Consider the following 86,941-nt stretch of genomic DNA (forward strand, 5'->3'; position numbering starts at 1 on the left):
GGCTTTCCCATTGTTTTCAGGATTCAAGAGCTGCGATTGCATAGAGTCTGACATGCGGGATAACCGTTCCTTCTACTCTAATTGGGACTGGCTAAGCTGTCTCATCTATTGTTGTCACAGTGGGCTTCTAGCAAGGCACCACGCCATAGCATACTTGCATCTTGCCCTCTCGCCTGCCACTGCTCTGCCGCCTCAGTCAGCCGCAGTCGCTGCCGCAAGATAAGCCGATCTTCCTCTAGCCAATCAACCAATCGGGGCCAGTTTCGAATCAAAGCTTCGTGGGCCACTTCAACCTGGGCGTCATCCTGGCTATCGCCTGCTGTCAGCCGTACCAAACGGGCCTGAATTAGTTTCTCCAAAACCCGATCGATCCGATCCGGCGCTTCTCCAGAGCGATACAGGTCTTGACGCGGAATCCGGTTGCTGGTTACCTCCAGTCCCTCCCCTGGACGCACCATTCGCAGCAAAATTCGCCTCACCGTCATCTGCTCTTCGAGGATCAAACTGTTGTACAGTTCATCTGCACTTTTTGCCAGAGCCAGCCGCCCTCCTCCCAGACGGCGATAGGCTTCCCACGTCACCCGATTGCGTTCTCGGTGATCCCAAAGTTTAAGCAGGGTAAACTGTAACAGCGGTAGTGCTGCCGGTTCTCCCAGCACATCGCTGAGTAAGGCATCCACTAAACCTTCTTCAAACTTAAGCCCTACTAACGTAGCAGGCCGATCAATTGCCTCCCGCAATTCGTTAGCATCCAGAGCCATGACCCGAACATAAGACTGCTCGAACAGAGTCAACAGCTCCGGAGTGCGAACGAACTGACTCTCAAAGTCAGTTCGCATAGTCAAAATCAGTCGGTTTTCAGTCTCGCCAGCTTGAATGAAATTGAGCAAGTTCTGAACCAGAGCTTTTCGGATTGCAGTATCCCGACAGAGCGTATACACCTCTTCAAACTGGTCCATAACCAACACAACAGGTTGCTTCTCCCGTTGCTCAGTCAATTTCAATAGATGCTTCGGATCTTGCTTAAAGAGCACAACCTGCTGGAAAACCCATTCCGTTGCAGATACGTTAGCCGGTTTCAATCGCTGCGCCAGCGCAGCCAGGGGATTAGAACCGGGCACTAATGGGGCATAGTAAACCCAATTTTGACTGCCGGGCAATGCCCCAGCAATCAATTGAGGTAATAAGCCGCCCAAAACGATGGAAGATTTGCCACTGCCAGAAGACCCGACCACAATTAACAAACGGTTCGTTGCCAACTGCTTGAGCAGTTTATCTAGTAGCCGCTGCCGCCCAAAAAATAGATGCTGATTCTTTTCCCGAAAGGCCTCCAGCCCCAGATAGGGGCAGAGGTCATCGCTGAGACTGGGAGCCACGGCTGGATCAAAATCGACCAGGGTGGTATCAGGTGGTTCTAGCCCGGCTCGGTATAACAATGAATTCCAGTAATCCAGCAGGCTCTGAGCCGCCCAGCGATCGTCCTCACTATCTAATAGGGCACCTGTGGCTCGCCCTTGGTGAATTAGCTGTACAACTTCGGCAAAAACTTCCGGATCATTTTCTCGTTCTCGATATCGTTTGAGCAATTCACTGTGGGCGGCCCGCAACGACGCTACGGAGGGGAAACGGCTGTCATCTGTCTCGGTATCGGAAGCTAGGATGGGGTCACTCATTCAATAATCCTCAATACTGACGCTAATGGCTCACCGACTTCGCGCAGTTCTTCACACAACCGTTTCAAGGTCACATCTACCTGGTAGAAACGCTCTCTGGCTCGCCTACGATAGAGTCGAAAGTATCGCTTAATCTTGATCGGATTTTGAGCTTTGAGAGCCATATCTAGATTCTGGCTATCTTGCTGAAAGGCAAGCGTCCACTGGTCAGCACCTGCATCAAACAGTCGATCGCTTCGAGCCTTTAAATCAGGCCAAGACATCTCCAGCTCAACTAGGTTTTGGTCTAAATTCGATTCAATCCGTCTCAATTCTAGGTCAATCTCCTGCCAGTAGTCATGGGGTGCATCCCAGTCTTGCAAGACTCATTTTGAGAAGTAGCCATTAAGATAAGCACATCGCTGTCTGAGCACTTGTTGCACATTCTCTTCGTCCCAGTGAGCCCCTGAAATTTTGATGCGACGCCCAATTTGCTTGACCGTTGACTCAATTGCGCCCGAGCCAATAGACATACCCTCGGCTTGGTAGTAGGCGTAGTTCACAATACGGTGTCGATGTTTGGCTAGGTAAGCGATAAACCGGTCAACTCGTTCATGGGGCCAGTCATTGAACAGCTTGATAGCTCCTTCAATATCGCCCTGCCACAGATAGGTCTCCACGGCATCCAGTCGGTGTTGTGACCCGCCGACCTGACCCAAATTTTCCATCAAGTGGTACCAGTCTAGAATTTCAAGCCGTTGCACTGGCGGCGCGATCTGGGCAAAGAGATTCCAAATCCCGTCGTGCCCATCGCCTAAGCACACCACCGGAGACGCCAAGGGCTGCTGATTGACCCACTCAACCAGGGCATCATTCGCTCTAAAAAAGGCCGCAACACAGCCTTGATGAAGGTTAACGGCCTTATAGTCGCGCCACTCACTCCGTTGGCCTTTGGGCGTCCGTAAGCGCACTTTGCCCCCGTCAAGGCTCATCTCTTTAACGCCGAAATCGACCAACTCAGACGGAAAATCGTGACGATGCACGAGTCGCTGCTGAGTGCTCTTGGAGACCGATATCCCGGTTAGCACCGCAATATCATGAGCCGTATCGTCGTAAGACTCATTGGCACTTACCAGCAAACAACACTGCTCTAACTGCGGACTCCACTGAGTTCGGGCTTTCAGGCCTAGCCGCTGTCCTTGCTGTTCGCTGATGCTCAATTGGCCAATGATGCTGGTCACGCCTCGCTGCCGGCCTCGCGTTGTGCCGCTGCTTGTGCGGATAAAAAATGACCGAGTTCTGGGCCGACATGCTCGAGCAGATGCCCCCGCACGGCGGTCTCGATGCCTTCGAGGGTCTTGACGTCCTCTGGGTCAGTCTCCTCGTAGAGCAGTTCGGCTAGCTCTTGCGTCAGGGCTTTGAGACGGGCTTCTTTGGAGGCATCCATGGGAGCGAAGTTCCTCTGTTGAACTGCTCAAAGCTTAACGTTCATGAGCCTGGTTAGAGATAAGTATTATTGCTCATTGCATAACTGGGATGCACCCGTAGTCATGTCCCATAACCAGGGCAGCCAACCGCTGATCCAATGCTGTCAGCATTTCAACTCCTTCCTGGAATTGCTCTAATTTTTTTTGGTCTAGATTGACGCTCGTCAGTTTTTCTGCAATCAGCGCCATCGCGTTTGTCAGTCCAGTCAACCTCAGTGCTCGAGCGGCTCCTGTGAGATTGGTATTAATGCGAGAGGGTTGAATCGCTAGCACCCGGTTCAACAGCCAAATGGTTCGCTGCAAACACCGAACATTCAATGTGTCGACCGCAGTATGCAATTCTGTTTGGGCTGTCCGCAAGTCGTTTAACCATTGAACCTCATGGGTAGCGATTGTCTCCCGTACTGCAACTTGCTGCATCTCTCCCAATAAACCTTGCAGAATCAACTCGTGCTCCATCAAAATATCAAGAGCTGTTTCATCCTCTGGAAATCGCTTTGCCTCCTGAACAATGCCGCTATAGCATTGAAACTCTAAGGTATGGAGTAAGTCGTGTAACACTTTGTAGTTAGCCACTACATCAATCTGATCGCAGGCTGCTTCAAATACAACCCGAAACGTAATCACAGCAGCTCGTACTTCCGGTACTTGCATCAAGTCGGTCAGCGCGTTCAAACCCTCGCCAACTGGATCGCCATATTCTGTATGGGCAATTCGCAACTCTTCTCGGACAATTTGTTTCATCATCTCTGGGTCAACTTCATCAAGCCCACGGTGTTGAAAAGTGATGTTCTCACTTGTGATATAGACAGGATTGGACTGATCGATCCTGACATCACCGGCTGCGTTAACAAAGTTGGTAGAATTTTCTTCTCCCTGTACCTGCACATCTCCTGATGATTGCTGTTGGCTAGCTGGCTGTTCTTCAAATGCCCCCTGACGCTGATTAGAGTTCATAGCATGAACCTCAAAGCTTTTGCCACCAAACCTGCCACCTGCGTTACAGGCTCTGCTAGGGTTAACACCCCAGCCAATCCCTGCTTCAACGCCTCCACGACCTCCTTCACAAAGCCCTTATCAGGTTCTGGCTTTAGCAGCTCTTCCTGAAGCATCGCGATTTTTGACTCTGTGTCCTTCTTGGCGAAAGAAGTAAGCGCGTCTGCTGCCACAACCTGTTGCTGGAGCTTAGCCAAGAGAGTCAGGGCCGCCTCTAAATCAGGATTATTACTACTGCTTTGGGTGCCCGATTGGTTTAATTTGACATTCCCCCCTGCTTGAATGGCATTAAAGGGGTTGTTGCTGCCGCTAATGGTGACATTGCCAATCGACTGAGACGGTGCCGGTCGCACTGTACCCCCATCCGTGGCAGTTGGCTCAGGTGCTGGCAAACCTTGGCCCACGGGCGATATCGCCCTACCCCCTTTGCCGCCGATCAGCTGGGGCGTCAAATACTCAACACCCCCTTCCAGGTCAATGGCGCTGCACCCCATCTTAAACGCCTCTGCATAGGTGCTACCCGCCCCCAACGCATCGTAAAACCCCTGGGAAAACTGAATTGCTGCCTGATCGCCAATGGGCCGATTCATGCCAATCACGCAGTCAACATACTGGTGAATGGCATTGGCCTGCACCTCTGAGTAGCAGGCATTGAGCAAGACGCACTCAATCGGGCTGGCATCAAAGGCCCCAAACAGACGTCCCAGCGCTTCGGTGCTGACCAGCTGCACCTTGCCCTGATCGTTTTCCATCACCAGACCCTGGGTTTCGGTACCGTGCCCAGAGAAGTGGACGATCTGCGGGCGGTACTCAACCAATGCCTGCCGCAGGTCGGCGGGTCTGGTGGCGAGCTTGGTGACGATCTGGAAGCGATCGCGGTGGTGCGATCGCAAAAAAGCCTCCTCAATCCGCCGGACTTCTACATCCAAGCCCAACGGATCAACACCCGTATTACTAGGATTCGCAGTCAGAATCAGAATCTTGATCAAACTCATGAGGCACCCGACCCTATTAAATGACCTAAATTATTAAAAGGGGCAATTCCCTTTGCCTGGCTTGGTTGTACCTAAGAATTTCAGAAAGTAGGTGAACACCGCTAAAAAATAACTATCGATGTAAAACCAACATTTTGCAATGCCGGTTATAATTCTTGATGTTCCTTGGATGTGAATTTAGGCCCTTAGCTATCGCCAAGAAGTTTATTCCTCCTTGGCGATAGTGTTTCCAGCTATTTTGTCTGATCTCTTTCATTCACATTTCAATAATTTCCTTTTGATTGGTTAATCAATTGATTTAGTAAACCGTGACTGACAGTTATCTACAGGGGACTAGACTAGGAACTTCTTTGCAAAAATCACAGGCACTTGCCTAGAAGTGCGCCATGCGATCGCAGTAAACCGCATCGCCCATACTGACTCCCAACATCTGCGTAAACCGCTCGTAGAAACCCACCCGATCCTGCACGCTGCCATTGGTGGGAATACTGCATTCCAAGCCGCCATTAATGATATTGATTGTCATGCCAAATCCGGGAGTGCGCCCTCCGTTAACATCCTCAATAGAGGGCACCCAGCTGCCCGTCATAACCGCATGGCAAGAAGGTTTGGGCGCTTGGGGTGTCATCCAAAACCAGAGAGCCGTTTGAAATGCGATCGCCCCGTCGGTCTTAACCAGGTCAGGGTTTGAGAGCAAATCAACGCCTAGGGCTTGACCGGCGGCCCCATAGTTGTAGTTCCAGGACAGCTGTATCGGCCCTCGCCCGTGATAGGTACGCCCTGGAAAGCAGGGAAAGCTGCTGTTGGTGGGGTCACAGTACTCTGTACAACCGCCTTCCTGGCAACGCACTTCTTCAATAAAATGGAGACCCCACGCATAGCGACCATCGGGGGCCGCATCCCAGCCACCAGTGGTTTCGTGGGCAATGTTGGCGAGAAAAGCCGCCGCTTCCCGCTGACGCTGTTCGAATGTTCCTTCGCTACAAAACAAGGGGAACTTCTCAGTAGCTGCAATTAGACTGTCGTAGCTGTACAGAGCGTTGCGGTGGGGAAACATGGCCTCGTAGGTTTGACGAGACACAATATTGGCAAACCCTGTAGCTATGGACGGTGCAGACGGAACAGAATTTGGAATGCACAATTCTTGGCCTGGCTGTAGGTTGATCGCATCCTGTTCTGTGAGTTGAGAGCCATTGGGCTGCATAAGTTCTGGCCAGCGGTTGCCATCACCTAGTTCTCGCTGGGCAATATCAAAGGGAATATCTCCAGGCTTAACGGTGTAAGAGTTACCAATTTCACAAGACATGATTTACCTCAAAATTTGGGTTAGATTGAAAAGCAAAACGCTCTGTACCTGCAAAAGGAGTGGGCTAAATTTTGGAAATACAGAGCGTTCAGGATACTGGGCCAAAGTTGTTTAGACGACGATCTAAAGCTCCTTAAGCAGGGGTGCCAAAGGTTTGAGTCCAGTAATGCTTGAGGGTCACACGCCCTGGGTCGGTGCCCAAGAACTCGTAGCCAATGCCCGTATCTACATATCGAGGGTCGAGGATATGTATGCGATGCCCAGGACTATTCATCCATCCCTGGACCGCAGCAGATGCGGTTGTTTGGCCCCCAGCAATATTTTCTGCAATGGCGGAATAGCGGTAGCCTGCTTGCTGAATGCGAGTTACAAAGGTGCTGCCATCTCGACCCACGTGATCAAAAAAGTCTTGGTAGGCCATGCTGGTGCTGTGTCTCTGAGCTGCCTGGGTTAAGGCGGCATTTAGCCGCAGGGGCTGAAGACCCGCTTGTCTGCGCTCGTTATTGATCAGTTCAAGCACCTGACTGACCACGCTGGGGGCTACAGGGGAGCTTGAATCAGGGGGATGTTTAACAGCACTAGGAATGCAAATTTCTTGCCCAATTTGCAAGTTTCTTGCATCTGCTTCGGTCAATTGAGCGCCGTTGGTATTTGAGATCTCTTGCCAGCGGTTGCCATCTCCTAGCTCTCGTTGAGCAACATCAAAGAGAATGTCACCAGATTGGACGATGTAAGAGTTACCAATTGCACAAGACATAAATTACCTCAAAATGTAGTTTGACTGGATGAAAGTATCGCTTTTAGAATCAGTTCCCTTGAGCGATATATCCCTATCAAACACGTAGAGTAACTGAGTTAGAGCCTGAGAATAACTGAGTTGATCTAACTTCTGAATAGATTTTCTCCGAGCTCAATTAACTCATTTATGTGCAGAATATATCTTCCTAAAACAAAAAGCCTTTGCCAAGGGAGCAAAGTATCTGCCTTTATGCCAAAAGCGATCGTCTCTATACACTGTGGTTATCTTGAAACGCCGCCTGGCTTAGGGCGTTTGCCCAAAGTTTGGCTAAGAGCGGTTGTAAGCCAGATAGCTGTCCCAGATTCAGCGAATCCGATTATCGGCGTCTTAAACTAGCTAGCCATAGCAATAATTAGCCAAAAAATGAGGGTAGCGCAATCGCCAGCCCTCATTAGAATGGTTATTGATGACGTTTGACCAAAACAAATGAGGAAAGAACAGTAAATTTGGCGACTTATTGCCTAACGCACCTCTTCCACTGGGACGAGATATGTTGTCTCAATCCATCCTCCAATTATTCCATCGTCCTTGATTTCAACCCAAGTGCTACCATCATGCTCACGATAAGCACCTGTCAATACCATTGTAGTACCATCCGGTATCTCGACTTCGTCTTCAAACTTTTCTAAATTACGATAAGCTGAAACCGTCCAAGCATTGCTGCTACTTGTTGCGCTATTGTTACCAACTACTAGCTTGTATTGGCTTCCCTCTTTAGGATTAAAGGAACAGTCATCATTTCTCTCTGTACCGTTTGGCATAATGGTATGGCAATACCTAACATTCTTCAGAGCATTTTCCTGAAGATGAGCACCTTTGAGATTCGCCCAGGTTAAGTTTGCTCCAGTCAGATTTGCTCCGGTCAGATTTGCTTTCTCCAAATCAGCCTCAATGAGAATTGCATTTTCCAGATTGGCATTACTAAGGTTAGCCTTGGAAAGATTCAAAACATTTAAATCGGCATTGTGAAAATCAATGCCTGAAAAATCTGCTCCTTCTAAACTAATCGGAATGTTACCAGATTCAGCAAAATCTTCAGAGCAGTTTAGCTTAGAATCGTTTGGTTTGTCTTTTATACATGCCGTATAATTCTCTCTTGGAAATGATGTCTGAATTAGATCTGATTCTTTTAAAAAGCCGAGTATTACCGTATTCAATCCTCCATCTAATTCTTTAAGTGTCAGAATAGTTCTAGATGCGGCAATTTTTGCTAGCCTAGAATCCCTGCCTGAGTTTTCAGACAAGCCATCGTTCATCAATCCTGTCATAGTATCAATATAGGCGCTGAGGGTATCGTGCTTTGCATTGATTGCATCCGTATTTTTCTGCTGCCTATCTATTTGAACAGTTACGCTCAGCAAAAGCAAAGGAACGATCAGCAGTTGCAAATAATCCCAAAAAGTTTTTCCTTCGAGCCCTGTCTTTTTTTGCAACCTTTGAAAGATAGATGGAGGAATGTCGCTATTTTGCTTTCCGGCCCCCTTTAGCGAACTTTCACTAAAGGGTATCTTGCTGTCATACGAATCGATCGCCTGCCTATCGTCAGTATGTACAATGTTGGGCTTATAGGAGTTGTCGTTTGAGTGCTGGGTAGTGTTCATGATTAGTCTCCTGGATTAGGTGTGAATGAAGCAATTAGCAGACTGAGAGATTCTGATTTTAGATAAACCATGCTAGAAGTCACCGTTTATCTTTGTTCTATGTTGCTATTAAATGCTTTACATGCCTGAGTCCACGCCTGAGAATGTCTGAGTTGTTCTAACTTTTGAATCAACAGAGGAATATCACGTTATCTTTTTTTCGAAGCCAAATCTCTAAGAAGCGATCGCTCTTCCGCTAAAATTCTATATAGGGAAGATGCGATCGCTAAGATCAGAAGTGTCTTTTTAGCGCAACCCAGAATGGCCTGTCAAAACAGAATTACCGTTACCAGTAGAGGCAGGATTGGTTAGTCTGCTATCCTCACTTGTTTGATTAATGGATTCATGGACCTCACCAAATTTTTGGAAAACCTTACCAGTCATCAGAATTCCAATTAGTGCTGTTACCGACTCAGGAATCTTCTGCATTTCCTTTGCTTGGATGCTGCCTGTTCCCCAAACAATGAGAGCACCAAAAATCCAGGCTAGAAAGGCTAGTCGAGTAGCCGAGAACTGTTCATTACTATCTTGGAAAAATTGACCTAAGTTTTTCATGTTTGCCTCCGATGAAGTATAGGGTTTATCAGGGTTAAGCAAGACAGGCTTTGAAACGCTGGGCGTAGTCAGCGATCGCACTTGCCTTATCCATGCCGTTGACAATTTTGCGGGCTTGCATCCAATCGGTCTTGGTGGCATTGAAATAGTCTTCAAGGCTTTGGCCAGTAAACAAACCGTCAATCATGCCCTTGAACAGGACCTTGACAGAAATGCCTAAGTCCAGCAGCAGTGCCGGGTTGTCGTACAGTTGGCTGCCCATGCCCAAGGTCTGCCCCATTTTTTTGTAGTTGTCGGCCCAGGTGAGCTGCACCAGCCCTCGGCCAAAGTAGCTGTTGCCGTTAGCCTCAGGCTTGGCGTAGTTGTGCTTGATGATGCCCTTGGTATAGAGCTTGGTGACGGCCTGGATCGAGCCCTCGTCGGTTTTGCAAAAGCCTTCCCGAACGGGGGCGATTAACTGCCCGGTCTCGTGATAGGCGGTAGCTAAAACGTAAGCCAACCAGCGCAAATCGCTGATCTCAGAGGCTTCCCAGTAGTCGAGAATAGCGCTGTAGCCATCGACTTGTTGTTGAGTTAACGTGGGGTGAAACTGAGTTCTAAAGGTGTCGTAGAACGTTTTGCGATCGATGGTCATAAGGTTTGCCTTTAGTAGAGAACTGTTTTCGAACTCGGCTCTTTGCCGGTATGTCTCTATCAAAGGTGACTGATGCCTGAGATTAAACCTGAGAATGCATGACTTATGTTCTGTTTTTTCAGGTAAAGATATGCGAGAACCCGATTGCACTTTTTATACTTCAAGACTAAGCCAATAAAAAAGCGATCGCACCTCTGCAAGTGCGATCGCTACTGTCCCCAGTGTTTTATTGCAATCTAGAACGGTCCGGTGCGAGAGAATCCGACCAGTTCGGTCAGCAGGCTGAACAGCTCGGCAAAGGGGCCTTCGTCGGCACCGCGCTGTACTTTTACTAGGCGGCGGGTGCAGGGTAGGGTGATTTGCACAAACTGAGTCACGCTATTGCCGGGTACAGGGGGGGCTGAAAACTCGGGAAATGTCCAGAAGCCAAGGGCGTTGGCCAGTTGCACGAGGGCCTGGACGGTTAGGGGGGAGAGGGTTTGTGTTTTGAGGGTTGCGCCTTCAGCAACGATGCGACCATCGGCAAAGATTTGGAAGGATGCTGGGGGGATTGGCCCACCGCTGCCAAATTCGATCACGGGGTCTTGGGTTTGGCTGATGTCGGTGCAGGGGATGCAGATGACGTCTACGAAGGTTGGCATGGGGCCGGTCGGTGGAAGCGTGGGCGGTGGGGGCTGATCGTTAATGGTGATAATGGGGCCAGGGTTGGGTTGGGGCTCTGGGGTTTCTGGAGTGGGAGTGGGATTGACAGTGGGCTCGGGGGGAGGGCCAAAGCTAGGGCCAGAGTGCATGGTGATAGGCACTGGAGTTGAACTGGTTTGGGTTGTCATGGGGTTGTTTTAGAAAGGGTGTAGGGGTTAACTTCTCTAGCAAAGCGGTTGGCTACCCAGGTTAAAGCCTGAGAATGCCTGAGTTGTGATAACTCTTGCGTTAGAAAGAGCGACTTTTTTAGCACCGGGCGAGTGAGTGGGGTGAAAGGGAGCAGGACCCAAGAGCATGAAGGTTTTGTTGAGTTTCGCTGCTAGACCATTCAGCCTACTTACTAGGCAAGCGGAGGAAGTGCTGGAGCGGCTTAGCCTTTGCAGGTGATAGGCTAGATCCAGCTACACGCCTCTATAGTGTGGTGTTGGATCAGATATGGCAAATATAGACATTCCTCCAGAGCGGGTGGCCGCGTTTTGCCAGCAGTGGAAGATTACTGAGTTTGCACTGTTTGGCTCGGTGCTGCGAGACGATTTTCGCCCAGATAGTGATATTGACGTATTGGTTACCTTTGCTCCCGATGCCGAGTGGAGCTTGTTTGACCATGTCGATATGCAGGATGAACTCAGCCTGTTATTCGAACGAAAGGTGGATTTGATCAGTCGTCGCGGTATTGAGCTAAGTCGCAACTATCACCGTCGGCAAGCTATTTTAGAGTCTGCGAAACCGATTTATGTCACTTCGTGATCTCGACTATGTGGTGGATATTTTGGCCGCTGCCCATCTGATCCAGTCGTTTTTAGTGGGCCGTGATCGAGGTGCATTTGAGACAGATTTGATGTGTCAGTCGGCGGTTATTCGGCAATTGGAAATTATTGGAGAGGCGACAAAGCGTCTTTCGGCCACGTTTAGGGACAACCACCCTGAAATTCCCTGGCGGCAAATGGCCGGAATGCGGGATATTTTGATTCATGCCTATGATGCGGTTGATGTCGATGAAGTCTGGAATGTGGCGACTCAGGCTATTCCGCGGCTGGTTGTGCAGTTGGGACCGCTGGTATCAGAATGACGGGGAAATTGGGCTTGGGTCATGCCTTTGTATGAGGCGATCGCACCTTTGTCAGTGCGATCGCTTCTTTCCCCAGTGTGCTATGGCAATCTAGAACGCTCCAGTGCGTGAGAATCCGACCAGTTCGGTCAGCAGGCTAAACAGCTCGGCAAAGGGGCCTTCGTCGGCACCGCGCTGTACCCTTACCAGGCGGTGGGCACAGGGTAGGGTGATTTGCACAAACTGAGTCACGCTGTTGCCGGGTACAGGAGGGGATGAAAACTCGGGAAATATCCAGAAGCCAAGGGCGTTGGCCAGTTGCACGAGGGCCTGGACGGTTAGGGGGGAGAGGGTTTGTTTTTGGAGGGTTGCGCCTTCGGCAAGGATACGGCCATCGGCAAAGATTTGGAAGGATGCTGGGGGGATTGGTCCACCGCTGCCAAATTCGATCACGGGGTCTTGGGTTTGGCTAACGTCGCTGCAGGGGATGCAGATGACGTCTATGAAGGTGGGAATGGGGCTGGTGGATGGGGGCGTGGGCGGTGGGGGCTGATCGTTAATGGTGATAATGGGGCCTGGGTTGGGTTGGGGGCCTGGGGTCATTGGAATGGGAGTGGGGTTGGCAGTGGGCTCGGGGGGAGGGCCAGAGCTAGGGCCAGAGGAAAGGAGGATAGGTTCTAAAGCTGGATTGGTTTGATTTTCCATGGGGTTGCTTAAGAAGGGGGGTGTAGGGGTTGACGTCTCTAGCAAAGCGGTTGGCTACCTGAGTTGACGCCTGAGAATGTCTGGGTTGTAATGACTTTTGAGTTGAGAGAATGTTTTGAAGGGGTCAGATTGAGGAACAAAAGTTACCTGGAAGTTACCTGTACGAATAACCTCAGTCCCTAAAACCCTTATTCCTTGGTAGCATCTTCTCAGTGGCCATGGTAGTTTAAGCTACCTTATAAGACTTTTCAAACACCCTCTAATATTGGTCTGGTTGACGATTCCTACTATTAATACCCATAAATTTGATGCTTAATACTTCACGATTTAGAGGCTAAGCTGCGAACTTTCTCTTAATTTCTGAAGATATGAGCTTTATCTCATAAATAGCTGTATACTCAGCATGAGCAAAGATTTTTTGACATCTAACATACTCATATAACTGCTCTTTTGGGTTTGTTCGAACCATCCAAGCATCATTGCAGGGCCTCTCAAATAAGATTGGCTAAAAAACTGTGTAAATAGATACTAAATTACGAGCATTCCTGCCATGACTGAAAACTCGAAATCCCCTGAGACCGCGGATCCAAAACCTGCATCAGAACCCCCCGACGATATAACTTCAGATGATGGCAATTCCGGTTATGTAGGGGGAATATTAGTCGACGATAAGGCAGGCAAAATTGAGGCGGCGATGTTAGCGACGCGCGCATTAAAGTTAGTCGCGCGGTGCATCGTAGACGAAATCAAGGGTATTTACCAAAATAAGGGCATTTACATAAATAAAGTTGTTCTATATGGGGGCTCAGATTTGCCCGATTTCCAAGCACTGACTACCTATCAGATTCAGACAAGGATAATCGATAAGGCGTTTGACGAGGCTTGCAGTAAACTTCACAAAGCTTTGATTAAGATTGACGAGGTTTTAAAAAAGCCTGACAGCTATCGTTATTTTAGAGCCCCTGAGAAAGAAAAGTTACCCTCAATTGGAGAACTGATTGAAGCACTCAGTTCTCCAATTGAGATGGTCAGTTCTGCGGTTGACGTGGCCACAAAGGTGCTGGATTATTTGCGCACTGACTACTCCGTCAAAGGAATTGAAGTAACGGCGGACGACTTGTTGCTTTTGAACATCCTTGCCGGAGAACTCACGACAAGACGCGTGAAAGTGATGCTGCCTACTCTTTACAACTCAGGGCTTCACTCAGAAAAATCGCTAATTACAAATGAGCTTCAAAGGCAAGCAGAGAAGAAAGCGGAGCTAAAGCAAAAGATAGACGCTGCAGCTCGGAAGTTGGTAAATCTCACTACAGATGAGAGTAATGAAATAGAGACTGCATCTACTGAGATGGAGACCGCATCTGTTGAACTGCAGACTGCATTTGATAATGGAAACGCTATGATAGAGCATTACAACAGTTTTATTGAAAAACTCACCACTCCAGACGACAAAGCAAGGTTTCCATTGGCAACAATTGTTCAGCAGGAAGCTGTTCAGCACGCACTGAAAAATGGCGCGAGCCTCATGAGCGCCAAGATATCTTTCATAGGCGGCACTAATTATACGGTACGTAACCTTTGGAACAGCTTATTTGGGAAAATGCCTCCCTTTTTTATCAGGAGCGGCGTGGTAGTGAACTACAATCTTTTCGATGGCAAGACAGGTCAGGTGCAGTATGCGGGAGCTATTCCATGCAGTGGAGGTTTTTACAGAGTTAACGAACTACCCCAGAAACTGGAAGCAAAATAGCTGCGTCTGTAAAATAAGCTAAAAACTCCAAAATAGCACCTTAAAGACAATAACTGCCCTATACTTTGATAAGTATCAGCTCCTGCAAAGCTCGTCTCAGTATTTACAAGACCAAAATTCTCTTGCGTTTTTAACGGTGAATTACGATGATTGAAGTGAAATTTGAAGTGTCTGGTATAGATAATTATGCTATCTCTTCAGAAGAAATAAGTGATATTGTGTCAAAAATCGAAAGGGCTATTATTCTTACTTTGGAAGAAACAAATCTAGATGATAACCATTTTAGCTTGAACGAAGATTACCAGAATGATCATCAGCACATTGACAAGTACAGGCAGTGCAGGCCTAAAGGCGTACCAGGATGTCCTCGATACATACACTTTGATATAGAGCCTACACTTTAGACATGCGTATACTTCAAAGGTGACTTTGGCTGTCTCTGCAATATTTAACTTTTAAAGACTGCACTACCGTTATTATCTCTGAGTATTACAGACGTAAGCTGACTGTATCTTAATAAATACAGTCAGCTTTTTGGAAGGAAAATAATAACTTGTCAACAATTATGTGCACAAAAAAGTCGGTCAAAATGAATCAAACGTATCAGAAATTTTTGTTATTGTTTTGAGGTAGCTAAATGATTGAATTTACACAGGTTCTTATCTTCTTTTGTAAGTTCTGTTAGTGGGTTGTTAAAGTAATCTTGTAGCCAGTCACAACTCCTCGCTACTAGTTCCTCAAGCTCATCGATATTATTGGTTTGCAAGAGGCTAATAGTGCCACTTGCTTGACTGAAAGCCATTTTTTTGCCATCTGGACTAAACGTTACCCCATAAATTATTCCTTGTTGGTTGCTAACATTGGCAATTAGCTTACCCTCCGTATTCCAAAGTTTGAGAACGCCATTGTTTCCTGCACTAGCGATATATTTCCCATCTCTACTAAATGCTATATCCCATACAAGACTTTGTTCGGTCGGTACTGAGATAATGGGGTTTCCTTGTGTATCCCAAATTGTAAGAGTGCTTTCCATTTGATTTGACTTGTTTGCTCGGTTACTAATGGTAGCTAGCTGTTCCCCATCTGGGCTAAAAGCTAGTCTAAAAATAGCCTCTTTGTATTTGATTTTTTTCCATATAAGATCACCTCTTGATGTCCATAACTTAATACTGCCGTCTCCACCACCAGTAGCAAGTTGGTTTCCATTTGAATTGAATTCTAGATCCAAAACCTCTCCTTGCTGGGTTGAAATATTTACGATAGTCTCGTTGAGAGAGTTCCATAGCTTCACAGTTTCTCCAGACATGGCAAGTTCAAGTCCATCTGGGCTAAATGCCATGCTAAAAACGTATTTCAATTGTGTGGGAATTGTCTCAACGGATTCACCCAGTAAATTCCATAATCTTACGGTTCCATTGTCGCTTCCAGAAGTAGCAAGATACCCTCTTGAACTAGAGGCCACATTATCAACTTGATTATGTCCTGTGGGCACAATGATTGTGGATTTAGCACTTGTCAGATCCCATAACTTCATGGTTCCGCTACTTCCCGCAGTAGCGAGTTCTCGGCTATCTGGACTAAATGCTGTGCTGTTGACAGCTCCTTGCTGAGCAATAATAGAAGTAACAGGCTCACCAAAATACCATATCTTGCTCGTACCATCTGAACTGCCAGTTGCCAGCCATTTTCCATCTTGGCTAAACGCTATACTTGAAACGCTCCCTTGGTATGTTTCAAGTATAGTTACAAGGTTGCCGGACAAGTCCCACAGCTTAATAGATCCATCTTCTCCAGCTGTGATTAGCTGCTGCCTGATTGGGTTGAACTTTGCACTGTGAATGGCTCCTTGATTAGCAGTAATTTCAATTCCTTGTTTCGTGTCAATTGCAGCAGAAGACTTGTTTTTTAAATCCCACAATTTAGCACTATCTTTTGCACCAAAAGTAACTAGCTTTTGACCATCGTGGCTGAATTCTATACCTTTCAGAGCCTTTTGCTGTGTATTAATGCTCGTTATAAAATAACCCTTTAAATCCCATAGCTCAACTATTTCATCTCCTCCTACGGCAACAGACTGGCCATCTGAACTAAATTTAACTTTGTAACGATTATCCTGCCTTTCTAAAGTTAAAGTGGCAGTTTTTCTTGCTAAATTCCATATTTTAGTTTCTCCATTCGAGTCGACAGTAGCAATATTTTGATTGTCTGGACTAATTGATATGTCAAGGATGTCTTCTTGCTGTAAGTTAATTGAAATAATAAGTTTTTCGCTTATTACATCCCACATCTCAAGAAACCCATCTGATTTGAAAACTGCAATTCGTAGACCATTTGGACTAAGAAATGTTTTTTTTACTTCTTCTTGACTAATAGAAATCTTATCAACTTGGTTTCCTGTCAGATCCCATATTTGGGCAACGCCATTTTCTCCAGCAACAACAAGCTTTTGGCGATCTGATTCTTGATTCTCCGTAATAAAAGCTATGCCTGTAACATTTGCTTGTGTTCCTCGCCATTTATTATATTCATGAATCTCACTGGTAAACCAGATGAGTGTACCTTGTACCTCAGCAACTAATGCAGCACGCCCAAGCAAAAATTTATTACTAATAAGTCGCTCAGCCTTTAAGGCGTCTACCATTCCGTCAAGCTCTTGACCAATAAGAAAATTAGTTTTTGCGAGTTGAATAAGCTGTGCGACGTTGCGTTTTTGAGATTCGTTCCATTGAGCTAAGGCAAGAATACCTGCCGTACTAGTAACAATTGCAGCACCTATTGCTCCAGCCGCAATTCTACGAGACTGTCTGACCTCCCGCTGCTGTCGGGCAATCTCAGCTTCTTTCAGCTGATTGCGTAACTTAATGCTCAGCTGAATAAATGACTGCTCCACCTCACCCAAATCTTCTCGTCGGAGCTGTAATCGTTCCTCCGCCTCTGCCAAAGCTGCTCCCCGCAACAGTGCTCCCTCATCGCGGCTGGTGGTTTCCCATTGCTGCATCGCCCCCCGCAACCGTCCCTGCCAGGTCAAAAACTCTCGGTCAGTTGCTATCCACCCCCGCAGTTCACCCCAGTGGCGAATCAGCGCCTCATGCACCACCTCCACCGTCTCTTGCTTGCCCCCATCCTGGCTAGTCACCACCAGGCGGGTATCAGCCAACTGCTTCACCAGCGCCCAGCGGTCTTCCCCCAGTTCCGCCTTTGTCGCCAACCGGCGAGTGTCCTCCGTGCCCTCCCCTGGTCGCACCAGTTGTACAAAAATGCGCCGTACTGCTGCTTGGTCAGGGGGTTGCAACCGGGCATACTGCTCATCGGCGTAGCAGGCCAGCGCCCCCTGCACTTCGCCAATAGCGTCGTAGGCAGTATGGGTCAGTTGCTTCCCCTGGCGCTGTTTCCACAGCTCCGTCAGGGCAAACTCCAGCAGTGGCAAGTTCCCCGGCTCTTTATCAACCGCATCTAAAATGCGCTTTGCCAACCCCGGTTCAAAGCTCACCCCCAGCTTGGCCGCTGGTTGTTCAATTACATGGCCGAGTTCTTCGCGGTTCATCGCCCCCAGCTTCACATCCCCCGCCTGCAACACATCAGCTAGGGGGCGATACGACAGGGCACTGCCCAAAAAGTCAGCTCGCATGGTAGCCACCAGCACCAGCGGCGACAGAGTAGCAGCCTGGGCTGGGGTCAGGCTAGCGAGTAAGCAATCTAGAAACTGGCGACGGGTGGCTTCCTCTGGGCATAGGGTATACAGTTCCTCAAACTGGTCGGCAATCAGCAGCACTCGCTGCTGTGGATAGTTTCGCTGAATGCGGGCAATCACATCCCCCAGAGGCAAACGCCCCCCCTGCAAGGCGGCGGCTAGATCTCGCGCCTGGAGCAGTTGCTCGGTCTCATTGCGCTCTGGGGTGTAGAGCGGCACCAGGGCCGACGCTACCGCATGAAACGGATCAGTTCCTGGCCGAAAGTAGGTGAACTGCCAGCGCCCTAGCTGCTGTAACTGAGGCACCAGTCCGGCAAAAACAACCGACGACTTGCCACTGCCCGAAGCCCCCAAAACCGGCACAAAGGCGCGGTTCTGCACAGCCTCTACCAGTTCAGCAACAAATACCTCTCGCCCAAAGAAAAACTCTGCATCTCCTGGCCCAAAGTGAGACAGCCCCCGATAGGGGCAGGGCAAGTTGTCATCTAGCTCCACGACCTCTACCGCAACGGACTTAAACTCCGATTGGTAATAGTTGTAAATAACGACATGATGAGACTGGTCAACTGTCGCATTGCCAGCGGCATTGACCAAGGCAAAGGCATTCTCTTTACCTTCAATGTTCACGTCTCCTGCCGACTGGTGTTGCGAGGCGGCAGGCTCGTCTGAGTTGGCGGAGCTCATGCTTCGGTTGTCGGCTCAATGACGATGGGTTTTCGCACCACTGGCGCTTCATCGTCTGCAGCATCGGCCGCAATGGCTCCCGGCAGTCTGTCTTTGGTGACGGAGCGATCGCCATCGTCTGAAGTTATAGTTGCGGCACTCAGATCTATGGGCTGGCGCACCACGTCCGCCCCATCTAACGCCGCTGCTATGGTTTCGAGGTCTCCTGGTAGCCTATCTTTGGTAACTGAGCGAGTGTCATCATCCGCTTCCGCGTCTACAGAGATAATGATAGGCTTGCGAATAACCGCTGGCTCGCCTGCCCCAGTGGGTTTAAGGTCTTCAGTCATGGTCGATGCTCCTGATGGCGATTTCGAATCTCGTAAGGCATTACTCGCCTAGAGCGATCCCCCCACATGCTTGCGTTAAAAGATTCATCCTAATACACCCCTTACTAAGGGGGGCAGGGGGGATCCTGCGGGGACCTCGCTTGCAATAAGGGAACTAATCTACGATCGCACCCAGCGCACAAAGCGTTGCTTGTTGGGCAGCGGTCAACCCCACCGCCCCGGTAATGACCATCCCTTCGTAGGGGCGATCGGCTGTTAAAACTTTCAGGCGTTCTCCGGTCTTACTATCCCAGATATAAATCGTGCCGTCATCACTGCAGCTAGCCATTTGTTGCCCATTGTGATTAAACGTAACCATCCAAACTATCTGGTCATGGCCCGTGAGGGTCTGCAAACAGGCTCCGCTCTGCATATTCCATAGCTTTACACTGCAATCCTCGCTACCGCTGGCTAAGACGTTCCCCTCCTGTTCCTCAGTGCAAATAGGGGAGAAGGCGATCGATCGCACCCGATCCCCATGCCCTTCCAGCGTGCGCACACAGTTCCCCGTTTGCAGATCCCACAGCTTGATGGTGCGATCGCCGCTGCCACTCGCCACCAGCTGTCCATCGGGGCTAAAGGCTACCGAGAGCACCCAATCGGTGTGGCCTGCCAGAGTTTGCACACAGTTCCCCGTCGCCACATCCCACAGCTTCACCGTATGGTCATCGCTGCCGCTGGCGATGATGGCTCCCTGGGGATGAAACGCCACCGACTTCACTCGCTGGGTGTGGCCCTCCAGCGTTTGCAGACATTCCCCCGATCGCACGTTCCACAGCTTCACCGTTTTGTCGCTGCTGCCGCTGACCAGGGTTTGGCCGTCTGGGCTGAAAGCGATCGCAGAGACCCACCCGTCATGGCCGTAGAGCGTTTTCACACAGTCCAGAGTTTGGGCATTCCATAGCTTGATGGTGTGGTCATCACTGCCAGTGGCTAAAATCCTCTCTGCCCCTGATGCCCCCCGGCCCCCCGGCCCACCCCCCCTAAACGCGATCGCAGTCACCACATCCCTATGGCCCGGCTGAGTTTTGGTGCAGAGTCCTGATTCCACATCCCACAGGCGAATCTGCTGGTCTTTGCTGCCGCTGGCCAGGGTGCGACCGTCGGGGCTAAAGGCGATCGCCGCCACCCAGTTGCGGTGGGAAGTGATAGTCGTCAAACAATGGCCCGAGGCCACATCCCAGAGCTTTACCGCCTGGTCTTCGCCACCGCTGACTAGGGTTTGCCCATCTGGGCTAAAGCTAACTTGCCACACCTGGTTGGTATGCTCTTGCCAGGTCTTGAGGCACTGGCGCGTCTGCATATCCCAGAGGCGGATAGTTTTATCGTCGCTGCCCGTAGCCAGCTGTTGCCCATCGGGGCTAAAGGCCACGGCCCAAACCGTAGCGCTATAGCCAGGTAGTGTCCCTAGACATTCCCCCGTTTGCACATCCCAAAATTTCACGGTCTGATGGTCGCTGCCGACAGCCAGGGTGGTGCCATTGGGGCTGAGGGCCGCAGACAACAGCCAGTTGACGTGGGTTTCAATAGTTTGTAAACAGTCCCCCGAAGCCAGATCCCAAAATCGGACCGTTTGATCGTCGCTAGTGCTCATTAAGATCGTCTGGTCGGCAGCAAAGATTACCTTCAATAGACGGCTGCAATGTCCTGTCAATGTCTTGAGGCATTGCTGAGTCTGTACATCCCACAGCCGAACGGTATGGTCTTTGCTGCCGCTGGCTAGCAGAGTACCATCCAGGCTAAAGGCGATCGATTGCACATCGCTGGTGTGGCCCCGCAGAGTCTTCAGGCATTGTCCCGTCTGCACGTCCCACAGGCGAATGGTGTGATCGAGGCTGCCGCTGGCTAAGGTCTGTCCGTCCGGGCTGAACGCCACACAGCGCACCCAGGCGGTGTGCCCCTCTAGGGTCGCAATCTGGCGGCGATCGCCCATGCGCCACAGCAAAATTTGCCGATCAATGCCCATGGCCAGTAGGGAACCGTCTGGGCTGAAGTCGATCGCTAACACATCGCCCATGGTCTGGGTAAAGACCGACTGGCTCAGGTCCGCGTGGGCAAAGTTCACCCCCTGTAAGTCCACCCCTTGCAGGTAAACCTGCCACACGGGGAGGTGAGAAAAATCATAGCCGCTCAAACTCACCCCCATCTGATTGAGCAGATTCAGCAGATTACCGGCCCCATAGCCCGGCGTCTGAAACGGTCGCGCCTTGAGCAAAGCCAAAGTCTGATCTAAACAGGCCTGGGCCGCCTGCTGGCCACCCAACCGCTGCTGCAAATGCGCCAAAATCGGCTGCAAAATCAGGCGATATTGAGCGTTGCGTAAATAATCCTTGGTCTGGGCCTGGCTGAGCGCAAGGCTATCTAGCAGGCCGATATCGCTACGGATCAGCTCGTTACAGATCTGGTTAATCAGCCGCTCGGTGACGTACTCCATCACCACCGGCTGCTGGGTAAAGGTGGCCGCCTGACCTGGCGAAGTAGCTTTTTCAATCAGCGACCGCTGCTGCAACGACTCCAGCGATTCCAGCAGATCCCGAGCGGTGGCCAGGGGCAAAATATCCGCCCGCAGTTCAGCGAGCGATCGCCCCTCCCGCGCGATCGCCAGCCAGAGCATCACCTGCTGCTCAAACCCAGTCAGGCGGTTAAACTGCTGCTCTAGCAGGTTAGAAATATCGCCAAAGACCACGGTGCCCTGCTCTAAAAACTGGGCTACATCCCCCCCAAACACCTCTTGAATGGTGGTGGAGACAATTTTTAGGGCCAAGGGATTGCCAGAATAGCGCTCAATCAACAGCTGCAAATTACTCGACAGCGGCGCAACGCCCTTATCTCGCAAAATGGCCTGGGCATCGTCTGAGCCTAGCCCACCTAACCGCAGCGATCGAATCGGTGACGTATGGCTCGTTTTGGTGGCCAACCCCCCCGGCATTTCGCGGCTGGTCAGCACCAAACAGCTCTGGTGCCGACTTTCCCCCACTCGCCGAAACAGCTGACCGTAGGTGTCGTAGCCCGCCCGATAGGCTCTGGCCTGGTCGCCCGTGGATAAAATCGACTCCACATTGTCTAACACCAGTAGGCAGCGAGAGCGCTGTAGCTGGGCGATCAATCGGGTAATGCGGCCTTCGATCGCTTCTGGCAGGTCGATCTCCTGCTGGTCAGACAGCACCATCAGCAGGTCGGCCAACAGGTCGGCCAGCGGTGGGGCATTGCGCAGCGATCGCCAGATCACCACCGCAAATGGGGCCTGAATTTGCTCCGCCAGTTTCACCGACAGGGCCGATTTGCCGACCCCGCCCAGGCCCAGTAAGGTGACCAGGCGGCAGCCCTCCTGCACAATCCAGCGCTCCAGGGTCGCTAACTCTGCGGTGCGCCCGTAGAACACCGAGACATCCATCGCTTCGCCCCAGTCGAGGGTGGAGGGATGGGGAAGGAGGGGAGAGGGGAAGGATGGGGAGGGTGGGGAAGAAAGGGCAGCGGGGGGAGCAATATGGTAGATCGGCAGCGGAGCTTCCAGTCCCTTGATTGCTTGCTTGCCGCCATAGGTGACGGGGATGGGCAGATGGGCGCTGACTACGTCATAGACCGATTGGGATAGGCAAATGCCGCCCGGAACCGCCAGAGATTGCAGCCGGGCGGCCAGATTGACGCTGTTACCCATGACATCGTCATCGCTGTGCACCACATCCCCCAGGTCAATGCCAATCCGGTGCTGTAGAGCATTTTCGGGGGAAAGATTGGTGGCGGTAGCAAGGGCTTGCTGAATGGCGATCGCACAGAGTACCGCCTGCTCAGCACTATTAAAATAAAGCAGCAGCCCATCTCCCAGGTGCTTCAGTACTCGCCCTGCAAACTGCTGACAGAGGGCCTCCATCTGCTGAAAGTCTCGCTGCACCAGCAGCAGGGTGTGCAACTCATCGTCTGACATGCGCTGGGTAAACGACACCACGTCAGTAAACACGATCGCGGCCAGGGTGCGCTGGCTGAGGGGATGGCTGGGTTCTGGGTCAGGGTCAGCGACAGGGCGATCGCTAATGTCTGAGTTGAGATCAGCGATGTCGCTGGAGTTGAGAGAGAGCTTTTCGCACAGCTCTAGAAAGATGGCGCGATCAACCGGTTTGCCCGTGAGAAAATTGCTGACAGTAGCCAGGGACATGCCAACGTCTTCTGATAGTGCCCGCTGGCTTGGAAAGCCACTGCGACGGACAGCTAGCTTTACGGTGTCAATGCACGCCTGACAAACCCTGAGCGATCTTGACATAGTAGATGCATAAGATGCAGCCTTACTCTATCCAAGGGAACAGCATAGAGCAAGATAGTCCTTCCTCACCCCCATAGGCAAAGCAGTGCTCGATCGCCTCCTCGCCCTCAATCACCACCGCTACGCCGAAGAAGTCGCCCAGGGACAACACCCTCACCCAAGACGAACTGCTTTAAGCTAAAACCACCCCCACCAGCCCACCACCATGCAAACTATCCACATCGAACTCCCAGACACCATCTTTTCTTCCCTCCGCAAAGCCCCCCAAGAATTCGTTCAAGAAATGCGGATCGCCGCCGCCGTCAAATGGTATGAACTGGGCAAAATCTCCCAAGAAAAAGCCGCCGAAATTGCGGGCCTCCATCGCGCCGACTTCATCAACACCCTCACCCGCTATCGCGTCTCCGTACTCCAATACACCGCCACCGAACTAACCGAGGAACTGGCCGATGCCGATTAGGCAAGTCGTCATCAATGCCTCCCCCCTAATCGTTCTGTTCAAGAGTGGTCAGGCTGAGTTGCTACCCCAACTCTTCGAGCACATGGTTGTTCCCCAGTCTGTCTATGACGAAATCACCGCCGTCAAGACTGATGCAGCCGCCACCCAACTGCCAACCGTAACCTGGTATAACCAAACCGCAGTACCAATCGATCCAGCGATCCTCGCCTGGAATTTGGGCGCTGGAGAATCCGCTGTGCTCAGCTTTGTCTTGGCTAACCCCGCCTATCGCGCCATGGTTGACAACACCGCCGCCAGACGCTGTGCCCGCGCTCTAGGCATTGCCACCCTGGGGACGGGCGGTGCGATCGTGCTGGCAAAACGGCGCGGCTTGATCACATCTGTGGGCGATCGGCTACAACAATTAAAGGATGCAGGACTTTGGTTATCCGAGGATGTCGTTAACCTATTCAAACAACAAGCCGGGGAAGCCTGATACCCGATATGGCGATCGTGCTCCAACCGACCCCAATCCCTCTCAGGGATTGAAGCGGGGATTATGCGAGATATTCAGCCACCGTTGGAAGGCCTCAACCAAGCTGAAGCCCTCTTAGGGATTGAAATGACATGGGTCAGGTGGAATGTGTCGCAGTAAAGCGGCCCCAACCCCCCTCAAGGATTGAAAAGGGGACACTGAACCTACGCATACCGTTTGAAACGGTGAACCGGATAATGCGCTCTTTGGTCGAATCACTTGAGTTCATCATTCGTCTGCCTCTACTTCCTTGCATACCATGGGTTTCGCCCTGCTGACGGGTAGGGGCAATAGCCCGCTGAGAGCTTTACCGGGGAAGTGGCCGTTGACGACCATATCCAAATCGCTGCTAGGATTTGACCAGCGGATAGGAAAACCGCTGGACGAGAGCTATGGTTGCCAAACTCGCCGCTGGCAGGCTGCTTTGGCTCGGTGGGCGGCTTTAAGAAAATCTGGATCAGTGATGACGGTTTCTGGCTGAGTGAGTAACGGGTGATGCTGTAGTCGGTTACAGCCTGATGCGAACCAGGTATGAGGAGATGCATCCCACAGCCGCACCATGTTGTCGGCACTACCGCTAACGATGCGATCGCCATCAGGGCTGAAGGCCACCGCATTGACCTTTCCCCTAGACCCTTGTAGTGGCCTGCCAATTGGTTGACTGGCCTGGGTATCCCATAGCCGCATGGCCCAGTCATCGCCGCCACTGACGATCCGGAGCCCGTCGGGACTAAACGCGACTGACCTGACCGGGGCTCCATGGTCAATCACTTGGCCAATGAGATGCCCTGTCTCAGCATCCCAGATGCTTACCGTTCGGTCATCACTGCCACTGACGATGCGCTGGCTGAATAGCCTTGAGGCGGGGCTAAAGGCCACCGCATTAACGGGTGCCCCGTGACCTTGCCAGGGTTCACCAACTGGTTGCCCCGTCTGGGCATTCCACAGTTGCACGGTCCTGTCTGCGCTGCCGCTGACGATCCGGAGGCCATCGGGGCTAAAGGCCACCGCATTAACGGATGCCCGATGGCCTCGCAGGGGTTGACCGATCGCTTGTCCAGTCTGAGCATCCCACAGTCGCAGGGTTTGATCGTCACTGCCGCTGACAATGCGTTGACCGTTGGGGCTAAAGGCTACCGCATTGACTGCCGCCCCGTGGCCTTGCAGGGGTTGACCGATCGCTTCTCCAGTCTGAGCGTCCCACAGGCGTAGGGTTTTGTCGTCACTGCCGCTGACAATGCGTTGACCATCAGGGCTAAATGCTACCGCCCTGATGGGAGCATCATGGCCCTGTATTGGTTGGCCAATGGGCTGCCCCGTCTGGGCATTCCAGATCTGGATCACGCCGTCATCACTGGCACTGACAATCCGTTGGTCTAAGCCGTTCACAGTCGTGGCGGTTGCCGGGCTAAAGGCCACCGCATTGACCGCCGCCCGATGGCCGGGCAGCAGTTGATGGATCGGTTGCCCCGTCTGGGCCTCCCACAGCCGCACGGTTTTATCTACACTGCTGCTGACGATGCGCTCACCATTGGGACTAAACATGACGGCAGTAACGGGTGCCCCATGGCCCCGCAGCGGTTGGCCAATCGGTTTTTCGGTTTGGACATCCCACAGCATCACGGTTTTGTCCCAGCTGCCGCTGACGATGCGCTGACCATCGGGGCTAAACGCTACCGTGCTGACGACAACTTCGTGGCCCTGCATCGGTTGGCCAATGGGTTCCCCGGTCTGGGCATTCCACAGTCGCACGGTGGTATCTCCGCTGCCGCTGACAATCTGCTGGCCATTGGGGCTAAAGGCAACGGCACTCACATCCGCCTCATGGCCCCGGAGGGGTTCACCGATGGGTTCCCCGGTCTGGGCATTCCATAGCCGTATAGTTTTGTCGGCACTGCCGCTGACGATGCGCTGGCCATCAGGGCTAAACGCCACCGACCAAACCGCCGCCCCATGGCCCCGGAGGGGTTCACCGATGGGTTCCCCGGTCTGGGCATTCCACAGCCGTAGGGTTTTGTCGGCACTGCCGCTGACGATGCGCTGGCCATCGGAGCTAAAGGCTACCGACCTGACAGCATCCCCGTGGCCTTGCAGGGGTTCACCGATGGGTTCTCCGGTCTGGGCATTCCACAGCTGTAGGGTTTTGTCGGCACTGCCGCTGACGATGCGCTGGCCATCGGGGCTAAAGGCTAAGGCATAGATTTCATCCCCATGGCCCCGGAGGGGTTCACCAATGGGTTCTCCGGTCTGGGCATTCCATAGCTGTATAGTTTTGTCGGCACTGCCGCTGACGATCTGCTGACCATCAGGGCTAAAGGCTACGGCATAGACAGCATCTCCATGGCCCTGGAGGCGGTTGACTTCCTGAGCCACCTGCACGGCGCTGAGGAGACTAGACTGGGTTGTCATCTCTAGGGATGAAAACAGACGACTGCGGTGGGTGGTGTCAATCGCCAGCACCAGGGCCTCCGCTGCATTGGTTGTGGGTAGCCAGTTCAGTACCTTGGCTGCCTCCGCCCGCAAATCGGCGATGGAGGCGCGTTGCCAAGCAAAGCCCGTGATTCCAGTCAGGACCATGAACACCCCGGTAATCGTGCTAACGCTTTTCCCAAACCGTTTAAACTTCTGATCAAAGCTGTGCCAGAGAAAATCGACTTCCAACCTGTTCAGCCAATAGTCGTGGGGTTGAGCCTGCCAGCGACGATAGCCAAACCACCATTGGAATAGATCGCGCCAGGTTTCTGTGAAGACTTTGCCGCAGGACAACTGTAGTGCCGTCGGCAGTCGAGGATCTTCGTGCCAAAGCAGGCCAAAGTCCTGTTTTTTTTGACTGCTGGATTGCCATTTTTCAACATCTGAAGTCAGCTCTCGTTGTAAAAGCAGCACGCCAAGATGCTGCTGCTTCCATGCCAGTAGACGCGTCCAGCCCTGTACGAGGGCATCGTGGGCCGGTTCTTGATAGGGTTGACCTTCGATATCTGTGCCCGATGTCAACAGGCGAGCGGCTTCAAAGCGCTCGATCACCGTCTGAATGCGGCCATTCTCGGGTTCTGGGTAGGTCAGCTCTGTCAGCGGCACGCGCCTGCGGGTCAGTTCTCCCTCCACCGACAGCATCCGCACCATGACATTGCGAATCGTGTATTCGTAGGCCGGGTCTTCCTGTACGAGGGCGTTGTATTCTTTCTCAGCTCGCTGGGTGAGCGATCGCGTCACGCCCCCCAGTTCCTCATAGTCAGACTGAGTGATGGCGCGATCCAGGGTTTCTCCCTGCTCCCGAGCTTTATCCTGGCGTCTGAGATAGTTTAGATAGAGCTCACTGAGAACAAAGGAAAGCAGGGGTAACGCTCCCGGCATATTGGCCACTTCATCGATCAGCTGATCGACCAGCTCGTGGGGGGCAAAATACATCACCCGGGCCGAGGCGGGGGCTTCGATCGCCTCCTGGAGCTCTTCCCGCGACATCGGTGGCACAATGAATCGAGCCGCTTGCCAGATGGGCTCTAGGGCCGTGGTGCGAAACTGCGGCTCAAAGTCAGAGCGCAGCGTTAACACCAGATGAAGCCGGTCAGGATAGCGGTTGATCACCTCTGCAGCCAAGTCTAAGAACTGCTGTCGCTCCCGACTATCTCGGCACAAGGTGATCAGTTCCTCAAACTGATCGACGACCACCAATAGATGACTTTGGGGATACTCCTCAAACCAATCGGCCAGACCCTGGGTGGGGGTTGGCAGGGCCACCGCCGATTCGCTGGGAGCCGCTGCCGGGTCGGCCCCTTCGTCTGAGGCTGTCGGGCTCACGGGCTGAAAGACCGCAGCCAATGTCTTATTTAAGGCTTTAAAGGGCGACTCACCGGGCCGAAAGGGAGGTAAGAGGTACCAGGACTGATCCCGCCGCAGCTTGGGCAGCAATCCGGCCTTGACCAGGCTCGACTTACCCGAACCAGACGCGCCTAAGACCACCGTAAGGGCATGGGCTTTAACAAACTCAGCAAGCTGTCCGGTCAGGACGGTTCGACCAAAAAACAGGTCTTTGTCATCTTCATTAAAGGATGACAGGCCCCGATAGGGGTTGCTAGAGACATCCAGCGGCGGGGCCAGGGGCAGATTCAGCGGATTCCCTGGGGTCAAGAAGATATACTCTCCCTTGTCGTGTTTTTTGAGGGGATAAATTCCAGGGGTTTGCCGGATGGAACGGGCCTCAGTCGCCACCTCGACGCGATCGCGCAGATACATGTAGAGTTCGGTGGCCGTCATCACCCCATCGCCAGCGGGTCGATCTAGATCCGCCGGAGGATAGGCATCGGCCTTGCCCTGGAGCGCGTCGATCAACGCTGCCGCAAAGGGCGAATGGTGGCCAGTTTGGCCGCGATCGTCCTTGAGGTCAAAGGCATCGGATGCGGTCTGATCGTGGGCCGCTGAGGTAATGATTTGCCAGGCCGGATCGTGAATAAAGCGATCGAACCGTTCTTTGTGGATAGTGCTGAGTTCAATGGGCACCAGCTTGCGGGTGCTCGACCAGCAAAAAGCACCGGCAAAGCAGCAGTCTAAAACCCCCAAAAAGTGGCGACAGGGCAGTTGAATCAGGGCTTCGTAGACCCGCGTCATGGGCAGATAGGTGTTGACATCGCCCAGGCGACCATTTTGGGGGATCAGGTAGCCTGCCGGGCCATCGTCGCCGTTGAGGGCAACGCCGTGCCCCGCAAAGTAAAAAATTAAGCGACTGGAGTCAACCCCTTGCATGGCCGCTGGCAGGTCGGTTTCCAGCCATCGCTTGATATTTTCTCGGGTGGCGTCGCTATCCGTAATCAGGTGGACTTGGTAGTGATGGTCCTGCTCTAAGGTTTTTGCGATCGCCTCCGCATCCTGCCGCGCTGTCCCCAGGGCAGGAATACCATCCTGGTAATTGTTAATGCCAATGATGATGGCCAGATTGAGCGTAAAGTCTGCACTTTTCATCGGGCATTAAGGCTAGAGGGTTGGCATCTAGGGAGATCTAAGGCAGGTTACTGGGCAACTACTGAGCGGTCAAAGCGTCTACAGGGAAGCCATGGCGCTAGAGGTATCCCCGCTTACTGGCCTTGAAGACTGGTGAGGCTGCGGCTGGCGACATCGGCACTCAGCCCCCACAGCAGAAGCACCAGATAGTCAGCCATGGGGCGCGCGCCAAAAAATTCGCCCTGCTCAATGTAGAGGGTGTTAAGCCCGACGATGGTGAGCCCAATTAATAGCACCAGGTAAAGCAGCGGCCGCACAAACCAGTAGGTGGCTTCAGCCCTGGCTTGGTCAGACAGCCCCACCAGCGCTACAAAAAACTGCTGAACTCGCTCAAGCTTGGTCAGGGGTGGCGGGGTTTCGGCTTCGGCGATCGCGTTGCGGGCACTCTTGTCGAGGTTAACCGCGGCGTCGAGCAGGGTCTTGCCCATTTGCTCAGCGGCGGGGTCTGCACTGCCTCGGCTTTGGGCACTGGCCGATTGCAGCATTGAAGCCACGACGGTCGTGGCTTCGTCATCTTTGCCCTGGGCCAGCAGGTTGCGGGCTTTTTGCAGGCTCTCCCAGGCTTCAGGCGGGATCACATCTCCCTGCTTTTGCTGGTCGTAGAGCTGGTCTTCAATCACCCGCAGCTGCTTAAGCACCGCTAACCGACTCTGAATCAGCGTCACCTGGGCATCGGCGGCTTCGAGCTGCTGACGGTAGACGAGCTTGCGGGTCTCGGCCACCATGGGCCGCAAGATTTGGCGATCGCCCGGCGAGAGCGCTTTAATGTCGGCTTCGAGGCGGTACACTTTTTCGCGAATTTCGGCCTGGGGGCCACCGACTTCTTGCATGTACTTAACCAAGCGCCCCAGCAGCACCCCCAGGAGAATGATCACTATCGGCAACAGCGGCCCGCTGCGCACGCTCAGGTTGATGGGCAGCACCAGGCGGTTGCTCTGGGCGGCCTGGGTGAGGTAAATGGCTCCCACATATTGCTCTGGGGGCATGGCCGAGCGATCGAGGGTGAGGGGAATTGAGGAAATGGCCTGGGGCGGCAGGGTGATGGTTTCGTTTGGCAGGGCCAGGGCCTGGCTGGACAGGGGATATTGGGTCAGATTGCCCTGCACCACCACGGCGGTGTTGAGGATAGTGGCCGGGGCGGTGGTGGGGTTGTCAAACCTAAGCTCAAGCTGGTTGAGGTGGGCGCTGGCGGGCAAGAGGCGCTGGGCCAAAAAGCAGTCTAAGGCCCAGCTACAGTTGACCAACCGCAGCTGAATCTGCTCGGTGCCCTTGAGGGGAATGATGGGGGCTTGAGTGTCACCTTCAAAGGTCACGGGGGGAGGTGCCGTCAGCGTTGTAGTCTCTGGCTCAGGGGCGTCGTCGGCAGCGGTTTGTGCCCAGGCGATGCCCTGGGTGAACAGTAGAGAAACGAGAGCAATGACCAAAACCCGTTTCATTGAAGCTCTCCCCTGATGACTGACTGACTCGGTAGATTTAGTCAGCTTATCGAATTATGGATCGGCAAAAATAAGCTGCTTTTTGACTACCCCTAATTGGGGCAAAAAATTTGGTTGCACCGAGCGCGAAAAACAATAAATGCAAAGAAGTGTAAAGAGAAAGAGTGGAAGAAAGGGAAAGAGCTATGCAAAAGCCTTGATTGCAACACAAACTACTCGAATACCAATGAAGCTGGCGGATTCGTGCGGATCGTCGCTGCTACGATGGGCAGAGCGGCAAACCACTGGTTCACCAAACCAAGAACCGCCGCGTACGCAGTGTTCTACATCCTCGACGGTATCTTGATCTATCCAAGCACTACCGTCAGCGGGGGCACCTTGGTAACTGCCATGTCGGTGATCTTGGCACCACTCTTCTACATTGCCGTGCATGTCGTAGAGGCCAAACCCGTTGGGGGCAAAACTGCCTACATCGGTTGTCTGCTCTCGGTACTTGCCTTTAAAACCAGCGCCGTAGGTGCAGTTGCCATCGTAATTTGCCAGATCAGCCGTAATTGTCTCACCAACATAAAACGGGGTCGTCGTCCCAGCCCGGCAGGCATATTCCCACTCGGCTTCGCTGGGTAACCGATATTGTCGGCCCGTTTTTCGAGACAGGCGATCGCAAAACTCTGTCGCTTCATGCCAAGAGACCTGCTCAACAGGGCGGTTAACGCCCTTGAAGTGAGAAGGGTCAGGGTTCAAATCGAGCTTGACCTTTGGCAAGTGCGCTACGGTAAACCACTGCTCCTGGGTAATGGCATATTTGCCCATGTAAAAAGGGCGAACCTTAACCAGGTGCTGTGGGCCTTCACTATCATGTCGTTCTTTCTCATGACTGGGCGAGCCCATAGTGAAGATGCCGCCCGGTATCGCCACCACCGCTAAACCTATACCCTCCTCCAGTTTCTCCCAGAGATAGTCTGCCTTGCCATCCCGGTAGCTAATCTCAAGGCTTGATGCATCAGAAGAGAGCCCTTCCGTTACAGCTACCGCCGCAACCTTAAAAGAAAAAGACTGGGTGAGAATCGCCGTCTTCTCTACCTCAAGAGACTTATCAATTTCTAATAAAATCGTCCGGCGGGCTTCTTCAGCTAGAGATTGGTCAGGCGCAGCGCTATTGCCCGCCAAGCTCGATGTCAGAGTCTTTTTGATCTTGAGAATGGGCTTCAGGTGTTCTAAAAGCGGGGTCTGGTTAATGGCGTCAACCACCTCAGCTTTTCGTGCCGCATCCCCCACCGCCGAGCGCACCTTAGAGCTGCCCGAAATTTCGAGCTGAATGACGTTTTTGCCCAGCTCAAACGATCGCTCTATCGAGCATTCGTAGCCCAGACCGCGATAAAACCCCTTAGCAAAGGCGATCGCGGCATCATCGCGAATCTCCTGGTTCATGCCAATCACATAGTCAATGTGTTCGACAATAGCGTCGGCCTGCGCTTCGGAATAGCAGGCATTGAGCAGCACACAGCCCACGTCATTAGAAAACAGCCTGAACAAACCAGACAGGGCCTCTGTACGCACCCACTGTTCGCTGCCGTCACTGCCTTCAAAGACCAGCCCTTCCCGGCCACTGCCATGGCCACAAAAATGCACAATCTGCGGCTGGTGCCTCAAAAACAGGTCTTGCAGATCTCCGACACGCACTGCCAAAGCATCTTCTACGTCAAAGTCCTGACGGTTGCGCGACTTCTCGATCACCTCTTTCAAGTCTCGTATCTCGCGATCGAGGTTGAGGTCGTTGCGCGGGTTAGACGCCAGGATGAGGATCTTCATAGAGGAGTCGCTAATTGTGGGCTTGGGTAATGTGGTGGGCCATGGTCAATTATCCACCGATCGTAAAGCTAAATTTCTTGGCACTTCATCGCATTTTACAATGACTACAAAAATTTGTCGGCTTGCTTCAAGGCATGATTGTAGTAATTGCTATATTCAACTCGTTTTTCTTGGGCTAGCTGATAGCAGGTACAGCTTTGAGGAGTTTCTTTCATTAAATCAGCTGCTCTAAGCCAAAGTGAAGCAATACTGAGCCAAGCATCATGGGAGTTTGCCTCCGCTGGGTCTTCATTGTGGCAGGCTTTCGTCTGCACCGTTTTCTTATAGTCGGTTAAACAATTGGCGATATCAACCGCCTGTCTGAAAGACGCTCTGCTAGCCATCAGCGCGGCTGTATTCTTATTGGTTTCGTACTCGTCAATTTTATATTGCGCCTGTTTAAATAGAGTGGTGTCATTCTCCGATATTGTTTTAAGCAGGGCGATCGCTTCCTGCCAAAGGCCTTGCACTCTCTCCCACGTAGATAAGGAGTTGTAGTCTCCTGCCGATTCCTGGGAAAGCTCCGCCGCTTGGTAACCTTTGTGCAATGCTTGAGAATAAGCTAAATAATTTTTGTAATCAACTAATTCATTGTCTTCAGGGCTAGGCGAAACTGTTTCTAATTTAGAGATGGCTTGATTCCATTTTTGAATAATCTGCTCCAGAATGTCAGTATTTAGCTCAGACGAAGCCATCATCTTTTCGGCCTCATCGGCTATTTTACTCGCCTCATCTCTGGCAGTATTGCTATCAATTGGCGTAGTTTGGTTAGGTGGAGTTTTTAGTTCCCCGACAATAAAGGGAAGCCGATTTATGCCAATTATTGAGGCCGTCAACAACAGTAGCCCAGCACATATCAGGGCGATTGTGCCCCTGCTTTTGGCTTTGTCAGCGGATGGTGTCTCTGCTTTGGCCAGAGATGCCCGAATTTCAAGCTCTATTCTCTTCCGCTCTGCCTGGGATAGGCTGGTCTCAGAACTTTTCACTTTCGCCGCTGACTTAACCGGATTAATTCTTAAAATCGGTTTGAGATGTTCTGGAATGGTTATATCTTGGGCTTGATTGAGGATCTCAGCCTTTCGTAGTGAGGTCGCGGTTGCCGATCGCGTCTGAGAACTGCCAGAAAGCTCTAGCTGAATGGCGTTGCAGCCAAATTCAAAGGCTTGTTCGATGGTGCAGTTGTAGCCTAGGGCCTGGTAAAACCCCTTGGAGAATGCGATCGCAGCGTCGTCTCTAATCGCCTGGTTCATGCCAATCACATAGCCGATGTGGTTGACGATGGCATTGGCCTGCTCTTCGGAGTAGCAGGCATTGAGCAGCACGCAGTTCACCTGGTTAGCAAGCAGCCTGAAGAGATCAGATAGGGCCTCCGTGCGCACCCACTGCTCATCCCCATCACTGCCCTCAAAGACCAACCCCTGCTGACCACTGCCATGGCCACAAAAGTGCACAATCTGGGGACTGTGCTTGAGCAACAGGCCCTGCAAATCTTCTACCCGCACGGCCAAGGCATCTTCTACCTCAAACTCCTGCCCGCTGCGCGATTTCTCAACCACCTCCTTCAGATCTCGAATTTCGCGATCGAGGTTGAGGTCTTTGCGCGGGTTCGACGCCAGGATGAGGATTTTCATGGGAGTTTTGTCAACTGCAAGAACTCATGACCTGCGGGCGGGCTGACCAGTGAGAAAATAGGCTAAGGCTAGAGGAAATTCAGAGGCATACAATTCACACCCATTGGAGTCTAACTACAGCGGCTATGGAGCCTATTCCCTATGCTTTCTCCCCTGTGTTCTAGTTTCAGGCATGGCCGTTGCCATCGTGATGAATGTAGCTAAGCTTCAAACTTCGGCACCGTCTACGCCAAAAGCAGCCCAGAGCTGGCTCCTGTTCTGAGCTAGAGCGCCCTGGCCCGACTCGTAGGCCGCCCCAGGGTTTTGAATGTTGCCCTGCCTGGGCAAGATTTGGCCCATGCGGTTGAGCCGCCCGGCCCCAAGGCGCGATCGCATCGCCGTCTTGGCTATATCTGGTGAGCAAGTGGAATGTAGGATGGCCTCCTCGCGATGCATTGCTGCGCGTTGGCGGACTGCAATGCCTCTATAAACCGGGTGTAACCAAATAGGATGCGGTATTATACTGAATCCTCCCTGGCTACCCCCGATTGGGCTGGGCAAACACCGTTTGCCCCTACGCGATCCACCTGTGTGGAATCGGGGGTAACCGATTCGGATTTGGTATTACATTCCATCACCGCTCTATAAGAATCTGAACCTGTTTCGTTACCCAATCCTGCTTGGGGTCAACCACCATCGTTGCCGCCCGCGTCACATTGGGCGCATTAACCAGATCGGCCCCGATCATCTTCATCAGGTTATTCAGTGGGTTAATGCCTTCGGGTTCTCCCAGGCTGCGGGTCGCTTCACCTCCCAAAGACTCCTCTAACGCTGCTCCCCTGGTTGCAGGCGGTTCATCCAGCGCGGGCAGCGTCAACCAGCGAAAATCCGCCAGCCCCTTCTGCACCGCAAACACCTTCAGTGTTTCCTTCGCCTGGTGATAAGCGTCATCATCCGGCAAACTCATCGCCAGTTTGACCTCTTCAGTGGCCCCGGCATCCAGGTTAAAGAAGGGTGACTCCAGCCCGCCCAAGGGTATTTGTGAAACCGCCCAGGTCGGCTCAATATCCAGCACAGCCACTTTGAGCGGTTGGGTGCCTTTATTGGTTAAACGCAGACAGATAATATCCCCCGCCTGAATCACCGGATTTTGCGGGTCATCAAAGGCTGAGTCATCGTCCTTAACAAGCTCAACGGTGAGCAACGGGGCCAGCTTAGAACTGGAGTTATCCAAACTTTGCACTGCTTGATACTTGGCCAGATGCACTAAGCGATCGACCACCTGTTTGGGGGCCGTTGCCTCGGTAAAGGCTAGCAGCGGCCGCAGGTTGGGAATTGGCATGCCGTTCTGGCAGATCTCGTAGTTACCCTCGCGATCAAGCGCCACCTGGTAGGTGGCAGATTCGCCCTCTTGCACTTCCACCACCCAGCCATTGCTGGCGAGCGCTTGTCGAACCCGGTCTAAGGCCTCAGTTTGCTGCTCCACCAGGGAAGACGGCAGGTCATTCTCTTGATCGCCTGCAACCTTTTCGGCAAAGAAGCGCACCCGCTGAATCAGGTCCACTGGGGCCGATATCATAATGGCCGGGGCACCGGGCTCTAGGGTACCGTTTACTGGAATGCCACCCGCTTCTGGCGTCAAGATTCTAGCCGTAGATTCAGAGGCATCCACCTGGGTCAGTTCAGCGATCGCCACCTGCTTTGCCCGATCGGTAAAGTCTGTGGTGCTGAGGGGATAGATCGAGAACCGAGTCCCCTTGCTGAGGCCCTGAGCCTGCCCGGCATTGATCGTGATCTCTGTCTCTGAAGTGACTTTAATCACCGCGACAGTAAACGGGGTAGACCAGCGATCGCTGCCAAACACCAGGCGATCGCTCTCGCCCACAATCATGGGAATTTGCTGAGCAAACTTGCTTTGCACCTGGGCATTAATGCGATCGTGCAGCAGCTTGTAGGTCAGCGGTTGGCCGCTGGTGGCCACGCTGGTGAGCGTATCAATCATCCAGTAGGTCAAGGCACCGTGGCGTTCTGACCCGCCGTTTACGGCATATTCGTAGGCGTACTCGTTGGGGCGACAAGCCGCCAACAACACATAGTCTCTGGCTTGCGGTAAGCCCCCTGCACCTACGGCACTATTGCGGGTCACGTCTAGCCAGTTTTGCTCCAGCTCCTTGGGGTCAGCGACTAGACTTTCCGATGTTCGCTGTGCCACATCGGTCTGCCCCGCACTACGGATTTCGGCATCCCCGCGAGTTGACCCACCCGAATGGCAGCTGTCGAGCACCATGGTCACAATGATGCCCTTATCGGTCATGCGCTTGAGCAGCGTCGTCATCTCAACGTCGCGCAGATAGCGCCCCTCTGCCGAATCGCCAATATCCATGGGCACAATCCCTTCATCGTTCGGCTCCTGCTTGAAGGGGTAAACCGTTGTCGCCCGTCCGCCATGCCCAGAGTAGTGGATATAGACCTGCTCTCCCGGCTGAACGACTTCTGTTAGCACCTTAAAGGCATTAACAATATTCTCGTAGGTGGGTTCCTGGTCTTGATCTGAACTCACCAATTGCAGCGCCGTGTCCTCCTGATTGGGAGATATCAACTTGCGGATTTGCTCTACTGGAACCTTTAACGTCTCTGTTAGAAAGGTCTCCACCAGATTAATGTCGCGCACTGCTCCCTTAAGATTTTTATAGAGTCGATTGGGTTTATAGGAGTCAATTCCAATCAGCAGGGCATAGATAACAGGTATTTGGTCTGACATAAATCCTTCCTTGGTGTCCCTTTCCTGACGCATTTAGAACGGTGCCGCTTCAAAACAGATCGAGGATGTTGATCCTTGAGTAACGACCGTTTGAGCAGCACCGTATTTTCAGCGATTCGCTACTTTGCGCCTGAAGCTAGGCCATTGCAGCTAACGTACTTGGCCCGACAATGCCATCCGCAACCAGACTCTTCTGCGCTTGAAACGCTTTGACGGCTTTATCGGTGCCCGGCCCAAATTCACCATCCACGCCAACATCAATGCCTGCGGCCTTTAACATCTCCTGAAGTTTGGCCACATCAGATCCCTCCATCCGAGGACGGCTAAGACGTAAGAGTCTAGGCTGGTCATCCCAGGGCGCTTTCTCAAAACCCACAGCCGGTGACATACCCAGGCGCTTGCCAGTTTCGTTGCCGTAAGCGCCATCTTCGGTGAGCTTGTCGTTGGGGTTATTCTTATTCCACAGCACTTGAAAGGCCAGTATGGTGGCTTGCCGCAGGTCTTTAGCCCCGCCCCCTTTGTAATCAACATGGGGCGGGTCACCCGCCAGCGGCTGCCAACCCTGGGGTTGCAAAAACTGAAGCCAGCCCGAGCGATCGTTAATATCCAGCGCCAAACCACTCTGGTGATTGCTTGTACCGGGCTTAGCGACAGGGTTGCTATTGTTACCCCGCCAGTTATACAAAAGAAACTGCTGGGCGATCGTTCTATAGGCCGAATTCACCACCAGTTTGGTCCCGCGAGCCTCAATCGCTTTCCGCAGTCCTTCCTTACCTTCTGGAGGAACAAAAGGATAGGCGGCATTGCCCAATTCCACATTTAGATCATCGAAACTCACTAAAGCGTTAGGCGTAATCAAGTTGATTTGATAAATTAGCTGTTGAGACAATCCATTGGCGACTGCCGTACTCCCTTGGGGAGCATCCTTTAACAGGCCAGCAAAACCTCGCGGGGCTGGTGCATTGTCTTCAAAGTCATTAATCTCTTCACAGAATTCTATTTCTGATTGCCCTGTCAGATTTGTATCTTCAGTTAACTCGCTCATGTTTCACCTCTGGATAATTTCAAAAATCAACTTACAAACCTAGAGCTTTCAGGGTGTTGCTTCCGGCGACACCATCAACAGTGAGCCCCTTTTGCTGCTGCACACTACGCACAGCGTCGTCAGTGGCCTTGCCCAAAAAACCATCGGCCCCGGCTGGGCCAAGATCAAAGCCCTGCTTAATTAAAGCTACTTGCAGGCGCTTCACATCATCGCCCTGCATAATTGGATCGGTTAGTTTTAGGGAACGCTGGGCTGCGGAAGCTTCAAAAACATCTACGGGGCCGTCATAGTTGCACAATGGCTCCCAAGGTTGGCCATTAAATAAAGCTTGCTCAGCCAAACGACGACGGGTGAGCCCCAGCCAGGGTTTACGATTTACTTTATTCCAGCGAGGGAACTGTTGGGCAGCGCCTGGGTAATCACCCAGGGTAAGCGCAAGAAAACTATCGATACATTGTGCTAGGTTGCGAGCCCTGCAGCAAGGACAGTGAGCATGTAGTCAGGACTCATTGAGGCTCGCTTTGCCTTCTGCTTAAGACTTCGTTTTTTTGAGGTTTCTTGGTTCAGCACACTGATGGCCAAGCGCCTCAGGAGCGCCATATTCTCGCCACCGTGGCCCCGCCTGATGCGAGACTTATCCTCGCCCCAGGTGACATCGAGCACCCAATGGAGTTGATTTTCGATACCCCAATGGGTGCGAATCGCCCGGCCAGCCATGGCGGCATCACAGGGCAATGACGTGAGATAAACCATCGTCTCTCGGGTGATCTTGTTCCAGAGATGTCGGACTCGCTTCACGAAGACGATGGTTTTGAGGCCCACCCATTGCTCGATTTGGTGTAGGTCTCCCATGGCGGCGATGGGTACAGCCCACACCTGCCGATGCTCCCGCCGATGATGGCCCGACTCCACCCGAGCGTCATAACTGTGCTCTAGAGCGGTAAAGTTACCGGCTTCAGCCTGCTCAAACCAGGCCGTGACCTCGGCCCACAGGGTGGGGTGATTGGCCTTGAGACAGAGGACATAGTCGGCCCCGTGCCCAACGATCTCACGAGCAATTTCCTTCTGGGTGCCCATGGCATCGAGGGTGATGATGCAGCCGCTGATATCGAGAAGTTTCAGCAACGCAGGAATGGCGGTGATCTCGTTGCTCTTGGAGGCAACTTTGACTTGCCCTAACAACAGCCGATGCTCGCTGGCCCAGGCGCTGACGACGTGGAGCGCAGACTGCTTGGCGTTGCGGTCATAGGAGCCTTTAATCGTCTTGCCATCGATGGGAATCACTTGGGCTCCACTGCTCTCAACGATCTGCTTCACCCAGCCCAGAAAGCAACGCTCTAGGGCTTCAGGGGCCATCCGCTCGAACAAACGACGATAGGTGTCGGCATGGGGCACGCCGTTCGGTATCGAGAACAGGGTACTCAGCCACGCCTCGTGACTCTCGGCATAGGTTTCGATGTCCTCCCACCCCGTCGCGCCGCCGATGACGGCCAGAATCGCGATCATCACAATGCTCAAGAACGGGTGCTCTACCCCTTGACTGCCACGCGGGTCTTCTAGTTCAGCAAAGTGTGATTCCCACTGCTGCTGAATGGAGTTAGCATCGGTAGCCGCGCTCAAGGGTGGCTTGGTCTGACCGGCTTTAGCCGTCTCTTCATTGGGAGCAAAGCCTTGGCTCATGGGGACTCGCTAAGGGTCGCAGTGATAGCATGCCCCTAGCATGTCACAGACCTATTTTTCTTGCGCTTACCCTGGGTAATCACCCTGGTTTAATAGCTTCAGCAAAGTAGAGTCGCCAAACCCGTTTTTCCCAGGCCCTACGTTAAAACAGAAGCACACCAAAGCCGAAAACTGGTCATCACTTACACTGGTCTTAACCGCAGCTTCTACGTGATCCTCAAATTTTTCTAAATCTTCTACTAAAAACTGATCGGCCTGTGCTTGGCTAATCGTCATGCCGGGGGTGACACCTTTGATGTGACCATAGCCAATGGTCCAAACACCACTGCCGTCATCGTAGGCTTTTAACTCACAGCCTTCAAACGCCTTTAGCAACGTCAATCCCTGGGTATTTATATGACGCCCACCTCGCCGTGTTACAACATCAGGGGGTTGTTTGTCTCCGGGGGCGATCGTAAACATTTCAGCGAGGCTAAATTGCAGAGCCTCAATGAGTAAATTAATCTGTCCCTGGGTTTCTATTAATTTTACTGCTTGGTCATCTTCATATTCATACAAACTACCGTCGGCGTACAGTTCAAGTGTTCTGACCATTTTTTTATCATCTCCTGATGACTAGCTTAGATACTCTCATGGGCCCAAGGCTAGGATTTCAGTTCTTCATATTTTTATAGTTAGAACATTCTCTGGTTGTAAAGATTCAGGGAGTTACGCAGCCAAAGGGGTTTCCTCTTCTGCTGGGGTTTGAGGCAGTAGGTCAGGGTGCTCATGCCCAAACCGTTCTGCATGAATAGCTTGGGTCAAGAAGTCCAACACATCCCGCTGTTGCATTTGCAGTGAGGTGACCACGGTTAACCTGCGAGCAACAAACTCACTCCCCGTTTGAGATTGAGCACCAAAACTGATGCGACGCCAGATCACAGCGGGACGCAATGCACGCTCTGCGACGTTATTGGTGGGTTCCACTCCCATGATCTCGACAACCATCCACATGTCCAACTCAATAACCAGGAGTTGTCTGCAGGTGCGCACCGTTTTGGCCAGTGGGGTCTTTCCCTGGGCTCCAATGTCGTAGCTTGTGGCCTCTTGAAGCCATCGGTTGACCTCCACCTGGAATGGCTGAACCGCCTAGCGGAAGGCCTCGCGAGTCAGGGTGCCATCTCGCACTTGATACCTGCTACCCCGCGCTCTAGTATTCTTGGGCTGCCTGGTTGCGATCGCGGTTATTACCGAGTCCCTCCGCTAATAAAGGGGTATCAACTTAAGCCGGGACAGGTTGTCTGTACGGCGTTGCATAATTGAAAGATGAATTAGGGGAATCTGCGATGCAATGTCCGGAGTGTGGAGCCACTCATATCCGTAAAAATGGCAAGAGGAAAGATAAGCAAAACCACATCTGCGTAGCCTGCGGTCGTCAGTTTATCGATGCTTACGACTCTCACCGAGGGTACTCAGACGAGGTCAGGCGTGAGTGTCTCAAACTGTACACCAACGGTCTCGGATTTCGAGCCATTGAGCGGGTCAAAGGGGTGCATCATACGACGGTGATCCTTTGGGTGAAGCAAGTCGGCAAACAACTCCCCGACGCATACGACCCTGAAACAACGCCAGAGGTCGGCGAACTCGACGAATTGGAAACCTTTGTCGGCCAAAAAAAACAAGATTTGGCTGTGGACAGCCGTTGACCACTTCAAAAAAGGGATTTTGGGCTGGGTACTGGGTGACCATAGTGCTGAAACCTTTGCCCCACTCTGGTCCATCGTTGCGGCCTGGAACTGCTATTTCTATGTCACCAATGGCTGGTCAGTGTATCCCGGCTTCATTCCAGAAGGCGATCAGATTGTCTCCAAAACCTACATGACTCGGGTCGTTCGCGCAGCGTCTCCCCTTGGGAGAAGGCGAAAACACTCGGTTACGCCACTATCTAGCTCGACTGCACCGCAAAACACTGTGCTATTCCAAGTCCGTAGAAATGCTGGCTCACTCTGTTCGATTATTACTTCACTACCTCAAGTTCGATGATGTTCCAGTCCCTGTCAGGTTCATCCCTTAATTCAGCAACGCCTTATTTTCTATGGCATCTACATCCTGCGACGGGCGGATCTCAAGCAGCATAACGAGCGTTTCATCGACGGGGATTTGATCGGGCAGCTTTAGGTAATCTTCAACCGCTACCCGCTCGCCTTCGTTGCTGGGGTCACAGACCTGGGTGAAGTCTGTGGCTTTGCCAACGGTAGGAGGTGTGCTGCCACAGCCACTCGCCAGGGCAAACAAAACTATGGAATAGGTGAAGTGTTTTCGGGTCATAGTGTCTCCTTGAAATATCTATCAGTGATGATCTGAACACCGGCCCCAGCAAATCCAACCCCAAAGAGGACGCCAGATAGGACGAATAGAGCACTCAAATTTGGTATAAAGTAGCCCATAAACCCGAGAATTGTAGACAGCAGCCAGCAAACCGAAATCCATTTAGGTAACTGACCCGCCCGCCAAGTACCCACGGCAAACGCGCTGAGGCCGATGGTAAACATTGAAGCCCCAAGCGGGTACAGCGCAATGCCTGCCATTTCGCCAGTTCGAATTAGCATGAGGCCGATTACGGCTAGAAGGAACCCAAAAGATCCCCAGGCTCCCGATTTTTGATGCTGAAATCCATACAGGCTCAGGAGGCCAAATAGGATAAAAATATCGATTAGAAGGTAAAGGGGCGCGATCGCGTTATCCAGCAGGGTAGTCGGCAAAAATGAGGTCACGCCGCGCAGAATGCCCGCCATAATCGCCGCCAGACTCCCCAGTCGAATTAGCTCAACGCTAGACATTTCCTTGGTCTCCGGTAGCCATACTATTGCTTCCCTTCAAACTCGTAATAGCAGTCAGCTTTGAAGGTCACGGTAATATCATCCTGGCCCAGGATAATCCACTCACCAACATGGCGAAATCGTTTGATTCCGTGGTCCGTAATGCGACCCAGAGAGGTGTTTAAGAAAAGATTTAGGGTTCCATCGACTCCATCATTTAATACTGTGTCTCGATTAAAAAAATGAACGCTGATTGTCATTGCCGGTACCCCCGCGAGCAGAGCCGTTACCAATGTCAATGAAATCGTTGTCGTCGCCACCATAGACTACATCGAATCCGTAATAGCTATAAATTCTGTCGTTACCAGCGCCGCCATGAATGGTGTCGTTTTTTTGGTCAATTTCGCCACCACCGCTGATGACGAAATCATAGATGTAATCATTACCGTTGCCGCCATCAAGGAGGTCTGCGCCGTAACTCCCATATAAAGAGCTGTCGCCAGCGCCGCCATTGAGAGAATCGTTGCCCTTGACACAGTCTATTATGTCGTTACCAAAATTGGGATCCAGAACGTCATTGCCATCGTTGCCATAGAGAGTGTCGTTGCCATTCCCAAAGCGTTGGAAGTCGCTGTATATGGAACCCTCACCTCTGATGGCTTCGTTTCCGCTGTAGGAGAAAGTGCTCTTCTTTGTGATGTCATAATAGGCGTCCGTGTCAGTTGTAATCGATGGTGATTGATGAATGCTTTAGAACCATGAGAAGCGGAAATGACTTGGTTGACCTTACATTTAGGCCGCCATCGAGCCGCCATCAAATTTGGATAAGACTACGTTTTGGCTGGGTTTCGGACGATAAAATTGACGCTGGTAAGCATTCCCTCGATAGCATAGAATCACCGTTTCTAAAACCGATTCGATCGCTGCAGGTGTTGCGAGAGGAAGGATATATTCATATGAGTTACCTCGGTAGGTAAGTTTGATTTTTAGTTGATTAGAAGCAGCAGTCTGCATTGGGATGGTCGTTTCGTAAGAATTGCCTCGATAGGTAAGTCTCATGAGTCAGTCTCCTATTGAATTAGTTAGATGTTGCTCTACCGGATGTCTTTTTTGAATCAAAATTTCTGATTAATGCTTGTCATTCTCGTGAAAACGGTAGGCTATGGGAAGCAACACACTCTTGGATGGATTCCCATGTAGGCGGGAATGACAGTCAAAGGCAGGGAATCACTATTTCTTTAACCACAATTGGTCTCCTTGTAAGCGCATTCTGGGTTTGGCACTCTGCCAAAACTTTTGGCCGCTGAGACAGCGCAGTGCCCCAGAAACCAACTATGCTTGAGGCCGCCCGCAACGTCCAGGACAGTTGGCCAGTTAAGTTGGCCACTTAACTCTGGCCTGAGAGCAACATCACAATCGAAGCACCATTGTTCGAGAGCACCATTCCCGGTTTGCCTTCCAGCCGAAGATTGAGCATCCGCTCACAGGACACATAAACCTTGGTAATGGATGGGATGGATGGCGACCCCAATCGCCAGGTCGATCAGCGCCCTTAGCCAGCTGCGATCGCCCCTAATGCCTGCAAAGTTGCTTTTTGCGCTGCCGTGATTCCCGTGACCTCGGTAATGTTCATGCCTTCGTAGGGTCGGTCAGTTCTGAGGGTTTTCAGGCATTCGCCCGTGTTGATATTCCATAGCCGGATCGTTTCATCGGTGCTGCCGCTGGCCAGTAGTTGATTGAAGGGTGATTCTTCAGCGTCATCGGTTGCAATCTGATCGTCGGCAGGGCTAAAGGCAATGGACCGCACCCAGCCCGTATGGCCAGGCATGGTTCGCAATACTTGGCCGGTTTCGATATCCCAAAGCTTAATAGTCTGATCATAGCTACCGGTGGCTAAATACTGACCAGTTGCGTCAAAGGCAATGGAGGAAACCGAGCTATTGTGCTCTTTGAGAATAGCTAGGGTTTCCCCGGTAGTAATATCCCAAAGTCGGACGGTTTTATCTTCACTGCCACTGGCCAGAACCAGCCCCATTGAATGCGGCTGTGGCATAAAAGCTAGGGACCAAATCCAGCTGGTGTGGCCCGCTAAAATCGCTAATAGTTTGCCCGTCGCAACATCCCAGAGCCGGATAGTGGCATCATCGCTACCGCTGGCCAGAATTTGCTGATGGAGACTGCCTGCAAAGTGCTGGGGCGCAAAGGCCACCGTCATCACGTCCCCTTGATGTCCTTCTAGGGCATGGAGCAGTTGACCGGTCGCGGCATCCCAAAGGCAAACGAGGTCATCTTCGCCGCTGCTGGCCACCAGATGACCACAGGGGCTAAAAGCTACAGCGCGCACTCGGTCGGTGTGTCGGTCTAAATGGTGCAGCCGTTGACCGGTGGCGACATCCCAAAGGCACAGGGTATGGTCATGGCTACCGGTGACCAATCGCTGCCCGGTGGGGCTCTGACCCGCTGAACGGTTGGCCCCTGTCCGGGGGTCGTAGGCCAAGCCTCGAACCCAATCGGTATGCCCAGAGAGGGTTTGAGAGATTTTCCCGGTTGCCACATCCCAGATCCGTACCCGGTGGTCGTGTCCACCGCTAGCTAGGGTAAATCTGGCACTAGGCGAGACCCCTGGGGCAAAGGCAACGCTCTGTACACCACAGGTATGCCCCCGCAAAACCTTGATCATTTGCCCGGTGGCGGCATCCCAGAGCCGCACGGTTTGGTCGTAGCTACCGCTGGCTAGGGTTTGATCATCGGGGCTAAAGGCAATGGAGGTAACGGGTTTGCTGTGCCCTGATAGGACTCTTAATAGCTGACCGGTTTCACTATGCCACAGCCGAATGGTTTGATCCTCACTGCTACTGGCCAGGACACAGCTCGATTGCTCGGTTCGGATGGTTGATTTTTGGGTTAGCGGGTCTGGCAGAGGTCGAGATGCAAAGGCAACGGCCAGCACTCGACCACTGTGGCTGAGGCTGTTTAACAAATGCCCGGTGGGCATACTCCAAAGCCGAATGGTGTAATCGTGGCTGCCACTGGACAGGATCTGACCATCGGGGCTAAAGGCCACTGAACTCACCGCCTGCTGATGCCCTTCTAAAACAGCCAGGCATTCGCCGGTACTTACAGCCCATAACCGGATGGTTTGGTCTTCGCTACCGCTGGCTAACCACTGGCCGTCAGGGCTGAAGCAGATGCAGCAGACTCGACTTCTATGCCCCTGTAGCGTAGCTAAGAGTTTACCAGTCGCGGACTCCCAGAGGCGCAGGGTGCGATCGTCACTACAACTGGCCAGGAGAGTGCCATCGGGGCTAAAAGTAACCGCCCAAACCCAGTCGGTATGGGCTTGCAGAACGTGAGAACAGGCCCCCGTCAAACGGTTCCACAGGCGAATCGTTTGATCTTCGCTACAGCTGGCCAGGGTTTTACTGTCTGGGCTAAAGGCCACCGACCAAACCCAGTTACCATGCCCTTTTAGCGTCAATAGGGGCTGTCCTGTGGGGAGATCCCAGAGATAAATTTGACCGTTTGTGTCGGCGGTGGCCAAGCATTGGCCATCGGGGCTAAAGGCAACAGAGAGCGCGCTTTCAAGCGTTTGGGTAAAAATAGTTTTGCTCAAATCGGCGTTTTGAAAATTGACTTGGCGTAGATGAATCTGTTGCAGATAGCCGTGCCAAATTTTTAAACCAGAAAAGTCATAGCCGGTTAGATCAAGGTTGAGATGGCAGCAGAGATTGATCAGGTTTCCTCCGCCGTAATTAGTGGCGGGACGATGCAGGAATTGCAGAAGTTGCAGGATTTCTCTCAGGTGAGCTTCTAATGTCTGGGGAGAGTTGAGTTCGGCCTGCAGCCGCCCACTAATGACCCCTAATATCAATCGTGCTTGACTGACTCGAATATAGGCTTTGACCGTTGTCTTAATCAGCGCAACTTCGTTAAATAGGGTTAACTGTTTTGTCAGTAATTCCGCAACAATTTCGTTAACTAAGCGATTAGTTACATATTCCATGACTACGGGCTGCTGGGTGTAGTATCCCGACTTACGCTCAATTAGCGATCGCCCGCTCAAGGATTCGAGGGCTGTGAGCAAACTCGCCCGCGATACCGTCGGCATGATATCGTCTTCCAGTTCGGCAATCGTTGTCCAGTCTCGGTTAATCGCCAGCCAGTACAGGATGATTTTCTCCAGGTCGGATAAGCGCTCAAACTGCTGGTCGAGCAGGCGGCGGAGCCCGTTAAACACCAGGGTATCTTGCTGGAGAAATAGCCCAATGTCACCGTCAAATAAATCGCGAATTGAGGTGGCGACAATCTTTAGCGCCAGCGGATTGCACCGATAGCGATCGCCCAACTCCTGTTTCTGTAGCTCTGAGCCCCCTAATTTCATCGCCTCAATTAACGCGGCTGATGTTTCTGGGGAGCCCATTAGGGGAAATACCCGCGTTGCCAGTTCTGCGCCCTCAAATCGAGCAATTTCGGCGGGTTTCTCACGACTGGTTAATATCAAACAGCTCTGATGCCGGGTTTCGGCCACGACGCGCAGCAGCTCAGCGTAGGCTTCGTAGCCGGGGCGATACTGCCCCGCCTGCTCACCGGCCTCTAGCAGCGTCTCCAGGTTGTCTAGCACAATCAGACAGCGATGATTGCGCAGGCAAGTAAGTAAGCTGCCCAAAGTCGCTTTAAGATCCTGCTGCCCCGAGAGGAATGGCACCAATTCGGCCAGCAGGGTGTCTAGGGGTGGGGCGTTGCGCAGCGATCGCCAGATCACGTAGCTAAACTGATCCTGCACCTGTTCGGCGAGCTTAACCGACAGCGCCGTTTTGCCAATGCCGCCGATGCCTAGCAGGCAGACCAAGCGGCAGTAGTCTGGCCCGATCCACTGGCTGAGGGTGGTGAGTTCTGACCTGCGTCCGTAGAATAACGAGACATCCAGCGCCTCTCCCCAGTCTTGGGCGATGGCCTGTACGGACCGAGGCTCGGCTGCTGTTGCCTCTGGCTGGGTGTAATCCTGCTCGGTAAGGCAGAGGTGGAAGGTGCGAAAGAGGCTTTCTAAGGATTGGCGGTCAACGGCGGTAGTACCATTGCGTATCCGCCCTAAAGAGCGGACGCTGAGCCCAGTTAGATCGCTCAGCTGCTCTAAGGTGTAGGCATGTCCGCCATTTTTAGCGATCGCCAACTGCTCTTGAGCCTCGTGCAGCCGCTGCAACCCCCAGGCAGAGAGAGCGACACTTCGGCGTTTGCGCTTTTGCGTAGATTTAGCCATTCCCTATCACGCTGCTTCGCGTCAGAGCGCACCTCTTTAATTCCCAAGTGTAATTTAAGAGTGATAGAACCTGTGATCATCCCTATTCAATTCGCTAAACTAATTCCTCGCCTCTCCAATATTTTCTCAATGTGAAATATTAACATCAGAGAAACAGTACCCTTGAGAGTACTATTCGACTACTGTACGGCAAGGCATAATAAAAACGCCGCCGCTTTTTAATTAAGAATTGTAGCGATCGCTCGACTCAGGTAAAAGATGCCGACTTTAGACGTATCCCGAGATTCTCCAGCACTGCGGCGAAATACCTTGCGCCTGCCTCAGCTAATTGTGATGGCCGTTGCCGCCATGGCTCCGGTGGGCTGTATTCTTTTTAACACGATTCCGCAGGCTGGGCTGGTCGGTGCAGCAATGCCGCTCTGCTACGTAATTGGATTTGGCGTAATTCTGTTGATTGCGCCTCAAATTGGCGAAATGGCGATGGAGTTTCCGGCCAGCGGATCATGCTATACGTTTGTAGCTCAAGGCCTGGGGGCGAGTTGGGGCTTTATGGCGGGATGGTTGGGCTTAGTCTTTTATGGCATCTCAATCCCATTCATCATAGTGTTAGTTAGCACAAATATTCAGGACTTGGTGCAGCGGTTGGGACTGCAAATTGATTGGACGCTCTGGTACGTTCTTGTGACTGTAATCGTTGGGAGAATATGTTACCGTGGCGCTCTTTTCTCTTTGCAAACGGACTTTGTATTTCTAATTTTTGAACTGGGGGTTTGCCTAGTCTTAGCGTTCGTAGTCTTGCTCCAGCTTGGGCAGGCCGGGCAACTGACGCTTACTCCCCTGACCTTGGGAGGGCTGCCGCAGCATAGCAACCCGTTTCTGGGCACCATTTTAGCCATTCTTGGTTTCTTAGGGTTTGAGTCGGTCACGACGCTGAGTGAGGAAGCTAAGAAACCGCGTCAGACAATTCCCCAGGCCATGTTTGTGGCGCTAATGCTGGTGGGAGCATTCTATTTGCTGATGTCCTATGTGGCGGTGCTGGGGTATGGAATAGAAAATATGACGGCATTTGCTCAAGATGCCGCTCCGTTTGACGCCATCGCTCGGCGATTTTTGGGCAATGGGTTTGCGCTGCTGATCGATCTGGCTGCGATTATGGCGGGCTATGCGGGTACGGTTGCCTTTACCAACGGTGCCGCCAGACTTCTCTATGCGATTAGCCGAGAAGGTCTGCTGCCCGAGTGGTTGAGTCGGATTCATCCGGTACATCACACACCAGCGAACGCGATTTTGGGATTACAGGCAATGGCTTTGGTGATAGGACTGGGATTGGGACATGTCTGGACGCCCATCCAGGCCATCGGCTTTTTTGGCACGCTGCTAACCCTGGCTGTGCTGCTGATCTATGCCCTGGTTAGCTTGGCTTGCTTTCGATACTTTAAAGTGAAACGTCCCGATCGCTGGCATGGATTCAGGCATGGTCTATTGCCGGCATGCTCAGTCCTGGCCATTGGGGTGGTCATAGCTGGAACCCTGTATCCTCTGCCGCCGGTGCCCCATCGATTTGCGCCTGTGGCGATTGGCATTTGGCTGCTAGTAGGCGTTGGAATACTGCGGTTTTTGCAGGTTTACCGCCCTAAGGAACTGCGTCAAGCCGGACGGCAATTTTTGGCCAATGGAACAGAGGCTAATTACTAAGATGCCTAGTAGACTGCGGCACAAGTGTGACGACTACTGTCAATCGCGAGGGAGCAGGGGAGCTAGGGAGCTGGTTGACTGACAAAACCCTTGAAACCCTTATGCCGTCGTAGGTTGGGTTGAGCTGGCGAAACCCAACAAAACCCTTACTGATGTTGGGTTTCGCTTCGCTCAACACCAACCTACATCAGAACTTTTGTCAGTCAATCAGGCTAGGGAGCCAAGCGAGCTGAAATAGTCGGCATAGTTCAGCCTTCGAGTACTAGACCCCAACTTATAATTATCCTGAACTGAGGTTAGGTCGGCCAACGATCGCCCCTAGCGTCTGTAAGGTTGCGGTTTGGGCTTCTGTCATGCCGGTCACTCCGGTAATATTCATACCTTCATAGGGACGATTGGCTGTGAGGGTTTTAAGGCAGCTACCCGTATTGATATCCCACAGTTTGATGGTTTCATCAACACCACCGCTAGCCAGAATCCAGCCGCGATTTTCGGCTCCATGCTGTGCCACCGGACACCAGGCCACCGACCAAACCTGGTTCGTATGCCCCTCTAGAACGTTCAAACAGTCTCCCGTGCGGACATCCCAGAGCTGAACAGTTTGACCGTCAGAGCCACTGGCAAGGATCTGACTATCGGGACTCCAGGCTACCGCTCTGACCATATTGTGATGCCCCTTTAAAGCATTCAGGCATTCGCCCGTGCGGGCATCCCAGAGCCGAATGGTTTGATCGGAGGAAGCACTGGCCAGCAGTTGACCATCAGGACTCCAGGCCACGGCTTCAACCCAGTAGGTATGTCCCTGCAGCACCTGTAAGCATTTGCCCGTGCGGCTATCCCAAAGCCGAATAGTTTGGTCGTAGGACGCGCTAGCCAGCGTGTTGCCATCGGGACTCCAGGCTAATCCCCAAATCCAATTGTGATGCCCCTGCAAAATTCTTATGCAGTTTCCTTGTTTGACATCCCATACACGAATGCTCAGATCGCCCGACCCGCTCGCCAGAAATTGGCTGTCAGGGCTCCAGGCCACAGCCCAGACCCAGGCGGTATGTCCTTGCAAGGTTTTTAGGCATTCGCCACTGTCGGGATGCCAGAGCCGTATGGTGCGGTCGTCTGAGCCGCTAGCCAAGGTGTCGCCATCGGGGCTCCAGGCCAACCCCCAAACCCAACAGCTATGCCCCTGCAATCTTTTCAAACATTTCCCCGTATCAGGCTCCCACAGCCGAATACTATGATCGGCACTGCTGCTAGCCAACCTCTGACCAGCGGGACTCCAGACGACGGCCAGCACCGAATTACTGTAGCCCTGCAACGTTTTGAGCTGACGGCAATCCTGTGGCAGCGGGGCCAATTGGCTGCTCTGCATCTCCCAGAGCCGCACGGTTTGATCATGGGAACCGCTGGCGAGGATCTTGCCATCTGCACTCCAGTCTAAGGCCCAGACTGTAGCGCCATGTCCCTGTAGAGTTTTGAGGCAGCGATCGCTGTCAATATCCCAAATCGTAATGTTGCCATCTTCTCCAGCGCTAGCCAGTATCCCGCCATCGGGGTTCCAGGCAATTGAGAAGATGTCGGAGTGATTGCTTTGCAGCGTTTTGAGGCATTCACCTCTATTCACATCCCAGATCTTGACGCTGTGATCTTCACTGCCGCTGGCCAGCCGTTTTCCGTCAGGACTCCAGACCAGCGACCAAATCCCATTCGTGTGCCCAGATAAGACCTTGAGACAGTCGCCCTGCCGATCCCAGAGTCGAATCGTTTGATCAAAGGAGGCGCTAGCCAGGATTTGACCGTCTGGGCTCCAGGCGATCGCCATGACCCAGTTCGCATGTCCCCGTAAAATCTGGCCGCAGGTGTGGGCATGGGCATCCCAGATCCGAATCTCGTGGTCGTCTCCACCGCTCGCCAGAAACTGGCCTTCGGGGTGCCATGCCAGGGCTCTAATCGTCCCCTGATGTCCCTGCATGATGCCAGAGCAGCGTTCTGTATCGGTATTCCACAGTCTAATGCTGTGGTCTTCCCCTCCACTGGCCAGCCCGCGACCGGCTGGACTCCAGGCTACCGCCCAAATCAACCCCGTATGCCCTCTCAGCATCCCTCTGGATTGCCCATCTGAAACTTGCCACAGGCAGATCACATTATTGCTGTCTCCAGTGGCCAAAAGCCGACTGTCGGGGCTAAATGCCAGGGCCAAAATGCTGCCAAACGGCTGAGTAAAGCTGGATTTTGACAGATCAGCATGGGAAAAATCGACCCCATGGAGGTTCACCTCCTGAAGATCGGCCTGCCAAATGCTGAGATATGAGAAGTCGTAGCCGCTCAGGTCTACCTGGAGATAGCGCAATAGATTGAATAAATTGCCACCTGTATAGCCAGCTTGATTTGGATACTCGGTTTGCAGGCGATATAAAATCTGATTCAGCTGGTAAACAATGTCTTTTTGAGATCCCAGTTGGTTGATCAATCTGGCGGCCAGCGGCGCAACAATGACCCGAACCTGGCTGTCGCGGATGTAGTCTTTGCTCTGGACTTTGACCAGCGCATGATTTTGTAGCAGAGCAGCAGGCGATCGCGGCGCGAGCGGCGAGCGATTGATAATCTCATCGCAGACCCGATCGATGAGCTGTTCGGTGATGTATTCCATCACCACGGGCTGCTGGGTATAGCGCCCAGCCTTGCGCTCAATTAGCGATCGCCCGTTCAGCGACTCTAGCGCCTCTAGTAACCTCGCCCGCGGCACCGCCGTAACGATGTCGTCCTCCAGTTCAGCAATCGCCGTCCAGTCTCGGTTAATGGCTAGCCAATACAGGATGGTTTGTTCCAGATCAGATAGGCGCTCAAACTGCTGGTCGAGCAGGCGGCGGAGTCCGTTGAAGACCAGGGTATCTTGCTGGAGAAACAGCCCAATCTCGCCGTCAAATAAATCGCGAATCGAGGTGGCGACAATCTTGAGCGCCAGCGGATTCCATCGGTAGCGATCGCCCAACTCCTGCTTCTGCGATGCTGAACCGGTTAGCCCCGTGGCACCCATTAGGGCCTGGGCCGCTTCGGGAGAGCCGTCCAGCGAGAGGGTTTGTACGATCAACTCACCCGCTTCTGGTTGACTGCATTTTTCTCGACTGGTCAGCACCAGGCAGCTCTGATGCCGGGTTTCGGCCACGATGCGCAGCAGCTCAGCGTAGGCTTCGTAGCCGGGGCGATACTGCCCCGCCTGCTCACCAGTCTCGAGCAGCGTCTCCAGGTTGTCTAACACAATCAGACAGCGATGATTGCGCAGGCACTCCAGTAAGCTGCTCAGCGTAGCGCTAAGAGTCTGTTGCCCGGAGAGAAACGGCACCAGTTCAGCCAGCAGTGTGTCTAAGAATGGGGCGTTGCGCAGCGATCGCCAGATCACGTAGCTAAACTGATCCTGCACCTGTTCGGCGAGCTTGACCGACAGCGCCGTTTTGCCAATGCCGCCAATGCCCAGCAGACAGACCAAGCGGCACTGATCCTGGAGCACCCACTGGGTGAGGGTGGCCAGTTCGGTAGTGCGTCCGTAGAATATCGAAACATCGGGGGCGGTGCCCCAATCTTGGGCGATCGCCGGGGTGGGCTGTAGCGACGGCTTGGTGGCGATCCCAGGCTGAATATAATCCGTTTCGGTTAGGGTCAGGGCAAAAGCGCCAAAGTAGCTCGCGAGAGTTTGGCGATCAATAGCAACTTTGCGACTGTGCAGCCGACTGATGGAGCGAACGCTCAATGCAGTTCGTTCGCTTAATTCTTCCAGGGTGTAGGCATAGCCGCCATTGTCAGCGATCGCAAACTGCTCTTGAGCGGCCTGGAGCCGCTGCCAGCCGTAGGGTGACAGAACTACGCCCCGTTGCCTGGGTTGTTTGGCCGATTTACTCATCGTGTCAATGCCGTCTAGGGGGCCATCCGTTGCAAAAGATATTTCCCTACAAAAAAGAAAACAAAAAAGCCAGCGTTGCCAGTTTGAGTTTGCGGAGATCGTTTAGGTATTACCCATCTGGGTACTTTTTTAGGGGCGTCTTTTTCGGCGGGTTGTACCTCTAAGGATTAGATTCATAAAGCAGCTTGGACATTAGTGTCCCTCAAACAAAGAGGTAGCGCTCAACGGTACAGATCTAAATGCCGTTCAGCTATGCCCCGCACGGGTACTTCTTACCCTTTTAAGCTTATCCCATAACTGGCCAACTGCCTGGGCAAAGCTCGATCCAGAATGTCTGGAAGCTTTGATTGAAAGGCCTTTCGGGCTGTGGTTCTGATATTCCTCTAAAGCCAGCGTTAAGTGGCCAACTTAACTGGCCAACTGTCCTGGACGTTTTTTTCGGTTTAGGACAAGGTTGTTGGATGAGTACAGGGTTATGTTTCCAGCGCTAATCATCGCAAAGCAAAACCCAAACTGACTCAGCCCTCGTCACTTGTTCTAAGGATATTAGCCCCATGCTGCTTAAAGTTAGTTTACACAGGCTCAATGAACATATCAATGTTCTGTTTAAAAATCGGGAAGTTAAAGATTTAGGCCGTGAAGTTATAGATGAAGCGGTAGATCACAACAATCTCGCCAATGCTTTAGCTCTACAGACCTCTCACAAACCCCGGCTAGAAGCTCGCTGGATTAATGAGAATGGAAGATTGGTCTGCAAATGGCTGATTTGCGAAGACTAAGGGTAACTGTCTAAGCCTAGATCATGGTGGAGTCAGGAGTTTTCTAGGAGAGGGGAATAGCCGCCTAGAATAAATATAAACCCTGCATAGGATGGGCAAAGCAACATGTGCTTATCATCTCATCACCAACCTAAATAGTGGTTATGAGAGGAGCCTTTGTCCATCCCATGTTTAATCACAATTGCCTACTTAACTGGCTATCTATCCGGATAAGCCTTAACTAGTAGTAATACTTGAAAGTCCTTCCTAAAAAGCCTTTTGCGCTGTGGTTCTGATATGTCTCTAAAGCCAGCGTTAAGTGGATAACTTGAATGGCCAACTGTCGTGGACATTTTCTGCGGCTTGGGACAAAGTTATTGTAAGGGGTCAGTGTTACGTTATTAGTACATCGCAAAGCAAACTCGAAATGACCCTACACTCATCGCTTCAATCTAAGGGATATCAATCCTCAGACTGCTTAAAGTTAGCCTGCAAAAAATGAACCCAACAATACTTTTTTCCTGAAAAAAATTCTTTTTGAAATCACAGAAGTGCTGTATGAAAACTCAATCTGTTCAAACGCCAAACCAAAATAATATCGCTAGAGTGGCTGCATTTATTTATGGCATCGTTTGTTACGCGATTTTCTTTGTCACCTTCTTGTACGCAGTCGGCTTTATTGGCAATTTTGCAGTGCCAAAATCAATTGATTCTGCCTCTATTATTCCCCTGAGGCAAGCCCTTTTAGTGAACGTTGGACTACTGGGGTTTTTCGGTCTTCAGCACAGTTCAATGGCGCGACAGGAATTCAAGGCATGGTGGACTAGATTTGTTCCTACGTCGATTGAGCGCAGCACCTATGTCTTGTTCTCTAGTCTTTGTCTAGTTATGCTGTTTTACTTCTGGCAGCCATTGGGAATCACCATTTGGAATGTGGAAAATCCAATTGTTCGTAATCTCTTTTACGCTTGCTTTGGGTTTGGCTGGCTGCTCGTACTATTATCCACTTTTCTGATCCATCATTTTGACCTTTTTGGCTTGCGTCAGGTCTATCTCTACTTGCAGGGTAAGGATTACACTGCGCTCAAATTTTCTACTCCTGTTCTTTACAATCATGTTCGTCATCCTCTGTACGTGGGCTGGCTCCTTGCATTCTGGTCAACTCCTACCATGACAGTTGCCCATCTTGTATTCGCCATTGTCACAACCACGTATATCTTGGTTGCTATTCAGCTAGAGGAACGGGATTTAATCAGCTTTCATGGAGAAGCCTATCTTGATTATCGTCGGCGTGTGCCGATGCTAATTCCATTTAGCCGCCGCCGAACAGACTAGGTTTCATTTCATTCAAATTTACATTAAGGAGATGATCGTGAGCAACCAAGAATCTTACAAAGGTAGCTGCTTCTGCGGCGCGGTTCAATTTACGGTTAGCGGTGAGCCAACTGGAATGGGTTATTGCCACTGTGAGTCTTGCCGAAGCTGGTCAGCAGGGCCTGTCAATGCCTTTACCTTGTGGAGCCCGGAAGCGGTGCAGATCACGCAGGGAGCAGAAAATATCGGCACTTATAACAAAACGCCGCAGAGCTATCGCAAATGGTGCAAAACCTGCGGCGGCCACATCTTCACTGAGCATCCCGACATGGGACTAACTGACGTATATGCGGCGGTGATTTCAGATTTACCCTACCAAGCTAGCGTTCATGTTAACTATCAGGAGACAAGGCTGCGAATGCAGGACGGACTGCCAAAAATGAAGGATCTGCCGGAAGAAATGGGTGGATCGGGCATCAGCGTTGCAGAGTAACCGATTGATTTCCCCAAGCTGTGCTCCGCCACACGTCTCATCGAGGCACCTGGAGATTTACGCCTTCAGTTCACAAATTAGGAGATTAGTTCGTATTTCGTATGGTTATGACCCATCGCTGCATTTCTTATGTTGCCAGTTCGCGCTTCACCCAGCGGCTTGGCAACCCGTTAGAGGAAAATACACTGACCTATCTTGGTGTTTCATATCGGGTTAAGGAGTCTACAGGCGATCGCCCAGATCATTCGCCATCCCATACTCAACCCGGAGTTTTTTTGAGCGATCGCGGTGTTTCTTGCCGCCCATCATTATCCATTGCCCGTCACTAGTTACAACTGAAAAGAAAGACCATTATGACGATCACAGAGAAGAGCAGTTTCTCGACTAGAGGAACCGAAGCCATCAAAGGTATGGGTGCGAGGTATAGCGACACTCTCGATGCCATCAAATGCGGATGCCAGGAGTCTGTATGCCTAGTGCTTTAGAAGCTCGCCTTGCCGTTGTCTTAAGTGAAGAACCCGCAACTCGGGTGACGCGCCAACTCCAACTAAATCAGCATGGAGGATAGCTTATGCCCTGGGAATCGCTGGCGAAATCGATTGATAAAAAGCCACTGGTACTAGCTGGTCCGATGTTACGCAAAGCAACACCGACCTCGGTCACGGTGTGGCTAGCCATGCGGGTTGGGGCGACGGTGACCCTGACTGTGCAAGACGACAAAGGCGTTCAGGTGATGCAGGGTAAGCGGCGCAGCGCTGCGATCGGCAAAAATCTGCACATAGTTGCAGTGACAGCAACCCCGTTGCCACCACTTAAGGAAATCACAGAGGGTATTGTCTATCGCTACGATTTAGCCTTTAACTTCGACGACAATTTCAGCTGCAACTTGGCGACGGCTGCTCCAAACGTCGTGCTTGCTTATCCGCCGTGGACGCTGCCGAGTTTTGCGCTGCCGCCCAAAGACCTCAACCTACTGCGGCTTGTGCAAGGCTCGTGCCGGAAGCCGCACGCCGAGGGCACAGATATGCTGCCTTTCATTGATAAGTTGATTGAGCAATCGGCTGACAATGCCTATGCACGGCCCCATCAACTGCTGCTTACGGGTGACCAAATCTATGCCGATGATGTTTCTGAAGCTATGTCACTCTTGCTATCAGACGCAGGCGATGTTCTTTTGGGCTGGACTGAGCAATATCCAAGCTCGATGCCAGCAAACACGCAGCGGCCGGTGACAGACCTGCATCCAGACCTGCGTAAGAAACTTCTTAAAAAGGCCGGATTCACTTCAGAGGATCTACGCTGCCACCTTTTTGGCCTAGGGGAGTACCTGGCCATGTATCTCTTTGTTTGGTCAGACGTGCTGTGGCCTGCGGGAACGGCAACAGTACCTACTTTTGATGAGCTTGCTGCTAAGTTTAGTCTGTCAAAGTCTCGACGCAAGGCAATTGATACGGCAAATAAATCACTACAAAATTTTCGTGGCACATTACCTCAGGTTCGTCGTTTACTCGCCAATGTGCCCAGCTACATGATCTTCGACGATCATGAAGTGACTGACGACTGGAACATGACTCGAGAATTTTGTCAGAATGTCTATGGCAGTGATCTCGGCCTGCGTATCGTTCAAAATGGTTTAGTCGCCTACTCGCTCTGCCAGCATTGGGGTAACGTCCCCGAAGACTTTGAAACCAGTGATTCTGTTGTTTCAAGGCATCCCGGTGCTACCCTGCTGGCGCTGATCGATACACCCCAGCCCACCATTCCAAATGGCTTTGACCAGAAGGCTGCGGACTACGCTAATCGTTCGCCTGACATCCGTAAGCTACTTGGAGTTCACAGCGCAGCGGCGGTGAAAAAACGTGATGACAGCGCTGTCTTTCATGAGGCCGACGCACTGCAATACAACTTTTCGGTCGAGGGGCCGGGCCATCAGGTGATCTTCACTGACACCCGCACCTGGCGATCGTTTCCAGAGAAGGCTAACGGCACGCATCTGCTGACCCGGAACCAGCAAACTGATCAGTACAAGCAACAGATTCTGGATACTCCTGACACCGGCGATCGCCTACTGTTTGTCGTCCTCACCACCAATGCCCCCCCTGTGCAGCCAATTCGGGCGGCCACTAGGCATAACTGGCTTTCCAACCATTCAACACACTTTCCAGATATCTACGAAGCCTGGGATCTACCCTCGGTATCTTTTGATCGATTACTTGTTGCATTGACCAGCAAACTGCCGATCAATACCTCTAATCAACATGCGGGCGCTGTCGTTCTGCTCTCGGGTGATGTTCATTTCAGCTTTGCCTCGCGCATCATGTACCGAGCAACAAAGCGATATGAAGACGACGTTCAACCCCGAGGAGCTACAGCCGTTATTGCCCAGTTGGTAACCAGTTCGTTCAAGAAGCAGGACAAGGATACCACCCGATTCCAGCGTGAGGGCTATTACGCAGCACCGCATCCATGGGTCACGCAGAGAATGATTCGACATACTTTGACGGAGGGTTACGTCGGCTGGAATTTTCCCAAGGGAGCTCGTGAAAAGGTCTGCGAAGTCTCGCTAGGGGCGATGCGGATGCCGCTTTTTGTTGATAGGGAAACAGTAGATGTATCCCCGACAAAAGAACAGCTTTCTGGTAAATTTAGCTCTCGCACAGTCGATCTCCTACAAGCGGCTCACTATCGCTATCGGTTCGACTATTTGCGGCCGACTACAGGAATTAACTCAGTCCCTGCCCCTGCTATTTCGCCGTTGCCGGTTGGCTCATCTCCTGAGCAGCGCAAAACCGCAGCGCGGACGTTTAACAGCGCCCTCAAGCACTATCGGGTCTATAACACTAAAAACCCGCCCAAGGTTGTCGGCGTCAATAACTTCGGGGAGATCAGGCTCGACTGGGGGGGGCCTGAAAGCCGTAAGGTCAACTACATTGTGCACTGGCAGGGTGATAAGGATGGCCCCTTCAAGTCCACAACCTATGCCGTGCGGCTCGACATCAACAGCCCAACAGACCCGGAGTTTCCCGACATTAAGGCGAGGGTAGAGCCATGAGCGACACATTGCTCGACCTGGTGAGCCGGGAGATCGGTAAGTTTCTAGCCCCGATAGACAGCGTGGTGGATGACCCGGAGCTGCTCGATCAGCTGGTGGCTTCGGTGGGCCTGTCGATACCAGAGGCCGATCGCGATGCGCTCTTGGCCGCGCTGAACGCGATCGTAACGCTGAAAACCCAGATCGACACCATTTCAGCACGGCCCTCCCCTTCTCTTAGCGACATCGCCGCCCTGCTCGACATTTCTCGTCAGGCCTTTGTAGCCCTGAAAGCGCTGGATACTGTGACCGGATCTGCCGCTGAATTCGCTGGATTCGGTCAGGACTTGGCTGACCGACTGGTTACCAACTACCTGTTCACGTGGCATCCGCTTCTGCGCAGCGTCGCGGCCCTGCTGGCCGTCCATGAACTGGCTGAGGCGATCGAGCCGAGGGCCGCGATCGTGCGGGATGGGGAGCTGGTGCGCCGGGCGTTCAGCGTCGATCGGTTCCACTTTGATCGGCTGCTGAACCTGCTGCGGAATCCGGCAGCGGCCTTGCGTCGCGAGTACGGGAACGCCCTGGCCACCGCCGAGGATGCCAGCGCGATCGCCCAAAAGCTTTTTCCGCTGCTGCTGCACGTGCTGCGTCAGCTCCACATACCATGCCGCTACGGCTTCGACCCGGACGATCGCTCTTTGCTGGGCGATGCCGCGCCATTCCTGGAGCAGGCGCTGATTATCTATGCCGAAGATGAGCTGGCGGGTGCTCCTGCCGAAGCCGGGATTGTCCTCACCCTCTCAGCCGCCGATCGCGGCGATCTGGGGCTGGTGATTAGCCCCTTCGGCACCCTGACATCGACGAAACTATCTGGCGGCTGGACGATTGAGCTGCAACTCACCGCCGATGTCGAGGTTGTGGCCTATGGTCGCCACGGTCTAACCCTGCTGGCTGGCGATCAGACCAATGAGGTTCTGGGCCACCTCTCGGCAACGCTCATCGGGCTGGATGGCGAACCCGGATTCGTATTTGGGGCGGCGGACGGCACCCGGATTGAGCTGGGCGGCACCCGATTTGCCTTAGATACCGCGCTGTCGGAGGCGCAGCAGGCGCTCTCGCTGCTGGCCGAGGTATCTTCAGCGGCGATCGTAATTGCGCCCGGCGATGCCGATAGTTTCCTGGGCAGTTTTTTGCCAGCCGACGGTTTGCCGATTAACTTTGACCTGGGCCTGGCGTGGTCAAGCGATCGGGGCCTGACGTTACGCGGGGCGGGCGGCCTTGATGCTACGCTGCCGGTCGGTTTATCCATTGGCGACGGGCTGTTTGTGCCCACAAGCCACTTGGGCTTATCCACTAGCGATGCTAGCCTGCGGGCTGAGGTATCGATCAGCATGGGACTGTCGATTGGGCCAGTGCAGGCGCTGATCGATCGCGTCGGCATCGCCGCAGCAGTCACCTCGCCAGAACAGGGAGGTAATCTCGGCGGCCTGGATCTGGCGCTGGGCTTTAAGCCACCCTCGGGCGTGGGCCTGGCGATCGATGCGACGGTCGTGACGGGGGGCGGGTTTCTCTTTTTTGACCCGGAAAAAGAGCAGTACGCCGGGATAGTGCAGCTCAACCTGGAAGGGGGCATAGCGCTGACGGCGATGGGGCTAATCACCACCCGCCTGCCCAACGGCGCGAAAGGATTTTCGCTGGTGGTGATGATCACGGCGCAGGAGTTTGCCCCGATCGCCCTGGGGCTGGGCTTTACCCTGACCGCGATCGGCGGGCTGCTAGCGATCAATCGCACCTGCAACGAAGCCTTTTTGCGCGACGGCATCAAAAATCAAACCCTCGGCCACCTGCTCTTCCCCCAAGACCCAATTCGCAATGCGGCCCAGATTTTTGGCACCTTAAACGCCGCTTTTCCGCCTCGTAGCGGCAGCTATCTGTTTGGCCCGGCGGTGCAGATCTGCTGGGGCACGCCAACCCTGCTGAAGCTGGATTTGGCGCTGATTATAGAGCTGGGGCATCGCACGCGCCTGATTATCCTGGGGCGCGTCTCGGCCAATTTGCCGACTGAGCAAAACAGCCTGATTCGCCTGCAAATGAATGCCCTAGGCGTGCTCGATTTTGATCAGGGTATTGTAGCGCTCGATGCTGTGCTCTACGACTCGCGGCTGCTGAATCAGTTTCCGCTGACGGGCGGCATGGCCATGCGGCTCAACTGGGGCAGCTCGCCCAACTTTGCCCTGTCCATTGGCGGGTTTCATCCAGCGTTCAAGCCCCCCTCTGGGTTCCCGGCCCTCCAGCGCATCACCCTGAGTTTGAGCGATACCGAGGATTTTCGACTGCGCTGTAGCGCCTATCTGGCGATTACTGCCAATACTTTGCAGTTTGGCGCTCGGGCCGAGCTGTTTGTGCGCTCCCACGGCTTTAGCCTGCTAGGGCAAATCGGCTACGACGTGCTGATTCAGCTCGATCCGTTTGGGTTTGTGGCCAGCTTTTATGCCTCGGTGCAGCTCAAGCGGGGTTCGACCAATCTGTTTAAGGTCAAAGTAGCCGGAGAGCTGGCGGGGCCACGCCCTCTGCACGTGCGCGGCAAAGCCACCTTTGAGATCTTTTGGTGTGATATCTCGATTGGCTTTGATGTCACCCTGGTTAAGGGTCAGCCGCCCCCGCCGCTAGTGGCCGTTGACGTGATGGCGCAGCTACAGGCGGCCCTCAACGACGCGCGAAACTGGGGCGGCCAGCTGGCGGAGCGGGAGCGCCGCCTGGTGACGCTGCGCGAAACTCAACTCGCCGATCAGCCCCTGCTGCACCCGCTGGGTCAGCTTTCCATCGCGCAGCGGGTGGTGCCGCTGGAATTAGAGATTGCCAAATTTGGCCATACCAACCCTGCCGGGATCCGGTTTTTCCACATTACTAGCGTGAGCATTCACGACCAACCCGTGGGGTTTACCCCGGTGATGGATTCGTTTGCGCCCTCCCAGTTTTTGGCCCTGACCGATGCCGAAAAGCTGGCCGCCCCGGCGTTTGAGTCGATGATGGCAGGGGTCAAGATAGGCGCGGACGGGGTCGTTTTACCGGCCGAGGCCGACCTGATTGAAGCGGATGCGATCGCCTTCGAGACCGTCCTGCTGGGCGACAGCGGTGATCCATCCCTGGGGCGATCGCAACCCGCCCAGCCCTTCGTCCTCCCCGCCGCCCTGCTCAGCCAGCAGCTGTCCTTTGGCGCAGTGGCTCTCAGCGACGTGCGCCACACCGGCACCGCCAAGTATCGCCCGGACAGCCCCACCCCCAGCAGCAAATATGCGCTGGCCCAGCCGGGGTGGACCGTAGCGGCGATCGCCGACGAATCGCCCCAGACCCCGCCTGAGCCTGAGATTGGCCAGGTGATGACCTATGCGCAGTCGTTTCAGGCCCTGACCAGGCTAAATCAGCAGGGGCCAGCCCAAGCCAGGGCGCTGATGCTGACGCGCACACAGCGCCAGTAAGTAACCGCCAGAAATAACCGCCGAGCTAACCGCCAACGTGAGGTACCGTGCCGTGGCTGAAACCGCAAACCAAATCTTCCTGCCCTGGGTGCAGCCCCCGATCGCGGCGTACCTGCCGGAGCCAGCGATCGACAGGCTCAATGCCGCTCAGCCAGCCTTTGTTTCGCTGCCGGTCAAGCTGGTGGTGAACGCTGAGACCCTGGCCAAAACCGTCCGCCTGGTTGGCCCCGGCCAGGTGACGGGCTTTGATCCCCAGCAGGTGGTGCGGGTTGAACCCCGGCCTTACACCACCGACTTTGAGCCCAACTACTTTCCCTGCCTTGAATTCGATCGCCCCGATTTCCCCTGGCTGTTTACCCCGGCCAAGGGCGACGGGCAGGGGCGGCTGCGGCCCTGGCTATGCCTCGTGGTGGTGCGCAAACAGCCGGGCGTAGACCTGCGGCCCATGGGCGAGCGGCCTCAGCCGGTGCTGGTGATCAAGGCTCCGGCCCAGCCCAGGGTAGAGCTGCCGGATCTCTCAGAGTCGCACCTGTGGGCCCACGCCCAGCTGACGGGTGTGGAGAAAAGCCAGATGCAGCGGGCGATCGCCACCCAGCCCAAGGCATCGATTTCGCGGCTGCTCTGCCCCCGCCGCCTGGATGCCGCCACCGACTACATAGCCTGCGTGGTGCCGACCTTTGAGGTGGGCCGCAGGGCGGGGCTAAATTTGCCGATTCTCCCCGCCGATGAGCAGCAGCTTCAGCCCGCCTGGGCCTCTGGCCCCCAGGCCCCCGCTGAAATCACCCTGCCCGTCTACTATTGCTGGGAGTTTCGCACCGGAGACCGCGACGGCGACTTTGAGGCCCTGGTGCGGCGGCTGGAGCCGCGCCAGCTGCCCCCCACTGTGGGCAAACGCCCTATGGATATCAGCCGCCCTGGATTTGCGATCGCGCCTGCGCCCCCGCCAGGCACCACCCTGGGTTTAGAGGGGGCGCTGCGGGTGGTTGATCAAACCGCCGATGAATGGCCCGAGGCCGTGCGGCTGCCGTTTCAAACCGCCCTCGCCAGCCTGCTCAATCGCCCCTGGGAACTCGCCAGCCAAACCAGCGCTGCTCAAGATCCCTTAGTGGCACCGCCGATTTACGGCAGCTGGCCAGCCGCGAGGCATACCGTTAGCCTCAGCTCGGCCCCCGCGCCGACCCCGTGGCTGGATGAGCTAAATCTGGACCCGCGCTACCGCAGCGCGGCGGCCCTGGGCACCCGCATTGTGCAGACCCAGCAGGAAGCGTTGATGAGCGCCGCCTGGGAGCAGCTTGGCGACATTCAGCAGGTTAACCAGCGCCTGCGTCAGGCCCAGCTCAGCCGCGCGGTCAACACGGTTTATTACCAAAGCTTTAGCCGATTTTCGGCAGAAACCTTGCTCAAGATCGTCGCCCCGGCCCAGGCGCAGTTGCTGGTGGAGTCGCGAGGAGCCAATCAGTTGCCCAATGGCTCTGGGGCGACCATGCGGCTAGCCCAGCAGCTGACCGCATCGGTCGGCTCAACCAGCGTCGTTTCAGCGCCCCTGCGTCGCCTGGCTAGACCGCGCGGCCCAATCAATCGGCCCTTGACCCAGGCGGGCGGCAGGCAGATCGGGTTTACCCCGGCGGCGATCGCGGCGGTCAACCAGCCCCTGACCCAGGGAATTGTGCGCCAGCCTAACGGGGCCGGGGAGATTACCTGGATGGATGACAACACCCCTGCCGGGGCCACCCTGGCCGCCGATGGCGGTGACACCTGGCAGTGGGTCGCGACTACGCCCACGCCATTTAGCGGGGCGCGCATTCACCATTCCAAACCTGTTGTGGGGCTGCGCCAGCACTATTTTGACAACGCCACCGACACCCTTGAGATTAGCCCTGGCGACCGACTCTTCGCCTACATTTGGATCGACTTGACCAGTACGCCGAGCCAGATCATGCTGCAGTGGCACAGCGACATGGGCTGGAATCACCGCGCCTACTGGCGGGCGATCGGCCCCGACGCGACTGGCTGGGGGGTAGAAGGCACCGACAACCGGCGGCGGATGGCGGGATTTCCGGTGGTGGGTGGCTGGGCGCGCCTGGAGGTGCCTGCCCAAGCGGTGGGGCTAGTGGGCAAAACCGTGGATGGTATGGCGTTTACCCTGGTCGATGGGGCGGCCTCCTGGGGGCGAGCGGGCAAGATTGTGTCGCTCAGTCGCGGCGCGGTGACCATAGATACCGTGTCCGATCGCTTACCTAACCACGGCGGGTATCAGTGGGTCGAGGGCGCAAATCCCCACTGGGAACGCGTCCGCGCCAGTGACGTGCAAATGCATGACCTGTTTCGGCTGGCTGCCCTGACCGACCTGGGCGGGCGATCGCCCACCTCAGCTACCTCTGCGGAGTTCTACGCGGCAGCCAGGGCGCACCAAACCTACCTGCAACATGCATTCACGGTGCCGCAGGCTAGGTCGCATCACGTCGCTGCGATCGCCCCTACCGATGTGCAGCGGTCTGCCCTAGATAGCCTCAACCCTGAGCTGACCATCCCAAGGGCGGTGTTCACCCACTTCACCGCCGCCACCACCACGGCCATGACCGCAGCCAGCGGCCAGCCAGTCGGCGATCCCCTCGATCCGATTATGGATGCGCCGAGCTTTCCCCAGGCGATGGCTAAGGCCCTGGGCGATCTTTCCCAGGCCTATCTGTTTGCTGGCCTGGAGCAGGTGCCGCCGAATACGGTGCAGCTGCTGCAAACCAATCCCAAATTCATTGAGGCATTTATGGTCGGTCTCAACCTAGAGATGGGCCGTGAGCTGCTCTGGCGCGGCTACCCCAGCGATCAGCGCGGCACCTATTTTCGGCGCTTCTGGGATACGCCTCTGCCCAATGCCCCTGCCGACATTTCGCCGATTCACCAGTGGGGCGATCGCGCCCTGGGGGAAAATTCCCTCGCCGCCAGCCGCAGCAAGCTGGTACTGCTGATTCGCAGCGAACTCCTGCGGCGATACCCAAATACGGTGATCTATGCCGTCAAAGCTGTCGCCAACGGGGCCGATAAAGGCCTCTCCACCGATCCGGCCCAGACCGCTCAGCCGTTGTTTCGCGGCACCCTCGAACCCGACGTGACCTTTATCGGGTTTGACCTGACCCCGGCGGAAATGCTGGCCAATCTGGGCTGGTACATCGTCCTCCAGCAGCAGCCGAGCGAGCCTCGCTTTGGCCTAGATATGGCCTCTTTTACCACCGATGGCGCAGCGGACATACCCGCCCTAGCCACCTGGGACGATCTCAGCTGGGCTCACCTCGCGCCCGATGCGGCGGCGCTGGAGCAGCTTTCCCATGTCGCGGTCGGCGCGGTTCAGCTCCAGCCCGCCGTCGCCAAAGGCCTCTGGGGACGCAACGCTGCCCACATGGCCTACATCACCAAGCAGCGACCCGTACGCGTGGCGGTTCACGCGTCGGAACTAATTCGACCGATGGGATAGCTGGCCTTTTCCGGCTGCGCTCCCCTGTTCCCTTTTGCCCCTTCCTGACGCCCCCGCCCTGAGATCAAACCATGCCGTTCTCGACCCCCAACTTCACGCTTCCCACGGTGCCGCTCACCCCGGATCTGCTCAGCCCTCTGGCCTCCGGCCCGCCCCAGCCCATCGCGATGTTTCCGGTGCGGCTAGAAACCCGGTTTTCGCCGCTGCCAGGGGGAGGCGCTGACCTGCGCGTGCGTGTCTACCCCGACAAAGTGCATCTGGACAGCCATGAGCCCGCCCTCACCGCCGCCGAGCTGACCTGGGGCCAGCATTTCTGGGCCCAAACCTGGCGGGCCGGAAATGATCAAAACGCTCAGCAGCTGGCCTGGCAGCAGTTGAGCGATCGCTTTGACCCCCGCCGCGCCGCCTGGGTCGCCCAGGCCCTGACGCCGCTCAATCCTCAGGATCGCCCCGCCGTGCCTGTGGCCAACGAGCAGCCGCTGCCCCAACCGATCCGTTTTCCGGCCCCGCCCACCAAAGTAAACGACTGGACGCGGGCACCCCTGGCGCGCGCCTTGCCCGATCGCTGGCACCTGTGCGGCTACGCCCGTGGCCAGCTGATCGTCCAGGCCACAGGCAACCCCATTGCCGCCACCCTGGCCGTGGGGCCAGACCCCAGCGCCTTTGAGGAGACAGCGCCATCGCTGCCATCAGCAGCCCTGGGAATTGATGCCGGGATGAAATGGATGGTCGATTTTGAGGAGGCTGAAAAGGTAGGCATGGGCCTGCGGGTGAGGCTCGACCCCAAGCAGGCTCAGGGATTCGACATTCTGCTGGTCTTTGGTACCCAGACGGGGCCAGATCCGGGGATGGCGGACGGAACCGCGCCGCTGGTCGATCTGCTCAACGCCCACCGCTACAGCGACGGCCTCAGCTTTGTGCCGTTGGGCACGCCGTCTAACAACACGCCGGAGGCTCCCGCTGGCTATAGTTCCGCTGGTCAGGCCGAGGGGGGGCTGGCCGATCGCGATCCCGCGACCGAGCCACCGGGCGATCGCGCCAATGCCGAGGTATTGGCCACCGCGCTGGGGCTTGGCCAAAGCGAAGCTACCCCCTTCACCCACCTCGCCTATGCCAACTTGGGGGAACAGAGCGATGCCCGCCACATGAACCGCGCCCTGTGGCCCGCCACGGGCGGCTACTTTCTCACCCAGATGCTCGGCCCCAGCGCCCTAAACCGCACTGGGCTGACCGCCGATGACATCGCCTGGGTGCAGCAGCATTTTGTCGAATACGTCCGCGCGGGTGGCCCCCTGCCCGCCCTGCGCGTGGGTAAACAACCCTACGGTATTTTGCCCGTCACCTCGCTGAACGGCTGGAAACCGAGGGCGAGTCAGCCCGGCGATCGCGCGATCGGCCCAGAGGTGGCCCTGAAAGATCTGCTGATCAAACTGCGCGGCCTCTGGCACAAAATCCTAGATCAGGTGCCCCGCGTCGGTCGCAGTCAAAACCCCGATCAAGATTTTGCCGACATTTTTACCATGGAGGCGATCTCCTCTAGCTACCACCTCCGTCACCTGGTCGGGCGCACCTATCTAGAACGGCTGTGGGCCTCTCTCCAGCCGGGCAATGTTCAGGCCTGGTGGGACAAACAGCAGGGCATGACCCGCCCCATCCTCCAGGATCTGGGGCTGAATGGGCACAGTCCTCGCCTGGCCGAAACGACGTTTTCGGGCTGGCACCGACCGCTCGACGCCCCCATGGTTCAGCCAGAGGCGGTGTCAGAGGCAGCAGCGCTCAGCCCCAACTACATCGACCTGCTGCTGAATGCGGCGGATCTCGACACCCTGCGCGGCGAGACATTCCCTGAGCCAAAGCCCAAAAGTCTGCTCTACGCCCTGCTGCGCCACAGCCTGTTACAGCTGTGCTGGACAACCGCCGTTGCCCTCCTTGTCCCCGACGGCCAGTCGCCCAACCACTGGGGGCTGCGCTGGGAGCAAGAGCTGATCGGCCCCCCTAGCTTCACCGGCCTGCCGATCGCCACGGCGACCCCGTGGGACTTGTTGAATCAGCCCCTGACCGGCGTTACCACCGATTCCCTGGGGCGGTACCTGCTCACCCTGTCAGCCCCGCCGACCGATCCCAGTCTGGCCGCGAAGGTGGCCCCCCTGCTGGAGCTGCGCCAGAGCTTGACCCACCTGAAGGGCCTGAGTACGGCAACCCTGGAGCGGCAGCTGGCGGGCAGCCTCGATCTCTGCTCCCATCGCCTCGATGCCTGGATCACCTCCTTCGCCACCCGACGGCTAAGCGAGCTGCGTCAGGCCAGCCCCACCGGACTTCTCCTCGGCGGCTACGGCTGGGTCACCAACCTCAAACCCAAGTCCTCAGCGGTGCTAGAGACACCGCCACCGGGAGAGTCGGCCCCTTTGCATGAGGCGATCGCCAATCCGGGCTTTACCCACACCCCGTCTCTGGATCAGGCGGCGACGGTGGCGGTACTGCGCAGCGGCCACCTGACCCACGCCAGCGCCGCAGATGCCGATTTGCTGGCGATCGATCTGTCGTCGGAGCGGGTGCGGCTGGCCAACTGGCTGCTCGACGGGGTGCGTCAGGGGCAGCCGCTGGGAGCGCTGCTGGGCTATCGATTTGAGCGCCGATTGCAGGGGGCTGGGCTGGGGGAGTTCATTCCCTACTTTCGCGAGATCGCGCCCCTGGTGGCCAAAAAGCTTGAGCAGAGCGCCCAGCCCGTAGCGGCGATCGCCGCCAACACCGTTGTCGATGGCCTAGCCCTACAGCGTCGGTGGCAAAAGAATCGCTATCTACCCGCCCTATTCACCTCGCTGGCCAAGCCGCCAGATTCGGCTCAGTTTCAGCGGGGGCAAACGGCGCTGCCCCTGGAGCTAGATCGCTTGGCCGACGCCGTAGATGCCGTCAGTGATGCCCTGCTGGCCGAGAGCGTGCACCAGGCGGTGCAGGGCAACCCGCTGCGCACCGCCAGCACCCTGGAGGCGATCGCCCGGGGTGAAACGCCGCCGCCAGAGCTAGATGTGCTGCAAACGCCCCGCACGGGCACCGCCCTGACCTATCGCCTGGTCACGCTGTTCAGCGGCCCGCCGACCGGAGCCCCCGGCTGGATGAACCCCGCCGTATCGCCCCGCGCCGGGGCCGACTTGCAGCTCAACACCTGGGCGGCCAAACTGCTCGGCAATGCGGGCCGGGTGCGCTGCCGAGTGGAGCGCTTTGACCCAGCCACGGGGGAGGCGTTAGAAACCCAGGAGGTGCGGTTGGGCAGCCTGCCGATCACCGCCATTGACTGCCTTTATGCCGACGAGGGCAGCCACGACGCGCAGCCCTCGGAGCTGGAGCAGCGCATCCTCTACGAAATTCGGCGCAGGCCCGAGGGGTTTTCAGCCGATGCGGCCCTGCGCATCAATCCCCAGCGTCCGGCGGACTGGGGGCCAGCGGATCTCAGCTACGGCGAATTTAACGAGCTGCGACGCCGGGCGCGGCAGCTGATCACGGGGGCGCGGGGGGTTGATGCCAGCGATCTGGCGGTGCCGGGGCAGAATCCCGCCATCGCCGTGGATATGACCGAGCTGGAAAGCCGCGCCCAAAAGGGCGAACAGGCTCTGTTTCGGCTCCAGTCTGATCTCAAAGGCCTGCTGAAAACCCCCGCGATCGCCAGCCTCGAAGCCCTGCGCGCCGCCATTCTGCGGGCCGGATATTTCAGCATTGCAGGCGCTATACCGCTCTCAGCAGTAGGCGAAACCCCCACCGATCGCGACCTGCTGCTGGGCCAGGCCCAGGCCATCGTCAACGCCCTGGCCCAGCGCCTGACCCAGCTAGCGGCCCTGCAAACCAGTTCTCCAGCGGCGATCGCCTCCCCCACCGAGCAGCGGGATCACCAGATCAGTCGCCTGCGCATCACCTTTGGCCCCGCCTTTGTCGCCCTGCCCCGCTTTACCCCAGACAATGCGGCAGAATTAGCCCAGGCTCTGGCCGATAGCCCCGCCATTCAGGCTAACGACCCCCTAGCCGTCGTCACCTGGTTTCAGCGGGCCGCGCGGGTGCGCGATGGCCTGGCTCGACTCAACATCGCCCTGCTCTACGCCGAAGCGGTGGGCACCGGCGAAACGCTCAACCTGGCGATCGCCCAGCTGCCCTACCAGCCCCGCGATCGCTGGGTGGGCCTGCCTAAGCTGCCAGCGCAACCGCTCTCCACCAGCCGATTTTCGCTGATTGTGCAGGGGGCCAGCCCGCTCGACCTAACCCAGCCCCTCACCGGCTTGCTGATTGATGAATGGGTGGAAGTGGTGCCCAACGAAACCGAAACCACCGGCCTGGTCTTTCAGTACGACCAGCCTGACGCGACGCCGCCCCAGTCCATTCTGCTGGCGGTGCCGCCCGATCTGACTCAGCCCTGGACGGTGGGCTCACTCCAGCAGGTTTTGCTTGAAACGCTCGACCTGGCGCGACTGCGCGCCGTTGACCCAGAGGCCCTGGGGGATCTGGGCCACTATCTCCCTGCCCTGTACTTTGCCGCCAACGACAAAGGCGGCGTGGTTTCCGCACCAGAGTCAACCATAGCTACAGATTTCTCATCACTTAAATAGCTCAAATCAGTTATCAATGGTCTCGTTTTACAGCGACTAGGAAGGAGTACCATGGCAGAACTATTCGTCAATATCAACACCCCCCAGGCAAATGATGCAGTTGCCGAGACTATTGTCGCTACAGGCACTATCGCCTTGCGGGGGGGCACGTTTCAGCGCATTACCCGAATTAGCGTTCAATTCGGTGCAGGCCAAGCCGCCCAAGCGGCAACCGTCAACGGTGTCAGATGGCAGTGCACAGGTGCGGTTCCCAGCAATGCGATCGGGGGAACGCCGATGCAAATATCTGTTTCTGCATCGGTGCAATATCTTCCGCCAGGGGCTCCCCCCGGTGAGCATGATGTGATCGAGGGCACCAATGCCGTTAGCGTCATGCTCACTGGTCCCCAAACACCGCCACCGCCACAGAGCATAGCCGCGTCGTCAATTACCACCTGGATGCGGCTAGAACCCCAGATCCGCAGCGCCGATATGACCCTTGGCCTGCAAGCCAGGGTTTACGACCCGCTTTGGCTGATGACGCGGCAGTGGCAAATCGGTGAATTTCAGGGCGAAGACAATGGTTCGCCCGCCGCCGCCCACTGGCAGGGAGAAGCGGCCCGCTGCACGCGCTACTATCCCGGTGCCTTAGCGGCCCAGGCGATCGCCCCAGGGCAACCTTACGACAGCAGCACCATCGCGATCGAGACTCAGGTTGAGCGGGAACGCGTTCGACCCCAGGAAACCCAGGAAGCAACAGCCGCTAAGCTGCACTTGGCCACCGAAGCAGGGCAGCAGTTTTTGCGCCTGCTCGATCGCCAAACCCTCTCCAAGCGCTATCGCGACGCCTTCACCCGCAGCTACGCCTTTACCCCACTGACGGCGACGGAGCGCCAGCACCTCGATCGCGACAGCCTGAGCTTTCTCGATCTGGTCATGGCCCGCGTCCCCGATGGGCGCAAGCTCTATGTCGCCCTGGCTGAGGCCCAAAGATCCTCACAGCTACCGCCGAACCTGCAAATCGCCCCAGCGGATGTGGCAGGGGTGCTGGCCACATCCGCCCAATGGCTCCGGTGGTACGAAACCTTGTTTAGTGAACCCCAGTCCGCCAATCCGGCCTGGTTGCCAGAACGCATGGAGTACGGCTTTTCGCTGGCAGCGCGCCTGGCCAGTGGCGAGCAGGTGCTCACCGCCGAGGAATACTTCAGCGGGCGCACCGATTGGTACGACTTCGCCCTCAATCCAGGGGCCTCCCTGGGCGCAGGCGATGACCCCGGCGGTCAGCCGATGGCCTGCACCACCATTCCGGCCCCGATCTCCTATCGGGGGATGCCCTCCCCTCGCTTCTGGGAATTTGAAGATGCCCAGGTGGATTTTGGGGCCGTCAGCGCCGCGCCAGAGGATCTGGCCCGCCTGCTGCTGATAGAATTCGCCCTCACCTACGGCAACGACTGGTTTGTGATTCCGATCGAACTGCCGGTCGGGTCGCTGTGCCGCACCGATTCGCTGGTGATTACCAACACCTTTGGCGATCGCACCCTCATTCGTGCCGCCAGCGATCTAGGGGGGCCACCAGCGGCGTGGCGGATGTTCCAGCTCTCGGCGCGGCCAAAGCCGGGTCAGACAGAGGCGATCGCCGATGCCAACCCCTTCTTCCTGGCCCCGGCCCTGGTCAACAGCGTCGCGGGCAAACCCATCGAGGACGTGCTGTTTCTGCGCGACGAAATGGCCAACATGGCCTGGGGCGTAGAGCAAATCGTTGAGAGCGCAACGGAGCGGCCCCTGAATCGGTTAGAGCAGTCCTCCATCGAGCTAGCCGCCGCCAACCCCTCCGAGGGAATCTTGCAGTATCGTTTGGCCAGCCCGGTGCCCAACTACTGGATACCGCTGCTCCCAGTGCAGGCTAACGACGGGCTGCGCCTCAAACGCGGTGCCGTTCTCAAGGCCGACGGCGCTGCAGAACTCGTTCAAGCCCGGGGAACCATTCTGAACCCCGATCTCCCAGACTCCCCTGGGCTAACCCTGTACGAAGAGGAAGTGCCCAGGGAGAGCATCCGCGTTACCCGAGGCTATCACCTCGCCCGCTGGATGGATGGGTCAACCCACCTTTGGGTCGGTCGCCGCAAAACCGTCGGGCGCGGCGAAGGATCGAGTGGATTGCGCTTTGACTCGATAGAAGAGGTGTGAGCTGTACCTCGCCATTTTAGGGCGGGGTACAGCTCACGGGTCGAAATGTCGCTTTCGGTGGTGGCTGGCCGCTAGCTAGACTTTTGTTGTGTAAATCGTAGTGTAATCAGACTCCCCAGCCTCAAATTAGAAGTGGGCACGGGAGTAGGAATCTTCCCTCGCAAGTGTGGAGCCCCCGAGCGCTACTTCCTGCGGAAGGAGGAAGCAGCTCAGGGCTATAAAACGCACAAAACCTCGCACTCTTTAAGGTCGGGGTAGAGAGTGGTCCATGTAGAGCCTCTAAATTACACTACGAATTACACTATATTTCTCGGTCTATGGTAAAGTAAGCCCTATCTGGAGTTCCGCTGTGTTGACTAAGCTCTGTGCCTAGACGAATTGATCCCAAATGCTTAGAGTGCGCCCAGCTTTCTGTGACTGAAGCGCGTCAAATGCATGGAACAGAAGGGGATAACTGCTGGGATGAAAACCGCTGTCATCGGCGGCGATCGCACTATCGGAATCGGCGTGACAACAACGCCTCCCGGCGTAGCCTATACAGCCAGGAGACGCAGCAAAAGCAGGAAGCATCTGCGCCAGAGAGGCTAACGGTGCCGATTACGCACAAACCCGTTGCCTACCTATACCTCTATCGCCAAAAGCGCCAGGATGCCCCTCTCCACGCTATTTCGATTTCTGTGTGGCAGGGTAACCAGCGAGTTCTGGAAGTTGACCCCATACATTGTGCCGGTATGCGGAATCAGAAGATTCAAACGTATCTGACAGATGTGATAAAAACGCTGCGCGAGCGATATGGAATCACTAAGTTTGAGCCAGAAATTCGGTTAGAACCGACAGAATGCCCGATCAAAAACTGTCCCCTCAGGCCTGCTGAGGTTATGGAGGGTAGCGAATGGACTTCAGACAACTAGAGCTAGAACTAGAGGATATCTTTGAAGATGCCGCCGAATCGCCCGCAGTCGCTGACCTCCACGCACTATGGCAGCAGCTCGAACCGGCGTTCACAGGCCTTTCCGTTCAAGACCGACTTAAGCTGAGCAGCCGGGTCATTGATCACCTAGCCGAACTGCATCAGGCTAAAGCTCATTGGCTATTAGAAGACTGGGAGAATAGGTATGACCCCCAGGATCCGGCAATGACAGGTGACTGGTTGCAGGGTTTGGTAAGGCAGACGCAGCAGGTAGACCTCTCTGAATTGACTGCTCCTGTGCAGCGGCGTCCTCGGAAAAAGACATCAACGACTAAGACATCGGAAGAGACTGTTGTAAGAGAAGTCCCTAAAGCTAATCTGCTGAAGATGCTCGACCAAGTGGAACTAGAAGCACAAAAAGCAGAGGCACTTGCCGTTGCCCATGAAGAGAATATCCAAGTTTGGATTGCAGAGATTAGCCGATGGTTTGCCCAGCATCCCGAACCGATAGAACTTCTCCAGCTGCACCAGCAGTTAGGATGGCCTCTAGTGCAGCTTTGGCTCAGCCTATTATTGGGCGGCTTCAAGCTGGAAGCTAGCGATCACTATTTTTATAGTTCTCATCTCCTGGTGTTTGGGGATTCTTCCGAAATGGCGACAATTTTCAACCAACCTACTTAGCTGCTGGGCTTTCCTAAGTACTTTGACCTCAGTTTTCCCCCTTGCCAGTAGCGCAAATAGAGGTAAGGCCCATGTCTTTTATTCCCACGAGGGATATATTTCGTCTCAATATGGCCTTTTGCAGGTTTTCGGCCTCCCTCTCCTGACGAAATTTCGTGATCAACGGCAGTGGGGTCATCGACTCCTTGTGCCGGAGACTCCATCGCTTCAATCAGGCCAATCAAAGCGGCTTTGAGGTCATGTAGGTCGCTCAAGTCCCAGGTGGCTAGGGTTGGGATGAGGTTGTCTACTGGGCTTTTCATAGACGAATAAAGTGTTAGGGAACGCTACAGGTCGCTTAGGCCCCATTATATTCCCTAACACGTAAGATGCTCAATATCTCCCGCCACTGCTCGCCCGTCTGTTGTCACAGACATCGGCTTCGTCCTGCTCACAAGGCATCAGCTCATGCCAGTATTTCGTCACTTAATTGCTGAACCTTCTGGAGAGCTTCCAGCAGTGCCGTTTGCTTCTCGGTAGGTAGCTCCTCAAAGTTTATCTTTCGGAGCCGCTTTCCTAGTGCTTGGTAAGTCTCTCTCCATTTAGGTATTGGGCTAGAGGATCTAGGCTTTTCACGGTTGACTGCCACTTCATTGGAAACTGTCTTAACCGCTTCTTTGATCTCTAAAACGGTCATCTCCTCGGCGATCGCTGTTTCTAAAAGCTGTTTCCTCTTCTCGGAGCCCTGGATCTTACCGATCTCAATCGCGATGTTGGGTGAGACCGCCTCGTTCGTAACGGCTTCCTTTAGTTCCTCTGATAGAGAAAGCAGAGGAATTCTAGAGGCAGAAAAAGACGCGATGGTTAGTGGGAGTTGGTTGCGCTCCCATACCTCTTCTATAGCAGCGACTTTTTCGCGATCAACTTTAGCGACTTTTCTTCTGATTTGTGAAAACAGCTTCGATAGCTCATCTACGCTAGGCCGATACTTAAAGACCTCTAGAAAGTGTTCCTGGACGATGGTGATAATGCCATTGGTATCATCCAGAGCATTTAACGGCCTAGAAGCAGCGTTGTGCTGATAGGAGAATTCTGCCAGCCTTAGGTCGCTTTCTATCTGCTGTACCTCTACAGCGATAGTGGACTTGCCCATGCGCAGCAATGCTTCTGCGGTAGTATGTCCGCCCACAAACTCATAGTCGTAATCTGGATCATCGGATACCTCGATGACGGGGACGGAACCCGTAAAGCCATGCTCAGTAAAAGAGGCAACAAGCTGCTGAACATGGTCCTCTGTCGTATGGCTACGAGGCTGCATCCGCCCTTTTCTAATTCTGGCAATGCGAACCTCACGCCTGGAATTCCCCTCAGTAGAGGGTTGCTGCATCGTATCGGCTACCGATGCAATCTTTGCGTTGTTCCACCCGGATTTAGAAAATTTAGCCATTTGGCTCCTCCTTCATCTGCTCAATAATTTCCCAAACTTCTTTGCCGACACCCATGCAGTCATTCCAGGCGACACCTGCATTTCTGTCTCGCTTTCCATTCTCTGCACGGGCATCGCGCACAAGCACACCCTGGTCTGCTGCCTTCTGAAACGCGTTAAATAACCGAATCTGCCCATCAAGCAAAGGCACGTTCATGCTCCTCAAGTACTCTCTAGCTGCTACAGCGTCCTTAGTTCGAGAGTCCACAAGCGTCAGCAGAAAGGTATAGGGAGTAGTAACTCCTAGGGCTCTCAAGTCGGCAAGAAAAAGAGGAAGTGTATCTATGCTGAGGGATTGTGCTGGGGTTGGAATAATCAATAAATCTGAATCACCGATGATTTCCCGCAGGTCGTCTCTAGAAGGCCTGGCCTGAGTGTCAACAATGATATGGGTGGCTCGGTTTCCAGCCTGGAACCACTTTGCCTGAGTTGCAAGAGTGACCACCTTGAAGGGCAAGCTGTCTGTCTCGTTCTTGCTAGCCCAACCGAGAACAGAACGATTTTCATCTCCATCAATGACAAGAACCTGCCCTTCTGAGTCGTCTAGGAAAGACAGCACTGCTGCCAAATGGAAGGCTAGAGTGCTCTTGCCTACCCCTCCCTTATGGGAGGCAATTGTAATGACTGCCATACAGAACGCAGTGATATGAGCTGCACTAAAGGATAAGTTGGCTTCGAATGCATCTAATGTATCGATGATTTATGAATTTGAACCAAAATCAGAAAAACGTTTTTCTGATTTTGGTGGTCTCTGGCTGACTAATGAGCGCACCCTGCGCTACCCACAGGCCAGGCCAAGCGGTAGTAAATCGCCAAGGTGGCTGAAGCCATAGCCCTCCTTGCAGCGCCCGCGACAGGATTGTTTAAGCTGAAGCCGCCTGGGGCGAAGGGAACTCATGGAAACCGCTGAACCTCCCCGCTAGCAAGGGTTTCAGTGTGTATGAAATTTGCCCAGCAGGTTATCTCTCAGCCACTAGATCTCAAATCGGCCTGCAAGTTTTCTCAAAACCAGGCTATTTCTTTTGGAGCCAATTGTGATCCTAATCTGGTCTCCGCCAAGAGGCAAGGTTCTTTTTGCTTACGCCCTGAATAGCCGAACTCTATTGAGCAACGCTATGAACTCTGTAAAACACGTTGTTGCCCCACGCTATCCAGCCACGCAAGAGACTACAACCTTCTCTACTTTGATTGGTGAGATTTTAAGCTGCCCCAAGGCTGGAGAGCAGGCGATCGCTACGTTACTGTCCCCCGAGGAGAAGGCGACGCCTCAGAATATCCAAGCCCGTTTGCGAATGGCTATCCAGTCTGGATGCATGCCTAGTTTGACGGCGAAACGCCTCCATAAGCTACAAGCCGCCTTAGAACTGGGGCGGCAGCTTTATCTGGAGGAACTTCAGATCGGAGACGTTTTGGATACTCCTGAACGAGCCGCCAACGCCTTTCAGTACATCGCTTGGGAACCCGTCGAGAAATTTGCTGTAGCGTCCTTGGACGTAAGGCATCGGTTGCTCTCTTGTCGCACTATCTCCTCGGGGACGGTAACTGAGACTCTAGCAAACCCGAGAGACATTTTCTCCGCCGTGCTGCAAGCATGTGGAACGCGCTGTATCGTAGCCCATAACCATCCCTCCGGTAGCGTCGAACCTAGCCCAGAAGACTTGGCGCTCACCCGTCAGCTTTTGGATGCCAGCAAAGTAATAGGGATTCCAGTTCTAGATCACCTGATTGTCTCCCAAGGAAAAGTCATATCCCTACGATCAACCACCTCGATATGGATGGGCTATGTCCCTTAGGATTTCCTACTACCCCTGAGAAGCTCTCAGGGGCATTTTTTGGAGCAAGAACAACATGCAGGTGTTTAAATTCTATGCCGCCAGAGATGAGAGGAGCTTGTCTAGTGGTTTTTTTATAGGCCGATCAATTGTTAGGGAATAGATGGTGCGATTAAATTCGTGCACTTTCCCTAACAATTCTCGACGCCAGCAGAATGCTTTCGCCCAGTGGGCTTGAAGGAATTGGACTACGAGATCTACCTGCTAAGACTTAATCGCGTACTCTATCTTTTCTGAGCGCGCTAAACGCTAGGAGATATGCCGAAACAGCGATTAAAGGCTCGATTACATACTCTAAAGTCGGGCTATATAAACCGTGGTACGATCGCTTCAGCATTGCCTTAACGGCTTAGTACCTGTGTCAGACAACCTTCATGTCAGGCTACTGGGAGAGTTTTACCTGGCTGCTGATGGGGTACCCATTCAGGGAGCAAATTCCGAGCGACTGCAAGCGCTGCTGGCCTTTATGCTGCTGCACCAGGACGCGCCCCAATTTCGGCAGCAGATAGCCGTTTACCTCTGGCCCGATGCGACGGACGCCGATGCCAAAGCCAATTTGCGGCGACGACTGCATGAGTTAAAGCAGGCAATTCCCGGGATTGATCGCTGGCTCCGCATTGACGCAAAAACCATCCAGTGGGTCACAACAGAGGATTTTCAGTGTGATGTCGTAACGTTTAATCGCGCCATTGCCCAGGCTGATACCGCTTCCCCCATCGTCCAAACTGAGGTGCTAAAGCAGGCTGCGGCGCTCTACCGGGGAGACTTGCTGCCCAGTTGTTATGACGACTGGATCGTGCCCTATCGGGAGCAACTACGCCAACAGGCGATCGCCGCTTTAGATACCCTCATTACTCTCCTGACTTCCCAGGATAATGCCCGGTCTGCTGTCGGCTATGCCCAGCAGCTACAGCGACTCGACCCATTGTATGAGCCTGCCTATGCTCACCTGATGCGGCTTCATGCTCAGATGGGCGATCGCGCCAGTGCCCTGCGCATCTATTACCAGTGCATGACGACGCTGCAAGCAGAACTGGGGGTCAGTCCGAGCTCCGATATCTCTAAGCTCTATGAACAACTGCTCCTGCTGGATGAGGCTCCGGGCAATACACTCGGCGATTCGTTGAACCCTATCGCCATAGCCCCCTGCACTGTGCCCCAAGCTGGTAAACCAGAGGGCAGCGAAAGTGCTGTCGACAGGATGAATTACCTGGCCAGTACGGCCGCTTGTTTGGTGGAAGTGGGGCGCGATATGGCTCGGGCCGAGGCGTTGCTATTAGAGGCGCAATCCATTCGCGATCGCATGGGCGTCTCTTCGATTGAAATTCCCTTTGGGCTGGGGTGCGTGCGCCGTTTTCAGGGCCATACCGATCAGGCCAAAGACCTGCTGCGTCAGGGCTGGCATCTGGCTCAGATTGCTCAGCATCACTGGTACGAATTTGCCAGCCTGATAAATCTGGTCATGCTGGAGCTAGAAACCGGCAACCCACTGGCCGCAAGGCTCTACTGTACCGAATTGCTGCATGCCGCCGCGCAGACGAAGGAGGAAAGTGAAACGGCCCATGCCGCTGCCCTCAATGCGGTAGCACAATATCTATTGCAGGAAAAGCAGGCGGCTGAAAATCTGGACCAAGCCTGTCAGGAGCTTCAGCGCATCGATTCGCTGCGCATGCTGGCCTATGTGCAGACCATTGCCGCTCAGTGGGATCTGACCCAGGAGGATTGGACACAGGCGCTCGATCGAGCGGAGATGGCTCTGGCCTTAGCTCAACGCGTCAAGCACCCCAGCGCGATCGCCCTGGCTTGGGCTGTCATCATTGAGTCCAGCCACCAGATGGGTCATATCGAGCAGTCTCAGCAAAGGTTTGTGAAACTGCAGCAGCAGCTTCAGGATTATGCCCTGAGCGCGTTGGCTCAACAGCGTCTCAGCGAGGTAGAAGCACTCCTCCAGCCGTCATCAAAAGTGACTATTTTAGTCCGCACCTTCTCTCCTAATCTGCCCCAGTCCCTGACCCATGACGACTGGATGCAGCACAATCAATCGCTATACGATTGTCTGTCCGCTCGGGGTGTCCGCTGGCTCTACTCCTATGTGTCGATGCAGACCAATCGCACCGTTTGCCTGTTCCAGACTCCTGATCCAGAAATCGTGACAGCCGCTTGCCACGATCTGCAAATGCCGTTTCAGCAGGTGTGGCAAACCGAGCTCTGGCAAGATCTTGATCCCGCGACGTTTGCCTTAGGGCATCCCCTGATCGTCGTTGAGTGCGATTTCGACCCGCCCCTGACCCTCCAAAAGTATGAAGCGGGTCGAGAGTATAAAGAAGGATGTTACCGAGAATTTGACGTTCAGCATCTGGTGTCAATGCCAAACCCAGATTGCACTCGCTTTGTCTGTGTGTTTGCAGCGACCACGGCGGAGGATGTGCGATCGCTCTACCGCAAAATCAATCAGCCCGTTGACCAACTGTGGAAAGCTACTGTCGTTCAAGGATAGTTTTCGGACGATTCCCGGACGATTTTAGGACAGGTCGTTGAATACTTTGATACCAGAACAAGAAAGGCTGTAGCAAACCTTGGGCTTACAGGCAGTCTTGTTTCATTGCTTCAACTCATTAACCTGAAAAAAGATAGGAAAATACCATGCCTAAATACATCATTGAGCGGACCATTCCTGGAGCCGCCACCCTGTCAAACGCGGATTTGCAAGCGATCGCTCAACGCTCCTGTAATGTTCTGGATCAACTAGGGCCAAAGATTCAATGGGTACAGAGTTACGTTGCAGGCGACAAGTTCTACTGCATCTATATCGCACCCAGCGAAGAGCTAATTCGAGAGCATGCTCGATGCGGAAATTTCCCCATTGATCTTATTTCACAAATCGCCACGATTGTTGATCCAACTACGGCAGAAGTGGACAGCCGCATTCTTGCTGCTGCCAGCCTATAGAAAACCGTTTCAGAACTGGGGTGGGGTCATCCTACCCCAGACTGAAAACCCTGCGTCAACTAACCCAGGAGCAAAGTAATGGGCAAGTTTTTTGTCTACACCGAGGTACAGTTTTCGGTTCATTTTGATCAAGCTCCCTGGCGTGAACTCACGCCAACTTTGCGGGCGCAGCCCGGTCTTCGAAGCAAGACATGGCTGAGTGGCGTTCAAAACAACTCGCTGGGTGGCTTTTATGAGTTTGACTCGCTCGAAAATGCTCAAGCATTTGCTTACGACTACTTTCCAACAGCAGCCAGAGAAATTGGGGCGGCCTTTACAACCCGAATCTTTGATGGCAATGTCACCGAAGCAGCAAGCCGTTGCTTGAACTCGCCTTATTACAACTGACTTCTCCTATAAAGGTGTCAAAAGCAACGGTAACGTTTTGAGAAATAGATGCGGTAGCATTCCTTCACTCTGCGAGAAACCGCAGACAAGTTTACTCATATTACCACCACCAGCAAAGCTCATAAAGCAGAACAAAAATGGCTCTTGAGAGTTTCGGCCAAAAACTGCGAAGCCTGAGTGGTTTTTCCAGGTTGAAACGTTGGTAGAGCCAAAGAAAGTGCATTCAGACCACTGCTGTGGAAGTGTTTCAACGCATCACATCACAGTAGATTGCTCTGGATCAAATTCGCCTGCCTTGTAAGCTTTTTTCTCAGATTCAGGAGACAAAAAATGACGGCATAAACACTTCTACATATCCAAAAAGAAAAGATTGTGCGACTGGCCGCATTTCTCCAAGGCTTGGTCTGCCATGCAATCTGATTCTGCAACGAATGAACCAACCAGTGAATATCAAACAATACATCAACGGAGAAAACACAAATGGCAACAATCTACGGCACAAACTACAACGATAACGGCACCTACAATGGTCCCTACTGGCCCTTCAACTATAAATCTTGGCTATCGGGTACAAACAAGGATGATTGGATCGATGCGCGAGCCGGAAATGACATTGTCTATGGGCTTGCGGGTAATGACTACCTGGCTGGTGGGGAGGGTAATGACGTCCTCTACGGCGATGATGGCGGTACGCCCTTATATTCTGGCAATGACTTCCTCACGGGTGGCAATGGCAATGATAGCCTTTACGGGGGCAACGGTAATGACACCCTCTATGGGGATGCGGGTAATGACTTCCTCCAAGGTAATGCTGGCAATGACTACCTTGTGGGTGGGGATGGCTATGACACCCTCTATGGGGATGCCGATAACGACATTCTTTACGGTAATAGTGGCGATGATTACCTAGATGGTGGCGCTGGCATCGACTACCTTGTGGGTGATGATGGCAACGATACCCTTTATGGGAATGCCGATAACGACACTCTTTACGGGAATGTTGGCGATGATTACCTGGATGGTGGCGCTGGCAATGACTACCTTTATGGCGGCGATGGTAACGACAGACTTTACGGCAACGCTGGCAATGACCATCTCTATGGCGATGTCGGCAATGACACTCTCTACGGTAACGTTGGCAATGATTACCTCTTTGGCGGCGATGGTAATGACCTCTTAGTAGGTGGCATCTCAACCGCAACCGGCCTCAATGACACTGCCCAGAAATATCTGGATGGCGGGTATGGAAATGATACGTTGTATGGTGCAGATGGCAGTGATGCTCTGTACGGGTCTGTTGGCAGTGATTACCTTTACGGACTGAATGGTAACGACACCTTGGCTGGTTATGGCTACACGGCGAATGAATATGATGCACTTTTCGGTGGTGCAGGAGCTGACACTTTTGTTTTAGGCACATCCACGGATGTTCACTACACCAACTATGACACTGTTTTTGATGGTTATCAGAGTGGACATGCTGTAATTGTAGATTTTAGTCTACAGCAGGGCGATAAAATCCAGTTAAAAGGCGCTTTTTCAGATTACACCCTCAGGAATGAACAATGGTCAGGGGGTGCAGCTTTTGACACTGCCATCTACTACAAGGGTGACATTATTGGTGTGGTAGCAGATACCTCCGTAGGACAAACTGGCTTCACGTTCGTCTAAATCCAGCGATCTGCGATGCTGCGTTTGTTGAGTTTAAGTTGATTGCTTGAGCGTTGCTTAACGCGTTGCGATCGGTCTTATCCAATCGCAGATCAGATTCGCGGCAACAGCTATCTGCACCTATTTGGGGCGGTGGAAGAGGCCATTGTGCCCTCTGTGCTCAACCAGGTCAAAACCACGGGCTTGAACGACATCATCGCCACGCAGGCGTTGCTCCACTTTGCGGAAGAGGAGAGTAAACACATTCGCCTATTTCGCCGCTTTGCCGAAGAGTTTGAGCTGGGTTTTAGCGGCCGCTGTGATGGCATTGGGCCGGTGCCAATAGCAGAGATACCCAATTCGCTTTATCTGGCCAATTGAGTGTATCCCAAATATGCAAATTCATTGCTTTGCTGAATGACTTGTCTGTCATTCCCGTGCAGGCGGGAATCCACTTCAGATATCTGGCTCTCAAATAGATTTTCACTTCCGTAGGAATGACAGAGCATATTCACAAAAATGGGATGTTCTCATTCTTATCTCACTTGCGTTTAGCAAATTACCAATTACCCAAAATGGAGATAAACCCAATGACAACACAAACTCTCTCGCTGACTCGAAAAGACAAGATTGCCCGACTAGCAGTGTTTCTCTATGGCTTAGTCTGCTATGCGATCTTCTTGTTGACGTTTCTATATGCCTGCGGATTTGTAGGAAATTTCATAGTTCCCCGTTCGATCGACTCAGCGCCCGAGACTGCTTGGATCAATGCTTTGATTATTGATGCTGCCTTACTGGGAGTCTTCGGCATTCAACACAGCGTCATGGCTCGCCAGGGCTTTAAGAACTGGTGGACTCGGTTTGTGCCTAAATCCGTTGAGCGAAGCACCTATGTCTTGTTTTCTAGCCTCTGCTTAATTGCACTGTTTTATCTATGGCAACCCATTGGCGGCTCCATCTGGAATGTCACAAACTTCTCAGGGGTAGCCATTCTCTATGCTTTGTTTGCATTTGGCTGGTTGCTGGTATTGATGACAACCTTCTTGATCAATCACTTTGATCTGTTTGGTTTACGGCAGGTCTGGCTCTATTTGCAGGGTAAGGAATATACCCAACTCAAGTTCGCTACGCCGGGGCCTTACCGGTATGTGCGTCATCCGCTCTATGTGGGCTGGCTGTTTGCCTTCTGGCCAACTCCCACCATGACTGTGACACATCTAGTCTTTGCGCTGATTACAACGGCCTATATTCTGGTTGCCATTCAGTTTGAAGAGCGCGACCTGCTGAATGTTTATGGCAAGACATACGCTGATTACCGTTGTCGGGTTCCCATGCTAGTTCCCTTTGCTCGCCGCCATCAGCGTAAAACTGAGCAAACGTAGACCTTTCCATTCGGTGAGGCCAGTGACGCTTGCCGCTTGCTGGCCTTGCATTGAGGTTACACTTGCAGTCTGAGTAAGATAGGTCTGCTTGAAGGATTTCCTTGATGGTTGGTTAAGACAAGTAATTTGAGCAATTGATGATGAGGGACACAATCGGTTTAGCCAGGATTATGGTGAGAAACATGAGTGCACAAATCGAAACCCAAATTCGCGAGTGCGAAGCGCGACTTTACGCCGCAATGTTAGCTTCAGATGTGTCTGAGTTAGACACATCTGATTGCTGATGACCTCTTTTTTGTAGGATCAACCGGTGAAATGGCTACTAAAGCAATGGATTTAGAGTCACATCCTACTGATGGCACACAGTTTCACGAGTTTGTGCCCAAAGAGTTAGAAATTCGGGTTTTGAGCAAGGACTTTGTTCTTGTATCGGCCAAAATTTTCTTAGAGGGTGTTTGAAAAGTTAGGGCTTGAGTCCGAAAGTTTGGCGATCTAAGATGTAAGTTCACCTGGGAGCAGGCAGCGATCGCCCTCGAAGCCCGTTGGATTTTGGGTGGGTTGGACAACCGTGACATCATTCACTATTTCTGTGCCTCCGATACCCCAATTGGGATGGCCTACAATCAGGCCGTATTGGATAAGTTGTTGACTGATAAGTTCGCCCTAGAGCGGCTCAAAAATGGTTTGGAGACTCTCTATCTGAGGCCAGTGAATGCTCAGGATGGCGAGGATGCTATGAGTTTCCTGAAACGAATTTCAGGCTACCAGGAGATAAACCCGGTGCTCTCAGCAACTGCCCTTTCCTCCGCAGCATGACTCGCTTAGAAGCGGCAAACCTTCTCCTCAAGGAGGCTGACGCCTTGAAGATATAGCCTATCGGCCCTGCAAGAGGCTGTAGCCTCACTCTATGCCCGGTGGCATTCAGTTCAGCCCCTCACGCCTAAGTCTAACGCCACCGAGAGACAGCCTGTAAAGACAGTCATTTCCTCATTCAGAGGAGCTTTCGCTACGAAGCCCTGCTGAATGAGGAAATTTTATGTCTGAACTATTGAAGGCTGGCCAATTTGTTCGCGTCACCGATGTTCGCAGTCTCGCTTACGGGCGGGTAGCGGTGGTGCTGATGACAAACAAAGGGCGATCGCAAGTACGGTTCGCTGATCTACCGAAAGTCGTCAGCGGCTTGACCAATCCAAAGGGCTTCGTCGAAACCTTTAGCAACGCTGACCTGACTGCTGTTGGGAACTTTCCGATCGCTGCTTCCTACCTACTCGTCACCATCTTTGAGCGCAACGGCGGGCAGGAGTACACCCATTATTGTCTTGCCCACGGCGAGGCTGGACAGCAGATGGAGCAGATTGCTGAGTCCGTTGCTCAAAATTGGTACTCGGATGGAGGTGAATGGGATGAGAATGAGAGTGCTTATCGCTTTAAGTCTGAGAGCTATCTAATAGCTTTTGCCCAGGACTGGGAAGAAATCTCGGTGGCTGAGTACATTCGTCTCCGCAATGTGCTCACCGACTGCACACCTGGATATATCGGCCCGACCGATGGCGAAGATACCGAAGCTGAGTACATCCGCCGCCAAACCCGTGGTTTATAGGCTCACGCCGAGCCGCCAGAAACCTTCTAAACAGAGGGTTTCTGGTTGTTTCTATAGAGCTGCAAGGAGACAAGGGGCACTGACCGGAGCCTTAGCGAAGTTGATTAGACATACTATTCGAGCCGCAAAGAGGAAGGGTTGATGGATATGCCTTGCTGACAAGTGTCTGGCAGATATCGCGATAGACTGGAGCAAAGCTAACGTTCGCCTATAACACTCCACTGGGCAGCTAGAGCAACCATGGCACTCGCAAGCGATCGCTCCCTACAACCCATTTCCCTGAGCTTTGAGGATTTTCTAGCTCGGTATGGCGATGACAATCGCTACGAACTCATTGATGGAGAACTGTTTGACTTGGAACCGACGGGGCCTCATGAGCAAGTGGCGGCGGCGATCGCCCGCTGGCTCAATTACGACATCGTGCAGCAAGGGGCCGATTACTTCATCCCCCATCGCTGCCTGATCAAACCCCTGGCCAACCAGACCGGGTTTCTCCCCGATGTGATCGTCCTCAATCGCGCCGCCCTTTCCCAAGAGCCGCTGTGGGCCAGCCAGCCCGTGGTCACCCTCGGCAGCACCGTCAAATTTGTGGCAGAGGTTGTCAGTAGCAACTGGCAAAACGACTACGCCCGAAAATTCGAAGACTACGCCCTCCTGGGCATTCCAGAATACTGGATTGCCGACTATCAAGGACTAGGCGGCGAATTCTTCATTGGTCGGCCCAAACAACCCACGTTGACCGTCTGTATTTTGAACTCAGAGGGGCGTTACGACCGGCAACTGCTGCGGGGCGATCAGCGCATTAGACCTGTTGTGAAATAGGGGACAATTAGCTACACCCATACAGGTGTTGAGATGGTGACCAGATGCTGGATCTAGAGCGAGTCAAACGAGATGACCGATTGCTGCGGGCGTTGACAGGTCTGAATCTCAAGGCCCTTGCAGCGCTCCAACCCTCATTTGCCCAGGCGCTTGCCAAAGCGCCCATCCCCCGTCGTAGCCAGCAGCCGAGAGAACGGTCAGTGGGCGGGGGTCGCAAGCCTCGACTCGCGAGCGTCGAAGACAAACTCATCTATATCTGAATGGCACTGACATAAGAGAGCAGAAAAGGCTTCAAGCGCTTGATCTGTAAAGATCGAAGCGTCGAAGCCCAAAACCATGTCTCTATGATGCCGAATCGTGCGGATGTCCTCAAGGAGAAATACCAAAACAGTATCGGTCTACCCTTTGCCAAGGTTCTACCGGAAGCCGAAGTCCAGGCTGTAGTGGACGAACAAGGCATCGCCTATCGCCAAGTGCTCTACACCCCAATGGTAGTGCTGTGGAGTTGGATCTCCCAAGTTCTTGATGTCGATGGCAGTCTCAGCCATGCGGTCAAGCGGGTGGTGGCCTGGATGAGCCTGGCGGGCTTAGAGCCGCCGTCAGCCGATACCGGGGGTACAGTAAAGCGCGTAAGCGCCTGAGCGAGTCCATTTTCCCACCCCTACTAAAGCGAGTGACGAGGGCGTTACAACGGAAA

General features: G+C 53.8%; 64 protein-coding genes and 2 pseudogenes. 29 read left to right on the plus strand and 37 right to left on the minus strand.

Annotated features, from left to right (window positions below; translation table 11 throughout):
• Positions 1 to 101: 101 nt before the first annotated feature.
• From LEPTO7104_RS41340 to LEPTO7104_RS0128610, 11 genes are all read right to left on the minus strand, one after another.
• Positions 102 to 1,673: an nSTAND1 domain-containing NTPase gene (locus tag LEPTO7104_RS41340; RefSeq protein WP_017302003.1), complete on the minus strand. Its 1,572-nt coding sequence runs from the start codon at positions 1,671 to 1,673 to the stop codon at positions 102 to 104.
• On the minus strand, positions 1,670 to 2,035 hold the full coding sequence (locus LEPTO7104_RS0128560; protein ID WP_017302004.1) for a hypothetical protein: 366 nt from the start codon (positions 2,033 to 2,035) through the stop codon (positions 1,670 to 1,672). Before LEPTO7104_RS0128560 ends, LEPTO7104_RS41340 begins: the two co-directional genes overlap by 4 nt.
• Positions 2,036 to 2,038: 3 nt before the next feature.
• Positions 2,039 to 3,099 (minus strand): ISKra4 family transposase gene (locus LEPTO7104_RS0128565; protein ID WP_155523727.1). Its coding sequence is split into 2 segments (ribosomal slippage): positions 2,039 to 2,943 and positions 2,943 to 3,099, totalling 1,062 coding nucleotides; the frame shifts between segments, so codons are not numbered across the junction.
• A gap of 73 nt (positions 3,100 to 3,172) precedes the next feature.
• Positions 3,173 to 4,096, minus strand: a complete 924-nt coding sequence (locus LEPTO7104_RS0128575) for a hypothetical protein (RefSeq protein ID WP_017302005.1) — start codon at positions 4,094 to 4,096, stop codon at positions 3,173 to 3,175.
• Positions 4,093 to 5,064 (minus strand): CHAT domain-containing protein, encoded by a 972-nt coding sequence (locus tag LEPTO7104_RS0128580; protein ID WP_225887115.1) that lies wholly within the window; start codon positions 5,062 to 5,064, stop codon positions 4,093 to 4,095. The genes LEPTO7104_RS0128575 and LEPTO7104_RS0128580 overlap by 4 nt, the downstream gene beginning before the upstream one ends.
• A gap of 439 nt (positions 5,065 to 5,503) precedes the next feature.
• On the minus strand, positions 5,504 to 6,436 hold the full coding sequence (locus LEPTO7104_RS0128585; RefSeq protein WP_017302007.1) for a glycoside hydrolase family 19 protein: 933 nt from the start codon (positions 6,434 to 6,436) through the stop codon (positions 5,504 to 5,506).
• 133 nt (positions 6,437 to 6,569) lie between these two features.
• The gene (locus tag LEPTO7104_RS39575; RefSeq protein ID WP_083887201.1) at positions 6,570 to 7,193 is read right to left on the minus strand and encodes a CAP domain-containing protein; all 624 of its coding nucleotides are present in this window, start codon (positions 7,191 to 7,193) and stop codon (positions 6,570 to 6,572) included.
• A 503-nt stretch (positions 7,194 to 7,696) separates the two neighbouring features.
• Positions 7,697 to 8,836 carry a pentapeptide repeat-containing protein gene (locus tag LEPTO7104_RS37535; protein ID WP_017302009.1) on the minus strand — a complete coding sequence of 380 codons (1,140 nt, stop codon included), beginning with the start codon at positions 8,834 to 8,836 and terminating at the stop codon, positions 7,697 to 7,699.
• A gap of 285 nt (positions 8,837 to 9,121) precedes the next feature.
• On the minus strand, positions 9,122 to 9,430 hold the full coding sequence (locus tag LEPTO7104_RS0128600; protein ID WP_017302010.1) for a hypothetical protein: 309 nt from the start codon (positions 9,428 to 9,430) through the stop codon (positions 9,122 to 9,124).
• Between the two features lie 34 nt (positions 9,431 to 9,464).
• Complete coding sequence (locus tag LEPTO7104_RS0128605) at positions 9,465 to 10,064, minus strand: glycoside hydrolase family 19 protein (RefSeq protein ID WP_017302011.1); 600 nt, start codon at positions 10,062 to 10,064, stop codon at positions 9,465 to 9,467.
• Between the two features lie 236 nt (positions 10,065 to 10,300).
• Entirely contained in the window at positions 10,301 to 10,894 is a 594-nt protein-coding gene (locus LEPTO7104_RS0128610) for a hypothetical protein (RefSeq protein ID WP_026073173.1), read from the minus strand.
• Positions 10,895 to 11,201: 307 nt separating this feature from the next.
• On the opposite strand from LEPTO7104_RS0128610, the gene LEPTO7104_RS0128615 reads away from it, so the two are divergent.
• Positions 11,202 to 11,513, plus strand: coding sequence for a nucleotidyltransferase family protein (locus LEPTO7104_RS0128615; RefSeq protein ID WP_017302012.1), 312 nt, complete (start codon positions 11,202 to 11,204; stop codon positions 11,511 to 11,513).
• The gene (locus tag LEPTO7104_RS0128620) at positions 11,500 to 11,835 is read left to right on the plus strand and encodes a HepT-like ribonuclease domain-containing protein (protein ID WP_017302013.1); all 336 of its coding nucleotides are present in this window, start codon (positions 11,500 to 11,502) and stop codon (positions 11,833 to 11,835) included. The genes LEPTO7104_RS0128615 and LEPTO7104_RS0128620 overlap by 14 nt, the downstream gene beginning before the upstream one ends.
• A gap of 90 nt (positions 11,836 to 11,925) precedes the next feature.
• Here the strand turns inward: LEPTO7104_RS0128620 and LEPTO7104_RS35835 are convergent, their stop codons facing one another.
• On the minus strand, positions 11,926 to 12,417 hold the full coding sequence (locus LEPTO7104_RS35835; RefSeq protein ID WP_155523958.1) for a hypothetical protein: 492 nt from the start codon (positions 12,415 to 12,417) through the stop codon (positions 11,926 to 11,928).
• Between the two features lie 652 nt (positions 12,418 to 13,069).
• Between LEPTO7104_RS35835 and LEPTO7104_RS0128635 the strand changes: the two genes are divergently transcribed.
• Complete coding sequence (locus LEPTO7104_RS0128635; protein ID WP_017302015.1) at positions 13,070 to 14,269, plus strand: hypothetical protein; 1,200 nt, start codon at positions 13,070 to 13,072, stop codon at positions 14,267 to 14,269.
• Between the two features lie 146 nt (positions 14,270 to 14,415).
• On the plus strand, positions 14,416 to 14,673 hold the full coding sequence (locus tag LEPTO7104_RS40615; RefSeq protein ID WP_155523959.1) for a hypothetical protein: 258 nt from the start codon (positions 14,416 to 14,418) through the stop codon (positions 14,671 to 14,673).
• A gap of 212 nt (positions 14,674 to 14,885) precedes the next feature.
• Here the strand turns inward: LEPTO7104_RS40615 and LEPTO7104_RS0128640 are convergent, their stop codons facing one another.
• The 3 genes from LEPTO7104_RS0128640 to LEPTO7104_RS0128650 form a co-directional block, all read right to left on the minus strand.
• On the minus strand, positions 14,886 to 18,587 hold the full coding sequence (locus LEPTO7104_RS0128640) for a WD40 repeat domain-containing protein (RefSeq protein WP_026073174.1): 3,702 nt from the start codon (positions 18,585 to 18,587) through the stop codon (positions 14,886 to 14,888).
• A gap of 53 nt (positions 18,588 to 18,640) precedes the next feature.
• Positions 18,641 to 18,973 carry a hypothetical protein gene (locus LEPTO7104_RS0128645; RefSeq protein ID WP_017302017.1) on the minus strand — a complete coding sequence of 111 codons (333 nt, stop codon included), beginning with the start codon at positions 18,971 to 18,973 and terminating at the stop codon, positions 18,641 to 18,643.
• Positions 18,974 to 19,127: 154 nt separating this feature from the next.
• The gene (locus tag LEPTO7104_RS0128650; protein ID WP_017302018.1) at positions 19,128 to 23,165 is read right to left on the minus strand and encodes a WD40 domain-containing protein; all 4,038 of its coding nucleotides are present in this window, start codon (positions 23,163 to 23,165) and stop codon (positions 19,128 to 19,130) included.
• A 310-nt stretch (positions 23,166 to 23,475) separates the two neighbouring features.
• Here LEPTO7104_RS0128650 and LEPTO7104_RS0128660 point away from each other — a divergent pair, with 310 nt between their 5' ends.
• Positions 23,476 to 23,730 carry a UPF0175 family protein gene (locus LEPTO7104_RS0128660; protein WP_017302020.1) on the plus strand — a complete coding sequence of 85 codons (255 nt, stop codon included), beginning with the start codon at positions 23,476 to 23,478 and terminating at the stop codon, positions 23,728 to 23,730.
• Positions 23,720 to 24,205 carry a PIN domain-containing protein gene (locus LEPTO7104_RS0128665; protein ID WP_017302021.1) on the plus strand — a complete coding sequence of 162 codons (486 nt, stop codon included), beginning with the start codon at positions 23,720 to 23,722 and terminating at the stop codon, positions 24,203 to 24,205. Before LEPTO7104_RS0128660 ends, LEPTO7104_RS0128665 begins: the two co-directional genes overlap by 11 nt.
• Positions 24,206 to 24,634: 429 nt before the next feature.
• Here LEPTO7104_RS0128665 and LEPTO7104_RS35840 read toward each other — a convergent pair whose 3' ends face one another.
• The 12 genes and pseudogenes from LEPTO7104_RS35840 to LEPTO7104_RS0128720 form a co-directional block, all read right to left on the minus strand.
• Entirely contained in the window at positions 24,635 to 29,200 is a 4,566-nt protein-coding gene (locus LEPTO7104_RS35840) for an nSTAND1 domain-containing NTPase (RefSeq protein ID WP_017302022.1), read from the minus strand.
• Positions 29,201 to 29,313: 113 nt separating this feature from the next.
• Positions 29,314 to 30,675, minus strand: a complete 1,362-nt coding sequence (locus LEPTO7104_RS35845; RefSeq protein WP_017302023.1) for a hypothetical protein — start codon at positions 30,673 to 30,675, stop codon at positions 29,314 to 29,316.
• Between the two features lie 183 nt (positions 30,676 to 30,858).
• A complete protein-coding gene (locus LEPTO7104_RS39580; RefSeq protein WP_017302024.1) occupies positions 30,859 to 32,487 on the minus strand; it encodes an SUMF1/EgtB/PvdO family nonheme iron enzyme in 1,629 nt (542 codons plus the stop codon).
• 104 nt (positions 32,488 to 32,591) lie between these two features.
• Positions 32,592 to 34,157 (minus strand): CHAT domain-containing protein, encoded by a 1,566-nt coding sequence (locus LEPTO7104_RS37540; protein WP_017302025.1) that lies wholly within the window; start codon positions 34,155 to 34,157, stop codon positions 32,592 to 32,594.
• A 207-nt stretch (positions 34,158 to 34,364) separates the two neighbouring features.
• Positions 34,365 to 34,532 (minus strand): hypothetical protein, encoded by a 168-nt coding sequence (locus LEPTO7104_RS40620; protein ID WP_017302026.1) that lies wholly within the window; start codon positions 34,530 to 34,532, stop codon positions 34,365 to 34,367.
• A gap of 238 nt (positions 34,533 to 34,770) precedes the next feature.
• Positions 34,771 to 36,897: a caspase family protein gene (locus tag LEPTO7104_RS0128695; protein ID WP_017302027.1), complete on the minus strand. Its 2,127-nt coding sequence runs from the start codon at positions 36,895 to 36,897 to the stop codon at positions 34,771 to 34,773.
• Positions 36,898 to 37,033: 136 nt separating this feature from the next.
• Positions 37,034 to 37,942 (minus strand): peptidoglycan-binding protein, encoded by a 909-nt coding sequence (locus LEPTO7104_RS0128700; protein ID WP_017302028.1) that lies wholly within the window; start codon positions 37,940 to 37,942, stop codon positions 37,034 to 37,036.
• 31 nt (positions 37,943 to 37,973) lie between these two features.
• Positions 37,974 to 38,282, minus strand: coding sequence for a peptidoglycan-binding domain-containing protein (locus LEPTO7104_RS39585; RefSeq protein ID WP_083887202.1), 309 nt, complete (start codon positions 38,280 to 38,282; stop codon positions 37,974 to 37,976).
• Between the two features lie 3 nt (positions 38,283 to 38,285).
• Positions 38,286 to 38,393 (minus strand): annotated as a pseudogene (locus tag LEPTO7104_RS43905) (glycoside hydrolase family protein); the annotation flags it as partial.
• Between the two features lie 8 nt (positions 38,394 to 38,401).
• Entirely contained in the window at positions 38,402 to 39,622 is a 1,221-nt protein-coding gene (locus LEPTO7104_RS0128710; protein WP_017297687.1) for an ISAs1 family transposase, read from the minus strand.
• 66 nt (positions 39,623 to 39,688) lie between these two features.
• Positions 39,689 to 40,216 carry a lysozyme gene (locus tag LEPTO7104_RS37545; protein WP_017302030.1) on the minus strand — a complete coding sequence of 176 codons (528 nt, stop codon included), beginning with the start codon at positions 40,214 to 40,216 and terminating at the stop codon, positions 39,689 to 39,691.
• 114 nt (positions 40,217 to 40,330) lie between these two features.
• The gene (locus tag LEPTO7104_RS0128720; protein WP_017302031.1) at positions 40,331 to 40,732 is read right to left on the minus strand and encodes an IS66 family transposase; all 402 of its coding nucleotides are present in this window, start codon (positions 40,730 to 40,732) and stop codon (positions 40,331 to 40,333) included.
• A gap of 215 nt (positions 40,733 to 40,947) precedes the next feature.
• Between LEPTO7104_RS0128720 and LEPTO7104_RS38905 the strand changes: the two are divergent.
• A pseudogene (locus LEPTO7104_RS38905) lies at positions 40,948 to 41,675 on the plus strand (IS1 family transposase).
• On the opposite strand, the gene LEPTO7104_RS0128730 reads toward LEPTO7104_RS38905, so the two are convergent.
• The 6 genes from LEPTO7104_RS0128730 to LEPTO7104_RS0128750 form a co-directional block, all read right to left on the minus strand.
• Entirely contained in the window at positions 41,672 to 41,929 is a 258-nt protein-coding gene (locus LEPTO7104_RS0128730) for a hypothetical protein (protein WP_017302032.1), read from the minus strand. The pseudogene LEPTO7104_RS38905 and the gene LEPTO7104_RS0128730 sit on opposite strands and share 4 nt — an antisense overlap.
• Complete coding sequence (locus LEPTO7104_RS0128735) at positions 41,926 to 42,396, minus strand: hypothetical protein (RefSeq protein ID WP_225887116.1); 471 nt, start codon at positions 42,394 to 42,396, stop codon at positions 41,926 to 41,928. Before LEPTO7104_RS0128735 ends, LEPTO7104_RS0128730 begins: the two co-directional genes overlap by 4 nt.
• Positions 42,397 to 42,464: 68 nt before the next feature.
• A complete protein-coding gene (locus tag LEPTO7104_RS41965) occupies positions 42,465 to 42,743 on the minus strand; it encodes a hypothetical protein (protein WP_026073176.1) in 279 nt (92 codons plus the stop codon).
• Entirely contained in the window at positions 42,655 to 43,167 is a 513-nt protein-coding gene (locus tag LEPTO7104_RS43910) for a calcium-binding protein (protein WP_422879861.1), read from the minus strand. Before LEPTO7104_RS43910 ends, LEPTO7104_RS41965 begins: the two co-directional genes overlap by 89 nt.
• A gap of 45 nt (positions 43,168 to 43,212) precedes the next feature.
• Positions 43,213 to 43,479, minus strand: a complete 267-nt coding sequence (locus LEPTO7104_RS38920; RefSeq protein WP_071527428.1) for a DUF4278 domain-containing protein — start codon at positions 43,477 to 43,479, stop codon at positions 43,213 to 43,215.
• Positions 43,480 to 43,972: 493 nt separating this feature from the next.
• On the minus strand, positions 43,973 to 47,677 hold the full coding sequence (locus LEPTO7104_RS0128750) for a WD40 domain-containing protein (protein ID WP_026073177.1): 3,705 nt from the start codon (positions 47,675 to 47,677) through the stop codon (positions 43,973 to 43,975).
• A 258-nt stretch (positions 47,678 to 47,935) separates the two neighbouring features.
• Between LEPTO7104_RS0128750 and LEPTO7104_RS0128755 the strand changes: the two genes are divergently transcribed.
• A complete protein-coding gene (locus tag LEPTO7104_RS0128755; RefSeq protein WP_083887203.1) occupies positions 47,936 to 49,372 on the plus strand; it encodes an APC family permease in 1,437 nt (478 codons plus the stop codon).
• 280 nt (positions 49,373 to 49,652) lie between these two features.
• Here LEPTO7104_RS0128755 and LEPTO7104_RS0128760 read toward each other — a convergent pair whose 3' ends face one another.
• On the minus strand, positions 49,653 to 53,264 hold the full coding sequence (locus LEPTO7104_RS0128760) for a WD40 domain-containing protein (RefSeq protein WP_017302038.1): 3,612 nt from the start codon (positions 53,262 to 53,264) through the stop codon (positions 49,653 to 49,655).
• Between the two features lie 554 nt (positions 53,265 to 53,818).
• Here LEPTO7104_RS0128760 and LEPTO7104_RS40630 point away from each other — a divergent pair.
• The 9 genes from LEPTO7104_RS40630 (at position 53,819) to LEPTO7104_RS35870 (ending at position 74,157) form a co-directional block, all read left to right on the plus strand.
• Positions 53,819 to 54,043, plus strand: coding sequence for a hypothetical protein (locus LEPTO7104_RS40630; protein WP_155523961.1), 225 nt, complete (start codon positions 53,819 to 53,821; stop codon positions 54,041 to 54,043).
• A gap of 537 nt (positions 54,044 to 54,580) precedes the next feature.
• Positions 54,581 to 55,357, plus strand: a complete 777-nt coding sequence (gene mddA, locus LEPTO7104_RS0128765; protein ID WP_017302039.1) for a methanethiol S-methyltransferase — start codon at positions 54,581 to 54,583, stop codon at positions 55,355 to 55,357.
• A 31-nt stretch (positions 55,358 to 55,388) separates the two neighbouring features.
• Positions 55,389 to 55,829, plus strand: coding sequence for a GFA family protein (locus tag LEPTO7104_RS0128770; RefSeq protein ID WP_422879858.1), 441 nt, complete (start codon positions 55,389 to 55,391; stop codon positions 55,827 to 55,829).
• Positions 55,830 to 56,400: 571 nt separating this feature from the next.
• Complete coding sequence (locus LEPTO7104_RS0128775) at positions 56,401 to 58,881, plus strand: metallophosphoesterase family protein (RefSeq protein WP_017302041.1); 2,481 nt, start codon at positions 56,401 to 56,403, stop codon at positions 58,879 to 58,881.
• Entirely contained in the window at positions 58,878 to 62,339 is a 3,462-nt protein-coding gene (locus tag LEPTO7104_RS0128780; protein ID WP_017302042.1) for a DUF6603 domain-containing protein, read from the plus strand. The genes LEPTO7104_RS0128775 and LEPTO7104_RS0128780 overlap by 4 nt, the downstream gene beginning before the upstream one ends.
• Before the next feature lie 52 nt (positions 62,340 to 62,391).
• On the plus strand, positions 62,392 to 65,808 hold the full coding sequence (locus LEPTO7104_RS0128785; RefSeq protein WP_017302043.1) for a hypothetical protein: 3,417 nt from the start codon (positions 62,392 to 62,394) through the stop codon (positions 65,806 to 65,808).
• Between the two features lie 71 nt (positions 65,809 to 65,879).
• The gene (locus LEPTO7104_RS0128790) at positions 65,880 to 70,400 is read left to right on the plus strand and encodes a hypothetical protein (RefSeq protein ID WP_017302044.1); all 4,521 of its coding nucleotides are present in this window, start codon (positions 65,880 to 65,882) and stop codon (positions 70,398 to 70,400) included.
• Positions 70,401 to 70,451: 51 nt separating this feature from the next.
• On the plus strand, positions 70,452 to 72,566 hold the full coding sequence (locus LEPTO7104_RS0128795) for a hypothetical protein (protein WP_155523962.1): 2,115 nt from the start codon (positions 70,452 to 70,454) through the stop codon (positions 72,564 to 72,566).
• Between the two features lie 892 nt (positions 72,567 to 73,458).
• A complete protein-coding gene (locus LEPTO7104_RS35870; RefSeq protein WP_017302046.1) occupies positions 73,459 to 74,157 on the plus strand; it encodes a hypothetical protein in 699 nt (232 codons plus the stop codon).
• Here the strand turns inward: LEPTO7104_RS35870 and LEPTO7104_RS44045 are convergent.
• The 3 genes from LEPTO7104_RS44045 to LEPTO7104_RS0128815 form a co-directional block, all read right to left on the minus strand.
• Positions 74,154 to 74,459, minus strand: coding sequence for a DUF6788 family protein (locus LEPTO7104_RS44045; RefSeq protein ID WP_017302047.1), 306 nt, complete (start codon positions 74,457 to 74,459; stop codon positions 74,154 to 74,156). The genes LEPTO7104_RS35870 and LEPTO7104_RS44045 overlap by 4 nt on opposite strands.
• A gap of 143 nt (positions 74,460 to 74,602) precedes the next feature.
• Complete coding sequence (locus LEPTO7104_RS0128810; protein WP_017302048.1) at positions 74,603 to 75,583, minus strand: ParB/RepB/Spo0J family partition protein; 981 nt, start codon at positions 75,581 to 75,583, stop codon at positions 74,603 to 74,605.
• Positions 75,576 to 76,253 (minus strand): ParA family protein, encoded by a 678-nt coding sequence (locus LEPTO7104_RS0128815; RefSeq protein ID WP_017302049.1) that lies wholly within the window; start codon positions 76,251 to 76,253, stop codon positions 75,576 to 75,578. The genes LEPTO7104_RS0128810 and LEPTO7104_RS0128815 overlap by 8 nt, the downstream gene beginning before the upstream one ends.
• Positions 76,254 to 76,737: 484 nt before the next feature.
• Here LEPTO7104_RS0128815 and LEPTO7104_RS37550 point away from each other — a divergent pair, with 484 nt between their 5' ends.
• The 12 genes from LEPTO7104_RS37550 to LEPTO7104_RS40635 all read left to right on the plus strand — a co-directional run bounded on the left by LEPTO7104_RS37550 (position 76,738) and on the right by LEPTO7104_RS40635 (position 86,885).
• A complete protein-coding gene (locus LEPTO7104_RS37550; RefSeq protein WP_155523963.1) occupies positions 76,738 to 77,415 on the plus strand; it encodes a JAB domain-containing protein in 678 nt (225 codons plus the stop codon).
• A gap of 397 nt (positions 77,416 to 77,812) precedes the next feature.
• On the plus strand, positions 77,813 to 79,951 hold the full coding sequence (locus tag LEPTO7104_RS0128825; RefSeq protein ID WP_017302051.1) for a nickel-binding protein: 2,139 nt from the start codon (positions 77,813 to 77,815) through the stop codon (positions 79,949 to 79,951).
• Between the two features lie 146 nt (positions 79,952 to 80,097).
• Positions 80,098 to 80,403 carry a DUF4242 domain-containing protein gene (locus tag LEPTO7104_RS0128830; protein WP_017302052.1) on the plus strand — a complete coding sequence of 102 codons (306 nt, stop codon included), beginning with the start codon at positions 80,098 to 80,100 and terminating at the stop codon, positions 80,401 to 80,403.
• A 78-nt stretch (positions 80,404 to 80,481) separates the two neighbouring features.
• Positions 80,482 to 80,790 (plus strand): YdhR family protein, encoded by a 309-nt coding sequence (locus tag LEPTO7104_RS0128835; protein ID WP_017302053.1) that lies wholly within the window; start codon positions 80,482 to 80,484, stop codon positions 80,788 to 80,790.
• Between the two features lie 480 nt (positions 80,791 to 81,270).
• Positions 81,271 to 82,461, plus strand: a complete 1,191-nt coding sequence (locus tag LEPTO7104_RS35880; protein ID WP_017302054.1) for a calcium-binding protein — start codon at positions 81,271 to 81,273, stop codon at positions 82,459 to 82,461.
• 42 nt (positions 82,462 to 82,503) lie between these two features.
• A complete protein-coding gene (locus LEPTO7104_RS35885; protein WP_017302055.1) occupies positions 82,504 to 82,821 on the plus strand; it encodes a hypothetical protein in 318 nt (105 codons plus the stop codon).
• Positions 82,822 to 83,030: 209 nt separating this feature from the next.
• A complete protein-coding gene (mddA, locus tag LEPTO7104_RS0128850) occupies positions 83,031 to 83,822 on the plus strand; it encodes a methanethiol S-methyltransferase (RefSeq protein WP_040698045.1) in 792 nt (263 codons plus the stop codon).
• A gap of 330 nt (positions 83,823 to 84,152) precedes the next feature.
• On the plus strand, positions 84,153 to 84,281 hold the full coding sequence (locus tag LEPTO7104_RS43915; protein WP_017302057.1) for a hypothetical protein: 129 nt from the start codon (positions 84,153 to 84,155) through the stop codon (positions 84,279 to 84,281).
• A gap of 153 nt (positions 84,282 to 84,434) precedes the next feature.
• Positions 84,435 to 84,638 carry a hypothetical protein gene (locus LEPTO7104_RS0128860; RefSeq protein ID WP_225887117.1) on the plus strand — a complete coding sequence of 68 codons (204 nt, stop codon included), beginning with the start codon at positions 84,435 to 84,437 and terminating at the stop codon, positions 84,636 to 84,638.
• Between the two features lie 220 nt (positions 84,639 to 84,858).
• Positions 84,859 to 85,422, plus strand: a complete 564-nt coding sequence (locus LEPTO7104_RS0128865; protein WP_017302059.1) for a hypothetical protein — start codon at positions 84,859 to 84,861, stop codon at positions 85,420 to 85,422.
• 240 nt (positions 85,423 to 85,662) lie between these two features.
• Entirely contained in the window at positions 85,663 to 86,244 is a 582-nt protein-coding gene (locus LEPTO7104_RS0128870; RefSeq protein ID WP_017302060.1) for a Uma2 family endonuclease, read from the plus strand.
• 344 nt (positions 86,245 to 86,588) lie between these two features.
• A complete protein-coding gene (locus LEPTO7104_RS40635; protein WP_071527430.1) occupies positions 86,589 to 86,885 on the plus strand; it encodes a hypothetical protein in 297 nt (98 codons plus the stop codon).
• The last annotated feature ends 56 nt before the right edge of the window (positions 86,886 to 86,941 follow it).

This window comes from Nodosilinea nodulosa PCC 7104, assembly GCF_000309385.1.
Taxonomy (GTDB): Bacteria; Cyanobacteriota; Cyanobacteriia; order Phormidesmidales; family Phormidesmidaceae; genus Nodosilinea; species Nodosilinea nodulosa.

Bases quoted from the DNA above. Each gene is read 5' to 3' on its own strand.
- LEPTO7104_RS41340 (WP_017302003.1), bottom strand. From the start codon at position 1,673: ATGAGTGACCCCATCCTAGCTTCCGATACCGAGACAGATGACAGCCGT.
- LEPTO7104_RS0128575 (WP_017302005.1), bottom strand. From the start codon at position 4,096: ATGAACTCTAATCAGCGTCAGGGGGCATTTGAAGAACAGCCAGCTAGC.
- LEPTO7104_RS0128585 (WP_017302007.1), bottom strand. From the start codon at position 6,436: ATGTCTTGTGAAATTGGTAACTCTTACACCGTTAAGCCTGGAGATATT.
- LEPTO7104_RS39575 (WP_083887201.1), bottom strand. From the start codon at position 7,193: ATGTCTTGTGCAATTGGTAACTCTTACATCGTCCAATCTGGTGACATT.
- LEPTO7104_RS37535 (WP_017302009.1), bottom strand. From the start codon at position 8,836: ATGAACACTACCCAGCACTCAAACGACAACTCCTATAAGCCCAACATT.
- LEPTO7104_RS0128600 (WP_017302010.1), bottom strand. From the start codon at position 9,430: ATGAAAAACTTAGGTCAATTTTTCCAAGATAGTAATGAACAGTTCTCG.
- LEPTO7104_RS0128605 (WP_017302011.1), bottom strand. From the start codon at position 10,064: ATGACCATCGATCGCAAAACGTTCTACGACACCTTTAGAACTCAGTTT.
- LEPTO7104_RS0128610 (WP_026073173.1), bottom strand. From the start codon at position 10,894: ATGACAACCCAAACCAGTTCAACTCCAGTGCCTATCACCATGCACTCT.
- LEPTO7104_RS0128615 (WP_017302012.1), top strand. From the start codon at position 11,202: ATGGCAAATATAGACATTCCTCCAGAGCGGGTGGCCGCGTTTTGCCAG.
- LEPTO7104_RS0128620 (WP_017302013.1), top strand. From the start codon at position 11,500: ATGTCACTTCGTGATCTCGACTATGTGGTGGATATTTTGGCCGCTGCC.
- LEPTO7104_RS35835 (WP_155523958.1), bottom strand. From the start codon at position 12,417: ATGACCCCAGGCCCCCAACCCAACCCAGGCCCCATTATCACCATTAAC.
- LEPTO7104_RS0128635 (WP_017302015.1), top strand. From the start codon at position 13,070: ATGACTGAAAACTCGAAATCCCCTGAGACCGCGGATCCAAAACCTGCA.
- LEPTO7104_RS40615 (WP_155523959.1), top strand. From the start codon at position 14,416: ATGATTGAAGTGAAATTTGAAGTGTCTGGTATAGATAATTATGCTATC.
- LEPTO7104_RS0128645 (WP_017302017.1), bottom strand. From the start codon at position 18,973: ATGACTGAAGACCTTAAACCCACTGGGGCAGGCGAGCCAGCGGTTATT.
- LEPTO7104_RS0128650 (WP_017302018.1), bottom strand. From the start codon at position 23,165: ATGTCCCTGGCTACTGTCAGCAATTTTCTCACGGGCAAACCGGTTGAT.
- LEPTO7104_RS0128660 (WP_017302020.1), top strand. From the start codon at position 23,476: ATGCAAACTATCCACATCGAACTCCCAGACACCATCTTTTCTTCCCTC.
- LEPTO7104_RS0128665 (WP_017302021.1), top strand. From the start codon at position 23,720: ATGCCGATTAGGCAAGTCGTCATCAATGCCTCCCCCCTAATCGTTCTG.
- LEPTO7104_RS35840 (WP_017302022.1), bottom strand. From the start codon at position 29,200: ATGAAAAGTGCAGACTTTACGCTCAATCTGGCCATCATCATTGGCATT.
- LEPTO7104_RS35845 (WP_017302023.1), bottom strand. From the start codon at position 30,675: ATGAAACGGGTTTTGGTCATTGCTCTCGTTTCTCTACTGTTCACCCAG.
- LEPTO7104_RS39580 (WP_017302024.1), bottom strand. From the start codon at position 32,487: ATGAAGATCCTCATCCTGGCGTCTAACCCGCGCAACGACCTCAACCTC.
- LEPTO7104_RS37540 (WP_017302025.1), bottom strand. From the start codon at position 34,157: ATGAAAATCCTCATCCTGGCGTCGAACCCGCGCAAAGACCTCAACCTC.
- LEPTO7104_RS40620 (WP_017302026.1), bottom strand. From the start codon at position 34,532: ATGCGATCGCGCCTTGGGGCCGGGCGGCTCAACCGCATGGGCCAAATC.
- LEPTO7104_RS0128695 (WP_017302027.1), bottom strand. From the start codon at position 36,897: ATGTCAGACCAAATACCTGTTATCTATGCCCTGCTGATTGGAATTGAC.
- LEPTO7104_RS0128700 (WP_017302028.1), bottom strand. From the start codon at position 37,942: ATGAGCGAGTTAACTGAAGATACAAATCTGACAGGGCAATCAGAAATA.
- LEPTO7104_RS0128710 (WP_017297687.1), bottom strand. From the start codon at position 39,622: ATGAGCCAAGGCTTTGCTCCCAATGAAGAGACGGCTAAAGCCGGTCAG.
- LEPTO7104_RS37545 (WP_017302030.1), bottom strand. From the start codon at position 40,216: ATGGTCAGAACACTTGAACTGTACGCCGACGGTAGTTTGTATGAATAT.
- LEPTO7104_RS0128730 (WP_017302032.1), bottom strand. From the start codon at position 41,929: ATGACCCGAAAACACTTCACCTATTCCATAGTTTTGTTTGCCCTGGCG.
- LEPTO7104_RS0128735 (WP_225887116.1), bottom strand. From the start codon at position 42,396: ATGGCGGGCATTCTGCGCGGCGTGACCTCATTTTTGCCGACTACCCTG.
- LEPTO7104_RS41965 (WP_026073176.1), bottom strand. From the start codon at position 42,743: ATGGTGGCGACGACAACGATTTCATTGACATTGGTAACGGCTCTGCTC.
- LEPTO7104_RS38920 (WP_071527428.1), bottom strand. From the start codon at position 43,479: ATGAGACTTACCTATCGAGGCAATTCTTACGAAACGACCATCCCAATG.
- LEPTO7104_RS0128750 (WP_026073177.1), bottom strand. From the start codon at position 47,677: ATGGCTAAATCTACGCAAAAGCGCAAACGCCGAAGTGTCGCTCTCTCT.
- LEPTO7104_RS0128755 (WP_083887203.1), top strand. From the start codon at position 47,936: ATGCCGACTTTAGACGTATCCCGAGATTCTCCAGCACTGCGGCGAAAT.
- LEPTO7104_RS0128760 (WP_017302038.1), bottom strand. From the start codon at position 53,264: ATGAGTAAATCGGCCAAACAACCCAGGCAACGGGGCGTAGTTCTGTCA.
- LEPTO7104_RS40630 (WP_155523961.1), top strand. From the start codon at position 53,819: ATGCTGCTTAAAGTTAGTTTACACAGGCTCAATGAACATATCAATGTT.
- mddA (WP_017302039.1), top strand. From the start codon at position 54,581: ATGAAAACTCAATCTGTTCAAACGCCAAACCAAAATAATATCGCTAGA.
- LEPTO7104_RS0128770 (WP_422879858.1), top strand. From the start codon at position 55,389: ATGATCGTGAGCAACCAAGAATCTTACAAAGGTAGCTGCTTCTGCGGC.
- LEPTO7104_RS0128775 (WP_017302041.1), top strand. From the start codon at position 56,401: ATGCCCTGGGAATCGCTGGCGAAATCGATTGATAAAAAGCCACTGGTA.
- LEPTO7104_RS0128780 (WP_017302042.1), top strand. From the start codon at position 58,878: ATGAGCGACACATTGCTCGACCTGGTGAGCCGGGAGATCGGTAAGTTT.
- LEPTO7104_RS0128790 (WP_017302044.1), top strand. From the start codon at position 65,880: ATGCCGTTCTCGACCCCCAACTTCACGCTTCCCACGGTGCCGCTCACC.
- LEPTO7104_RS0128795 (WP_155523962.1), top strand. From the start codon at position 70,452: ATGGCAGAACTATTCGTCAATATCAACACCCCCCAGGCAAATGATGCA.
- LEPTO7104_RS35870 (WP_017302046.1), top strand. From the start codon at position 73,459: ATGGACTTCAGACAACTAGAGCTAGAACTAGAGGATATCTTTGAAGAT.
- LEPTO7104_RS44045 (WP_017302047.1), bottom strand. From the start codon at position 74,459: ATGAAAAGCCCAGTAGACAACCTCATCCCAACCCTAGCCACCTGGGAC.
- LEPTO7104_RS0128810 (WP_017302048.1), bottom strand. From the start codon at position 75,583: ATGGCTAAATTTTCTAAATCCGGGTGGAACAACGCAAAGATTGCATCG.
- LEPTO7104_RS0128815 (WP_017302049.1), bottom strand. From the start codon at position 76,253: ATGGCAGTCATTACAATTGCCTCCCATAAGGGAGGGGTAGGCAAGAGC.
- LEPTO7104_RS37550 (WP_155523963.1), top strand. From the start codon at position 76,738: ATGAACTCTGTAAAACACGTTGTTGCCCCACGCTATCCAGCCACGCAA.
- LEPTO7104_RS0128830 (WP_017302052.1), top strand. From the start codon at position 80,098: ATGCCTAAATACATCATTGAGCGGACCATTCCTGGAGCCGCCACCCTG.
- LEPTO7104_RS0128835 (WP_017302053.1), top strand. From the start codon at position 80,482: ATGGGCAAGTTTTTTGTCTACACCGAGGTACAGTTTTCGGTTCATTTT.
- LEPTO7104_RS35880 (WP_017302054.1), top strand. From the start codon at position 81,271: ATGGCAACAATCTACGGCACAAACTACAACGATAACGGCACCTACAAT.
- mddA (WP_040698045.1), top strand. From the start codon at position 83,031: ATGACAACACAAACTCTCTCGCTGACTCGAAAAGACAAGATTGCCCGA.
- LEPTO7104_RS43915 (WP_017302057.1), top strand. From the start codon at position 84,153: ATGGATTTAGAGTCACATCCTACTGATGGCACACAGTTTCACGAGTTT.
- LEPTO7104_RS0128860 (WP_225887117.1), top strand. From the start codon at position 84,435: ATGGCCTACAATCAGGCCGTATTGGATAAGTTGTTGACTGATAAGTTC.
- LEPTO7104_RS0128865 (WP_017302059.1), top strand. From the start codon at position 84,859: ATGTCTGAACTATTGAAGGCTGGCCAATTTGTTCGCGTCACCGATGTT.
- LEPTO7104_RS0128870 (WP_017302060.1), top strand. From the start codon at position 85,663: ATGGCACTCGCAAGCGATCGCTCCCTACAACCCATTTCCCTGAGCTTT.
- LEPTO7104_RS40635 (WP_071527430.1), top strand. From the start codon at position 86,589: ATGATGCCGAATCGTGCGGATGTCCTCAAGGAGAAATACCAAAACAGT.